Origin of the sequence: Oceanibacterium hippocampi (assembly GCF_900172325.1) — a bacterium.
Classification (GTDB): Bacteria; Pseudomonadota; Alphaproteobacteria; order Sneathiellales; family Sneathiellaceae; genus Oceanibacterium; species Oceanibacterium hippocampi.
In genome coordinates this window covers 114209-225600 of sequence record NZ_FWFR01000002.1, presented here as the reverse complement: position 1 = coordinate 225600, position 111392 = coordinate 114209, and the positions used below count along the sequence as shown (strand labels likewise).

The window sequence follows — 111392 nt, the reverse complement described above, 5'->3', positions numbered from 1 at the left end:
TGATCACGATCTATATCGCGGTGTCCAAGTTCGGCGATGCGCTGGGCGTGGCGCTGGAACCGATGTTCGACGGCGTGAAGCCGATCCTGCACGTCAAGCATTGAGAGGCGCCGGCGCGGACCGACCGTTCGCGCCGGCACCGTCCCGTCACAGGAGGAGCTGTCAATCGTGCCGAAAATCGAGATCTTCACTGGCCCGGGCTGCGGCTATTGCACCGCGGCCAAGGCATTGCTTCGCGAGCGCAAGTTGCGCTTCACCGAACGCGACATCAGTGATGAGGCGGTCAGGGCGGAGCTGCTGAAGCGTCTGCCGCGGGCCCGCACCATCCCGCAGATCTTCATGGATGGCGAGCCGATCGGCGGTTACGACGACCTTCGGCATCGCCTCCGCTAGTCCCGAAACCCGGCTCGGGCGATGGCCCCGCCGGCTGAGACTATTGAGCATCGCCGCATGCGGTGCTAATCACGGAGGGTCTGAAAAGGAGAGATCGGTGCGGTTGGCCCGATCCCCGCGAAAGCGGGTCCTGACCTTCGCGAGCGCGACGTGTCCCATGACCTTTGACGCCGACGCATGGTGCGCCGGCGAAGGATGAGGTTCTGGTATGCAGCAGCAGATTTCGGTCATCACCCTCGGCACCGACGATCTCGACCGGTCGCGTCGTTTCTACGTTGACGGCTTCGGATGGGCCCCGGTTTTCGCGAATGACACGATCATCTTCTACCAGATGAACGGCTTCGTTCTGGGAACCTTCCATCGGACAGCGCTGGAGGCCGACATGAACCGCGCCGGCGGGCAACAACCCGGCGCGTTCGCTCTCGCCCACAATGTCCCATCGCAGCCGGATGTCGGGCCCCTGATGGACCGCCTCGCGGCCGCCGGCGGCGCCATCCTGCGCCCGGCCGATGCACCTCCGCATGGCGGCTTCCGCGGTTATGTCGCGGACCCCGACGGCCATGCCTGGGAAATCGCCTGGAACCCTGCCTGGTCGATCGGCGAGGACGGTCGCGTGACCTTCGGGCTGTAGGCGAGATCGTTGCGTCAGCCTCCCGGCCTGTCCGGGACAAGCGCGCTCCGCAGGCTTGCCGCGGCATCGTCGATCGCGGCCCCGGCGTCGCGGAAGGCACCCGGCATCGACATGAAACCGTGCACCATGCCGTCGAAACGTCGCACGGCGATCTCGACGCCGGCGGCGGCGAGCGCCTCGGCATAGGCCTCGCCCTCGTCGATCAGCGGATCGAAACCGGCGGTGATGACGAGGGCCGGTGGCAGGCCGCCGAAATCGGTGGCGCGCAGGGGCGAGGCGCGCGGATCGTCCATCTCCTCCGGCCGCGCCAGATAATGGTCCCGGTACCAGCGCATCCGCTCGGCGGTGAGCACGAAGCCGTCGCCGAACGTCGTGTGCGAGCGTGCCTCGAAGCGCGCGTCGGTCACCGGATAGATCAGCAACTGGAAGACGGGCGCGGCGAGGCCGGCCGCACGGATATCCTGGCAGAGCACGGCGGCGAGATTGCCGCCGGAGCTGTCGCCACCGACCGCGAGGCGCGCGGGGTCGAGCCCGCGTTCCCCGGCATGGCCGACGAGCCACGTCCAGGCGGCCAGCGCGTCGTCCACGGCGGCGGGGAACCTGTGCTCGGGCGCCAGCCGGTAGGCGACCGAAATGACATCCGCCCCGCTCCGCGCCGCGAGCGAGCGGCACAGGTGGTCGTGGCTGTCCAGCGAGCCGCGGATGAAACCGCCGCCGTGGAAATAGAGCAGGGCCGGGCAGGGGCCGCCGTCGCCGGCGTCCCGCTTCGGCCGGTAATGCCGGATGGCAAGATTCCTGCCGCCGACATCGATGTCGTCGTCCGTGACGGAGGCGAGTTCCTCGGCCGGGCCGCCGAGAAGGGCGGCGACGGCCTCGATCTGGGCCCGGGCGCCGGCGACCGTTTCCTCGGCCAGCGGCGTCCCCGTCTTGGCGATCAGCGCGGCGATGAACTGCGCCCTGGCGTCAAGGCGGCGACCGTCCCGGCTTGTCCGTCGGCCGGCATAGAGCAGTTCGTAGAAGCCGTCCGGCAGACGGCAGAGCGCGGCGGCAATGGCTTCGCGTGCGGCCAAGATAAGGCTCCCCCCCAAAGGTGAGCGACGATGATAGCGCAGAATCGAAAACGGCGCCCCTTCGAGCGCCGTTTCCGGTGTGCCGGGGGAGAGGTTGCTCAGGCGTGGTGATCCGCCGTGGCCACCCCGGCATCCTGGAAGAGCTGCTGCAGTTCGCCGGTCTCGAACATCTCGCGCAGGATGTCACAGCCACCGACGAACTCGCCCTTGACGTAAAGCTGGGGAATGGTCGGCCAGCTCGAGAATTCCTTGATTCCCTGGCGCAGCGACGGGTCCTGCAGCACGTCGACGCCGACGAACTTGACGCCGAGATGGCTGAGAATCTGCACCACCGTCGCGGAGAACCCGCATTGCGGGAAGACTGGCGAGCCCTTCATGTAGAGCACGACCGGGTTGTCCTGGATTTCGCGCTGGATACGCTCCGCGGTAGCTGAATCATTCATCTGTCTGGTCCTTGATTGCTGCGTCTGTCGGCTCGACGATCTAGTCTTCGGGAACGGAGGTCTGCAGCGCCAGCGCATGCAGGGCGTCCCCCATGTTCCCCTTGAGCGCCCGGTAGACCATCTGGTGCTGCTGGACGCGGCTCTTGCCCGCGAACGAGCGCGACACGACATGCGCCGCGTAGTGGTCGCCATCGCCACGGAGATCGCTGATCTCGACCGTGGCGTCCGGGATTCCCTCGCGGATCAAGCGTTCGATGTCTCCCGGATCCATGGGCATTGCGTCACTCCTCCGTTAAGCGCTGTTCACGCCGTTCCCATATAAGTCGGAAGCCAGCTTTCCCTGGCTTCCCGCAATGTCGCAAGCGATATGGTGAAGCCGTTGCGAACTGTCAAATCGCTGCCCCCGGTGCGCCCGACCGAAATCGCCGGGACATTCGCCGCCGCCGCCGCCGCCAGGATTCCGGCGCTCTGCGGGGTCGCCACGGTCACAAGATAGCGCGCCTGGTCCTCGCCGAACAGCCAGGCATGAAGCGGGATCGCGAGGCCCTCGGGGACGGTGATGTCGACGCCGATATTGCCGGCGAGCGCCATTTCCGCGATGCCGACCGCGAGCCCGCCGTCGGACAGGTCGTGGCAGGCGGAGACAATGCCGTCGTGGATCGCGTCGCGCACGAAATCGCCGTTCCGCCGCTCCGCCGTCAGGTCGACCGCCGGAGGCGCGCCTTCCTCTTTCCCGTGCAACTCCCGCAGATAGAGCGATTGGCCAAGCTCGCCCCGGGTGTCGCCGATCAGCAGCACATCCAGGCCCTCGGCCGGGAAGGCGATACTCACCGCCTTGTCGCAGTCAGCGATCAGGCCGATCCCGCCGATCGCCGGGGTCGGCAGGATCGCCTTGCCGTTGGTCTCGTTGTAGAGCGAGACGTTGCCGGAGACGACCGGGTAGTCGAGCGCCCGGCAGGCCTCGCCCATGCCGGCGATGGCGCCGACGAACTGGGCCATGATCTCCGGGCGTTCCGGGTTGCCGAAATTCATGCAGTCGGTGATGGCGAGCGGGCGGGCGCCGGTCGCCGTGATGTTGCGCCATGTCTCGGCGACGGCCTGGGCGCCGCCGGTCCGGGCGTCGGCCTGGCAATAGCGCGGCGTGCAGTCGGTCGTGATGGCGAGCGCCTTGCGCGTGCCATGGAGCCGCACCAGAGCCGCGTCGCCGCCCGGTCGGCCGATCGTGTCGGCGCCGACCATGTGGTCGTACTGCTCCCAGATCCAGCGCTTGCTGGCCAGGTCCGGCGTGCCGAGCAGGCGGACCAGCGCCTCGCCGAGATCGTCGCTCGCCGGCGTCGCTGCCGGGTCGAGGCGGGCCGGGACCGGGGCTGCCTCGTGCGGGCGGTCATATTCCGGCGCGGCATCGGCCAGCGGCGCCACCGGCAGGTCGCCGACGACGGCGCCACCGAAACGAAGCACCATGCGGCCGCTGTCGGTCACCCGGCCGATGACCGCGAAATCGAGCTCCCATTTCTCGAAGATCGCGCGCGCCGTATCCTCCGCGCCCGGCCGGAGCACCATCAGCATCCGTTCCTGGCTTTCCGAGAGCATCATCTCGTAGGGCGTCATGCCGTCCTCGCGGACCGGCACCCGGTCGAGATCAAGTTCTATCCCGACCTCGCCCTTCGACGCCATCTCGAAGGATGACGAGGTCAGTCCCGCCGCGCCCATGTCCTGGATGGCGACGATCGCGTCGGTCGCCATCAGTTCGAGGCAGGCCTCGATCAGCAACTTCTCGGTGAACGGGTCGCCGACCTGCACGGTCGGGCGCTTCTCCTCCGAATCGTCGTCGAACTCGGCCGACGCCATGGTCGCGCCGTGGATCCCGTCGCGGCCGGTTTTCGAGCCGACATAGATCACCGGGTTGCCGACGCCGGCGGCGGCCGAATAGAAGATCCGGCTGCTGTCGGCGAGGCCGACGGTCATCGCGTTGACCAGGATGTTGCCGTCATAGGCCGGGTGGAAATTGCATTCGCCGCCGACCGTCGGCACGCCCACGCAATTGCCGTAGCCGCCGATCCCGGCGACCACGCCGGCGACGAGATGCCGGGTCTTTGGATGAGCAGGACTGCCGAAGCGGAGCGCATTCATGTTGGCGATCGGCCGCGCGCCCATCGTGAAGACGTCTCGGAGGATGCCGCCGACCCCGGTCGCCGCGCCCTGGTAGGGCTCGATGAAGGAGGGGTGGTTGTGGCTTTCCATCTTGAAGATCGCTGCCTGGCCGTCGCCGAGATCGACCACGCCGGCATTCTCGCCGGGGCCGCAGATCACCCAGGGCGCCTCGGTCGGCAGGGTCTTCAGCCATTTCTTCGACGACTTGTAGGAGCAATGCTCGCTCCACATCACCGAGAAGATTCCGAGCTCGAGCAGGTTGGGCTCGCGCCCCATGATCTCGAGCACGCGGTCATACTCGCTTTCCGACAAGCCGTGTTCGGCGACGATCTGCGGCGTGATGGCGATGTCGGCGGTCATGCGAAACTCTCGACAAGGGCGGTGAACATCGGCCGTCCGTCGGTCCCGCCGAGCGCCGGGTCGGCGAGCCGTTCGGGATGCGGCATGAGGCCCAGGACATTGCCGCGTTCGTTCAGGATGCCGGCGATGTCGTCGGCCGACCCGTTCGGGTTGGCGCGCTCACCGGCGTCGCCGTCGGCGGCGCAATAGCGGAAGGCGACCCGGCCCTCGCCGCGGAGCCGGGCGAGCGTCTCCGGATCGGCGAAATAGTTGCCGTCATGGTGCGCGACCGGCACGCGGATGACGTCGCCGCCACGGTAGCCCCGGGTGAATGGCGTCGCCGCGTTCTCGACCCGCAGCCAGACATCGCGGCAGACGAAATGGAGCCCCGCATTGCGGAGCAGGGCGCCGGGCAGCAGTCCGGCCTCGATCGCGATCTGGAAGCCGTTGCAGATGCCGAGCACATGACGGCCGGCCTCGGCATGGGCGACGACGGCCCGCATGATCGGCGACTGCGCGGCCATGGCGCCGGCCCGCAGGTAATCGCCGTAGGAAAACCCGCCGGGCAGCACGACGAGATCGAGATCGGGGAGCACCGTCTCGCGATGCCAGATCGCGGCCGGCGGCCGTCCGGTCGCCTGTTCGAGGGCGACCATCACGTCGCGGTCGCAATTGGAGCCCGGAAATACGATGACGCCGGCCTTCATGGGCGTGCCATCCTTGTCTGTCTGGAGGTCGGAGAGGGAGGGCGCGGCATGACGGATGCCATGGCGCTCAGTCGATCAGCTCGATCTTGTAATTCTCGATGACCGTGTTGGCGAGCAGCCGCCGGCACATCTGCTCGACCTGGCCTTCCGCCGCACCGCGGTCGGTGGCGGCCAGATCGAGTTCGATGACCTTGCCCTGGCGGACGCCGTTCACGCCGTCGAAGCCGAGATTCCCGAGCGCATGGCCGATCGCCTTGCCCTGGGGGTCGAGAACGCCGTCCTTGAGCGTGATATGTACGCGCGCCTTCATGCCTGAGCCGTTGCCTCTTGTCATTCCGGGAAATCAGTCGATCATTGCATCAGGGTCGGGGCCTGGATGTCGCGCGGGCCGCCTTCCGGCATGATCCCGAGGCGGCGGGCCACTTCCTGATAGGCTTCCGCGACGCCGCCGAGATCCCGGCGGAAGCGGTCCTTGTCCATCTTCTCGTTGGTCTTGGTGTCCCACAGCCGGCAGTTGTCCGGGCTGATCTCGTCGGCAAGCACGACCCGGACCATCTCGTTCTCGTAGAGACGGCCGAATTCCAGCTTGAAGTCGACCAGCTTGATGCCGATGCCGAGGAACAGACCGATCAGGAAATCGTTGATGCGCAGCGACATCGCCATGATGTCGTCGATCTCCTGCGGCGTCGCCCAGCCGAAGGCGGTGATATGCTCTTCGGTGATCAGCGGGTCGCCGAGTTCGTCGGACTTGTAGCAGAATTCGACGATCGAACGCGGCAGCGCGGTGCCTTCCGGAATGCCCAGCCGGGTCGCGAGCGAGCCGGCGGAGATGTTGCGGATGATCACCTCGACCGGGATGATCTCGACTTCCTTGATAAGCTGTTCGCGCATGTTGAGGCGGCGAACGAAATGGGTCGGAATGCCGATCTCGGCGATCCTGGCCATCAGGTATTCCGAGATCCGGTTGTTCAGAACACCCTTGCCGACAATCGTGGCGCTTTTCTTGTTGTTGAAGGCGGTGGCGTCGTCCTTGAAATACTGCACGAGCGTGCCAGGTTCCGGGCCTTCATAAAGTACCTTCGCCTTGCCTTCGTACACCCGTCGGCGGCGTGCCATATCGTAACTCCGAATAATAGAGAGTGGCCGGATTCTCGTCGCGATAGCGGGGCGTCGATTCCGGCCGGGCGCCAGCCTGTCAGGCGCGCGCGGAATGTAGCCCAATTGCGAATGCAGCACAACGTCCGCGGCGGCGCGGCCGCAAGCACCCCTGATCGACCTTCCGATCTTGTTTGCGGGCACCGGGAATGCCAGTTATAGGGGGTAGCTCGTCGCCGAACGACCAGTTCTATGGTTCGGCGTGCGAACGCAACTACGAGATTTACAGGCTGCCGGAGAGGGCCCCGCGATGACCAACTTCGACGATCGGGAAAAGGCACACGAGGCCAAATACGTCCACGATCAGGAAATCATCTTCAAGATCGACGCCCGTCGGAACAAGTTGCTCGGGCTGTGGGCGGCGGAGCTGATGGGAATGTCACAGGAAGCGGCGGAAACCTACGCCCGGGAAGTGATCGTCGCCGACTTCGAGGAAGCGGGCGACGAGGATATCTTCCGCAAGGTCAAGGCCGACCTTGCGGCCAAGGGCGTTACGATGCGGGACTGGGATCTTCGCGAGAAGATGAAGGAACTGCATGCGGTCGCACGCGATCAGGTGATGAAGCAGTAACCGATATCGTCGGGCCGGCCTCGGCAGGCGTCGCGGCGATGGCGTCCAACTGCGATTCCGATCGGACGCGCGGCCGGCTCTTGCCGGCCGTCGGCGTTTCCGGCGCGGGGCAGGCGGCGAGGCCGTGATCGCGGCGCTGGCCGCCGGGCTCGCCGACGTCCTGTCCGACCCCCGGTTGCCGGCGCTGTTCGGCGCCGTCTTTATGGCCGGGCTGATACGGGGGTTCTCCGGATTCGGCGCGGCGATGGTCTTCATGCCGATCGCCAGCGCGCTCTATTCGCCACCGGCCGCCGTCGCCATGCTGGCGGTCACCGATACGGTGATCACGCTCCCCATCACGCTCGCGGCCATGCGGCGCTGTCGCTGGCCCGAGATCATGCCGCTGACGATCGGCGCGGCGATCATGACCCCGATCGGCGTCAAGGCGCTGCTCTACGTCGATCCGGGCGTCATGCGGATCGTCATCTCGGCGATGATCCTGGCCGCGGTCGCCGCCATGGCAACCGGCTGGCGCTACGCCGGAACGCCGACGCGCACGGTCACCGTCGGGGTCGGTGCGCTGTCGGGTTTCGCCGGCGGCATGGCCGGGCTCATGGGACCGCCGGTGATCCTGTTCTGGCTCGGCGGACAGCACGACATGCTCAAGGTCCGGGACAATATCCTGGCCTTCTTCGGCATCGCGACGATTGTCACGATGACCACCTATTTCCTGAACGACATGCTGACGCCGGAACGGCTGACCATCTCGGCCGTCCTGATGCCGCTTTACGCGGTCGCGATCTTCCTCGGCGCGCGCGGCCTGCGCTACGCGACGGACGCCCTGTTCCGCCGCCTCGCGCTGGTCTTCTGCGGCGCCGTCGCGATCCTCGCCCTGGTGCTCTGACGCACCTGCCGTCTAGTCGCCGAAGACCCTGCGGAAGATCGTGTCGACATGCCGGGTGTGGTAGCCGAGGTCGAAGATCGCCTCGATCGCGGCGCCGTCCATGGCGGCGGACACTTCCGGGTCGGACTTGAGCAGCGAGAGGAAATCGGCGTTCTCCTGCCAGACCCGCATCGCGTTCCGCTGCACCAGGCGATAGGCATCCTCGCGGCTGACGCCGGCCTGGGTCAGGGCAAGCAGCACCCGCTGCGAATGCACGAGGCCGCCCAGGCGATCGAGATTGCGCTGCATGTTGGCCGGATAGACCACCAGCTTGTCGATCAGGCCGGTGGCACGGGCCAGCGCGAAATCGAGCGTGACGGTCGCGTCCGGGGCGATATTCCGCTCGACCGAGGAATGCGAGATGTCGCGCTCGTGCCAGAGCGCCACGTTCTCCATCGCCGGCACCACCGCCATGCGGACGAGGCGGGCAAGCCCGGTGAGATTCTCCGAGAGCACCGGGTTGCGCTTGTGCGGCATCGCCGAGGAACCCTTCTGGCCCGGCGAGAAATATTCCTCGACCTCGAGCACCTCGGTACGCTGCAGGTGGCGGATCTCGGTCGACAGCCGCTCGAGCGAGCTCGCGACGACGCCGAGCACGGCGAAGAACATGGCATGGCGGTCGCGCGGAATGACCTGGGTCGAGATCGGCTCGGGCGCGAGGCCGAGCGCCTTCGCCACATGCTCTTCGACGGCCGGGTCGATATTGGCGAAGGTGCCGACGGCGCCGGAAATCGCGCAGGTGGCGATCTCGGTCCGCGCGGCACGCAGGCGGTCCCGGTTGCGGTCGAACTCGGCATAGGCCTGGGCGAGCTTCAGACCGAAGGTCGTCGGCTCGGCATGGATGCCGTGACTGCGGCCGACGCAGATCGTGTCCTTGTGCTCGAGCGCGCGGCGCTTCAGGGCGTCGAGCAGTCCGTCCAGATCGGCGAGCAGCAGGTCGCTGGCCTGCACGAGCTGTACCGAAAGACAGGTGTCGAGCACGTCCGACGAGGTCATCCCCTGGTGCACGAAGCGCGCCTCGGGCCCGACATGCTCGGCCAGGTTGGTCAGGAAGGCGATGACGTCGTGCTTGGTCTCGCGCTCGATGGCGTCGATCCGGTCGATCTCGAAGGCGCCGCGTTCGCGGACCGCGCGGGCCGCCGTTTCGGGGATGACGCCGAGTGCCGCCTGCGCGTCGCAGGCATGGGCCTCGATGTCGAGCCAGATACGGAACTTGTTCTCGGGCGCCCAGATGGCGGCCATCTCGGGCCGCGTGTAGCGAGGAATCATGACGATCGGTCCAGTTGAAGACGGAGTGTGACTAGCGGCGCGCGACCGGCCCCACCGGGACGAGACGGGTCGCACGGGCGTTGAAGGCGATGGAGATCCGTTCGCCCTTGCCGAAGAACGGATGCACGAAATGCATCATCCAGCTCGGGAACAGCAGCATCAGGCCGGGCTTCGGCTGGATGGTGAGCTTGTTGCCGAACTCGAAACCCGGCGTGATGGTCATGCCGGCGGCGGGGCGCGGATCGTGGAACTCGAAGATGCCGTTCAGCGGCCGGTCCGGATCGGGCTTGCCGACCGAGACGTAATAGACCCCGGACCAGTGCTGGTTGGCGTGATTGTGAACGACGTTGTAGTTGCCGTCGCGGTTGATGTTGGCCCAGGCGACGACGTTGTATTCAGGCGTCGCCGGGGTGCCTGTCGGCGGCGCGGCGAGCTGCCAGACAGCCTGAAGAGAATCGCGTATCCAGTTGCCGAGCGGCCTGATTTCCGGCTCCGGCCAGGACAGCAGGTCGGGTTCGGAACGCCAGCCGCCGAGATTGGAGCGATTGAGCTTGCCGGTCTTGAATTGCGGCTGCGCCCGCTCGCGCCTCAGCAGGATGTCGCGCAGCCCCTTGTTCGCGGCCTCGCTGCCGGTCATCGTCTTCTGGAAGATCGGCGTTCCGAAGGTGAGGAACAGGCCGTTTCCAAGGTCCTTGTCGAGATGCATGGGCGGCGATCCGCGTCAGATGTCCAGCGATCGCGCCCTGAGTAGCAGAACCCGTCTGACGGCTCAACAAGCGAGCGGCACCGGGCGGCCGCACCGCCCGGCGACGACCGTGCGACGGATTACTTGACGCGGGACTCGAGGGATTCAGCGATCGCCCGGATCGTCTCGATCATGTCCTTGCGAAGCTCCGGATCCTCGATCCGGAAATAGGCGCGGACCAGTTCGAGGGTTTCCCGCTTGGTGACCGGATCGCCGTCGCGGCGGCGCTGGCCACGCTTCGGCTTGACCTCCGGCTCCTTGGCCGCGGAATTGTCGTTCGCGCCCTCGAAGAAATAGGCGACAGGAACCTTGAGCACGCGGCTCATCGCGAACAGCCGGCTGGCGCCGATGCGGTTCGCGCCGCGTTCATACTTCTGAACCTGCTGGAAGGTGAGGCCGAGCGCGTCGCCGAGCGCCCCCTGACTCATCCCGAGAAGCGTACGTCTGAGCCGGAGCTGTCGGCCGACATGGGCATCGATATGATTGGCTCTGCTTTGCGGTTGTTTTGCGTTGGCTTCGGCCATCTACTCACTCAGCTCCTGTACACGAACTCATCAAATCCGGACCCCCCGGATGGCGGCGGCAACTATACGCATAACCTTACGTCAAGGCGAGCATTCATTCCCGAAAAACGCGACCGTTGATTGCGTACGACATAGAATTACGCAAGGTTGTATAGAATGTTTCACTAGGTGGAACAGGACGCTGTGACAATGCATGACAATCCCGTCATTTTGCACATGCTAACGCGGTTTGTCGGGCAGTCCCACAGGATCTGGAGATACTTTTGACTCCAGTTCACAAGAATCGTTGGAGCCAAGGTTCCGGCAGACGGGAAAAACGGCCTTTGACGGCCGTTTCGACGCAGATCGGGGCGATTCGCGTCAGAGAAGGCCCAGCGCCTTGAAACTCGCGTAACCGTTGCTGCCGACGATCACATGGTCGTGGATCGTGATGCCGAGCGCGCCGGCGGCCTCCTTGACGAGCCTGGTCATCTCGATGTCGGCGCGCGACGGGGTGAGGTCGCCGGACGGGTGGTTGTGGACCAGGATGATCGCCGAGGCGCCGATCTCGAGCGCCCGCTTGACCACCTCGCGCGGATAGACCGGCGTGTGGTCGACGGTGCCGCGCTGCTGGTCCTCGTCTGCGATCAGCTGGTTGCGGCGGTCGAGGAACAGGATGCGGAACTGCTCGGTCGAGCGCAGTCCCATCGTCGCCCGGCAATAATCCGTCACGGCCTGCCAGGAACTCAGCACCGAACGGCCCTTCGCGCGACCGCGCAGCAGGCGGCCGGCGGCGGCGTCGACGGTCTTGATCGCGGCGACCGTGGCGTCGCCGACGCCGCGGACCTGTTTCAGGCGCTCCGGGTCGGCGGCGACGACCGCGGCGAAGCTGTCGTCGAAGGCGGCGAGCAGGCGCTTGGCGAGCGCCTTGGTGTCGCCGCGGGGCAGCGCGGCGTAGAGCACCATCTCGAGGAGTTCGTAGTCGAGGAGGGCGTCGGGCCCGCCGGTGAGAAAACGTTCGCGGAGCCGGGCGCGGTGCCCGGCGAGGCTCGCCTCGTCGGCGGGCGTCTTCGCGTCAGGCGGCATAGGGCGGTTTGTCGAGCCCCGCCGGCGAGCTCGTGAAGATCTCGTAGCCGTCCTCGGTGACCGCGATCGAATGCTCGAACTGGGCCGAGAGGCTGCGATCCTTGGTGACGGCGGTCCAGCCGTCGTTCAGCAGCTTCACCTGCCATTTGCCGAGATTGATCATCGGCTCGATGGTGAAGAACATGCCGGCCTTCAGTTCCGGCCCGGTGCCCGGGCGGCCGAAATGGACGATGTTCGGTGCGTCGTGGAAGACCCGGCCGAGCCCGTGGCCGCAGAAGTCGCGGACCACCGAGCAGCGCTCGCCCTCGGCGTATTCCTGGATCGCGTAGCCGATGTCGCCGACCGTGGCGCCGGGGCGGACGACCCCGATCCCGCGCATCATCGCCTCGTAGGTAATGTCGGAGAGGCGGCGCGCCTTCACCCCGACATTGCCGACGTAGAACATGCGGCTGGTATCGCCGTGCCAGCCGTCGAGGATCACCGTCACGTCGATGTTCAGCACGTCGCCGTCGCGCAGCGTCTTCGGTCCGGGGATGCCGTGACAGACGACATGGTTGACCGAGGTGCAGATCGATTTCGGGAAGCCGCGGTAGTTGAGCGGCGCCGGCACCGCGCCGCCGGCGACGATGAACTCGTGGCAGAGCCGGTCGAGTTCCTCCGTGGTGACACCGGGGACGACATGCGGGGTGATCATGTCCAGCGTCTCGGCGGCCAGCCGGCCGGCCCGCCGCATGCCCTCGAAGCCCTCGGCGTCATGCAGCTTGATCGCGCCGGTATTGCGGGTCGGCGCCGCGGCGCTGGAAATGTAGTTCGTTCTCACCGTGCGTATCCGTCTAGTTGCATGTGCGACGCGTATCCGGCCCGTCCAGTGAAAGCCGGCGGCGTACGGCGATCGCGTCCGTCGCGATCTCGCAATCATAACATATTGCTTCGACGCCGCGAGCCAAGGCGCGGCAAAACGCCTCCCCATAACCCGGATCGATGTCGCGGGCAATGGCAAGGCGGTCGCAGTCGCCGCGCTGCACCAGGTAGAGCATGACCGCGCGGTCGCCGGCGGCGACCCGGTCGCCCAGTTCCTCCAGGTGCTTGGCGCCGCGCGCCGTCACCGAATCCGGGAACTCGGCGAGGCCCGGGTTTCGCATCAGGTGGACATTCTTGACCTCGACGTAGCAGTCGGGGCGCCCCTCGGCGCTGAGCAGCATGTCGATCCGCGAGTTCCGGCCATAGCGGACCTCGCGGCGGAGCCGGTCATAACCGGCGAGCTCGGCGATCAGGCCCGCCCGGATCGCCTCCTCGACCAGCCCGTTCGGGTGCGCCGTGTTGATCCCGACGAGGCCGCCGTCCGCCTCGACGATCTCCCACGACCAGGCGAGCTTCCGCTTCGGGCTTCGCACGTCGCGCAGCCAGACCCGGGCGCCCGGCATGTCGAGGCCGGTCATCGCCCCCGGGTTGGCGCAATGGACGGTGACGACCTCGCCGTCCGGCAGCTCGACGTCGGCAAGGAAGCGCTTGTAGCGGCGGACCAGGCGGCCGGCGACGAGGGGGACGGGAAAACGCAACGGACTGGCCTCGCGGGGCAGGGGCGAACAGGAACGGGCTTTACCAGCGCAACCGGTTGGAAAGCTGGCGCATCACCTCGTCATGGATATCGCGATGCATGCCGAGCACGCGCTCGGGCTCGTCGGCCGTCGCCCTGGCGGGCTCGCGCCGCGGCGTCGCCGGCTTCGGTTTCGCGCGTACCTTCGCCGCGGTGGCGGCGGCGGGACCGGGCGCGGCAACGGCCGGCGCCGGCCGGGCGGGCGGCTTTGCAGGCACGGCGGCAGGTGCAGTCGCGGCGGCCGGATCGGGCTTCCTCAGCACCCGCTGGATCAGGGCGCGGGCCTCGCCGAGTTCCTTCGGGTCGATCGCCTGGCCCGGATGCCGCTCGAGCCGTTCGAGCAGGCTCAGCATCAGTTCGCACAGCCGGTGGTAGTTCCGCTGCAGACGCTGCAGCCGGGCGGCAAGCTCCCCATCCGTGGTCGGCGTGGTCGGCACGGCCCCGATATCTCGCCTCTCGCTCAGCATGTCGCTATCGGCGGCCGGTTTGCCGCCAGATGGTCCGTTATGCCGATCCTTTGCGCTTTCGTCCATGGGGCTTTTGATTGCGCGCCGCGGCCAGTGAAATGATAAAAAGATCCGGGTGCCGGCAGGGAAGCGGCGGCCGGGGCTGGCCCGCCTCCGGGTGGTCCGGGTTTCCCGCCGACACACGTGTCGATCGCGAAAGGGTAGAGATAATTCATGGCCAAAGACTTAAGCACCGGTTCCTCACCCTCGGTGGTGACCGCGGCAGTGATCGTGATCGGCGACGAGATCCTGTCCGGCCGGACCCGCGACAAGAACCTCGCCTACCTGGCGGTCGAACTGAACGAACTCGGCGTGCAGCTTCGCGAGGCACGCTTCGTGCCCGACATCGAGGCGGAGATCGTCGCCGCCGTGAACCAGTGCCGGGCGCGCTACGACTATGTCTTCACCTCGGGCGGGATCGGCCCGACCCATGACGACATCACCGCCGATTCCGTGGCCGCCGCCTTCGGCGTGCCGATCGACGTGCGGGCCGACGCGCTCGCCATCATGCAGGCCAACTACAAGCCCGGCGACCTGAACGAGGCGCGGCGGCGCATGGCGCGGATCCCCGAGGGCGCGGCGCTGATCGACAATCCGGTCAGCCGGGCGCCCGGTTTCCGCCTCGGCAATGTCTACGTCATGGCCGGCATCCCGACGATCATGCAGGCGATGTTCCAGAGCCTGAAGCACGAGCTGGTCGGCGGCGCCCCGGTGCGCAGCATCGCCTTCGCGGTCGAGACGGCGGAAGGCATCATCGCCGCCGGCCTGGGCGCCCTGCAGAAGGAATACCCGGACGTTTCCATGGGCTCCTACCCGGGCTTCCGCGACGGCCGGCCGTTCCTCAACCTGGTGCTGCGCTCGAACGACCCGGCCCGCCTGGCGCTCGCCGCCGACGCGCTCGACGGGCTGCTCGCCGGCATGGGCCTCGCGGCGGTGCGGAGCGGCTACGGCATGGCCCCGGCGACGGACGCGGCGGACTGAGCGGCGCGATGACGACGCTGCCCGCATTCGGCGACCGCGCGGCCCGGCTTCACCGCGACCGGCTCGCCATCGTCGACGGCGACCTGCGCTGGAGCCACCGCGACCTGGTGCTGGAAAGCCGCCGCCTCGCCGCCGGGCTTGCCGCCGCCGGCATCGGCCCGGGCGACCGGGTCGCCTTCTGGCTGCCCAACTCGGCCGCCTACCTGGCGCTGTTCTTCGCCGTCGCCCGGCTCGGCGCGGTCGCCGTCTCGGTCAACACCCGGTTCCGCGCGGCCGACGTCGGCGACATCCTCGGCCGCTCGCGGGCAAAGGCGCTGATCTTCTGGCCGGGTTTCCGCGGCATCGCCTTCGACGAGATCCTGGCCGCCGTTCCGGCCGCCGACCTGGCGGCGCTCGAGACCGTCATCCTCTACGGCCCCGAACTCGGCAACGCGGCTCTGCCGGGCGCGCTCGGCGCCGTCCGCGTCACGTCATACGGCTCCCTCCGCGAGTTCGACGCCGCCCTCTTCGACCATGCGACGGCCGACGCCGGCTGCGTCACCTTCACCACCTCGGGCACCACGGCGGCGCCCAAGTTCGTGCTCCATTCGCAAGCCTCGATCGCCCGCCATGCCGAGGACGTGGCGCGCCATTTCGGCTTCCACGAGGACCGCACGGTGCTGCTACAGTCGCTGCCCTTCTGCGGCACCTTCGGGCTCGCCCAGGCGATGAGCTGCCTCGCCGGCGGCGGCGTCCTGGTCAACATGCCGGTCTTCGACGTCGAGCGCGCGGTCGAGCTGATGGACCGTTTCGAGGTCACCGACCTCAACGCCACCGACGACATGACGGCGGCGCTGCTCGACGCCGCGCACGAATGGTCGCTCGCCCGGCTACGCCAGATCGGCTACGCCGCCTTCAACCCGGCCCTCCGCGAGATCGTGACGCTGGGCGACATGAAGGGGGTGCCGCTGGTCGGCCTCTGGGGGATGAGCGAGGTGCAGGCGCTCTACTCGGTGCAGCGGCGCGAGGCCCCGGCGGCGATGCGCGCCCGCGCCGGCGGCTATCCCGCCTCGCCCGGGGCCCGCGTCCGCGTCGTCGACCCGGAAACCCGCGCGATCCTGCCGCACGGCCGGGAAGGGGAGATCGAGGCGGCCGGGCCGTCCCGCATGCTGGGCTATGTCGATGATCCGGCGGCGACCGCCCGGGCGCTGACCGACGACGGCTACGTGCGGACCGGCGATCTCGGCTACACCGAGGCCGACGGTGGCTTCGTCTTCCTGACCCGGCTCGGCGACAGCCTCCGGCTCGGCGGCTTCCTCGTCTCGCCGGCCGAGATCGAGGCCCACCTGGAGCGCCACCCGGCGGTCGCCGGCGCCCAGGTGGTCGGCGTCGAGACCGGGCAGGGGGCGCGTGCCGTTGCCTTCGTCGTGCCGCGCGCGGGGGCCGGTTTCGACGACGGGATGCTGCGCGAGCATTGCATTGCCGGCCTCGCGCGCTACAAGGTTCCGATGGCGTTCGTCGCCCTCGACAGCTTTCCGATGACGGACAGCCCGAACGGCCGCAAGGTGCAGCGGGTGAAACTCCGGGAAATCGCTGCCGAGCGCTTCGGCTGAGCCGATGGCCGCGTGGTGGAATTGGTAGACACAGCAGACTTAAAATCTGCTTCGGTTACCCGAGTGCCGGTTCGAGTCCGGCCGCGGCCACCAGGCTCGGCAAAAGTTAATATTTGCCTTCGATTTTTGAGAACACAAATGATAATGATTAGAATTATGATCTAATTTTTTCTCATCCGACCCTCGGAAAGAAGCGAAGGAATAATCGCCCATTTCAAGAAAGAGAATAATTCTTAAAAGATGTAAATCAGCCTTTTTTCACGACATAGGGCATATAGATCGCAATAAATCAAGGGGATCTCCATGAAAATTGGCGAAGCAGCGATTTCTCACCTTGTGGAAATTGCCTATAATACCGGAATGAGTAGCGGTCCCATGATTGCCTTCTTCAACTCATTTGGTTTGAACAATCCTGTGGTTCATATGCTCGATAGCAAGCGGCGCTTTGCCAATCAGGCTTGGCGTGAGTTAAACGGCTCATCTGAATTACCGGAGGCAATCAACCAGATTTTGTCGCCTCACCATTGGCCTCAAGACGATGAGCGTCAGCGTCAGATCGACAATCTCAATAAGGCGTTACGTATCGATGGATGGGTAATTGAAGACAATTTGGGCAGGTTGGAAGTAACGCCTCGCTCTGGTCTTGGAGGAGACGCAGCACTCCGTCGATTGAAAGATCATGGGGATCTTATCAACCATGAGAACCTAATTAGCCGTATAAGAGCAATAGAGAAGTCGGTTGAAGCCAGCCCTGCTGATGCGATTGGCGCAGCCAAGGAACTCATTGAAGCGATTACCAAAGACATTATCGAGAAGGCTGGTCAGGAACCAGCGAAGAGGGCGTCCCCCTCTGAATTGGTGAAGCACTCTCTCAAGTGCCTCGATCTGGCATCGGATAAAATCTCCGATAGGGCCCGCGGGGTTGCCGCGATCAGATCGACCCTGACCGCGCTTTCCAACATTGCCCATCAATTAGATGAACTGCGGGGCCTGTATGGTAGCGGGCACGGTCGTTCCAGCACTTCTCGTGGCCTTGAGCCTCGGCACGCCCGATTGGCTGTTGGCGCGGCTTCCAGTCTATGTCTTTTTCTGGTCGAGACTTTTGAGAAACACGACCTGTCCAAATAGACCTCTGTGCCTTTTTTCGTCATGTCTTTTTTGTTTGGGAGGGCGTCTTCGAATGGCACAATTTATTTCACTGAGAGATATTTATGCGCGAATTGATTGATGGCCAATTGGTTGATGGTTTTGAGAGAGAACTATTTCAGGCGGCCTTAGCTAATCTCGACGCGGCTAATAACCCTCTTAGATTCAATAACTTTTCTTATGCCATGCGAGAACTCGTGCGGCATGTATTAGCCCGTCTTGCGCCGGATGAAGAAGTTCTAAATTGCTCATGGTACAAAAATGAAACTGAAAATCAAAACGGTATTTCCCGGAAGCAACGCGTTTTTTATGCTGTTCATGGCGGCTTGACACGTTCCTATGTTCAAGATGAATTAGGATTAGATCTGGAAGATATACATCGGACATTAAGGGACACCGTAAATGAACTTAGCAAATATACGCATATTCAACCCGCCATCTTCAATGTTGATGATGACAAAGTTCTTGAGCTAGTCGATGAGACGATGAGTGCAGTCGTTTATTTGTTTGACATCATGGACGAAAGCCGCCATCTCCTTTTGAACGCGCTTCGATATCATATAGAAAGATCGATTTTTGAAGCGGCTGTTGGTGAGACAATTTTGTCTATTGATGAACTTGCATCGCATCACTCCATCGAGATTGTGTTTACTGATGAAGTAGAGGTTGCGGAAATTTGCAGTCGGTTCGTGACGTTCTTGGCTTCCGGCGAACTTGTGTGTGAACTTCAATGGGGTTCTGGTGGTGACCAGAGGCGTGGTGATGGTGCGGTATCGTCCGAATCATTTCCATTTACATGCGTCCTTAAAGGCCCCGTGCAAAATCCCAGTGCTATTCAGGTCGACGAACACGCACTGGATGTAGATACTAGCTCGTGGTTTGAATAATCACTCCAGCCTGTATGGCTTTGTGGGGATTCAAACTACTTTCCGCGCGTCCGGCAGTGCCGGACCGGGCTTTGCTCGCGCCTGCGGCTCTCTGCGCAGGGTCTCGGCCATTCGGCAACGATCCCTCGCGCATTTGGGTGGCTCTGCCGCGCCTGTTGAGCGGCCTATGGCCGTTTATTCTTTGTTTTGCTTTTGGGGCCTGCGGCCCCTTGGCCGTCAAGGCCAGGCCCTTCGTTTTTCTCCGGGCGTCCGCTGGGTCTTCCCCAACTTTCCGTCCACCTCGTTGCCGTACGGGCCGGATGATCCCCTCCCACGGCGGACGGCCTGTGACGGCCTCACCCCGCTCATTGCCGCGTGGCTAGTTCGGTAGCAGCAGCAGCGCAACCGCGACTAACCAAAAGGAGAAAAGGCGATGAAAGCTGATGTCTATACCCGCATCATTGACAAGATCGTCACTGACCTTGAGCAAGGTGTTCGTACATGGCTCAAACCATGGAACTCCGAGCACGCAGCCGGGCGGATCACACGACTGCTACGCTATAATGGACAGCCCTATAACGGCATCACTATCCTGATTTTTTTGGCAACTGCCGATTAGCGTGGCTTTGCCGCGCCTATCTGGTTGACCTATCGGCAGCCCATTGAACTCGGTGCGTAAGGGCGAGAAAGGCCACCTCGGAGTTCCGGGTGCCGGTTCGAGTCCGGCCGCGGCCACCAGCTTCTCCCCGGCGCATTTGATTTTTCCAGGGTGGGGCTTGCATCGGGCATTCATGTCGATTATTCTCGACATATGGACACATTGAACGCAACCCGCGCCCTGGGGGCGCTGTCGCAGGAAAGCCGGCTAGAGGCCTTCCGGATGCTGGTTCAGGCCGGGCCGGAGGGCATGGCCGCGGGCGAGGTCGCCCGCGCGCTCGGCGTGCCGCACAACACGATGTCGTCGCATCTCGGGATCCTCGCCAATGCCGGGCTGGTCGGCTCGCGCCGCGAGGGCCGCTCGATCATCTACACACCCGACTTCGCCGGTATCCGGGCGCTGCTCTCCTTCCTGATGGAGGATTGCTGCCAGGGCCGGCCGGAGGATTGCGCGCCGGTCCTCGACCGCGTGCTGCAGGGCTGCTGCGCCGGGCCCGCCCGGGCAGGCGCAACGGCCGATCCCGCTCAAACCGCTCAACCCGCCGACTCCGTCGGCAACCGGAGAACCACGCCATGAAACGCCTGCATGTGAACCTCGCCGTCACCGATCTTTCCGCCTCGATCGCCTTCTACTCGACGCTGTTCGACAGCGAACCGACGGTCCTGAAGGACGATTACGCGAAATGGATGCTCGACGATCCGCGGGTCAATTTCGCGATCTCGACTCATGGCACGAACAAGGGCGTCGACCATCTCGGCATCCAGGTCGAGGCGGCCGACGAGCTCGGCGCCATCCACGACCGCATGAAGCGCGCCGACGCCCGCCTGGTCGCGCAGGGCGAGACGGTCTGCTGCTACGCCAAGTCGGCCAAGAACTGGATCTTCGATCCGGAAGGCGTCGCCTGGGAAACCTTCCACACGACCGGCGAGAGCGCCGTCTACGGCAGCGACCTGGATCTCGCGGAGAGCGAGAGCGCCTGCTGCGCGGATGCGCCGGAAGCCGGTGCCGCGAAGGCGGGAAGCTGCGGCGCGCAGGCTGCGGCCGGCGCGGCCGGAAGCCAGTCCGGCGCCTGTTGCTGAGGGGGCGACCATGACCGGGACCCGATCCTACAACGCGCTCTTTCTCTGCACCGGGAACTCGGCGCGCAGCATCCTCGCCGAATCGATCCTGAACCGGAAGGGGGCCGGCCGCTTCCGCGCCTACAGCGCCGGCAGCCAGCCGTCCGGCAAGGTCCACCCGATGGCCCTCGACCTGCTCGGCCAGACCGGCCACGACACGGCGGGCCTGCGTTCCAAGTCGTGGGAGGAATTCGCCGCGGCCGGGGCGCCGGCGCTCGATTTCGTCTTCACGGTCTGCGACAACGCCGCGAACGAGGTCTGCCCGGTCTGGCCCGGACAGCCTATGACGGCGCACTGGGGCATCCCCGACCCGGCGGCGGCGACGGGCACCGAGGCCGAGCGGCGGCTCGCCTTCGCCAAGGCCTACCGCCTGCTGAACAACCGGATCGACCTGTTCCTCAGCCTGCCGATCGCCGCGCTCGACCGCATGACCCTGCAACGGCAGCTCCGCGAGATCGGCCGGAGCCTGCCCGAGACGGCCTGACCCGCCACCGCCCGCAACCACCGGAGCCCGCATGTCCGCCTCCACCGACGCCGCCGGGACCGCCCGGCCGGCGAAGCCCGCGATGAACCTGTTCGAACGCTACCTGACGCTCTGGGTGGCGCTCTGCATCGTCGTCGGGATCGCCCTCGGCTATCTCGCGCCGGGGCTGTTCCACGCCTTCGGCGCGCTGGAGGTGGCGAGCGTCAACCTGCCGGTCGCGGTGCTGGTCTGGCTGATGATCATCCCGATGCTGGTGAAGATCGACTTCGGCGCGCTCGGCCAGGTCGCCCGGCACTGGCGCGGCATCGGCGTCACGCTGTTCATCAACTGGGCGGTCAAGCCGTTCTCGATGGCGGCGCTCGGCTGGCTGTTCATCGGCTGGCTGTTCCGGGACTGGCTGCCGGCCGAGCAGATCAATTCCTACATCGCCGGGCTGATCCTGCTCGCCGCCGCGCCCTGCACGGCGATGGTCTTCGTGTGGAGCAACCTGACCGACGGCGAGCCCCATTTCACGCTCAGCCAGGTGGCGCTGAACGACGTCATCATGGTCTTCGCCTTCGCGCCGATCGTCGCCCTGCTGCTCGGGCTGTCGGCGATCACCGTGCCGTGGGAGACGCTGCTGCTCTCGGTCGGGCTCTATATCGTCGTGCCGGTTATCCTGGCGCAGGTCGTCCGGCGGCGGATGCTGGCGAAGGGCGGGGAGGCGGCGCTCGCCCGCCTGCTCGGGCGGCTGCAACCGCTCTCGCTGGTCGCCTTGCTTGCGACGCTCGTGCTGCTGTTCGGCTTCCAGGGCGAACAGATCATCGCCCAGCCGCTGATCATCGCGCTCCTCGCCGTGCCGATCCTGATCCAGGTCTATTTCAATTCCGGGCTCGCCTACCTACTCAACCGCTGGGCCGGCGAGGCCCATTGCGTGGCCGGGCCGTCGGCGCTGATCGGCGCCAGCAACTTCTTCGAGCTCGCCGTCGCCGCCGCGATCAGCCTGTTCGGCTTTTCCTCGGGCGCGGCGCTGGCGACCGTCGTCGGCGTGCTGATCGAGGTCCCGGTGATGCTGAGCGTGGTGCGCATCGTGAACGGCAGCCGGGGCTGGTACGAACGCGGGGCGCGGGTCGCCCGGACGCCGCCGTCCGCGCGCCCGTGAGGGGCGTCCGGCCCGACCGGATCGCAAGCCGCTGTTGTTCTTTTCACGTTTGATCCTATAAGTTTGCCCGATATGCCGTCGCGGCGTCCCGGTTGAAGGGCCGCGCAGTTGACAAGCGAGTTCGGGGGACGGGAAATGGCAAGGATTCTGCTCGTGGAGGACGTCGCCGATGTGCGCGAAACCGTCCGCCTGTCGCTGGAGCGCGCCGGCCACGACGTCGCCGAGGCGGAGAACGGCCAGGCCGCGCTCACGCTCTCCGAGGCGACCGACTTCGATCTCGTGATCACCGATATCTGGATGCCGGGCATGGACGGGGTGACGCTGCTCAAGCGGCTTCGCGAACGCCGCCCGGGGGTCAAGATCCTGGTGATGTCCGGCGGCGGCCCGAAGGTGCCGCTGGAAGTCGCGGCCTCGATGGCCGAGACCTGGGGCGCGGACAAGATCGTCTACAAGCCGTTCCGCAGCGAGACCCTGGTAAACGAGGTCGGCCAGCTTCTCGCCCGCGCCTGACGCGCCGGGAAGCCCGCCGACGGGGCGTCAGCTCGCCCTGCGCTCCGGCTGCGGCCGCCGACGTTTCGCGGAATCGTCCTGCTCGTCGACGATCAGCCCTTCGCCGGTCTGGAACATCAGCAGGATGATTCGCTCGAGCACCTCCGCGAAGGTGCGCTTCTCGTCGGCCGGGATCTGTTCCAGGAGGCTCGCGAGATTGTTCAGCGGGTCATCCTCCAGGAGCGCCCGTCCGTCCGGCGTCACCTCGAGGAAGTCGGCCCGCTTGCTGCGCGGATTCGGTCGCCGCTCCAGGTAGCCCTTCTCGACCAGTGTCCGCACCGTGCGCGCCACCGGACCGATCCGCATGCCCTGGAAACGGGACAGTTCGGCGGTCGTCCGCGACGGCTGGTCGGCGCGGGCGAAATAGCGGAGCGCCGTCCATTGCGCCGGATAGAGTCCCGCCGTGTGGCCCTCGCTGTGGATCATCCTGCTCAGATGTTCGAGCAGGGAGGCGATGCCACTTTCTGAAACCGATTTCGACGACGCCACTGGCATCTATCCACTGCTTTGAGAGGCGCGTTCGGCCCTGGCCGATCACTATCCGACCGCGAGAACCCGATGCAGGACGGAACTCGTTAACGTGTTCGCGAACCTAAAAGCTTCTTGATGACAGGGCAAGTCAATCCTATGAGTGCGGAGCAAAAAACCGTGGAAATTCAAGGCTTGGGGTGTGCTCGACCGGGTATTCCGCAAGCCCTGCGAGGGAAAATGATCGTCGTTTACGGACTGAAGAATTGCGACAGCTGCCGCAAGGCGCTGAAATGGCTGGCGGCGGAAGGACTGACGGCGCGGCTGGTCGATGTCCGGGCCGAGCCGCCGACGCGCGAGACCGTCGCCGCCTGGTGCCGGGCGGTCGGCTGGGAGACGCTGCTGAACCGGCGCGGCACGACCTGGCGCGGCCTCGACGATGCGGCGAAGGCGGAGGTCGACGAATCGCGCGCCATCGACCTGATCGTCGCCCATCCGGCCCTGATGAAGCGGCCGCTGATCGAGAACGGCGGGCGCGTGACGGTCGGTTTCGACGCCAGGGTCCAGGCCTCGCTCGGCCACTGATCCGCCCGGGCGATGGCGCCCGGGGTCGGTTGACAGCATCCCGCACCCTCGGCACAAAGGGCGGGCCGGACCGCCATCGTCCGGCTTTCGGGAAGACGACGATGCCGAAGAACCTGCCCGGCCTGATTCTCAAGCTGCTGATCGCCTCGTTGATCGTCGGCCTTGCCATGTCGTGGTTCGACGTGACGCCGCAGGCCGTCTTCCAGGACCTGGGCGGCGCCATCTCGCGGCTGTTCAACGCCGCCGTCAACGGCGTCCGCTGGGCCGTTCCCTACATTCTGATCGGTGCCGTCGTGGTGCTGCCGATCTGGGGCGGCGCCTATCTCCTGTCCTGGTTCCGCCGCCGCGGCTGAGGCGTTCCGCGCGGGCCGATCCCGGCACCGGCGCCTGTCACGAGAGTTTCATCCTGCGCTAAGCATTTGGTAACCGCGCGCGCCCCAGAACGGGGGCGGGACGATGGGTTCGCGTGGAAGAGACATCATGAATTCGGGACTACGGGATCTGCTCGAGAAAGCCGCGCCGATCCCGGTCGACATGACCTGCGCGGCGGTCTACGAGCGCTTCGAACGGGAACCGGACGTGCTCAATCTCGCGGTCGTCAAGGGTGAACGGCCGGTCGGGATGGTCAACCGCCAGGACCTTTACGGACGGCTCGCCGACCGCTTCGGCCGGCCGCTCTACGAACGGAAGGCGATCGCGACGCTGATGGACCCGGCGCCGTTCGTCGTCGATGTCAAAATGACCCGGGACCGCCTGCGCGAGCTGATCCTGACCGATCGGCCGGGGCTCCTGCTGCACGGTTTCATCGGCACCGAAGAGGGCCGCTACCTCGGCATCGGCTCGGCCTTCTCGGTGCTCCGCGCGACCGTGGCCGAACTGCAGCATCGCGAATCCGCCCTCGATATCGCGCTTGTCCGCGAGGCGGAGGCGAACCGGTCGAAATCGATCTTCCTCGCCAACATGAGCCACGAACTCCGCACCCCGCTCAACGCGATCATCGGTTTCGCGGACATCATCCGGGGCGAGATCTTCGGGCCGATCGCCAACGCGCGCTATCGCGACTACATCGACGACGTCCACGAATCCGGCCAGCACCTGCTCGGGCTGATCAACAATATCCTCGACATCTCAAAGGCCGAGGCCGGCAAGCTCGAGCTTTCCATCGACCGCTTCGATCTCCACCGTCTGCTCCGCGATGCCGCCAGGCTGCTCGCGGAACGGGCCCGTATCGCCGGGGTCGAGCTGACCGTCGAGGGCGAGGACAAGGCCCCGCCGGTGGTCGGAGATGCCATGAAGATCAAGCAGATCGCGATCAACCTGATCACCAACGCGGTGAAGTTCACACCGACCGGCGGCCGGGTCACGGTCCGGTGCGAGATCTCCCGGGGCCAGTTCCGGATCGTCGTCGCCGATACCGGGATCGGCATCGCGGCGGAGAATATCGCCAGGGCGATGGAGCCGTTCAGCCAGATCGACGGCGGCGACGACCGACGCTACGAGGGAACCGGGCTCGGCCTGCCGCTGTCGCGCAAACTGGCGGAACTTCACGACGGCAGTCTGGAAATCGAAAGCGTCGTCGGCGAGGGCACGACCGTGCGCGTGACGGTGCCGCAGAAAGTCCCCACCGCACTGCGGATTCGGGCGTCGGAAAACGCCCCCGTCGGGGTTGCAAAGGCCCGGCAATCAGCCTATGTTCCGGCGGCTTCCGGGCCGGTCTAGACCGGCTGCCGGGGCGACGTTGTCCCCGGATGCGCCGCCCGACCACACGGCGACGGAGGGACAGGGGCCGGGACGGGGGCAACCCGCTCATGGCCGCTGATCGAGTGGAGAGCATTGGGCCGCATTAGCTCAGTTGGTAGAGCACCTCATTCGTAATGAGGGGGTCGTTGGTTCGAGTCCGACATGCGGCACCACCACTCGTCAGATCCCTGCGCCGGAGTATCTTTCTCCCCACATCGCGTATAGGCGCGTCGTTGAGTCACATTCGTCATGTGCGCGCCGCATTCGCATATCATATATCATTTGTATAGCATTCCATCTGTGGTGGGGGCTGATGAACGCGTTCGGAGAAGGATGACCATTATGACGAGATCGACCGGCCTCGTGCCCGGAACCACCGACAGCATTTCCCTCGTGTCGGCCCGCCGCCGCTTCCTTGCCGGCAGTACGGCAGGATTGGCCGTTCTGATGTTCCTCGCGGCGCGGCCTGCGACGGCGCAAGACCTGCTGCAGAAGGGCCAGGACCTGCTCAAGGGCATGGGCGGATCGGGCGGCTCCGGCGGGGCCGGCAGCATGCTGAGCAACAGCGACATCGCCTCCGGCCTGAAGGACGCGCTTCGCGTCGGGACCGAGAGCGTGGTTTCCCAGCTTGGCATCCAGGACGGTTTCAACCTCGACAGCGCCATCCATATCCCGCTGCCCGACAGCATGAAGCCGGTCCAGAAGGCACTGAAGCCGCTCGGCTATTCCGCCATGCTGGACGATCTCGAACTGCGCCTCAATCGCGCCGCCGAGACGGCGACGCCGGCCGCGACCTCGATTTTCGGCAATGCCATCACCGAGATGACCTGGGACGACGTGCAGGAGATCTACAAGGGGGCGGACGACGCCGCGACCCAGTATTTCCGCGGCAAGATGAGCGATCCGCTGCGCGATGCGATGCGGCCGGTGGTCGACGACAGCCTGGCCGACGTGGGCGCGATCCAGAGCTACGATTCGGTCATGGGGCAGTACAAGGGCCTGCCCTTCATGCCGGACGTGAAGGCCAACCTGACCGGGCACGTGCTCGATCTCGGCCTCGACGGGATCTTCCATTACGTCGCCATCGAGGAAGCCGCGATCCGCAACAATCCGGCGAAACGGACGACGGAAATCCTGCAGAAGGTGTTCGGGGCCTGACGCCCGCGGCCGGCGGGCGCGGCAGTTCCAACTTGCAAGGCGAACATGACCGGGCAAGGATGACCGGAAACAGAACGGGAAAACGACATGCGTCTGCTCATCGCCCTGCTGCTGCCGTGGCTGCTCTTCTTCACCATCGGCCGGCCGATCGCCGGAATCATCTGCCTGATCCTGCAGATCACCGTGATCGGCTGGGTTCCGGCGGCGATCTGGGCGGTCTATGCGCTCAGCCAGTACAACACGGACCAGAAGATCGCTGAACTTCGCTCCTGAGCTTCGGACTGGGCGGCGGGCAACGTCGCGCCCGGCCGCCCGCGCCCTTGGACCGAGAAGCCCGGCCGGCCGACGGCTCGGGATCGTGCTGGCCGTGCTGCTGTTCGGCGCGGCGATGCCGGCTTCGGCCCAAACCCCCTACGTCTTCTTCTACCGGATCGCCGACGCCTGGTCGGTGACCTGCTGGCAGAACATGGCGAGCGGGCGAAAATCCTGCTCGCTGGCGGCGCCGCGCACGGCGCTCTCGGCGAACTGGCCGCAGAACATCCTGCATGTCGGCGAGATCGCCGCCGAACGTTTCCAGGTCGCGATCGAGGTCCGGGCCACCGTGATGCCGGGCACCGCGCTCAGCATCCGGGTCGATGACGGCCCGGTCCGGGAGGCGGCGGTCGCCGCCGACAGCGTCGCCCGCTTCGACGGCGAGGCGGCGCGCGACCTGATCGTCGCCCTGCTGGGTGGCCGGGACGTCGTCTATCGCGTCCAGACGGCGCCCGACGGCATGCCGCTCGACATGCGCGTCCCGCTCGCCGGTTTTCGCGAGGCCCTCGAGGTCTATCGCGGTGTCATTCGTCATCACGGGCTGATCGGCGGCTAGGGCCGCGGCCGATCGATCGGAACGGCCTAGCCCTAGCGCCGGTTCGCGACACCGTCGGCGCGGTCATCGGAATGCTCCTCGATCATGACGTTGGCATGCAGGATCGAGATCCAGCGCCGCCCCTGGCCGGTATGGGACAGCAACCGCATGCCGTCGGCGACCAGCGGATGCAATGTCGTCCAGAACAGGGTCGGATACTTCTCCCGGAGATCGGCGACCGAGTGATAGCCGAGATCCCTGGCCAGCCCGCATTCGTCGAGTTCGAGGAAGAGCGGTGTCATGCGCTGGTGGAAATGCAGGTCGGCGATCGCGCCGATGTAATGCGCCGCGCGCAGCAGCCCTGGGAAACTCATGGTGTCGAGATTGCGGTCGGGCAGCGGCGGAAAGCGCGTGTAGTCGATGGTCGCGGCGATCCGTTCCGCGTCGATCACGGTATCGTCCCTGAAATAGCGGCGGACGAAGATCTGGCTGCGGTCGGTGTAGTAGGGCCAGAGAATGCCGCCCGTCGCCCCGCGCGGCAGGCTGAGCGTCGAACCGTCGGCCGCGATCACCGCCGCGTCCCGGCTGTCGCCGGGACAGCAGCCGGGCGTGAAGCCGATCGCGAAGCAGAGCGACGAGGCGATGAAATGCAGCCAGTCGTCCGGCGTCACGTCGTTGTCCGCGATCATCCGCCCGCGCAGGATGTCGGCGCCGACCATGCTGACATGCATGGCATGATCGATGGTGTGGTAGAGCGCGTCGGAGCGCACGATCCAGGTCAGCGCCATCCGCCCGATATGGGCCAGTCGGTCGGCATAGGCCGGCTTCTCGCTGCCGAAGACGTCGCGATACTCGTCCCGCAGCCGGTCGGAGAAGGCGTCGATGAGAATCTCGTTGGGTTTGAACATGTCGGCGGCTCAGAGCGCGTGACGATGTTCTTCGGTGAAGACATGCGAATAGAGGCCGGCTTCCCAGTGCCGTCCCTCGCGTGTCACCCGAAGATAGCGAAGCCCGGTCGCCACATGGTCGCTGACATGGGACCAGAAGAAGTCAGGATAGGTCTCGCGCAGATCCTCCGGCGAGGTCGCGCCGAGAACGCGGTTTGCCCCGGTCTCGGCGAACTCGTGATAAAGCGCCGCGACCTTGGTCAGATAATCCGGATCGGCGAGCTGGCCGACCAGGTCGGCCGCCCGGATCAGTCCGGGGTAGTCGCCGCTCTCCTCCGAATCCTCGTTCGCGGGCACCGGGAAGCGGGTTCGCTCGATATTGTCGGCAATGACGTTGCAATCGACCAGCGGATGATCGCGAAAACGGAACAGGACGAACAGCTTGCCACGCTCGACATGATGCGGGGTGAGGAAGGCGTCGGTCGCGCCGGCCGGTATCTCGATCGTGTTGCCGTCGCCGTCGATGACCGCGTGGCCCGGCCGGTCGCCCGGACAGATCCCGCGCACGTAGCCGATATCGTGACAGAGCAGAGAGATGACGAAATGCACCCAGTCGCGCTCGCTGACGCTGCCCTCGCTCAGGAACTTCCCGCGCAGCATTTCCTGGCCGACCAGGGTGACCAGCATGCTGTGCTCGACGTTATGGTAGAGCGCGTCCGAGTTGGAGATGATCTCCATCGCCATCGTCGCCGAGGTGCGGATCAGGTTGGCGTTCTCGGCATTGCTGTCGCCGAACAGCCGGCGATACCCGGCCTCCAGGCGCCCAACGAAATTCTCGACCAGTATGCCCTTCGCGTCGAAGGCTTCCATTTCGTTGCCGCACTCCTTCAGAGCCCGTAATCACTGCCACGCTGAACGAGACTAGCGGGGCGGGTCCATGGCCGTAAAGTGTCGGCGATCACGACCCGGGCCGAAATCGCCCGTACGTTGCGGCGGCCTCAGCCGAGCTGGCGGCCCAGTCGGCCGGCCAGGTCCTGCACGAACTGCCAGGCGACGCGCCCCGACCGCGCGCCCCGTGTCATGGCCCATTCGATGGCCTCGGCCCGCAATTCCTCTTCCGCCATGTCGAGCCCGTAGTTGGCCGCATAGCCCTGGATCATCGCCAGGTAGTCGGCCTGGGAACAGCTGTGGAAGCCGAGCCAGAGGCCGAACCGGTCGGAGAGCGAAACCTTCTCCTCGACCGCCTCGGCCGGATTGATCGCGGTTGACCGCTCGTTCTCCATCATGTCGCGCGGCAGCAGGTGGCGGCGATTCGAGGTCGCATAGAAGATGACGTTGTCGGGCCGGCCCTCGATTCCGCCTTCCAGCACCGCCTTCAGCGACTTGTAGGCGGCATCCTCGCCATCGAAGGAGAGATCGTCACAGAACAGGATGCAGCGCCGGCTCGTCGCCGCCAGCCGGGTGAGCAGGCGGGGCAGGGTGGGTATATCCTCCCGATGGATCTCGACCAGCACCAGCCGGGCGTCGCTGCCTTCGTTGACCGTCGCGTGCACGGCCTTGACGAGCGAGCTCTTGCCCATGCCGCGGGCGCCCCAGAGCAGCGCGTTGTTGGCGGGCAGGCCGGCGGCGAAGCGCCGGGTATTGTCGAGCAGGATGTCGCGCACCCGGTCGATGCCGCGCAACAGGTCGATCTCGACGCGGTTCACGGACGGTACCGGCTGCAGGCGATCGCTTTCCGCATGCCAGACGAAGGCATTGGCGGAATCGAGCGAGGTGAAGGGCGCCGGCGGCGGGGCGATCCGCTCGAGGCTGTCGGCAATACGGCCCAGCAGGGCGGCGATATCGGGTTCGTTGCTTGGCTTGGACACCGGTTCTCAGGTTCCATGACTGGGGGGCAAAAGATCCGCGAGACCCTAGCATAGGCGGTTGCGCCGTCAATCCGCCGACACCACATCCGGGGTCGTGGCCGGTGCCGTCCCGCGGCGCCACCATCGGAGTTTGCATTCACGAGGCGGATCGTTATAGTCCGCCCGTCTTTCTGCCAGTCTCAAGGTGGCCCTGATGTTGATTTCGCCGGCATATGCACAGGCGGCGGGTGGTGCGGGCGGTTTCGATATCGTCTCGATACTTCCGCTCATCCTGATTTTCGTTGTCTTCTACTTCCTTCTGATCCGGCCGCAGCAAAAGCGCGCCAAGGAACATAAGGCCATGATCGAGGCCGTGCGTCGCGGCGACACGATCGTCACCGGCGGCGGCATGATCGGCAAGGTGATCCGCGTCAAGGAAGACGGCGTGGTCCAGGTCGAACTGGCCGAGGGCGTGCGCGTGAACATCGTGCGCGGTACCATCGCCGAGGTTCGCAGCCGCGGCGAGGCGGGCCCCGACGAGCCGGCCAAGCCGGCCGCTTCGGGCGATGGCGAGAAAAAGGGCGGCATGCTCTCCCGTCTCAAGAAGTAGGGCGCGCACACGATGCTGTTTTTCCCCAAGTGGAAGACCGCCCTCGTTCTCGGCGTCTGCCTGCTGGGGCTGCTGTTCTCCGCCCCGAACCTGCTCACCCGCGAGCAGGCGTCGGTGCTGCCGGACTGGCTGCCTCACAAGCAGCTGAATCTCGGCCTCGACCTGCGCGGCGGCTCGCATCTCCTGCTGCAGGTCGGCACCGAGGCGGTTCTGAAGGAACAGCTCGAGGCGCTTGAGGACCGGGTCCGCGACGAACTGCGCGACGACCCGAAGATCGGCTACACGGGTCTCGGCAACGACGGTACGACCGTCCACCTTACAATCCGCGATTCCGCCCAGGTCGATATGGCCTACGAGCGGCTGCGCGGCCTCGCGGCGCCGATCAACGGCAACCTGTTCGGCGGCGGCGGCGGTCGCGACATCGACGTCAGCCAGGACGGCGACACGATCCGCCTCGACTTCACCGAGGCGGCCCTGTCGCTGCGCCTCAAGTCGGCGGTGGAACAGTCAATCGAGGTGGTGCGCAAGCGCGTCAACGAACTGGGCGTTTCCGAACCGTCGATCCAGCGCCAGGGCGCCGACCGCATCCTGGTGCAGGTGCCGGGTTACGATGATCCGGCTCAGCTCAAGAACGTGATCGGCAAGACCGCGAAGATGAACTTCCGGCTCGTCGATACCAATGCCGATCCGACCGCGGCGCGGGCGCCGGCCGGGTCCGAGATCCTGCCGAGCGAGGATCCCGACAATCCGCGCCCCTACGTGATCAAGAAGCGGATCATGGTGCCGGGCGACAACCTGATCGACGCACAGCCGACGTTCCGCGACGGCCAGGCGGTCGTCACCATCCGTTTCGACAGCGCCGGCGCAAAACGCTTCGCCAACACCACGGCGGAGAACGTCGGCCGGCCATTCGCCATCGTCCTCGACGGCAAGGTGATCAGCGCGCCCGTGATTCGGGAACCCATCCTGGGCGGCAGCGCCGAGATCAGCGGCAGCTTCACCGTCGCGAGCGCGAACGAACTGGCCTTGCTGCTCCGTTCGGGCGCACTACCGGCACCGCTCACGATTCTCGAGGAACGCAGCGTCGGCCCCGATCTTGGCGCCGATTCGATCGACGCGGGCATCATCGCGAGTATCCTGGCGATCGCGATCGTCATGGTCTTCATGTTCATGGCCTATGGCCTGTTCGGACTGGCCGCGAACGTCGCGTTGCTGGTCAACCTGCTCGTGCTCGCCGGGGCGCTGTCGCTTCTGCAGGCGACGCTGACACTGCCTGGCATCGCCGGCATCATCCTGACCATCGGCATGGCGGTCGACGCCAACGTCCTGATCTTCGAACGTATTCGCGAGGAATCGCGGGCCGGCAAGAGTCCGCTCAACGCCATCGAATCCGGATATCGGCAGGCTTTTACGACGATCATCGACGCCAACGTCACGACCATGATCGCGGCGCTGATCCTGTTCACCATGGGCTCGGGCCCGGTGCGCGGCTTCGCGGTGACGCTCGGCATCGGTGTCGCCAGCTCGATGTTCACGGCGATCCTGCTGACCCGGCTGATCCTCGCCACCTGGATCCGGCGCAAGCGGCCGAAGGTGCTTCCGGAATGGAAGCTCCGGCTCGTGCCCAAGAGCACCACGGTGCCCTTCATCAAGATGCGCCTCGTTGCGTTTGCCCTGTCGATAGCGCTCGGCATCGGATCGATGGCGATGTTCGCCGGCCCCGGCCTCAATCGCGGCATCGACTTCGAGGGCGGCATTCTCATGGAGGTCGGCTTCCCGGAAGCGGCCGACCTGAGCGTGATGCGCTCGACCCTCGGCGGTCTCGGCCTCGGCGATGTGGCATTGCAGAATTTCGGTGCCGACGACGACATCCTGATCCGCGTCGAGCGTCAGCCGGGTGGAGACGACGCGCAGAACATCGCGGTGACCCAGGTCAAGGATTCACTGGAGGCCAATTTCGGCACGGATCTGTCGTATCGACGAATCGAGTTCGTCGGACCAACGGTGTCAGAGGAACTGATCTGGACGGCGATCGAGGCGGTGGCCGTCGCCATAGCGGCGATGCTGATCTATATCTGGTTCCGTTTCGAATGGCAGTTCTCGGTCGGCGCCGTGATCGCGATCGTCCACGACGTCATACTGACGATCGGGATGTTCTCGATCACCGGGCTCGAATTCAACCTGGCGTCGGTGGCGGCGATCCTCACCATCGTCGGCTATTCGATCAACGATACCGTCGTGGTCTATGACCGGATTCGCGAGAATCTGCGAAAATACAAGACTATGGGAATCGCGGATCTTCTCGATCAGTCGATCAACGAGACCCTGTCGCGGACAACGCTCACCTCGTTCACCACGCTGCTGGCGCTTTTCGCGCTCTACTTCTTCGGCGGCGAGGTGATCCGGGGTTTCGCGGCGGCGATGATCTGGGGCATCTTCGTCGGTACCTATTCGTCGATCTTCGTCGCGTCGCCGCTGCTGATGGTCTTCGGCGTCGACCGAAAGCGCCTCGAAGACGACGAGGACGCGGCCGGCAAGGCATCGAGCAAGGCCTGACGTCGGCCTGAACATCACGGGGAACGGTGGCCGGCTCGCGGGCTGGTCCGCCGTTCCAATCGCCCGGCGAACGAAACAGGTTCCGGCCATGGATATCACCCCGCGGCTCGCCAGCGGCCGCCAACTGATCAACGGCTACGGCGACGGCGGCTTCCGGGTCGCCGGCACCGCCCATGCCGGATCCGTGCTGGTCTTTCCCGATCGCACCGTTGCCTGGCCGGTGACGGCCTTCGCCGATCTCGACATCGCCAGTCTCGAGCCGGTGCTCGCGGCCGCGCCGGCGGTCGAGATCCTGCTGATCGGCGCCGGTGCGGCACCGGCTTTTCTCGATCCGGAAATCAGGGCCCGCATTCGCAGCGCGGGCATCGTCACCGATGTCATGGACAGCGGTGCGGCGGCACGGACATTCAACGTGCTGCTGCTCGAAGACCGCCGCGTCGCCGCGGCGCTGATCGCCGTCGACTGACGTGGCGGTCTGTCGGCTTCCCGTCGCCTGAGGTCAGGCGGCGGCGAGGTTGGCGTTGGCGAAGTCCCAGTTCACCAGCGACGACAGGAACGTCGCGAGGTAGTCCGGACGACGGTTCTGGTAGTCGAGGTAATAGGCATGCTCCCAGACGTCGGCGGTCAGGATTGCCGTCTGGCCATGCGCGAGCGGCAGGTCGGCGTTCGGGGTCTTGGTCACCTTGAGCTTGCCGCCGTCGAGAACCAGCCAGGCCCAGCCGCTGCCGAACTGCGTCGCGCCGGCGTTCTTGAAGGCCTCGGCGAAGGCGTCATAGCCGCCGAGATCGGAATCGATCTTCGCGGCGATTGCCCCGGTCGGCTTGCCGCCGCCCTTAGGCGCCATGCTGTTCCAGTAGAAGGTGTGGTTCCAGACCTGGGCGGCATTGTTGAAGATGCCGGCCTTGTCGGCCTTGCCGGCCGAGGCCTTGATGATCGCCTCGAGCGAGGCGCCGGCGAGGTCCGTGCCCTCGATCATCTTGTTGAGGTTCGTGACATAGGTCTGGTGATGCTTGCCATGATGGAACTCAAGCGTCCGCGCGGAGATGTGGGGTTCGAGCGCGGCCTTGTCATAGGGCAGATTCGGTAACTCTATGGTCATGTCAGCCTTCTTTTCTCTAGGGGAATGGAATGAGCGTAACCGGACACCGTAGCGGCTTCGCGACAGCTTCGGCCGCATTCGGACGGAACGCTATCGTACCGGTTTTGCATGGCCGGTGGAGGGACTGTCAATAGCCGATCCCGGCCGACAGCGTTGCGGACGCGGCCGGGGGCGACCGGCGATTGGGTTTTCCCGCCAACTGCGTTAGGTGAGGGGCCCGAGGACGAACGGTCGGGCCGGGGCGCGGCAACGGACAAGGAAACGGCGAGGCGATGAACGAGAGCGGCAAAGCAGCCGGCAAGGGCGATGACGGCACCATGTGCGCCAGCCTGGTGCGGGACGGCGACCATGACCGCTACCTCTGCGGCCTGTTCGTCCCGGACGCCCTGCGGCCACGCTATTTCGCGGCGCTTGCCTTCAACCTGGAACTGGCGCGCATCCGCGAACAGGTAAGCGAACCGATGCTCGGTCTCATCCGCCTGCAATGGTGGCGCGAGGCGATCGAGGCGCTCGACGGCGGCAGGATTCGCGGCCATCCGGTGGTCGAGGCGCTCGCCGCCAGCGGCCTGCACGGGACCGTCGGTTCCGCGCCGCTGCTCGCCCAGATCGAGGCCCGGAAACGCGACCTCGAGCCGGAACCCAGCGCCGACGAAGGCGCACTCGTCGATTATGCGCGGGCCACCGGCGGCGGGCTTGCCCGGATGATGCTCGCAGCGGTCGAGGCCGCCGACGATGGCGCCGCCGAACGGGCGGCCGACGCCGTCGGCACCGCCTGGGCGTTGCTCGGCATCGCGCGCGCGGCGCCGTTCCAGGGGCGCCATGGCCTGGTCCTGCTCCCGGCTCCGCTGCTGGCGCAGGCGGGACTCGACCCGCATGAGTTGCACGGCGGCGGCGGCGGAGACCGTCTTCCGGCGGCGATCCGCCCGGTGGCCGAGCGGGCGCGGGACCTGCTGGCCGAGGCGCGCGCCGTACCCGGTCCGCTCCCGTCACGGGCCATCCCGGTGCTGCTCCCGGCGACCCTTGCCGATCTGCATCTCCGGGATCTGAAGCGGTCCGGCTATGATCCGAATGCCGCGAGCCAGATCCGCCGTGGCGTCGGCAAGCCGCTCCGTCTCGCCTGGTATGCTCTCGCCCGACGCTACTGACGGCGCGGCGGCGAATCCGTCGGAGTCCTTTACAGGCCGATTCGCCCTATGGTTAACGAATCCGCCAAACCATTGAAATCAAACGACAACGATTCTGGCACACCGCCTGCAAGGGTAGGCATGAAGCCAGAGACGTCTGTCCCAAGGCTCTGGCGGGTCAGTAGGTAAGCGTAGAGTTTTCCGGGTGTCCGATGCGCTCATTGCGAGTGACCCAGTCCCGGATCCCAACATCGGACACCTGTCTAGGCCGGGCTGCGAGTCCCCCGCAGCCCGGTTCTTTTTTTGTCCCGCGATCGCCTGAACGCTATTCCGCCGCCGCCCGGTTCTGGCCGAGCCAGCCAGCGAGATCGTCGAGCGCGCGCCGGGCCATTGCCGGACGCCGCTCGCGCTTCCGCATCTTGCGGCCCTCGAGCGGCGGGAAAAGCCCGAAATTGACGTTCATCGGCTGGAACGTCTCGGCGTGTGCGCCGCCGGTGATATGGTCGATGAGGGCGCCGAAGGCGGTCGTCCGCGGTGGCATCGACGGTTCCTGGCCGAGCCGTTCGGCGGCGGCGAAGCGTCCCGCCAGCAGGCCGATCGCGGCGCTTTCCACATAGCCCTCGACCCCGGTGATCTGCCCGGCAAAGCGCAGCCGGGGCGCCGCCTTCAGGCGCAGGGTGGGATCGAGCAGGGTCGGGCTGTTCAGGAAGGTATTGCGGTGCAGGCCGCCAAGCCGCGCGAAGCGGGCATTCTCGAGGCCCGGGATGGCGCGGAAGATCTCGACCTGGGCGCCGTGCTTCAGCTTCGTCTGGAAGCCGACCATGTTGTAGAGCGTGCCGAGCTTGTTGTCCTGGCGCAGCTGCACCACCGCGTAGGCATCCTCGCCGCTGTGCGGGTTGGTCAGGCCGACCGGCTTCATCGGTCCGAAGCGGAGGGTTTCCGGGCCGCGTTCGGCCATCACCTCGATCGGCAGGCAGCCGTCGAAATAGGGCGTACCTTCCCATTCCTTGGCGAGCGCCGTGTCGGCAGCCAGCAGGGCCTCGATGAAGGCCTCGTAGCCCGCCTTGTCCAGCGGACAGTTGATGTAGTCGGCGCCGTCGCCCTTGTCGTAGCGCGACTGGTACCAGGCCTTGGAAAAGTCGATGCTGTCCTTGTAGACGATCGGCGCGATGGCATCGAAGAAGGCGAGCGACTTCTCGCCGGTAAGATCGCGGATCGCCTCGGCCAGCGCCGGCGAGGTCAGCGGACCGGTGGCGATGATGGTCGAATCCCACGTCTCGGGCGGCAGCCCCTCGATCTCGCCGCGTTCGACGGTGACCAGGGGATGATCGGCCAGCGCCGCGCCGACCGCCTCGGAGAAGGCCTCCCGGTCGACCGCGAGCGCGCCGCCGGCCGGCACCTTGTGGCGATCGCCGCATTGCAGGATCAGCGAATCCGCCCGCCGCATCTCCTCGTGCAGCAGGCCGACCGCGTTGTTCTCGACATCGTCGGAACGGAACGAGTTCGAGCAGACCAGTTCGGCCAGGCCGTCGGTCTGGTGCGCGTCGGTGCCGCGGATCGGACGCATCTCGTGCAGCATGACGGGCACGCCGAGACGGGCGATCTGCCAGGCCGCCTCGCTGCCGGCGAGACCGCCGCCGACGACATGGATGGGCTGCATTTCCTGGTTGCTCATCGCTGATGCTCCTGCCGGGCGGCGTCAGGCCGCTTCCGTGCTGCGTTTGCCGTTGCCGCCGCCCTTGGCCGATTTTCCCGACGCGACGCGATTGCCGAGCAACGGCTTCAGATACTGGCCGGTATAGCTTTCGGGCACGGCGGCGACATCCTCCGGCGTGCCGGAAGCGACGATAAGGCCGCCCTTGTCGCCGCCCTCGGGCCCGAGATCGACAACCCAGTCGGCGGTCTTGATGACCTCCAGGTTATGTTCGATCACCAGCACCGTGTTGCCGGAATCGACCAGCGCCTGAAGGACCTCGAGCAACTTCCGGACATCCTCGAAATGCAGCCCCGTGGTCGGCTCGTCAAGAATGTAGAGGGTACGCCCGGTCGCCTTGCGGGACAGTTCCTTGGCGAGCTTCACGCGCTGCGCCTCGCCGCCGGAAAGCGTCGTCGCCTGCTGGCCGACATGGATGTAGCCGAGGCCGACCTGCTGCAGGGTGACGAACTTGTCGCGGACCGACGGCACCGCCTTGAAGAAGTCCGCCGCCTCGTCGACGGTCATGTCGAGGACGTCGGCGATCGACTTGTCGCGGAAACGGATCTCCAGCGTTTCCCGGTTGTAGCGGCGGCCGTGGCAGACGTCGCACTGGACATAGACGTCGGGCAGGAAATGCATCTCGATCTTGATGACGCCGTCGCCCTGGCAGGCCTCGCAGCGCCCGCCCTTGACGTTGAAGGAGAAGCGGCCCGGCTTGTAGCCGCGCGTCTTGGCTTCCGGCAGCCCGGCGAACCATTCGCGCATCGGCGTGAAGGCGCCGGTATAGGTTGCCGGATTCGAGCGCGGCGTACGACCGATCGGCGACTGGTCGATGTCGATCACCTTGTCGAGCCATTCTAGCCCATCGATCCTGTCGTGATCGGCCGGCAGGTCGCGGGCGCCGTTGAGCTGCCGGGCGAGCGCCTTGTAGAGCGTCTCGATGATCAGCGTCGACTTGCCGCCACCCGATACTCCGGTGATGCAGGTGAAGGTGCCGAGCGGCAGTTCCGCGTCGACATTCTTCAGGTTGTTGGCCCGCGCGCCGACGATCTTCAGGCGCCGCTTCGGCGACGCCTTGCGCCGCTCAGCCGGCAGCGGGATCTGGCGGAGCCCGGTGAGATACTGGCCGGTCAGGCTGGCCGGGTTGGCCATCACCTCGGCCGGCGTGCCGACGGCGATCACCTCGCCGCCATGCTTGCCGGCGGCCGGGCCCATGTCGACGACATAGTCGGCGGCGCGAATGGCCTCCTCGTCATGCTCGACCACGATGACCGTGTTGCCCAGGTCGCGCAGCCGTTCGAGCGTCTTCAGCAGGCGGTCGTTGTCGCGCTGGTGGAGGCCGATCGACGGCTCGTCGAGGACATAGAGCACGCCGGTCAGGCCCGAGCCGATCTGCGAGGCGAGCCGGATGCGCTGGCTCTCGCCGCCCGAAAGCGTGCCGGAATTGCGCGACAGCGTCAGGTACTCGAGGCCGACATTGACCAGGAAACCGAGCCGGTCGCCGATCTCCTTGGTGACCCGGTAGGCGATCTCGCGCTGCTTGTCGGTCAGCATCGCGTCAAGCCCCGAGAACCATTCGTAGGCGCCGGCGATCGACATCTCGCCGACCTCGCCGATATGCAGGCCACCGACGCGGACCGAGAGCGCCTCCGGCTTCAGGCGGAAGCCGCCGCACGCCTTGCAGGCGGTGATGCTCTGGAAGCGGGTCATCTCTTCCCGCACCCAGGCGGAATCGGTTTCCCGCCAGCGCCGTTCCAGGTTCGGGATCACCCCTTCGAACGGCTTCTTGGTGGTGTAGCTGCGCAGGCCGTCGTCATAGGTCATCGAGACGGGAACGCCGCCGGAGCCGAACAGGATGGCGTGCCGCGCCGTCTCGTCGAGTTCCTCCCAGGGGACGGTGACCGAGAACTTGTAATGTTTCGCCAGGCTGTCGAGGGTCTGCATGTAATAGGGCGAGGTCGAGCGCGACCATGGTGCGACGGCGCCGTGGCGCAGGGTCTTCTTCGGGTCGGGCACGATCAGCGCCGTGTCGAACATCATTTCGGTGCCGAGGCCGTCGCAGGTCGAACAGGCGCCCGAAGGGTTGTTGAAGGAGAACAAGCGCGGCTCGATCTCCTCGATCGTGAAGCCGGAAACGGGGCAGGCGAACTTGGCCGAGAAGATCGTCCGCTCGCCGGTCTCGGCGTTTTCCGCCACCGCGAGACCGTCGGCGAGCTCGAGCGCCGTCTCGATCGAATCGGCGAGCCGGGTTTCCAGTCCCTCGCGCACGACCACGCGATCGACGACGACGTCGATGTCGTGCTTCACCTTCTTGTTGAGGGTCGGCACCTCGTCGATCTCGTGGAAGGCGCCGTCGACCTTGACGCGCTGGAAGCCCTTCTTCTGGAGTTCCAGGAAGTCCCGGCGATACTCGCCCTTGCGGCCGCGGATGACCGGCGCCAGCAGGTAGAGCCGGGTGCCATCCTCCATCGCCATCACCCGGTCGACCATCTGGCTCACCGTCTGGCTCTCGATCGGCAGGCCGGTCGCCGGCGAATAGGGGACGCCGACGCGGGCGAACAGGAGCCGCAGGTAGTCGTAGATCTCGGTTACCGTGCCGACCGTCGAGCGCGGGTTCTTGGAGGTCGTCTTCTGCTCGATCGCGATCGCCGGACTGAGCCCCTCGATGTGATCGACATCGGGCTTCTGCATCATTTCCAGGAACTGGCGCGCATAGGCCGAGAGGCTCTCGACATAGCGACGCTGGCCCTCGGCATAGATGGTGTCGAAGGCAAGCGACGACTTGCCCGAACCGGAGAGCCCGGTGATCACCACCAGCCGGTCGCGGGGAAGCGTGACATTGATATTGCGAAGATTGTGTTCGCGCGCGCCGCGAACGCTGATTTCTCGATTCATGAATCCGCCGGATCGTGTCGGGAGGTTGCCCCAATCTAGACCATTTGCCGATGGGGCGGAAACTCGTGTTTTCGATTCGTTCTGCGCCCGCTGGCGCCACCGTCGTCGGACACGGGCGGCAAGCGCCGGCGGCGAACGGCAAGCGCCTGAATGTCGTATCCCGCCTGGAGAAATTCAAGCCCGCCGTCGGCGGCGTTCCCGGAGCGGCAGGGGATTACGACATCGTGAAAGGCAGTTGATCGCAGCAGCGGGCGGGAAAGCGCTAAAGATTACGGATGCTTCCGGGATACGCCGGCCAACTCGCTCAATCGCCGCTTGGAACGATGCAACATTTTCTGGAACTTTTCCTCGATGCCCTGCCGATCGACTTCTGCGAGGACATCATCGCCCGGTTCGAAGGGGATAGCCGCAAGTATCCGAGCCGGACAGCCAATTCCGCCAACCCGAAAGGGCGCGAGGGCACGATGCTGTCGATCGGCGAACTGGCGGACTGGCAGCAGCCCGTCGACCGGCTGCTGGAGTCGATTCGTCACCGGATCGCCCTGTATATCCAGAAGTATCCCGGCCTGAAAATTCTCGGGCAGCCGGACCAGAGCTACCTTACCCCGCCGCTCATGGAGCGCATCCTGCCGGGACAGAGCTATGACTGGCATATCGACGCCGGTCCGGCGATGACCCAGGACAGGTTGCTGTCGGTGCTGATCTACCTGCGCGATGTCAAGGACGGCGGCCTGACGGAGTTCCCCATGCAGGAGGCGGCGGTGCGCCCGAAAGCTGGCGCCATGCTGCTGTTCCCGCCATTCTGGACCCATGTACACCGGGGCGCGCCGCCGGTCGCCGGGACCAAATACAACATCACCTGCTATCTCTCCCTTCGCCAGGCCCAGGCGCAAGGGCAGGGGCGTGGGGCCAGGCGGCGGCAGGCAGCGTTCGCCCCGAGCTGAGGACGATACGCCGCGACCGCTACCGGATCGCGGCACGACGATGAGCCATTGTTGTTCCTGTTTTGTTCTTGTTCCCGGCCGTTCTTTGTTGCAGCTTGTGGCGGTGTCGGCGGATCGGCGCTGGAAACCCCCACTTGCCGACGCTACAGTCCGTCGGCCCGGCCGCAGCGGCGGTCCGAATTGCAAAATCTGAAAGACAGGGGCCATGGCAGGCAGCATCAACAAGGTTATTCTCATCGGCAATCTCGGGCGTGACCCCGAAGTCCGCCGCACCCAGGACGGCACGGCGATCGTGCATCTGTCGGTTGCGACGTCGGAAAGCTGGCGCGACCGCCAGTCGGGCGAGCGAAAGGAGCGCACCGAATGGCACCGGGTCGTGATCTTCAACGAGAACCTCGGCAAGGTGGCCGAGCAGTATCTCCGCAAGGGCTCCAAGGTCTATCTCGAGGGGACGCTGCAGACCCGCAAGTGGACCGATCGCGACGGTAACGAGAAATACACGACCGAGGTCGTGCTGCCGCGCTTCCGGGGCGAACTCACCATGCTCGACGGGCGTGACAGCGGCGGCGGTGGCGGCTACGAATCGTCCGGCGGAGGCGGAGGCGGCGGCGGTGGCGGCGGCTACGATTCGCCGAGCGGCGGCGGGTCCGGCGGCGCCGGCGGCGGTGGCCGCAAGGACGATTTCGACGACGAAATCCCGTTCTGATCGGGGGCCGGGGCGCGCCTGTCGCGCCCCGGTCGACGCACCCGGAGGCGGCCTTGCGCAGGCCCGGCGCGGGACGGTCCGGAGCGGTTTCGGCGGGGCTTATTCGCACCTGCCGCAAAACCTTGTTCCCCATGACCAAATCGTCTAAATTCCCGGCCAACAAGCCTGTATCCCGCCGCGCGTGCGCGGCGAGCCGCGCCGTTCAACGGCACGGTGCGAGCCTCAATCCCGGAATGCCTCATTGACCGACACACCCGCGCCGCCCAAGGGTCACGATATCGTCACGGTGACCATCGAGGAGGAGATGCGCGTCTCCTATCTCGACTATGCGATGAGCGTGATCGTTTCGCGCGCGCTGCCCGATGTCCGCGACGGCCTGAAGCCGGTGCATCGGCGCATTCTCTACGCGATGAACGAATCGGGCTATACGTCCGACAAGCCCTATCGCAAGTCCGCCCGCATCGTCGGTGACGTGATGGGTCGCTATCACCCGCACGGTGACCAGGCGATCTACGATGCGATGGTGCGGATGGCGCAGGATTTCTCCATGCGCCTGCCGCTGCTCGACGGCCAGGGCAACTTCGGCTCGATGGACGGCGATCCGCCGGCCGCCATGCGTTACACCGAGATCCGCATGGCCCAACCGGCCGAGTCGCTGATCGACGACATCGACAAGGACACCGTCGATTTCGTCAACAACTACGACGACACGACCTCGGAACCCTCGGTCCTGCCGGCCCGCATCCCGAACCTGCTGGCGAACGGCGCCGGCGGTATCGCGGTCGGCATGGCGACCAACATTCCGCCGCACAACCTGGGTGAACTGATCGACGGCGCCTTCGCGCTGCTCGGCGATCCGGACCTGCCGCTCACCGGCCTGATGGAATACATCAAGGGCCCGGATTTCCCGACCGGCGGCACGATCCTCGGGCGCAACGGCATCCACCAGGCCTTCACCACCGGGCGCGGCTCGGTGGCGATCCGCGGCAAGGCGGTGATCGAGGAGAATTTCCGCAAGGATCGCTCGGCGATCATCATCAGCGAGATTCCCTACCAGGTGAACAAGTCGCGGATGGTCGAGGTGATCGCCGAGGCTGTCCGTTCCAAGCGGATCGAGGGGATCAGCGACCTTCGCGACGAATCCGACCGGCACGGCGTCCGCGTCGTGGTCGAGGTGCGCCGCGACGCGGTGGCCGAGGTGGTGCTGAACCAGCTCTACAGCTACACCCCGCTGCAGACGAGCTTCGGCGTCAACATGCTGGCACTCAACCGCGGCCGTCCGGAACAGATGAACCTGAAGCAGATGCTTCTGGCGTTCCTCGACTTCCGCGAAGAGGTGATCACCCGGCGCACCCGGCATCTGCTCGGCAAGGCCCGCGACCGCGCCCATATCCTGGCCGGCCTCGCCATCGCCGTCGCCAATATCGACGAGGTGATCCGGATCATCCGCGGCTCGCCCGATCCGGCGACCGCCCGCGAGGCGCTGAAATCGCGCGACTGGCCGGCCCGCGACATGGCCCCGCTGGTCGCCCTCGTCGACGATCCGCGCCACCGTCTCGGCGCCGACGGGACGATGCGTCTGTCGGACCAGCAGGCCCGCGCCATCCTCGACCTGCGCCTGCAGCGCCTGACCGCGCTCGGCGGCACCGAGATCGGCGAGGAACTGAAGGGCCTCGGCGACAAGATCTCGGAATATCTCGCGATCCTGACCGATCGCGGCCGCCTGCTCGAGGTTCTGCGCGAGGAACTCCAGGACGTCCGCGACCGCTTCGCGACCCCGCGCCGCACGGATATCCAGGACAGCGAGTACGAGCACGACATCGAGGACCTGATCGAGCGCCGCGAGATGGTCGTGACGGTCTCGCACCGCGGCTATCTCAAGCGGGTTCCGCTCGACACCTACCGGCCGCAAGCGCGCGGCGGCAAGGGTCGGTCGGGAATGTCGACCCGGGACGAGGATTTCGTCACCCAGATCTTCGTCGTCAACACCCATACCCCGGTGCTGTTCTTCTCGTCGACCGGCAAGGTCTACAAGATGAAGGTCTACCGGCTGCCCGAGGGCAGCCCGACCAGCCTCGGCAAGCCGATGGTCAACCTGCTGCCGCTGGCCGACGGCGAGGTCATCGAGAAGCTGATGCCGCTGCCCGAGGACGAGGAGAGCTGGGACAGCTTCCAGGTGATGTTCGCGACCGCCAACGGCAACGTCCGGCGCAACCGGCTCGGCGACTTCGTGAACGTGAAGTCGAACGGCAAGATCGCGATCAGGCTCGACGACGACGACCGCCTTGTCGGCATTGCCATCTGCAAGGACGACGACGACGTGCTGCTCGCCGCCAAGGGCGGCAAGTGCATCCGCTTCCAGGCCAGCGACGTGCGCCTCTTCAAGGGCCGCGATTCAAGCGGTGTCCGCGGCATGCGGCTGGCCAAGGGCGACCACGTGATCTCGATGTCGATCCTCAGCCATGTCGAACTCGATACCGAGACCCGCGACCGGTACCTGCGCGGCGAACTGGACGAGGCGACCACGGCGGTGCTCGCGGAACGGGAGGAATTCATCCTCGCCATCACCGAGAACGGCTACGGCAAGCGCACCTCGGCCTTCGAATACCGGATCACCAACCGGGGCGGGCAGGGGATCATCAACATCGAGACCTCGCAGCGTAACGGCGAGGTCGTCTCGGCCTTCCCGATCGCCGACAGCGACCAGGTCATGCTCGTGACCAACGCCGGCAAGCTGATCCGCATGCCGGTGCACGACATCCGCATCGCCGGCCGGAACACGCAGGGGGTGACGCTGTTCCGCACGGCGGAGGACGAGAAGGTCGTCTCCGTCGCCTGGATGTCGGAAAACGGTGACGGCGATGGCGATGGCGATGGTGATGGCGACGACGAGACCGGTGCCGAGGGCACGGACGACGATTCCAGCGCCGGCGCGCCGGCAGATAACGGTACCTGAGGGGGAACGAGGTGGCGATGCGGGGAGACAGGCTTGTCGGGTTGTATCCGGGGACGTTCGACCCGATCACCCTCGGTCATTACGATGTCATCAAGCGGGCGGCGAAGCTCGTCGATCGCCTGGTGATCGGTGTCGCCCGGAACCCGGGCAAGAATCCGATGTTTACCGTCGACGAGCGGGTCGAAATGGTGCGCGAGAGCACGCGCGACATTTCCGAGTTCGACATCGACGTGATGCCGTTCGACAGCCTGCTGATGCATTTCGCGATGTCGATCGGCGCCAGCATCATCGTGCGCGGCCTGCGTGCCTTCTCGGATTTCGAGTATGAGTTCCAGATGGTCGGCATGAACTCGCGGCTCAACGAGGATATCGAGACCGTGTTCCTGATGGCCTCCGACAACCACCAGTTCATTTCCTCCACCCTGGTGAAGGAAATCGTCATGCTGGAAGGCGACATCAGCAAGTTCGTCTCGGCCAGCGTCGCCGACCGGCTGCTCAAGCGGGCCGTCGAGCGGCGCGCCGCCAAGGCTGGCTGACACCCCGGTCGCGCCCGTCGCGTGGCCCGATACCGCCATCGGCCGCGCCTGCCGCGCGACCGGAAACCAATGCACTCGTGATGGAAGACAAGCCCATGGACGCCGAAAACACCCTGCATATGGAACTCAAGGACGGTCGCGTCGTGATCGAGCTGCGTCCCGACCTTGCCCCGAACCACGTCGCCCGGATCAAGGAACTGGTCCGCGACGGGTTCTATGACGGACTGAAGTTCCATCGCGTCATTGACGGCTTCATGGCCCAGACCGGCGACCCGCAGGGCAACGGGACCGGCGGTTCCGGCAAGAAGCTGGCGGCCGAGTTCAATGATGGCCGGCATGTCCGCGGCACCTGTTCGATGGCCCGCGCGGCCAGCCCGGACAGCGCCGACAGCCAGTTCTTCATCTGCTTCGGCGACACGCCGCACCTGGACGGCCAGTACACCGTCTGGGGCCAGGTCGTGGACGGCATGGATGCGGTCGATTCGATCAAGAAGGGCGCCGATTTCCGCAACGGCGAGGTCGACGAGCCGGACAGCATCCTCTCGCTCAAGGTCGCGGCGGACGCCGCCTGAGGCGCGCGCCCCGCGAACCCGCAGGGGCGGATACGGATCGCCATGAAAGTCGATGCCTTCGATTTCGAGCTGCCGGCCGAGCTGATCGCCGAGCGGCCGGCGGAGCCGCGCGATTCCGCGCGGCTTCTTGTCGTGGGCAATGACGGCTTCGCCGACCGGCAGGTCGCCGATCTGGCTGACCTGCTGTCACCGGGCGATCTGCTGGTCTTCAACGACACCAAGGTGATCCCGGCCCGCCTGCGCGGCCTCCGCCGCGAGGCGAAGGTCGAGGCGACGTTGCACATGCGGCTCGGCCCTGGGCGCTGGGCCGCCTTCGCGCGCCCGGCGAAACGGCTGAAGCCCAGCGACCGCATCGATTTCGCCGAGGATTTCCACGCGACAGTCGCGGAAAAAGGCGAGGCGGGCGAGATCACGCTCGATTTCGATCGCGAGGGCGCGGCGCTCGACGAAGCAATCGCCGCCCATGGCGAACTGCCGCTGCCGCCCTATATCGCAAGCCGCCGGGCGGTCGACCGGCGCGACCTCGATGACTACCAGACGATGTTCGCCGAGAAGTCGGGCGCGGTCGCGGCGCCGACCGCCGGCCTGCATTTCACGCCGGGACTGATCGGGAAGCTGTCGGCGCGCGACATCGGCCATCTCTGCATCACGCTGCATGTCGGCGCCGGAACCTTCCTGCCCGTTAAGGCGGACGATACCGACGAGCATCGCATGCATTCGGAGATCGGCGTGATCGCGCCAGACCATGCGGACCGCATCAATGCCGTGCGGGCCGGCGGCGGACGCATCGTCGCGGTCGGCACGACCAGTCTCCGGCTGCTCGAAAGCGCCGCCGACGAGACCGGCCAGGTGCAGCCCTTCTCGGGCGCCACCGACATCTTCATCACGCCGGGTTACCGGTTCCGCGCCGTCGATCTCCTGATCACCAACTTCCACCTGCCGCGTTCGACGCTGTTCATGCTGGTTTCCGCCTTTTCCGGGCTGGAACGCATGCGTGCCGCCTATGGCCATGCGATCGATCGGCGCTATCGCTTCTATTCCTATGGCGACGCCGCCCTGCTATTCCCCGGATCATGACCGAGAAATCCTTCAGCTTCGCCATCTCTGGCCGTGACGGCCGGGCCCGCACCGGGCTCATCCGGACCGCCCACGGCGAGATCCGCACGCCGGCCTTCATGCCGGTCGGCACGGCCGCGACCGTCAAGGCGATGACGCCCGAGATGGTGCGCGCGACCGGCGCCGATATCCTGCTCGGCAACACCTATCACCTGATGCTCCGGCCCGGCGCCGAACGGGTCGCGGGGCAGGGCGGGCTGCACCGTTTCATGAACTGGGAACGGCCGATCCTGACCGATTCGGGCGGCTTCCAGGTGATGTCGCTGAACGAGCTTCGCAAGATCACCGAAGACGGCGTCACCTTCAAATCCCATCTCGACGGCAGCCGGCACGAACTGACGCCGGAACGCTCGGTCGAGATCCAGGACCTGCTCGATTCGACGATCACGATGGTGCTCGACGAATGCACGCCGTTCCCCGCCACCGAGGAAGTCGCGCGGCTCTCGATGGAGCGTTCGATGCGCTGGGCGGCACGCTGCCGGGCGGCGTTCCGCGAGCGTCCGGGCTATGGCCTGTTCGGGATCGTCCAGGGCGGCATCTATCCCGAGCTGCGCGAACGATCCGCCGCCGCGCTCGCCGAGATCGGCTTCGAGGGCTACGCGGTCGGCGGGCTCGCCGTCGGCGAGGGTCAGGAACTGATGTTCCGCATGCTCGACGTGACCGTCCCTGCTTTGCCCGATGCGGCGCCCCATTACCTGATGGGCGTCGGCAAGCCGGACGACATCGTCGGCGCCGTCGAACGCGGCATCGACATGTTCGACTGCGTGCTGCCGACACGCTCGGGCCGGACCGGCCAGGCCTTCACCCGGCGCGGCCCGGTCAACCTGCGGAACGCCCGCCATGCGGACGACCCGCGGCCGCTCGACGAGGCTTCCGACTGCCCGGCCTCGCGGGATTATTCACGCGCCTACCTGCATCACCTGGTCCGCTCGAACGAGATTCTCGGGGCGATCCTTATCACCTGGCACAACCTGCATTACTACCAGAGCCTGATGGCCGGCCTGCGCCAGGCGATCGCGGATGGCCGGCTCGGCGATTTCGCCGCCGCCTTCCGGGAAGAGCAGGCACAGGGCGATATCGATCCGCTCTGACCAAGCCTTCGCCGATTTCCCGTCAGCCGCCGGCCAGCAGCCGTTCCACCGCGTCGCGTCGAGGCATCGCCTCGGCGGTGCCGACCGTGGTCACCGCGACCGCGCCGGCGGCGGCGGCGAAACGCAGCGCGCGTTCGAGCGGCATGCCCTCGGCGATCGCCACCGCGAGCGCCCCGTTGTAGGCGTCGCCGGCCCCCGTCGTGTCGACGGCACGGCCGATGTCAAAGGGCGGCACATGACCGTTGAAGCCGGGACCGCGGACCACCGCGCCGCGCGCGCCAAGCGTGATGATGGCGGTACCGACGCCGCGCGAGAGGAAACTCGCGGCTGCGGCCTCGGCTTCGGCGAGGCTGCCGACCGGGTGTCCGGCAAGCGCCGCCGCCTCGCTCTCGTTCGGCGTGAAAAAATCGGCGAGCGCATAGAGATCGGCGGCGATCTCGGCCGCCGGCGCCGGGTTGAAGATCGTCCGGACCCCTTGCGTACGGGCGAGGCGAAGGCCGTAGGCGCTGATCTCCGGCGGCGTTTCCAGTTGCGTCATGAAGATGTCGGAGGCCGCGATCCGGGCCGCAGCCGCGTCGATATCGCCGGTCGAAAGCCGCCCGGAGGCGCCCGGGACGACGACGATCGCGTTCTCCCCGGTGGTCTCGTCGACGGTGATCGCCGCGGCCCCGGTCGGCGCCTCGTCATCGCTGCCGACATGGGCGTCTATGACCCCTTCGCGGACGAACAGGGCGCGTGCCATCTCGGCGAAGGAATCCCGGCCGAGGCGGGCAATCAGCGCGACCTCGGCGCCGGCGCGGGCGGCAGCAACGGCCTGGTTGCTGGCCTTTCCGCCGGGCCCGATCCCGTAGCTCCGGCCGATCACCGATTCGCCCGGAGCCGGCATCCGGTGGCTCCGGAATGCCAGGTCGGCGACAAAAATCCCTTGCACCGCGATCTTTACTCTGCTCATAGCCTGTCCCCGTTGGTCGTCGCGAAGCTTGCCCCAGTTCGTTGCCGAGCGGAAGCCGGCCGGCCGTGCCGACGATGCCGAAAGTTCAAGGAGTGAATGATGACCCTAACCGCACGTCTCCGGGCGCTGCTGGCCACCGCCCTGCTGGCAGGCGGGCTTGCCGTTCCGGCCGCCGCGGCCGAACCGCTCAAGATCGGCTTCGTCTATGTCACGCCGATCGCCGATGTCGGCTGGACGCATCAGCATGACGAGGGGCGCAAGGCGGTCGAGGCGGCGCTCGGCGATGCCGTGACGACGGTCGAGGTCGCCAGCGTGGGCGAGGGGCCGGACGCGGAGCGGGTCATTCGCCAGCTCGCCGAATCCGGCGCCGGGCTGATCTTCGCCACGTCATTCGGCTACATGAACCCGACGATCAAGGTCGCGGCCGCGTTTCCCGGTGTCCGCTTCGAGCATGCCGGCGGCTACAAGCGCAGCGACAATGTCGGAACATACCTGGCCCGCTTCTACGAGGCCCGCTATCTCACCGGTGTCGTCGCCGGACGAATGACCCGGAGCAACGTCTTCGGCTATATCGCCGCCTTCCCGATCCCGGAGGTCGTGCGCGGGATCAACGCCTTCACGCTCGGGGTCCGCAGCGTCAACCCCGCGGCTCAGGTCAAGGTGATCTGGCTGAACAGCTGGTTCGATCCGGGCAAGGAGAGGGACGCGGCCGAGGCACTGGTCGCCCAGGGGGCCGACGTGCTGGCCTACCACACCGACAGCCCGGCAACCGCACGGACGGCCGAGGAGAAGCAGGTCCGGCTGGTCGGCTATCACTCCGACATGTCGACCTATGCGCCCACCATGCAGCTCACCGCCGCGACCCATCACTGGGGCGCCTTCTACACCCGGGTCGCGCAGGCCGTCATCGATGGCACCTGGACGTCGTCCGACGTCTGGGGCGGCCTTGCCGACGGCATGGTCGACATCGCGCCGCTCGCCGCCGACGTACCGGCCGAGGTCGCCGACCTGGTCGCCCGGCGTCGCGCGGCGATCGTCGCCGGCAGCCTGCATCCCTTCGCCGGACCGATCCGCGACCAGTCCGGCACGGAGCGGGTCCCCGCGGGCGCCGTGATGGACGAGGGGGCAATGCTGGGCTTCGACTGGTTCGTCGAGGGCGTACAGGGTACGATACCGAGATAGCCCGGCATCGCGGGGCGGTGCCGGCGCCGACCGGAGCCGACCGCCATGCTTTCGCCGCTTGCCTTCTCAGTCTCGTACCTGACGACCGCGATCACCGTCCTCGTGGTCCAGCAGGGTGGCTGGTGGATGTTCTTTCCGGTCCTCCAGGTCTTCGCGATCATCCCGCTGATCGACGAGATCGTCGGTCCCTGGCAGGGGAATCCCGACCCGGCGACGGAGGCGCGCATCACCCGATCCCGGCCCTACCGGCTGCTGGTCTGGGCCTGGGTGCCGGTGCAGACGGCGCTCCTGGTCTGGTCGCTCGGCCTCGTCGCATCGGGTGCCCTCGCGCCGCACGAGATCATCGGCCTCACGCTTGCGATCGGGATCAGCACCGGGACCGTCGGCATCACCTTCGCCCATGAACTGATGCACCGGCCGGGGCGGTTCGACCGGATGCTGGCCGAACTGCTGATGGGTTCGGTCCTCTATGCCCATTTCTGCATCGAGCATGTCCACGGCCATCACCGCAACGTGGCGACCCGGGACGACCCGGCAACCGCCCGGCTCGGCGAGAGCTTCTACCGCTTCCTGCCGCGCACGATCGTCCGGGGCGCCCAGAGCGCCTGGCGGCTGGAACGGGAGAGACGCCGCAGGCGCGGCATTCCGTTCTGGAGCCTGCGCAACCGGATGCTCCGCTACGGCCTGTTGCAGACGACCTTTCTGGTGGTGGTCCTCGCCGTCTTCGGGCCGGCCGGGTTGCTCTTCTTCGTCGCCCAGGCGCTGGTCGCCGTCACCGAGCTCGAGATCATCAACTACCTGGAGCATTACGGGCTCGCCCGCCGGATCGGCGGCGACGGCCGGCCTGAGCGGGTCCGACCCTGGCATTCGTGGAATTCCTCGCACCTGGTCAGCAATCTCTTCCTGATCAACCTGGCGCGCCATTCCGACCATCATTTCGCCGCGGGGCGACCCTACCAGCTGCTCCGCCACTGGCCCGACGCGCCGCAGCTTCCGGGCGGCTACGGGGCGATGTTCCTGGCCGCGATGGTGCCGCCGCTCTGGTTCCGGATCATGAATCCGAGGGTTGCCGCCTGGCGCGCCCGGGATCTCGCGGGCGGCGAGGTGCCGGTCGCCGGCTGATCGTCGGGGCTTGGGCGATAGGCGAAAATTTACCCCTTTGCCGCTATGCTGGCGCAACGCCGAGAACAGTCCTTCCGCGAAATCCGAGCCTTCGATGAGCGACCCCGAACGCCGCCCCGATCATGCCGCCGACGCCACGCCCGTGACGGCCGGGGATGACCGGATCGCGGCCGTCCGTACCTATTGGGAAACCCATGTCACCGACTGGCCGGCGACGAGGGCCGAACCGGGAACGGAACGGTTTTTCCGGGAAGCCGAGGCCTATCGTTTCGAGAAGCTCGACTATCTCGAGAGAATCATCGACTACGACGGCGAGGCTGGCCGGACCGTGCTCGACGTCGGTTGCGGCCTGGCCAACGATACCGGCCGATTCGCCGCCGGCGGCGCCGGCGTCATCGGGATCGACATCGCCCCACGCGCGATCGCGCTGTCCCGCACCAACTTCGAGCAGCGCGGCCTGTCCGGCCGGTTCCTGCTGATGAACGGCGAGGCGATGACCCTCGAGGCGAACAGCGTCGATTTCGTCTATTGCCACACGGTTCTGCATTTCACCGCGCATCCGGAGCGCATGGTGGCGGAAATCCACCGGGTCCTCAAACCAGGCGGGCGGGCCGTGCTGATGATGGTCAACCGCCATTCCTGGCTGCGCTTCCTGCATCGCCTGATGAAGGTCGAGATCGACCATCTGCAATCGCCGGAATTTCACTGGTACTCTCCGGGCGAGTTCCGCGGCATGCTGGAGCCCTTCGCCGAGGTCGACCTGGTGCTGGAGCGTTTCCCGGTGCGGACCAAGGTGCATGGCGGGCTGAAGGCGCGGCTGTTCAACCTCGTCTTCGTCGATCTCTTCAATCTCCTGCCGCGCGCCCTCGTGCGGCGCTGCGGTCATCACATGATCGCCTTCGTCAGGAAGTGAGGCGCGGGCGGTGAAGCGGGATCTGGACGGCCTGGTCGACGACGTCTTCGACGTCCTGGTGATCGGCGGCGGGATATACGGCGCCTCGGTGGCGCGCGATGCGGCGTTGCGCGGGCTCAGCGTGGCGCTCGTCGAGCGCGACGATTTCGGGGCGCTGACCTCGCACAATTCGCTCAAGCTCATCCACGGCGGCATCCGCTACCTGCAACAGGCCGACATCGGCCGCCTGCTCGCCTCGTCGCGGGAGCGGAGCTTCTGGCTGCGCGCCGCGCCGACGCTGATCACGCCGCTCCGCTTCGTCATCCCGCTGTACGGTTACGCCGCGCGCGGGCCGGAGGCCTTCCGCATCGCCGCGCTCACCTACAACATGCTGACCCGCGGCAGCCGGCAGGGCCTGGTGCCGGCCGCCGGCGTGATCGACACGATCGAGGCCCGCGCCCTGCTGCCCGATGCGGGGCCGCGCTTGCGCGGCGGCGGAGTCTGGCATGACGGCCAGATGCGCGACGCCAACCGGGTCGAACTGGCCTGCCTGATGGGCGCGGTCGAACGCGGCGCACGGATCGCCAACCATCTCGAGGCCATGGATTTCCTGATGACCGGCGACCGGGTCGAGGGCGCGGTCGTCGAGGACCGGCTGAGCGGACGGAGTTTCTCCGTGCATGCGCGGCTGACCGTCAACTGCGCGGGGCCGCTGGTCACCGACCTGCTTGGCCGGTCGCTCCGGAAATTCTCGCTGCAGCCGTTTCCGAAACTGCAGCGGGCAATGAACCTGGTGATCGGCCGGCGCCTGACCGGCAACGCGGCAATCGGGGTGGTCAGCCGCCGCAAGGCCGATTCCGTGGTCGACCGCGGCGGGCGGATGTTCTTCCTCACCCCCTGGGGCGAGACCACCGTGGTCGGGACCGAGCACCTGCCGTTCACCGGCGATCCCTCGGATTTCGACTTCCGCGAGGACGAGATCGCCGCTTTCCTGGACGAGATCAACGGCGCCGCGCCCGGGCTCGGACTGAGCCGCGAGGATGTCCGTTACTGCTATGCCGGGCTGACCCCGGCCACGCTCGACGACGACAGCGGCAAGGTCCGCCAGGCCAAGCGCGGCAATATCATCGATCACCGCGCGAGCGACGGTGTCGACGGCCTGATGAGTGTCGTCGGCGTCAAGTACACGACCGCCCGGCTGATCGCCGAGCGCGCCGTCCACCAGGCGATGGCGAAGCTCGACAGGCCGGCGGTGGCGTCGACAACCGGGAACGTGCCGTTCCCCGCGCTCGACCCGCTGCCCGAGCGCTACGAGAACCGCGCCTCTCTGCGCGCCCGGGTCGACACGGCGGTGGACGAGGAGATGGCGATGCGGCTGGGCGACCTGGTCTTCCGGCGAAGCCGGCTCGGCGAGGGCGGGCGGATCGCGGACGGGCAGATCGAGGCCATCGCGGCGCTGATGGCCGACCGGCTGGGCTGGAACGAGGCGAAGCGCATCGAGGAGATCGACGCGGTGGCCGGGCGGCTCGCCCGCCACGAAGGCCGCGAGCCGGACTGAGCCGTTCGCACTTGGAACCCGCCGGGCGGGAGCCCTACCGTTTGACGATCGCCATGGCGGTCGCGATCAGGGCCGTACCGACGATGAACGCGTTCGCCGCATGGCCGTATTCCCAGTCGCGGCGAAGCGCCGCCCAGTTCTCGGGCGGGACGGTCCAGTTCGCCGTCGCCTGGTTCGCCGGGAAGATCCACGTGAAGAAGATGCCGAGGCTGACCGCGATCAGCGACGCCGCGATCAGCGCCCAGCGGGCCGGGCCGGGCGCGCGTCGTCGTTCGGCAAGGAAGAGCGCGACATTGGCGATGATGGCGGCGATGATCGGCAGGCCGAAAAGCGACCAGCCGGCATAAACAGCCTGCACGGTGAAATAGGCGTCGCGGCCGAGATCGATCTTGCCGGGCAGTTCGAACAGGTGCGCCGCGCTCGGAACCAGCGCGAGAGCCGTGAGCCCGATCGCGATCATCCGGAGACTGGTGATCATGCGTCTTCACTCCATGGTCCATGTAACCGGCAGGATCCGCCCTCCTGCAGGCCAATCCGCCTTTTACGTGGCGATGGATCGGACGATGTGAACCCCGGACGCTTTTCGGATCCGGAACCTAGATCAGGCCCTCTTTCCGGTACCACTCGATCTGCCGGCGGAAGCCTTCCCGGTGATCGACCGCGGGCGCGTAGCCGAGCAGCTTCCGCGCTTTGTCGATCGAATACTCCCGGTTCTTGGTGAAGAAGGCGACCCGGCGCGGATGCAGCGGCGGCTCGATCCCGAACGGCTGGCAGAGCGCCTCGCAGACCCGGCCGGCGAACATGATCGGCCCGACCGGGATGCGCAGGCGAGGTCTCGCGACGCCGAGCAGGTCGGCGATCGTCGCGGCAAGCTCGTTCAGCGTCGGATGGTCCGGCCCGCCGATCAAGAAGACCTCGCCGACCGCGGCGTCCTTCTCGCCGGCCAGCATGATCCCCGCCACGAGATCGTCGATGAAGACGAAATGGTAATGCGGCGTGCCGTCGCCGATCATGAAGAAGCGGCCCTTGCTGATCGGCCGGACCATCTTCAGGAAGCGGGTGTCGCCGGGGCCGTAGATCCCGCAGGGGCGCACGACGGCAAGCGGCATGCCGATCTCCGCCGAAAGCGCGCGCGCCAGCAGTTCGCCCTCGAGCTTGGTGTCCTGGTAGTCGTCGCCGGGGCCGTATTCGGTGTTCTCGTCGCCCGGCCCGTGCTTCACATGGCCGTGCACGCCCATCGTCGAGGTATGCACGAAGCGGCGGCAGCCGGCCGCCTTGGCGGCGCGGATCAGGTGGCCGGTGGCGTCGACATGGACCGCCTTCAGCACGGCGGGGCCGCCCTTCAGCTGGCGGAACACGGCGGCGACATGGAAGACCGTGTCGACGCCCTCGACGGCGCGGGCGCAATCGACCGGGTCGGTCAGGTCGCCCTCGAACATCTCGACTGCCTCGGGCAGGTCGCGGCGCGAACCGCCGGTGCGGACGAAGGCGCGTACCTGCGCACCCTCGGCGGCCAGGCGCCGGGCAAGGTTGCTGCCGGTAAAGCCGCCGGCGCCGGTTACCAGGACGGCCCGATCCTTCCAGAATCCGGTCATCGTCTGTCCCTTCCTGTCGTCGTCGCGACATGTCTCATTCGATCACCTCGAGCAGGGCCCGCATCTTCGCCTCGTAGGCCGGGCGGGAATAGTCCTTCTCGTAAAGCGCCTTCGCGCCCGCGATCACGGCCGCGCGCTTCTCCGCGTCGGTCAGAGCGGCAACAAGCGCCGCCGCCATGCCGTCCGCCGTCGGCTCGCAAAGGAAGCAGACGTCGTCGGTCAGCACCTGGGTATGCGAGCGGATCCGGGTCGCGACCAGCGGCACGCCGCTGGCAAGCTGCTCGTAGATCTTCAGCGGCGTGTTGGTACCGGTCGAGCGCGGCGAGGTGATGACGCTGGCCCGGCTGTTGTAGTATTTCGCGGTCACCTGCGGCACCCGGCCGGTCAGGATGACGTCGTCGGCGATCCCCTCGGCAGCCGCCAGGGCGCGGAATTTCGCGACCTGAGCCTCGCTGCCGCCGACGATCAGCAGCAGCGCCTCCGGGCAAGAGGCGTGCGCCCGGGCGAAGGCCGGGATCAGGATGTCGATTCCCTGGTAGGATTCGAGCGTCCCGGCATAGACGACGAGCGGTCGGTCGTCGGGCAGCGGCACCGGGTCCGGTGTCTCGCCTGCATTCGCCGGGTCCTTCAGCTTCACGGTGTCAAAGATCGAGTTCTCGATCAGGAAATGCCGCGACTTGTCGGGCACGCGGGCCTCGGCATAGTCGGCGAGTTCGGGGCAGATCGTGATGACCGCGTCGGCCGCCTTGAGCGCGCTGTTCTCGAGCCATTCGAACAGGCCGATCAGCGAGCGCGCGGTGGTGAACTTGTAGTTGGTGAGCTGCTCCGGCAGGCTCGAATGCATGTCGTAGACGAGCTTGTAGCGGAACAGCGGCTTGAAGAAGCGGCAGAAGAAGATCGCCTCCTCGTGGGCGTGGACGAAATCGTAGCGGTTGCGGATCAGCAGGCCGAGCGTCCAGAAGACGATGAAGACATCGAGCACCAGCTTCTGCCAGGACGGCCCGACCTTGATCGGCCCGAGGAAGGCAAGCCGCGGAATGCGGACGATCCGGACGCCCGGAATGTCGACATCCTGGCCCTCGCCATAGGTCAGCAGGTCGGCCTCGAGGCCGAGTTCGGCGGTCACCATGGTCCGGTAATAGACGCTGAACGGCGTGCCGCGCGGCGAAAAGAACGGCTGGGGCGCGATCACGAGAGCGCGGCGGGTCATCGGCGGGCTCCGTCGGGCGGGCAGGGAGTGCGGAAGGTCTGGTACATTGTCTCGCCCTAGTGCGGCAGCCGCATGCGGCTCTGGCTGATCAGGAACTCGAGCGTGCCGGCGCGCCGGCCGATCGTCGGGGGCGAGCCGTCGAGACCGCGCATCAGGCCGAGCAGGCCGGCGCCGGGCAGCGACCGGTCGATCGCGCCCTCGAGGCGGAAACCGTAGCTCGCGGTGCGGCGCTCCTCGCCCTCGAGCGGCAGCGGGTCGGAACCGGGCAGCACCGGGATCGTTGACCGGCCGGCGATCCGGAACCCCTCGGGCGTGCCCAGCAGGTCCGGACGGCCACCGTTGTCGCCGAGCAGGAAGGCGCCAAGCGCGCCACGTTCATCGAGAAGCTGGCGGAGCAGGCGGCCGCGTGCGAACCACCATTTGCCGAACCCCCAGGGGATGACCGGCAGCGCGCCCGACTCGCGGACCGCGATCAGCGTCTCGCGCGCCGGCTTCCGGTCGGGAAATTCCCGGTCGGTGCCGAGCGCATGCACCTCGAGCCCTTCCGACGTGACGATCTGGCGGCCGGCGACGAGGCCGAGCGTGGCGCCGTCCGCGGACACGGCGCGGAGCGAGATCGCCTCGCCGGTCGTCTCGAAGCGCCAGTCGCCGGCCTGCGCCGGGCCGTCGGCGCGATCGCGGCAGGCGCGGAAATGATGATCGCGGGCGGTCTCGGTATAGAGCAGCCAGCCCAGCACGCCGCCGTCCACGGCCCTGCCGCCGACGGCGGAGAAGTTGTCCCGCGCGGCGTCGAACAGCCGGACCTCGCCGAAACAGGGATAGCAGTGGACATGGGCATCGACGAGATGCGGACCGGCGAGGCGATCACCCTCACGATCGTCCGGTATCACCCTATCCGCCTTGTCCCGCACCTGTTCCACGTCGCTCCGTATCCTGGGTTGTTGCCTGGGAAGTTCAGTATTGTCAGAGAGATATTGCGATTTCCTTCGAACCGGCTTCAGCGGCGGCGGAAAATCACCTTGGCCGGGCTGCCCTCACAAACGGTGTTCCGCTTCAGATGCGAGGAGACCACCGAGTTCGGCGTCACGATCACCCCGTCCTCGATGACCGAGCCGTCGAGCACGACGACGTTCGAACCGAGCCAGACATTGTTGCCAATGGTGACGCCCTTGGAGGTGTAGCCCTGCTTCCGGATCGGCATGTCGAGCCGGTCATACTTGTAGTTGCCGCTCAGGATGACGACGCCGGGAGAGATCAGGCAATCGTCGCCGATGGTGATGCCGACCGCGCCGGCGGCGATGCAGCAGCCGACCGCGATCGAGGTGTCGTTGCCGATCGTGATGCGCCCGGTATCGGAGGCCTTGACCTGGGTGAAGCCGCTGACGCGGCTGCCCTTGCCGATCCGGATCGTGTCACCGAAATCGACCTCGGCGCGCGGACTGACGAAGCATTTCGAGCGCACGAGGTAGAGCGCCGTGATCAGCGCCCGCGGCATCAGGAACAGGGCGACAACGCGTCCGATCTTCATCTCCGGCAGGCCTCCTCAGCCGCGCAGCCGGGCGACGATCTCGCGGAGCTTGCCGATGCTGTCGATCGCCTGCACATCGGCCATCGAGAATTCGATGTCGTATTCGTCCTCGATCGCGGTGATGAGCTTGAGGTGATTGATCGAGTCCCACTGCTCGATATCCTCGTGCGTCATCTCGTCCCGGAGCTTGCCGACCCGGATATCGAAGATGTCGGCGATGATCTCGTCCAGTTCGTCGGCCACATTCTGGCTGTCGTGCATCTAACTACTCGTCCTTGGTCAATTGGATATGGTCGCAAGGCAACAGGGCTGCGTTCTCCGCCGCCAGCCGGTAGTTCTTGGCGCCGCTTTCAGGATCGCGCCCGGCCACGATGAAGCCCTGGCTCTCGTAGAGTTCGGCGACCGGCTGGTTTTTCCGGGTCGGAACATAGCGGCATTCTAGCGCCGGATAGCGGCCGCTCAGGAGATATTCTTCCTTCACGCTGTTGACGATCGCCGATTCGATCTCGCGTCCCATCGCCCGGCAGCTCATGACGAAACTGTCGATGGCCGGGACCTCGCCCTCGCGATCGATCAGGATCAGTCCGACGGTGCCCAGTTCGCCGAAGCGGTCCCTGACGTCGGCGACGCGTATGTCGAAACGGTCACCGGTCATGAAGCGCTCCACGTCGGCGGGGCTGTAGCGCATCGTCGTCGTGTTGAACTGGTTCGTCTTGGTGAACAGCTGGTGGATCCGGTCGGCGTCCTTCTCGACCGGATGACGGAAGATCACCTCGGTGCCGAGGCTCTTCAGATAGTCGTTCAGGTCGCCGGTCGTCTCGCGCGCCACGTCGCGCTTCTGGTTCTCCAGATACTGCCGGGCCTTGGCGCGGTCCTCGCCGGTGATCGAGAGGCGCTCGAACCAGGGCAGGGCGCGCAGGCAATCGAGATAGAGCGCCGGATCGTCCGGCATCTGCACGACCTTCACCTCGGGCAGCATCTCGCGGACCATGCCGCATTCGACCGGGTTGTCGTCGAGGAAGACGAGGCTGTCGATGCCGATATTGAGGCTGGCCGCGATCGCCTTGAGGCTCTCGTGCTTGTGGTTCCAGTTGACCTGGACGGCCGAGAAATCCTCGAGCCGGAGCGGCATGCCGGGCCGCCGGGCGAAGACTTCCTCGACGTCGGCGGGATTGTTCTTGCTGGCGATGCCGAGGATCACGCCGCGCTCCTTCAGCGCGACGATGCCGTGCTGGAAGGCGAGGAAGGCTTCGCCAACCGGATCGCCCGGTCCGACCTTGACGCCGTCCGGCCCCTCTTCGCCGACCACCCCGCCCCACAGCGTGTTGTCGAGATCGAGGACCAGGCATTTCCGGGTCAGCCCCTTGAGCGCCACGAGATAGCGGAACAGCTCGCCGGCGAAGGCGGGCAGCAGATGCTCGTCCCATTCGCGGCGGGCAAGGAAGGTGAGGCGCGGGCTGAAGGCGCGCTCGGTCCCGACCCGGGCGACGAGTCGGTCGAGATCGAACAGCGTCGCCCGCGCGGTTTCCCTGCAGAGTTCGAGGATGTCGAGATTGAGCCGGGCATAGAAGGCACGCTCGCCATCCGGGTCGTTGAGATCGGCGATCCCGGCATGCAGCGCCGCGGGGACCGGGAAATTCGCCACCAGGATGGTCGCCTGCGTCGCGTTCTTCGCCGCCGCCAGCCAGTCCGCGACATGGCCGACGATGCGGTTCCGTTCGGCGGCCCGCTGTTCGCCGTCGAGCGAGGAGAAGCGGAAGGCGATATCGGGTGCCAGTTCGCGCAGGCTGAGGGTGAGCAGGATCAGGTCGGGGGCAAAGGCATGCAGGCCGGAGGCCGGGTTCATGACCTCCTGGTAATGCTGGCCGAAGGCGCCGACGTGGCTCGCGGTCGCCAGGCCGCCGCAGGCGGCCCGGATGTCGACATAGTCGGGCAGGGGCTCGACGGTGAGATTGCCGAGATAGGCGATCTTCGCCCCCGGTGCCGGGGCAAGGCGCTTCAGCTTGCGATGGAGGAAGCTGATCTCGCCGGGCTTCAGGCTGTCGAAATCGACCGTGGCAAGCCGTGCCAGCGCCTCCGCCGGGTCATCGATTTCCCGAAAGGCCGTCTTCAGTTCCGCGATATCCATGGTCCGTCGTCCGGTTTTCTCTGTCGGCGCGAGGCTGGCCGGGCGGCCGCGTCCCCGCTCTCGTCGCACCGCCGCGATTCGGGCGTCACGTCCGGCCGATTATCACACGGGGATTGCGCCCCCGCGACGGTCGGCGTGCGTCCGGCCGGGCGGCTAGACGATTTTCTCGATGCGATATTCTCGCAGATCCTTTGAATGGGTGAAGATGATGATTTCGCCGATCAGGCCGACCGACATGGTCTGGATGCCGAGCAGGATCAGCAGGCTGCCGATGATCAGCGCCGGCCGGTCGGACAGGGCCTGGTCCTGGAACAGCCGCTCGATAATGACCCAGAGATCGACGAGGCCGCCGACGCCGATCATCCCCGAGCCAATCAGGCCGAAGAAGCGGAGCGGCTTGCGGGTGAATTTCAGCAGGAAGTAGATCGTCAGGATGTCGAGCATCCGCCGGGTATAGACCCCGAAGGAATAGACCCGGGGCCGGGCGTCGCTCTCGTGCTGCGGCAGCACGATCTCGGTCACCTTGAAGCCCTGGCGTTCGGCCAGCAGCGGCAGGAAACGGTGCTGGTCGCCGTAGAGATCGACTTCCTCGAACAGCTCCCGCTTCAGCGCCCGCACGCCGCAGCCGAGATCGTGGAAGCTCGAACCGAGCAGGAAGCGGAGCGCGCCATGGAAGAGCCGGTTCTGCAGCTTGTTGAAGCCGGCGTCCAGACGCGGGCCGCGGCAGGCGATCGCCATGTCCTTGTCGGCAAGGGCCTCGACCAGCGGCGCCAGGTGATCGGGCTTGATCTGCAAGTAGGCGGGCAGGGTGACCAGGATCTCGCCGCGGGCATTGCGGAAGCCGGCGGTCAGCGCCGCCGCCTCGCCGAACCACTGGCTGAAGGCGATGATGACGATATTCTCGCCTTCGCCCTTTAGGGCCTCGAGGGCGGCCATCATTTCCGGGTATTCGCCGTCGAGCACGTAGATGAATTCGAAACTCTTGCCGGTCGCCTCGATACCGGCCTTGTAGACGCGGTAAACTGCGGCCGGGTCGTCGTAACGCTCGGTTACGGGGACGATGACGGAGATATCGGGCTTTTCGCTCATGTCACGTTCTGCTTGCGGTTGTCCGGCCAGACGGCACGGGCGGAAAGATGGACGAAATTCTCGCGGCGGAGCGTGCCGGTCTTGAAGATGAGCACGACCAGGAGCATGGCGAAGCCCATCTGGGTGGCCATCGCGCCGAACAGCAGCGACATGCCCATGAAGACGACGCTCGCCTCGCCGGAGAAGAAGGCGTTGACGAAGAAAACCATCGACAGCACCGACGCGATGGCGAAGAGACCGGAGAACATCTTCATCGGATGCTTGGCGACGGTCAGGATCGATTTGATCGCCAGCAGGTCGAACATCACCTTGTAGACCCGCGAGAGGCCGTACTTCGAGTTCCCGAAGCGGCGCGCGTGGTGCTTCACCTTGACCTCGGCGATGCGCGATCCGGCCAGGGAACTCATGAAGGGAATGAAGCGGTGCATCTCGTTGTAGAGCGAGATCCGCTTGATCAGCGCCGCGCGGTAGACCTTCAGCGAACAGCCGTTGTCCTTGATCGGGACGCCGGTGATCTTGCCGATGATCCAGTTGGCGATCTTCGACGGCAGGATGCGGGTGAAGAACTTGTCCTGCCGCTTGTGCCGCCAGCCGACGACCAGGTCGTAACCCTCGCCGATCTTCGCGACCATCATCGGGATGTCGGTCGGATCGTTCTGCAGGTCGCCGTCCATGGTCACGAGGATCTCGCCGCGGGCATGTTCGATGCCGGCGGCCATGGCGGCTGTCTGGCCGTAGTTGCGGCGGAACTTGACGACCCGGACGCGGGGGTCGTGGTCCTTCAGCGCGGCGGCGCGCTCGAAGGTCTCGTCCCGGCTGCCGTCGTCGACGAAGACGATCTCGTAATCGAGGTCGCCGTCGGCGAGCGCCGCGACAATCGCGTCATGCATCGGGGCGACATTCTCTTCCTCGTTGTAAAGCGGAACGATGACCGACAGCTTCGGCGACGCGGTCACCTCTGGCGCGCTCTCGATCGGATCGCTCTCTGCACTGCTGCGCTGCAACGTCATTCCCCGGAAGCTGTCCGTTTCCCCTGCCGATGAGGTAGCATAGGGATATTTTGAAAGGCTTAACAGCGACGCCCGGCGAGCGGAAGTGTCGCGACCCGGATATGTGACCGCCATCGCCGGCTTTCCATCTTCGCCCCGCGGGGAGAGAGCAACCCGGCGCCTGCGCAACCGCAGGCGGAAGGCGGCCTCCGGGATGCGCGGCGGGCGGTCGCGTGCGCGTTGACCCTGCCTCCGGCGCGCCTCTATGGTGACCGATCAGGCACGTTGCCCAAGCAAAACAAACCATCCGGGAGGAATGCCCCATGCTGTCGTCATTCAAGGGCCGGCTCGTCGCGACGGCGTTCGGCGCCGCCTTGGCCGCTGCCGCGCTCGCACAACCGGCGCAGGCGGCCGAGAAAGTCGTCGTCTGCGCGCTCACCTTCGTGTCCTCCTCGCCGCTCTTCATCGCGGCCGACAAGGGCTACTACGCCGAAGAGGGGCTGGAAGCCGAGTTCAAGTTCTTCCGCGCCGCCCAGCCGGTCGCCGTCGGCATCGCCTCCGGCGATTGCGATTTCGGCGTCACCGCCTTTACTGGCGGCTTCTTCAATCTCGCCGGCAAGGGCGCGCTCAAGGTCATCGGCGCCCAGAGCCGGGAGGAGCCGGGCTTCGATTTCGTCGGCTTCCTGGCCTCGAACCAGGCCTACGAGGCCGGCCTGAAGTCGGTCGAGGATCTGCCGGGTCACAGCTTCGGCATGACCCAGGTCGGCTCGTCCTTCCACTACAATATCGGCCTGATGGCCGACAAGTTCGGCTGGCCGGACGACGCGGTCGCGCTGAAGCCGCTGCAATCGGTGCCGAACATGATCGGCGCCATCAAGTCGGGCCAGGTCGATTCGATCGCCCTGCCGGCCCATATCGTCGCCGGCCTGACCGGAAGCGGCAGCGCCAAGCTGATCGGCTGGGTGCATGACTACACGCCCTGGCAGCTCGGCGGGCTGTTCACCTCGGCCAAGAATGTCAGCGAACGGCGCCCGGTCGTCGAGGCCTTCGTGCGCGCCTACCAGCATGCCGCGCGCGACTATCACGAGGCGTTCAACAAGCTCGAGAACGGCAAGCGGGTGTTCGGCTCCGAGGCCGAGGCGCTGGTCCCGATCATCGAGAAATACACCAAGGCGAAGCCCGACGCGATCTACGCCGGCTCGCCCTTCATCGACCCGGACGGTCGGCTCAAGGTCGACCAGATCTACCAGCAGGTCGCCTGGATGAAGAAGAAGGGCCTGGTCGACGAGAGCGTCGATCCGAAGAGCTTCCTCGACCTGTCGTTCATTTCCGGCCACTACGGGGTTCCGGCGAACTGAGCCGGGCGGAACGCGCATGGATCTTATCGTCGAGGGCGTCAGCCATCGTTACGGCGAGGTGCAGGCCCTCGACGATATCAACCTGCGTGTCGCCGACGGCGAGACGCTGGCGCTGATCGGCCCGTCCGGATGTGGCAAGTCGACGCTGCTTTCGATCATGGGCGGCATCCTGGCCCCGAGCGAGGGCCGGGTCGCCGCCGAGGGGGCGGCGCCGGACGGCTGTCTCAACCCCTTCACCTACATCTTCCAGGATTTCGCCCTGCTGCCGTGGCGAACGGTCGCCGGCAATGTCGGGCTGCCGCTCGAGCATCACCGGTTCGACGGCGACGGCCGCGCCCGACGGATCGCCGAGGCGCTCTCGCTCACCGGTCTCGGCGAGTTTGCCGATGCCTATCCGAAACAGCTTTCCGGCGGCATGCGCCAGCGTGTCGGGATCGCCCGCGCGATCGCGGTGCGGCCGGCGCTGCTGCTGCTGGACGAGCCGCTCTCCGCGCTCGACGCCCAGACCCGCGAACTGCTGATGGAGGATCTGATCCGGATCTGGGCGCGGGAACGGACGACCTCGGTTTACGTGACCCACAACCTGAACGAGGCGGTCAGGCTGGCCGACCGGGTCGCGGTGCTGTCCCGCCGTCCGGGCCGGATCAAGGAGATCGTGTCGGTTCCCGTGCCGTTGGACGAACGGACCGAGCGACGTCATGCCGACCTGATCGAGACGATTCGCGAACAGCTCTGGCGGCTGATCGTCGACGAGGCCAAGGACGCGGATCGCGAGCTGGAGTCGGTCGCGTGAGCATCGGGGACAGCGGCAAGGAAACATCGGTCCGCTTCCGCGGCGGCGGTTTCGCGCCGCGGCCGAAGCGCTGGGCCTCCTGGCTCGCCTTCGCGGTTATCATTTCCGCCTGGCAGATCGCCTCGATGAGCGGGGCGCTGCCGGCGCTGTTCCTGCCCAGCCCCTACGAGATAGCGCTGGCGCTGCAGGCGATCGCCGCCGACGGCACCCTGGCGCGGCATCTGGGCGCCAGCCTCGGGCGCATCGCCTGGGGCTGGTCGCTCGGCACACTGGCCGGGCTCGCCGTCGGGATCTCCATGGGAATCTGGTCGCTGGCCCGCAGCGTCGGCATACCGATCGTCTCGGCGCTCTTCCCGATCCCGAAGATCGCGCTGCTGCCGCTGCTGATCCTGTGGTTCGGCATCGGCGAGCCAAGCAAGGTCGCGACGATCCTGCTCGGCGTCTTCTTCCCCACGGTGATCAGCGCCTACAGCGCCGTCGACAACGTGCCGCGCAACCTGATCCGGATGGGCCAGAGCTTCGACATGCCCTACGCCCAGATCGTCCGCAAGATCGTCCTGCCGGGCGCGATGCCGGGCATCCTCGCGGGCTTCCGGATCTCCTCCTCGATCGCGCTGATCCTGCTCGTCGCCGCCGAGATGATCGGCGCCGAGTTCGGCATCGGCGCCTTCATCCTTTCGGCCGGCAACCTGATGCAGACCGACCAGCTGCTTGCCGGCGTGGTCCTGCTCTCGATGCTCGGGCTGCTGATCAGCGCGCTGTTGGCGCGCCTCGAACGCCGGGTGCTGAAATGGCGCTGATCCCCGAAATCGCCGTCCGCACGGTACGGCGGGAAAGTCCGGCGCGGGCCCCGCTCGCCGTCGACATCTGCGTCGTCGGCAGCGGCGCCGCAGGCACCAGCGCGGCGCTCGAGGCAGCGGCGCTCGGCAAGCGGGTGGCGATCGTCGATGCGGCGCCGTCGCCGGGCGGGCAGGCGGTGTCGTCGCTGATCGGCACCTTCTGCGGGCTCTATGGCAACGGCCCCGACCCGATCCGCGTCACCTACGGGGTCGCGGGCGCGATGCTGGCGGCGCTCAAGGCGAAAGGCGTCGCCCATGCCCGTCCGGCCCGCAACACGCGGATCGTGCTCTACGACGAGCAGGCGCTCGCCCGCTGGGTCGAGGACAGCCTGCTCGACGCCGACGTGCTGCCGCTGTTCGGCGCGGTGCTGCGCGGCGCGGAAGTCGCGAACGGCCGGGTCGCGGCGCTCGACCTCGCCAGCCGCTGGGGCGATCTCAGGATCGAGGCCGAGGGCTTCGTCGACGCGACCGGCGACGGCGCGCTCTGCTGGCTCGCCGGGGCCGAACTGCAGCAGCCGGAGACGCCGATCTGGGGGTCGGTGATGTTCACCCTCGAAGGCGTCGACGGGGCGAAGGCCGGCGCGATCCCGCGCCCGGTCATCCACGACGCACTGCGCGCACGCGGCCGCGACCACGGGCTCTGTCGCGAGGACGGCTTCGTCTTCCCGGTGCCAGGCCGCGACATCGCGCTGGTCAACATGACCCATATCGAAACGCCGCTCGACCCGGTCGGCGGCAGCCGCGCGGTGCTTTCCGGCCGCGCCCAGGTCGACCGGCTGGTCGGCTTCCTGAAGGCGGAATTCCCCGACGCCTTCGCCGGCGCCTCGGTGCGCAGCTACGGCTTGCCGGGAATCCGCCAGACCCGATGGATCCGCGGCCGTCATCGCATCACGGTGGACGAGGTCCTGTCCGGCACGCGGCCCGCCGACGCCATTGCCCGCTGCAGCTGGCCGATCGAGCTGCATTACGCCGCCGACGCCGTCCATTGGCAGGAGTTCGGCGACGATCACATGCACTACGTGCCGTTCGGAGCGATGACCCCGGCGGCACTCGGCAATGTCGTGGCGGCCGGGCGCTGCATCGACGGCGATCCCGCGGCGCTGTCGAGCGTCCGCGTCATGGGGCCGTGCATCGCGATGGGGGCTGCGGCGGCGCATGCGCTCGATCTCGCAGGCGCGGGCTCGGTGCATCAACTCGACATCGCCGCCCTGCAGGACCGCGTCCGCGACAACCTGCAAGGCGTCGAGCGGGACACCTGGTAAGACCCTAGTCCTCCCGCACGCTGACCTTCTCGGCGAGCCAGATTTTCGCCTGGTCGATCCGGCTCGCGGCATCGCGAACGGTCGGCAGGCTGATGCTCGTCTCCTGCGCCTCCGCCTTCAGGACGCGGATCTGGCGCTCGAAGTCGGCATCGTCCTGAAGCAGGACATATCCCGCGAGCAGGGTCAGGGCGATCATGGCAATACGCATTACGAAACCTCACGATCTTCGGCGGCGATCAGGTTGCCGCCAGATTCGCTTCCCCCTTGGAGAAGCAAATGCCGTGCCGGAGAAAGCCCAATGATTTCAATGGTTCGTTAAGGTTAATTGATAGCCGGAGTGAAAAAGTGTCGGAAATTTTTCCGCAAATGTTCGCGATACGCGCGGAACGGAAGGCATGTTCCCGCAGTCCGTGTCCGGGGGGCCGCGACGGTTGACTTTGTCCCGGGCGCACGGCTGATTAACCGCTGGCACCGGGTACCGAAGCGGATCGTGCATGGCCTATCCGACCCCCGAGAACGAGCGAGCGCGCCTGGAGAAGCTGCGCAGTCTCGATATCCTCGACACGCCGCCCGAGGCGGCCTTCGACCATGTCGCGCAATCAGTGGCGAGCGCGCTCGACGTGCCGATCGCCCTGGTCACCCTGGTCGACGCGGAACGGCAATGGTTCAAGGCGCGCTACGGCATCGGCGACAGCGAGATGCCGCGCGACATCGCCTTCTGCGCCCATTCGATCATGGGCGACGAGCCGCTGGTCATCCCGGACGCCCGGTCGGACAGCCGTTTCGCCGACAATCCGCTGGTCGTCGGACCGCCGAACATCCGTTTCTACGCGGGCGCGCCCCTGCGCACCGCGAACGGCATCAATCTCGGGACCGTTGCCGGCATCGACATACGCCCGCGTGAACTCGACGACCGGATGCGCCGGATGCTGGTTCACTCGGCGGCGCTCGTGGTCGAGATTCTCGACTTCCGCCATCGCGCGCAACAGGTCCTCGAGGCGGAGCAGTCCGGCCGCCTGACCGCCGAGGCGGAGCGGCAGGAGCGGGAGAAGCGGCTGAACGATTCCGAGGAGATGCTGCGCCAGGCGGCCGAGATCGCCGGCCTCGGCTATTATGTCTGGGACGCGGTCGCCGATCGGTGCGTGTTCTGCTCGGAAGCCTACGCCCGGCTGCACGAACTGTCGGCGGAAGAGTTCATGGCCCGCGCCTCGACGCTCAGCGGCGATATGGGCCTGACCCATCCGGAGGACCGCGAACGGGTCCGCTCGGCCTATCGCGAACTCCGCGGCGGCAAGCCGATCGACATTCGCTACCGCAGCCTGACATCGGACGGACGCGACTGCCATGTGCGCGAGATCGCTCGCCCGGTGATCGACGGGACGGGCCGGGTCGTGCAGGAAATCGGCACCGGTCAGGACGTGACCGAGCTGGTTCGCACGGAAGAAAGCCTCCGCCAGACCCAGAAGATGGAGGCCCTCGGCCGTCTGACCGGCGGTGTCGCGCATGATTTCAACAACCTGCTCATGGTCATCCAGGGCAACGCGGAGATCCTCCAGTCGCTCGACAACGCGGCGGTCGACGCCTATGTCGGTCCGCTGCTCCGCGCCGCGCAGCGGGGCACCGAGCTGACCCAGCGGCTGCTTGCCTTCGCCCGCCGCCAGACGCTCAAGCCGCAATCCCTCGATCTTGCGGAACTGGTCGACGGCATGATCGCGTTGCTGGAGCGGAGCCTGGGCGAGGCGATCCGCATCGACGTCAACGTCGAGGCCGGACTCTGGAACTGCCGTGCCGATCCGGGCCAGATCGAGAACGCGCTGCTCAATCTCGCGATCAATGCCCGCGACGCGATGGACGGTAGCGGCACCGTGGCGATCCGGCTCGGCAATGCCAGGCTCGACGAGAACAGTCCCGAGCGGGAGGCCGACACCCGGCCCGGGGATTATGTCGTGCTCAGCGTCGCGGACAGCGGCGTCGGCATGGCGCCGGCTGTCCAGGCGCGGATCTTCGAACCCTTTTACACGACCAAGCCGGTCCGCAAGGGAAGCGGCCTCGGCCTGCCGATGGTCTTCGGCTTCGTCCGCCAGACCGGCGGCCAGATCTCGGTCGACAGCCGGCCGGGTGCCGGCACCACCGTGCGCCTCTACCTGCCGCGCGGATCGCTGCCGCGGAATACCGTCACCCGGCCCGTCGGTACGGGCGCCGCCCCGGCCGGGACCGGCGAGCGCGTGCTGGTGGTCGAGGACGATGCGGATATCCGCGCCCTCTCGGTTCAGATGTTGCGGGGCCTCGGCTACGAACCGCAGTCGGCGGCCGACGCGGCGGCGGCGGAACGCCTGCTGGAAGACCAGGACGAGACGCCGCCCGCGGCCATCCTGTGCGACGTGGTCCTGCCGGGCGGGATCAGCGGTCCCGAGTTCGTCGTGAGCGTCCGCCGCCGCCATCCCGATATCGCGGTGATCTTCATGTCCGGCTATTCCGGGGGCGCGATCGACGGGCTGACGCAGGGCGAGCGTCGCGACCCGCTGCTCCGCAAGCCGTTCCGCCGCGCCGAACTGGCGCGCCTGCTGCGCGAGGCGCTCGGGACGGAATAGCCGCTGTGCGTCAATGCCTCGGAACGCCGGACCGTCGATACAGGCCAATTTTTCGCTGAAACCTGGTGAGCGCGGCAGGACTCGAACCTGCGACCCGCTGATTAAAAGTCAGCTGCTCTACCACCTGAGCTACGCGCCCCAACCAAGGCGGGTCGGAACATAGGGGGCAGGGCGGAAGGGGTCAAGCGCGCTTGCGCCTCGCCGCCGTATCGCCGTCTGCGTCGCTCTCCGCCGTTGCAGAGGCGGGTTCCCGACACTAGGTTGCCAAGGCGACCCAACCAGTTTCGATACCGTCGGGAGGATTTCCGTGCAACACCGCTTTCTCGTGCCCCTCATCGCCCTTGTCTTCAGTATCGCCGCCGGTGCGATCGGGGCGGGCAGCGCCTCGGCGCAGGCCAAGCTCGATCCGGAGAACACGCTGGTCATGGAGATTCCGCAAGGCAAGGTGGTGATCGCCATGCGTCCCGACCTGGCGCCGAACCATGTCGCGCGGATCAAGGAGCTGACCCGGGCCGGTTTCTATGACGGGCTCACCTTCCACCGGGTGCTGCGCGGCTTCATGGCCCAGACCGGCGATCCGAACGGCGACGGGTCCGGCGGTTCCGACAAGCCTGACCTGAAGGCGGAATTCTCGCGCGAGCCCCATCGCCGGGGCACCGTCTCCATGGCGCGCAAGGGCAACAGCGTCAATTCCGCGAACAGCCAGTTCTTCATCTGCTTCGACGACGCGTCGTTCCTCGATGGCCAGTACACCGTCTGGGGCGAAGTCGTGGAAGGCATGGACGCCGTCGACCTGATCAAGAAGGGTTCGCGCTCGAACAACGGCACGGTGAAGGACCCGGACCATATCGTCAGCCTGCGCGTGCTGGCCGACATCCTGTAACGGCGGCCGCGTCGCGGCGGAGGAGGGGAGCCTTGTCGCAGTCATCGAATGAACCCGGAACGTTCGCGGCCCGGAAGAACGCGCTCGGCCAGGAGACCGGGTTTCCGGTCCCCGGCTGGACCGCCCGGCCAAGGCCGCCGCGCACGGCGATCGAGGGACGGTTCTGCCGGATCGAGCCGGTCGACCCGGAACGCCACGCGGCCGATCTGTTCGAGGCCAACAGCGACGATGCCGAGGGGCGGAACTGGACCTATCTGCCCTACGGCCCGTTCGCCGAACCGGCGGGCTACCGCCGCTGGCTCGAGGCGACCTGCCAGGGCGACGACCCCCTGTTCCACGCGATCGTCGAGCGGGCGGGCGGCCGGGCCGTCGGCCTCGCCAGCCTGATGCGGATCGAACCCGCGGTCGGCGTGATCGAGGTCGGCCATATCAACTATTCGCCGCGCCTGCAGGGGCGGGCGGCGGCGACCGAGGCGATGTATCTGCTGATGCGCCGGGTCTTCGACGAGCTGGGCTATCGTCGCTACGAATGGAAATGCGACGCCCTGAACGGGCCGTCGATGCGGGCCGCCGAACGGCTCGGCTTCCGCTACGAGGGCACCTTCCGTCAGGCGACGATGTACAAGGGCCGGAACCGAGACACCGCCTGGTACTCGATCCTCGACCGGGAATGGCCGGCACTGCGGCAGGCCTTCGAGCGCTGGCTCGACCCGGCGAACTTCGACGGCGACGGCGGGCAGTTGTCGTCGCTCTCGGCGCTCACCCGCGCGGCCGCCGCCGATCGGGCGACGGCCGGGAGCTAGTCATCGGCGCCGTTCAGATGCAGCGGCCGCCGTCGACCTCGAGCGCCACGCCGGTGATGAAGGCGGCCTCGTCGGAGGCGAGGTAGAGCGCGGCGTTCGCCAGATCCTCCGGCGTCGACATGCGGCCGAGCGGGATGGTGGCGAGGAACTTCGCCCGCATTTCCGGCGTATCCTTCTCCGATCCGCCCATGAATTCGGCGGTCATGCCGGTCAGCGCGACCACCGGGCAGAGGCAGGTGACGCGGATCTGGTCGGCGGCCAGTTCGACCGCCATCGACTTGGTCATCGTGACCACCGCGCCCTTGCTGGCATTGTACCAGGTGAGCCCGGGGCGCGGGCTGAGCGCCGCGGTCGAGGCGGTGTTGATGATTGCCCCGCCGCCGCGCTTGCGGAGCGCCGGGACGACCGCCTTCGAGGTCAGGTAGATCGACTTCACGTTGACCTCGAAGATGCGGTCGAAGACCTCTTCCGGGACATCCAGCATCGGGCCGTTGCGCTGCGGCACGCCGGCATTGTTGACCATGATGTCGAGGCCGCCCTGTTCGGCGACCGTGCGGTCAACCATCGCCTGGATGGCGGCGCCGTCGGTGACGTCGGTTGCCGAGGCGGTGGCGCTGCCGCCGGCGGAACGGAGCGTCGCCGCGACCCGTTCGGCCGCCTCGGCATTCATGTCGCAAACCACGACATGGGCGCCTTCGCGGGCGAAGCGCCTGGCGATGCCCTCGCCGAAGCCCGATCCCGCACCGGTCACAATCGCCACCTTGCCCTTCAACCGCATCCTGAAACTCCCGAGAATGGACCCGTTATCCGATAGGGATCCGTTTTAGGCGCGACCGGAGGGGGGCGCAAGGGGACCGGGATCAGGCCGGCACGAGCGGCGCCTCCATGCCGTCCGGCAGGCTGCCGACATAATGCGACGCGGGACGGATCAGGCGCCCCGTCGCGGCCTGTTCGAGGGCATGCGCGGTCCAGCCGAGAACCCGTCCCATGGCGAAGGCCGGGGTGAACAGCGCCCGGTCGAGACCGACGGCATCGAGCAGGATGGCGGTGTAGAACTCGACGTTGGTGTCGAGGCGGCGGTCCGGATAGCGCTCCCCCAGGATCGCCAGCGCCGTCGCCTCGACCTCGGCGGCGAAGGCGAGCCGCCGGTGTCCGGTGCCGAGCCCGCGGACCACTGTCTTCAGCACGTCGGCGCGCGGATCGCGCCGCCGGTAGATCCGGTGCCCGAACCCCATCAGCCGCTCGCCGCCGGCCATCCGGGCCTCCAGCCACGGGCGGATCGCGTCCGCGCCGCCGCTCGCGGCGATCTCGTCCAGCATGTCGAGGACCGGCCCCGGCGCGCCGCCATGCAGCGGACCCTTCAGGGCGCAGATTGCCGCGACCACGCTCGAGATCACGCCGGCCGCCGTCGAGGCGACGACCCTGGCGGCGAAGGTCGAGGCGTTCATGCCGTGATCGGAAACCGTGACCAGGTAGGTCTCCAGGGCGCGCACGATCTCGGGCTCCGCGTCACGGCCGTCGAGCATGCGCAGGAAGTCGGCGACATGGGTTGCGCCCGGCCGCGGCAGAACCGGCTTCCGGCCTCGGCTGGTGCGCCAGTGGGCGGCGATGATCACCGGGATCGCGGCGCTCGCCAGCAGGTGCGGCGGCATCGGCGCATCGTCCGGCAACAGCGCGATACCGGCCCTGAGCGCCTCGATCGGGGAAAGCGGCGCGAGCGCGCGCATTTGCGGCAACAGCTCGGCGGCGACATGGATGCGCGCCTCGCCGAGGGCCGCCTCGATGTCCGCGGGCTCCTGCGCCGCCGGCGTCAGGCCGCGCCAGAGCCGGCTGGCGATCTCGGCGAACCGGGCCCGCGCGGCCAGGGTCTCGACCGTCTCGCCGGCAATCACGAGACGGGCGGCTTCGCCGTCAACCATGCTGAGCCTTGTCTCGGCGGCGACGACACCTTCAAGTCCTGCGTTCATGTTCTTCTCCGTCCGTGAAATCGTTCGACTGGATATGACGGAGAAATTGCCCTATCATTCACATTGATCAATCTTGATTAAAACAATCAAGTCATGGCATCCGAAACGGCGATCGCGGGCAAGAGCTATCTGACGGCGCGGGAGGCGGCGACCGAACTCGGCGTCAGCCGGGCGACCCTCTATGCCTATGTCAGCCGCGGCATGATCCGGTCAGAACCGGCCGCGAACTCGCGGGAGAAACTCTACCTCGCCACCGATGTCCGCGCACTCCGGGCACGGAAGTCGCCGCGCTCGGCCGCCGACGTCGGGGCGGAGGCGCTGAAGTTCGGCCCACCGGTCATCCGTTCTTCGATCTCCCTGATCGAGGGCGGGAGGCTCTATTACCGGGGGCGCGATGTCGCCGCGCTGGCGGAAAGCGCATCGCTGGAAAGCGTCGCCGGGCTGCTCTGGCGAACGGAGGCACGGGATCCGTTCGCCCTGCCGGCGCCGGCGCTGCCGATACTCGGCGGGATGGCGTCGCCGGGCCCGGCGCGGGCCCAGCAACTGCTGGCCGCGGTTGCCGCGGAGGACGACCGGGCCTTCAACCTGACCGCCGGCGGCGTCGCCGAATGCGGGGCACGGATCGCGCGGACACTGGCCGCCGCCTTCGCCGGCACCGATCGCACCGACGTCATGGCGCTGCACCTCCAGCTGGCCCGGGCCTGGGGAATCGACGATTCAGGCGGGCGCGAGCTGATCCGCGCCGCCCTGGTGCTGGTCGCCGACCACGAACTGAACGCCTCGGCCTTCACCGCGCGCTGCGTCGCCTCGACCGGCGCGACACCCTATGCCGCGGTGACCGCCGGGCTCGCCGCCCTGCAGGGGCCGCGCCATGGCGGGCAGACGGCGCAGGTCGGCGCCTTGCTGGGGGAGGTCTCGGACGACGTCCGTGGCGCCCTGCTGGCGCGCATCCGGCGCGGCGAGACGCTGCCGGGCTTCGGCCACCCGCTCTACCCGGAAGGCGACCCGCGGGCCGCCAAGCTGATCGCCATGATGCGGATGCGGCGGCCGACCTTCCCGACGATCGCGGCCGGCGACGAAATCGCCACGACGGTTTCCGAACTGCTCGACCGGCGGCCGAACATCGATTTCGCACTGGCTCTCATGGCCCGGGAACTGGCGCTGCCGCCGGGCGCCGGCTTCGCCATCTTCGCCCTCGGCCGCAGCATCGGCTGGATCGCCCATGCCCAGGAACAGTATGACAGTGGCGAGATGATCCGCCCGCGGGCGCTTTACGTGGGGGAATCGCCGCGCCATTCCGGCCCGGCCGACGACTGAACGCCGCTCAGGCGGCGATCCGGCTGCGCACCCGCTCGGACGGGAACAGCATGGCCACCGTGGTGCCGATGCCGACCGTGCTCTCGATGGTCAGCGTACCGCGATGCAGCTCGACCAGGCGGCGCGAGAGCGGCAGGCCGAGGCCCGTGCCCTCGTATTTCCGGTTGAAGCTCGAATCGATCTGCGTGAAGGCGCTGAGCGCCCTCGGGATATCCTTCTCGGCGATCCCGATCCCGCTGTCGACGACGGCGATCGACATCGTGCCGTCGCCCAGGATCGTGCCGACCACGTCGACATTTCCGCCGGCCGGGGTGAACTTGATGGCATTGGTCAGCAGGTTGATCAGGACCTGGCGGATCAGCCGTTCGTCCGCGTAGAGGCGCGGGAAATCCGCCGCGAGCTTGTTGTTGAGCGTGACCCCGCCCTCGGCTGCCCGCTCCTTGACCAGGCGGAAGCAGCCGCCGACCGCGTTCCCGACATCGACGGTCGCCTCGCGCAGCTCCTGCTTGCCGGATTCGGCCTTCGAAAGGTCGAGGATATCGTTGATCAGGCTGAGCAGGTGACTGCCGCTCTCGTAGATGTCGTCGGCATATTCCAGATACTTGGCCGAGCCGACCGGGCCGAACATCTGCCCCTGGATGATCTGCGAGAAGCCGATGATGGCGTTGAGCGGCGTGCGCAGCTCGTGGCTCATGTTGGCAAGGAACTCGTTCTTGGTGCGGTTGGCGAGTTCGGCCTGTTCCTTGGCCGCACGGAGCGTGTCCTCGTAGCTCTTCCGTTCGGTGATGTCGCGGACGACGACCTGGGTCAGCGGCTGGTCGGTGAAATGCACCCGCGTTGCCTCGATCTCCGCGTTGAAGAAGGCGCCGTCGACCTTCACGAGCCGGAAGTCATGCAGCACCATCGGCTTGCTATCCAGCTTGATCTCGACCAGGCGCGAGCGTTCGGCGAGCTTGTCGCGCTCTTCCTCCTGGAAGAACTCGAAGATGTGATGGCCGACGACCTCGGCCGGATCGCTGGCGGCGACCATGCTGATCGTCGCGCGATTGGCATAGACGATCCTGCCGTCGTCATGCAGCAGGATGGCGTCCGGCGAATTCTCGACCATCTGGCGGTAGCGGACCTCGCTCTCGCGAAGCAGGTCGGCCTCGCGACGCTGTTCCGTGACGTCGAGATAGCTGAACACGAAGCCGCCGTCCGGGAGCGGCGTCTGCTGGGCGCGGATCGAGCGGCCACCGGGCATCTTGAAGTCGCTGCGATGGGCCTTGCCATGGCGCAGGCGCAGGCGGAAGCGCTGCAGCTCGGGCTCGATCCGCGACTGATCTTCGAGCCGGCGCGCGGCGAGCCAGCGGAAGATCTCGGTGAGCGGCGTGCCGATCCGCAGCAGGCTATCGGGGAGTTCCAGCAGTTCCTGGTACTTCGGGTTCCACCCGGCCAGCCGGAGTTCCTTGTCGGAAACCGCGAACGCCTGGTCGACGCTGTCGAAGACGGCCTGCAAGAGCGCGGTCTGTCCGGCCAGTTCGTCGGTCTGTCGCTTGCTGTCGGTGACATCGCTTTCCAGCACGGCGACGATGCCGTTGCCGGAACGGAATTCGTTCATGCTGAACCAGCGGCCGTCGACTGTCTGCTCCACGAACGGCGCCCGCGCGGGCACGGCGATCGGCTCGTCCTTCCGGTTCGCCGCCGCCAGTTGCCGCCACAGCCGGCGCTCGCTCTCGAACTTCGAATGCCGGAGAATCTCGCTCCGCTGCGTTCCCGGCGTCAGTAGCGGCGCAAGGCTCGCATGTTCACGCTTGAACTTGCGATTGCAGAGCACGAAACGGTCGTCGCGGTCGAACAGCGCGAAGCCGTCGGGGAAGCTCTCGATCGCCTCGACGAGCTGCTCGTGCAGCTGATCGCCGCGGGCCCGGCTTTCCTCGAGCGCCGCGGCATGGGCCCGGGCCTGGGTCACGTCGTGGAACAGCAGGATCCGCCCGCCGTTGCCGAGCCGGCGGGTCGACCACTGGATCGTCAGCCCGTCGGTGGTGGTCAGGTCCATCCGGCCCTCGGGCCGGTCGAGGAATTCGTGATGGGCGCGCCGGGCCGTCTCCAGCGTCTCGCGGTCGGCGCCCCGGCCGTGCCGCTCGGCGGCCTGGTCGATCAGCTCGTGCATCCCGATACCGGGGACCATGATGTCGGCCACCCCGGCATAGATCTCGCGCGCGCGGTTGTTGCAATAGCGCAGCCGGTCGTCCTGATCGAGGATCATCAGGCCATCCGGGTGCTTCTCGAAGCTGTCGCAGATATCGGTCGCAATCGCCGCGTCCGGCAGGATTCCGCCCGGCCGGAAGGCGAGATAATAGCCGAGCGCCGCCGCCAGGAGGGTTCCGGCGGCACAGAGGAGAGGATCGTGAAAATATGCCGATACGGCCGCGATCCCGGCGACGGCGAGAAGGAGCGCGAGCTTCCGCGGGCGTCCCTGTCGCCTATTCAGCCGAAAGATCCTGGGAAGCGGCATAGGCATGTTGCGACTTTGCGAAACCTCGACGCGAAGGGGAGCGGTTCTGCTCCAGAGGTTGTGCGAGTCTGCTTCTTTCGCCTTAATAATCCCTTAACCGACGGCCGTAAGCGCCCGTCAGCCGTCGTTCGCGAGCGGGCGGCGCGGCGCCAGGGCCCGGCTTTCGACACGGATCCGCCAGGCCAGGAGCAGCGCGTTCAGGAGACTGAAGACGGCGGCGATCTGCCAGGCGCCGAAGATCAGCGGCGCCAGGGCGATCTCCAGGACGACGACGAGATAGTTCGGATGCCGGAGCAGGCGGTAGGGCCCGCGCCGGACCAGCGGGGCGCCGTCGACGGTCAGGATGCGCGTCGTCCAGTAACGCCCGAGGCTGGCCAGGGTCCAGTAGCGCAACCCCTGGACGACGACGAAGAATGCCAGGAGCGGGATCGATGCCGGGGCGTTCCAGGGCACCCCGACGGCCAGCGCGACCAGCCAGCCGCCGTGCAGCAGGATGAACAGCGGGTAATGCCGGGCGCCGACCTCGCGGGCGCCGGCGGCCCTCAACCGGCCCTCGTTCCGACGCGCATAGGCGAGTTCGCCGAGCCGTTGCAGGACCAGATAGAGCAGAACCCAGCCGAGCGTCGTCACGCCAACTCTTCGAGCAGCAGGAAGGCGGCGCTGAAACCCGGGCCGAGCGAACTCAGGAGGCGCCGCCGGCGGCGGTCGCCAAGCGATCGTTCCAGCACGAAGAGAACCGTCGCCGCCGACATGTTGCCGTATTGCCGGAGCACCGCCCGGGCCTCGACCAGCCCACCCGGCGGCAAGCCGCAGATCTCTTCCAGCGCGTCGAGTACCTTGGCCCCGCCGGGATGCGGCACGAAGGTATCGATGTCGCCGGGCGCGAGTTCGTGACGGCGCAGGAAGTCCGCGAGGATGCCGGCCATGTCGCGGCGAACGAGCGTCGGGATATCGCGGGAGAACTGCACCTCCAGCCCGTCGTCGCGGACATTCCAGCCCATGATGTCCAGCGTGTCGGGCCAGGTATGCTCGGCCGTCGCGGTGATCGCCGGACCCTCGAAGCCGTCGCGGCAGGTCACCAGAGCCGCGGCGGCGCCGTCGCCGAACAGGGCGGTCGCGATGACGTTGCTCTTCGAGCGATCCCCGGCCCGGAAGGTCAACCCGCAGAGTTCGACCACGAGCAAGAGGTAGATCCTGTCCGGATTGGCGCGGGCGAGCGCGGCGGCGCGGGCCAGGCCGAGCACACCACCGGCGCAGCCCAGGCCGAAGATCGGCAACCGCTCGGTATCGGGGCCGAAGGGCAGCCGCTGCATGAGCAGCGCATCGAGGCTCGGCGTGGCGATGCCGGTGCTCGATACCGTCACGATGCCGCCGATATCGGCCACTTCCAGCCCGGCCCGGGCGATGCAGTCCTTCGCCGCCGCCGCCAGCAGCGGCACGGCATTCTCCAGGTAGAGCCGGTTGCGTTCCTCGAATCCCGGCTCGGTCAGATACCAGTCGATCGGCACGCAGGAATAGCGGGTCTCGATCTCGGCATTCTCGTAGACCGGCCTCAACCGCTCGAAGTCCCGGACCCGGTCGCCGAACAGCCGGGCCGCCCCCGAGGCAACGTCGGGCTGGTCCAGGCGATAGCGCGGCACCGCCGTCGCCATCGATATCAGTCTCGGCATATTCGTCATGGTCGCGATGTATCCCTCAACGCCCGATGCCGGCGCAGATATCGTTCCTATATAGGGGGGATCGAGGCAGCCGCGCCAACCACTTGTCCGCGATGCCCGGAGATCCGATGTGACCGGGGTCTCAAGAACCGTTGCAATGCGAAACGACATGGGGAAATAAAGTGCTCGCCAAGAAGGCAACCTGGATGCCGCGATCATGAATGCGAAACGACGGAAACGGCGGCCCGCCGACGATATCGACGAAAGCGGCCTCGGACGCCTCATGCAGCCGGCCCCGAAGGCGGGCTTCCTGGCGCGGCTGCGCGCCTACATGTTCACCGGCATCGTCGTCGTCGCGCCGATCGCGATCACCGTCTACCTCGCCTGGACGCTGATTCACTTCGTCGACAGCCAGATCACGCCGCTGATACCGGACCGCTACAATCCGGAAACCTATCTGCCCTTCACCCTGCCCGGGATCGGCCTGCTGGCGCTGCTGGTGATGCTGACCCTGGTCGGTTTCCTGACGGCGAACATCCTCGGCCGGGCGATCGTCGGCTTCGGCGAACGCATGGTCGGCCGCATGCCGGTGATCCGCACGGTTTACCGGACCTTCAAGCAGATCTTCGAATCGGTGCTCGCCCAGTCGAACTCGTTCCGCGAGGTCGTGCTGGTCGAGTATCCGCGGCCGGGCCTGTGGGCCGTCGCCTTCCTCACCAGCGAGGAAACCCATCATCTCGGGCTCGAGGGCGACAACGACATGGTCGCGATGTTCCTGCCGACGACGCCGAACCCGACATCGGGATTCCTGCTGTTCGCGCCGCGCGCCGACCTGATCTTTCTGGACATGACGGTCGAGGAGGGCGTGAAGCTCGTGATTTCCGCAGGCATGGTCTGGCCCGACGCTGATGGCGAATCCGCGGTCGTTGTCGGGGGCAAGGGCGATGCGACCCAACGCGTCGCGGCGAAGAAGGGCGAGTCCGTCCGGGCCGCCGACGAAGGCGACGGAGAAATCGCCGGCGACGCCGGCCGGGGCTAGCCCGAGGCGATAGTCTCCACGACGCTGTCGCGGGCGAACAGGTAGAGCAGCACCCGGAGCGCCGAGCCGCGCTCCCCAGCGAGGTCGGGGTCGCGCTCCAGGATGAGCTTCGCATCGTCCCGGGCGGCCAGCATCAGCGACTGATGGGCCCCGAGGTCGGCGAGGCGGAACTGCGGCAGCCCGCTCTGACGGGTCCCGAGCAATTCGCCGGCGCCGCGCAGCCGGAGATCCTCTTCCGCGATCAGGAAGCCGTCGTCGGTCTGACGCATGATCTCCAGCCGCGCCCGCATCGTCTCGCCGAGCGGCGGGGTGTAGAGCAGCAGGCAGTGCGAGGCGTCCTGACCGCGCCCGACCCGGCCGCGCAACTGATGCAACTGGGCAAGGCCGAACCGTTCCGCGCCCTCGATCACCATCACCGTCGCCTCGGGCACGTCGACGCCGACCTCGATCACCGTCGTTGCCACCAGCAACTGCACCTCGCCGGCGGCAAAGGCGGTCATCGCCGCGTCTTTCTCGGCGGCCGGCATCTGGCCATGGACGAGCCCGACCGAGACCCGCCCGGCCAGCCTGAGGCGGAGATCGGCGGCACGGGCCTCGGCGGCTGCCCGGTCGTCGGTTTCCGATTCGGCGACCAGCGGGCAAACCCAGTAGGCGCGGGCACCGCGGGCGAGCAGGGCGGCAAGCCGTTCGATCACGTCGTCGATGCGGTCGTTGCCCAGCACACGGGTATCGACCGGCTGCCGGCCGGGCGGCTTCTCGCGGAGCTGGGAGACATCCATGTCGCCGTAGGCGGTCAGGGTCAGGGTGCGCGGTATCGGCGTCGCCGTCATCACCAGGACATGGGCGGCGCCCTCCGGGCCGCGCGTCTTGGCCTGCAGCGCGAGGCGCTGGTGCACGCCGAAGCGATGCTGCTCGTCGATCACGACGAGACCGAGATCGCGGAATCGCACATCGTCCTGGAACAGCGCGTGGGTGCCGACCAGCAGGTCAATTTCGCCGGCGGCGAGCGCCTCCAGCAACGCCGCCCGCTTCCGCCCCTTGTCACGGCCGGTGAGCAGCGCCAGCCGCATGCCAGCCGCCTCGCAAAGCGGCGTCAGGCTGGCCAGGTGCTGGCGCGCGAGGATCTCGGTCGGCGCCATCAGGGCTGCCTGGGCGCCGGCCTCCACCGCCTGGGCGATGGCGAGCAGCGCGACCACGGTCTTGCCGCTGCCGACATCGCCCTGCAGGAGCCGCAGCATGCGGTTGCCGGAGCGGAGATCGGCGCCGATCTCGGCCAGCGCCATGTCCTGGGCCGAGGTCAGCCGGTAGGGCAGGGCCGCCTGGATGGCGGCGGTGATCCGGCCGTTGGCGGCGAGCGGCCGCCCCTTGCGGCGGCGCACGGCCCGGCGCACGAGGGCGAGCGCAAGCTGGTTGGCGAGCAGTTCGTCATAGGCGAGGCGGCTCCGCGCCGGCGCGGCGGCAGCCAGATCGTCCCGTTCGGTCGGCGCGTGCGCGGCCAGCAGGGCCGGCTTCCAGTCGGTCCAGCCCTGTTTCGCCTTGTAGGCCGGGTCGAGCCAGTCGGGGAGCGTCGGCAGATCGGCGAGCGCCGCCCGGACGGCCTTTGCCAGCACCCGGTTGCTCAACCCCGCGGTCAGCGGATAGACCGCCTCGACCGGCGGGATACCGGTCCGGTCGTCGGGCGCGACAACATAGTCGGGATGGGTCATCTGCGCCTCGCCGCCGAACGCCTCGACGCGGCCGCTTACCAGCCGCGCCTGGCCCTCGGGCAGCAACCGGCGGAGATAATCCTCGCGCCCGTTGAAATAGACGAGGGTGAGCGTACCGCTCGCATCCTCGCAGCGGACCCGGTAGGGGGCCCGGCGATGGCGGGAGGGCACATGGTCCAGCACCGTGACGGCGATCGTCGCGATCCGGCCCGGCTCGGCCTCGGCGATAGTCGGCCGGTAGCGGCGGTCGATCAGGTCGGCCGGCAGATGCCAGAGCAGGTCGACCACCGTCTCGCCGGCGAGACGGGCCAGCGGCTTCTGCAGGCGCGGACCGATTCCGGGCAGGGCGGTGATCTCGCGGAAGAGCGGAAAGAGGATTTCTGGGCGCATGGCCTCGTCGCCGGTTCGGTGCGGGCGGACGATAACCCGTGGGCGCGCCGGCTCCAAGCGGCTGCGTCCACGCCGGCGGCCGGAACGCCGCCTCCGGGGGTGACAGTGACGGCCGGGGCGCCTATATCCTGTCCCTTCGACGTGACGACGGCCGGAGCCTGCCAGATGCCCGAGGATATCGAGATCCGCCGCAAGCGAATCTACTACCGCGCGACCCATACCGGGATGAAGGAGACCGACCTGATGCTCGGTCGCTTCTCCCGGAGATATCTCTCCGAGATGGACCACCATCTGCTCGATCTGCTCGAGGCCCTGATGGATGCCGGCGATCCGAATATCTATGCCTGGATCAGCGGTCGCGTGCCGGTGCCGCCCGAATACGATACCGAGCTCATGGCGCGTCTGAAGGAATTCGAAGTGCACAGCGCAGGCTGAACTGCCGCCTGTTCCTCAGCCTTGCTGCAGGATATTCGTCGTATGGTGCTGAAAAAACTGGATCTTCTCCTCAGCGGACCGGGTCGTTGGCGGATCGACGGGGTCGCCGAAGGGTTCGATGCCCGCCTGCTGGCCGAGATTGCCGCTGCCGCCGGCCGCGACGTGCTCTACGTGGTGCGCGAGGATACCCGCATGGCGGCGGTCGTCCAGGCCCTGCGCTTCTTCGCGCCCGGCCTCGACGTTCTCGTCTTTCCCGCCTGGGACTGCCAGCCCTACGACCGGGTCTCGCCGAGGGCCGAGATCTCGGCCCGGCGGATGGAAGCGCTGAGCCGGCTGCTCGAACCGGCGAAGCGGGGACGGGTGCTGGTGACGACGGTCAACGCGGCGCTGCAACGCGTGCCGCCGCGTGACGTGGTGCAGGCCGGATCCTTCCCGATCGCCGCCGGCAGCGCGCTCGACCAGGAGGCGCTGAAGGGCTACCTCGGGCGCAACGGCTTCGAGCGCGTCGGCACGGTGACCGAGGCTGGGCAGTATGCCGTTCGCGGCGGCCTGATCGACGTCTTCCCGCCGGGCTCGGATGAGCCGCTCCGGCTCGACCTGTTCGGCGACCACCTGGAAAACCTGCGGCGCTTCGATCCGCTCAGCCAGCGAACCAGCGGCAGTCTCGAACGCTTCGACCTCGTGCCGGCCCGGGAATTCGCTCTCGACGACGACTCGATCGCCCGGTTCCGCCAAGGCTATCGCGAACTTTTCGGCTCGGCCAGCGACGACCCGCTCTACGAGGCGATCTCCGAGGGGCGCGCCTATGCCGGCATGGAACACTGGCTGCCGCTGTTCCACGAGCGCCTGGAAACGCTGTTCGACTATGTGCCCGAGGCGGTCGCCGTCACCGATCACCTGACCGCCGAGGCCCGCGAGGCACGGCACGCCACGATTGCCGACCATTTCGCCTCGCGCAGCGAGATGGCGGCGACAAGCGGTTCGCTTTACCGGCCGCTGCCGCCGGAAGCGCTCTATCTCGACGACGCGGAATGGAACCGTTCACTCGGTGGACGCGTCGTGCTCGACTTCTCCCCCTATGCCGGGGACAGCGATGCCGAGCAGTCGGTGGTCGATGCAGGGGGACGGCGAGGGCGTGACTTCGCGCCGGAAAGAAAACTTCAGAAAGTCAATATTTACGACGCGTTACGCGGCCATGTTGACAAGTTGCGCAAGGCCAGGAAGCGCGTCCTGTTCGCCAGCTACAGCGGCGGGGCGCGCACCCGGCTGGCCCAGGTGCTGCGCGATCACGAGATCCAGCCGCTCGCCGAGGTCGAGGATTTTGCCGCCGTCGACCGTCTCGACGCGGACATGGTTGCGCTCGCCGTGCTCGGCCTGGAACATGGTTTCGAGACCGACCGGCTCGCCGTCATCACCGAGCAGGACGTGCTAGGCGATCGCCTGGTGCGGCCACGCTCGTCACGGCGGGCGGAGAATTTCATCGCCGAGGCCTCGCAGCTCAATCCCGGCGATCTGGTCGTTCATATCGACCACGGCATCGGCCGCTACGAGGGCCTGCGGACGCTCGACATATCCGGCGCCGCGCACGACTGCCTGCTGATCGAGTATGACGGCGGCGACAAGCTCTATGTCCCGGTCGAGAATATCGAGATGCTGTCGCGATACGGCTCGCAGGACGCGGTTGTCGCGCTCGACAAGCTCGGCGGCGCCGGCTGGCAGGCGCGCAAGGCGCGGCTGAAGGAACGGGTCCGCGAGATCGCCGACAACCTGATCCGGACCGCCGCCGAACGCGAACTCAGGATCGCCCCGCGGATCGCCCCGCCGGACGGCATCTACCAGGAATTCTGCGCCCGCTTCCCGTTCGAGGAGACCGAGGACCAGCAGCGCGCGATCAACGACATCCAGGATGACCTGGCCCGCGGCAAACCCATGGACCGCCTGGTTTGCGGTGACGTCGGCTTCGGCAAGACCGAGGTGGCGCTGCGCGCCGCCTTCGTTGTCGCCATGAGCGGCCGACAGGTTGCGGTGATCGCGCCGACGACGCTGCTCGCCCGCCAGCATTTCAAGACCTTCCGGGAACGCTTTGCCGGACTGCCGGTCAACATCGCGCAATTGTCCCGGCTGGTCGGACCGAAGGAGGCCCGCGAGACTCGCAAGAAGCTCGAGAGCGGCGAACTCGACATCATCGTCGGCACCCATGCGCTGCTCGGCAAGAGCGTCGCCTTCCGCGATCTCGGGCTGATGATCGTCGACGAGGAGCAGCATTTCGGGGTGTCCCACAAGGAACGCCTGAAGCAGCTCCGCGCGGACGTCCACGTGCTGACGCTGACCGCGACGCCGATTCCGCGCACCCTGCAGCTCGCGATGAGCGGGCTGAAGGAACTGTCGCTGATCGCGACACCGCCGGTCGACCGCCTGGCGGTCCGCACCTTCGTCTTGCCGTTCGACCCGGTGGTCATCCGCGAGGCGCTGCTGCGCGAGCATTACCGCGGCGGCCAGAGCTTCTACGTCTGCCCGCGGATCGCCGATCTGGCCGAGGTCGGCGATTTCCTGCGCCAGCATGTGCCGGAAGTGAAATTCGTCACCGCGCACGGGCAGATGCCGCCGGCCGAGCTTGAAACGGTGATGAACGCCTTCTACGACGGCGCCTACGACGTGCTGGTCTCGACCAATATCGTCGAATCCGGGCTCGACATCCCGACCGCCAATACCCTGATCGTGCATCGCTCGGACATGTACGGACTGGCCCAGCTCTACCAGCTCCGCGGCCGGATCGGCCGCGCCAAGCTGCGCGCCTATGCCTATCTCAGCCTGCCGCCGCGCAAGACCCTGACCGAGGCGGCCGACCGGCGGCTTCGCGTCCTGCAGTCGCTCGACGGGCTCGGTGCCGGCTTCACCCTGGCCAGTCACGACCTGGACATTCGCGGCGGCGGAAACCTGCTCGGCGAGGAGCAGTCAGGCCATATCCGCGAGGTCGGTTTCGAACTCTATCAGCAGATGCTGGAGGAGGCGGTGGCGGCCGCCCGGGCAGGCGATCGCGGCATCGCGCCGGCGGACGAGAAATGGGCGCCGGCGATCAATCTCGGCACCGCGGTGCTGATACCGGAAACCTATGTCTCGGACCTGGCGCTTCGCCTGGGCCTCTACCGCCGGGTCGCGGCACTCGAGAACCGGGTCGAGATCGACGCCTTCGCCGCCGAGCTGATCGACCGTTTCGGGCCGCTGCCCGACGAGGTCGAGCATCTGCTCCAGGTGGTGACCATCAAGCGCTATTGCCGGGAAGCGAATATCGAGAAGCTGGAGGCCGGACCAAAGGGCGCGACGCTCGCCTTCCGGGGCAACAGCTTTGCCAATCCGGGCGGCCTCGTCGCCTTCATCTCGCAGCAGAACGCGACCGCGAAACTGCGGCCGGACCACACGCTGGTCTACATGCGGCAATGGCCGGACCAGGACGACCGGCTGAAGGGGGCGCTCTACCTGGTTCGGGAGCTGGCGAAGGTCGCGGCGGTCGCCGAAGCGGCCGCCTGACACCCGGCCGGGTTCAGTCGGCGGCGGCGGGCGGGTTCTTCCGATCCTGCTCGATCCGCTCGAAAACCTGCAGGAAGACCTCCGGATCCTGCGCGCCCGAGACCGCGTACTGGCGGTTGAAGATGAAGAACGGGACCCCGTTGATGCCCATCTGGCGGGCCGAGGCGTCCTCCTCCCGGATACGGTCGCGGTCCGAGTCGCCGGCCAGCAGGTCGCGCACCAGCGCCGCGTCCATGCCGGCTCCGGCGGCAACCTCGGTCAGCACCTCGGCCGATCCGATATCCCGGTTCTCGATGAAATAGGCGCGGAACAACGCCTCGCTGACCTCGTTCTGCAGCCCGGTCGAATGCGACCAGTGGATCAGGCGATGCGAATCGATGGTGTTCGGCGACCGCGGAATGCCCGCGAAATCGAGGTCCAGGCCGGCCCGGCGCGCCGCCGCCTCGATCTGCCCGTAGACCTTGCCGGCCGCCTCCGCGCCGCCGAACTTGGCGGCCAGATAGGTCGCCCGGTCCATTCCCTCCGCCGGCATGTCCGGATTGAGCTGAAAGGCCCGCCAGTGAATGTCGGGTTTCAGGTCCGGGCGTTGGGCGAGCGCCGCCTCGAGCTTGCGCTTGCCGATATAGCACCAGGGACAGACGGTGTCGGAGACGATGTCGATCTGCATGGCGGAATCCTATCGGAGCGGAGCGGGGGAGGAAAGGCCACATCGCTCACATCTGCGGGAGCCTCCGCGCCGACCGCCGCTTGACGGCCGCGGGCCGGTCAGGGGATACATTCGGCCAACCTGATCGACAATTCGCGAGTGGAGCGCAGAGCGTGACCAATCCCTTTCGACTAGACGGCAAGACGGCGCTGGTGACCGGCGCGTCCTCCGGCCTCGGCTGGCGCTTCGCGCAGGTACTGGCACGCGCCGGCGCGCATGTCGGGATCACCGCCCGACGCACCGACCGGCTCGAGGAACTGGCGACCGAGATTCGCGCCTTCGATGGCAGGGCGATGCCGTTCCGCATGGACGTGACCGACAATGCCTCGATCGAGGCGGCCGTCGAGGCGGTCGAGACCGAACTCGGCCCGATCGACATCCTGATCAACAATTCGGGGGTTTCGCGCGAAGGCCTCGCCGTCGACCTGAGCGAGGACGACTACGACTTCGTCATGAACACGAACGTCAAGGGCGCCTTCTTCGTCGCCCAGGCGGTGGCGAAGCGGATGATCCCGCGCGGTCGCGGCGGTCGGATCGTCAATATCGCCTCGATCGCCGGGCTTCGCACACTGCCGACGCTGTCGGTCTATTGCATGTCGAAGGCGGCGGTGATTCACATGACCCGGTCGCTGGCCCATGAATGGACCCGCTACGGCATCAACGTGAACGCGATCTGCCCCGGCTATGTCGAGACCGAAATGAATCGCGACTACTGGGAAACGGAAGGCGGGCGCAAGCTGATCTCGAAACTGCCGCGCCGCCGGCTCGGCAATGTCGACGACCTGGACGGCGCGCTGATGCTCATGGTCGCCGAGGAATCCCGCTTCATCAACGGGGCGATCCTGCCGGTCGACGACGGCCTCACGGTCATGCTCTGAGCGCCACCGACTGCTACCGGCTGGCAGCGGCGAGATTCCACTTAAAGATTCGTTAGGACCTTCCTCCACATCCTGACGGCGGGAAGATTCTGGATACGGCCTCTCGCGAGGAGGGGCAGGGTGAAACGCGAATCCGGCGGCCCCAGGCCGCATGACGAGGCCGTCTCCGCGCGGCGCACGGGCGCTCCCGCATTGCCTGCGGGAAGACCCGGCGACGCGGCGGAATTCCGCTTCGAACAGCGAATCGAGAAGGCGCTCGACGGGGTCATCGAACCGACCGCGAAGATCGCCCGCCTGCTCGACCTCAGCGCCGAGCTGTCCGAATCCTGGGCGCTGGAGCGTCTCGGCAGACGCATCCTCGCCGTGCTGCACGATCCCCCCCGGCCGACGCTCTTCTTCGACGAAAGCGGCGCGTTGGTCGATCGTCTCCGGCAACTCCGCGCCCTGCAGGAGGCGGTTACCGAATGCCCACTGCCGGAACCCGTGCGGAGGGAGATCGGCGACCGGCTCGACGCATTCGCCGTCCTCAACCTGGACCGGCAACGGCTCTTCAAGAAGCTTGCGGACCGCCGCGGCGCCCGCCCGGAGAAGGCACTCGCCATCGTCCGGCTGTGGCGCGCGGGCGCCTTCACCCGCGGTGCCGCCGAAGCCGCGGCGCGGCGCGAGATCGGCCGCTATGTCCGGCACGGGCGATTCGCCGACGACGCCCGGAGCTGCTGGGCTGCGGGAGATTCCACAAGTGCGTGGCGGGAACTCTCGGGCGGTCTCGAGGAGCTTGGGATCCGTCTCGATCGCCGACGCTGACACGGCGCCCCGTTCTTCCGAGACCGTCCGGACGCCGGCCCGGGAACAGCAGGTCCTGCCGCAGCAATCGGATTCTCTAAAAGTTTTTCGACTACAAGTTGTTGTCGTGAGAGTTTGGCTTTACCATTTCATCCCCATGACGGGAGCGGACGCGGATGCGTGCCGACCCGTCGGCAGCACCCGGTAATCGGCGAGAACGGCCGGGTGCGGAAGGATGGGTGTCGATGGCAATCCCGACGGAATATTCGGAGCGGCGCCGGATCTCACACCGCGGCACGATCGCGCTCATAGCGCTGGTGGCGGCCGCCGGCTGGCTGATGCTCATTCTTGCGGCCGAGGCAGCTCTCGACGCAGGCCATTCACTGATCGCACAACTGTCCGACGACACATCGACCGAGTCGGTCACCGGTTCCGATTCGGAGGATATCCTGTCGCCGGAAGCACTTCAGCGCCCGCAGGACATCGCGCCCGCCGCCGGCTCGGCGGACAATCCGGCGCATTAGCCCGGCATTCGCGGTCGATACCGCCTTCAGGTGCCGTAGATCGCCTCGCTTCGCGGGTAATATTTGGTGACTTTACGCGGATCGCCGCTCGTCCGTCTTGGGTGGCGCGGATCGGGATGCTATTCTGTCGGACGCAGTAGCGAAGCGGAGTTTTCAGGATTTCCGAGCAATTCAGCAGGGCCGACAGGGAGCGTTTCCACAACCTCCTGAAGATGGCGGCAGAGAGCCCCTTTGCGGGCGAGCGAGCCAATGCGCTTGCCGCCGCCGAGCGGCTTGCCGCGCGTTTCGGCATGACCCTCGACGAGGCCGCGCGTTCGGACGCCGCCGCGCCGGCGCAGGAGCGCAAGAAGACCGGCGGACGCGGGTTCGCCTTCTGGGAACGCGAACTCGCCGAGTTCATGCTGCTGCTCGACTACCGGATCCTGCTCGACAAGAAGCGCCGCGCGGCCTCGCTGAAGGCGGCGGAGGAACGCGGCCTCGACGCCGCCGAACGGCGACCGGCCCGGATCGCCAACCGCACCGTCCGGCGTAACGGCCGCCGGCTCGAGCCGCTCCGTCACGCCCGCGTGCTGCTGACCGAAACCTCGCTTCGCTTTTCCGAGATCGCCGAACTGACCGGGCTCGACATGTATACCGTCGTCGGCGAGAAACTGAAGCTTCGCCGCCAGCGCTGAGGCGCGCCGGCGGCGGCCGCCGCTTCGACCCGGCCCCGTGTTTCAGGCCCGGGCGGCTTTCGCTTCGCGACGGCGGGCATGGAGGATCGGTTCGGTATAGCCGCTCGGCTGCTCGCGCCCCTTGAAGACCAGGTCGCAGGCGGCCCTGAAGGCGACGCTGTTGTCGAGATCGTCCGCCATCGCACGGTACCCGTCGTCGCCGGCATTCTGGCGGTCGACGACCGCCGCCATCCGGCGCATCGTGGCGGTCACCTGATCGGCGTCGCAAATCCCGTGATACAGCCAGTTGGCGATGTGCTGGCTGGAGATCCGCAGGGTCGCGCGGTCCTCCATCAGTCCGACATCGTTGATGTCCGGCACCTTCGAACAGCCGACGCCCTGGTCGATCCAGCGCACGACATAGCCGAGGATGCCTTGCGCGTTGTTGTCGAGTTCGGCCTGTATCTCCTCGGCCCGCCAGTTGGCGCCGGCGGCCAGCGGCAGCGTGAGGATATCGTCGAGGCTGGCGCGGCCCCGGCCGGCCAGCTCGGCCTGCCGGGCACGCACGTCGACCCGGTGATAATGGATCGCGTGCAGCGTCGCGGCGGTCGGCGAGGGGACCCACGCGCAGTTCGCGCCGGCCATCGGATGGGCGCCCTTCTGGGCGAGCATCTCGGCCATCTCGTCCGGCTTCGGCCACATGCCCTTGCCGATCTGCGCGCGCCCCGGCAGCCCGCATTCGAGGCCGATATCGACGTTCCAGTTCTCGTAGGCGGCGATCCAGCGTTCGCCCTTCATCGCCTCCTTGCGGACCACCGGTCCGGCTTCCATCGAGGTGTGGATCTCGTCGCCGGTGCGGTCGAGGAAACCGGTGTTGATGAAGACCAGCCGGTCGGCGACGGCGCGGATGCATTCCTTGAGATTGACCGTCGTCCGCCGCTCCTCGTCCATCACGCCGATCTTCATCGTGTAGCGGGCGAGCCCGAGCGCCTGTTCGACCCGGTCGAACAGGGTGCCGGCAAAGGCCACCTCGTCGGGGCCGTGCATCTTCGGCTTGACGATATAGATGCTGCCGGTGCGGCTGTTGCGCGGACGGTCGCCGGCCTGGAGATCGTGCAGCGCGGCGAAGGCGGTGAGCGCGGCGTCGAGGAAGCCTTCCGGAACCTCGGCGCCGTTCGCGTCGAGCACCGCGTCGCTGGTCATCAGATGGCCGACATTGCGGACCAGCAGCAGGCTGCGGCCCGGCAGCGTCAGTTGGCTTCCGTCCGGCGCCCGGTAGACCCGGTCAGGGGCGAGACGGCGGATGAAGCTCCTGTCGCCCTTCGACATTTCCTCGGTCAGCGTGCCCTTCATCAGGCCGAGCCAGTTGCGGTAGACCGCGACCTTGTCCTCGGCATCGACGGCGGCGACCGAATCCTCGCAATCCTGGATCGTCGTCAGCGCCGCCTCGAGAATCACGTCGCTGACCCCGGCCGGATGGCCGCGACCGACCGGATGGTCGCGATCGATGACGATCTCCGCGTGCAATCCGTGGTTCTCGAGAAGCACCGCCTCCAGCGGATCGTCGCCGCGGTGGCCGACGAACTGACCGGGTCGGGCGAGGCCGGTTTCGCCGCCACCGGACAGCCGGACAACCAGACGGCCCTTGTCGACGCGGTACTCGACCGCGTCACCGTGACTGCCGCCTTCAAGCGGCGCCGCCTCGTCAAGGAAGGCCGAGGCCCGTTCGATCACCCGCGCCCCCCGCTTCGGATTGTAGGCGCGGCCCTTTTCCAGACCGTCGTCCTCGGCAATCGCGTCGGTACCGTAAAGCGCATCGAACAGGCTGCCCCAGCGGGCGTTGGCGGCGTTGAGGGCGTAGCGGGCGTTGGAAACCGGAACCACCAGCTGCGGTCCGGCAACCGAGGCGATTTCCGGATCGACATTGGCGGTGCGGATCGTGAAGGCGTCGCCCTCGGGCACCAGGTATCCGATCTCGGTGAGAAAGGCGCGATAGGCGGCCGGATCGTGCGGCACGTCGCGCCGGTCCCGGTGCCACGCGTCGATCCGGGTCTGCAGGGTTTCGCGGACGGCCAGCAATTCCGCATTGCGGGGCCCGAGATCACGGACGATCGCCGCGAAGTCGGCCCAGAACGCGTCCGCGTCGATCCCGGTCCCCGGCGCGATTTCGTCCGAGACCAGTTCGTACAGGGGTCGGGCGATCGCCAGGCCGTGGCGTTCGACGCGTTTGCTCATCACTCTCTTCCTTCGTTTCGCGGCCCGGCCGTCCGGGGCAGTCAAGTTCGGCGGCAAATTGCCATGGCCGCACGACAGCTGCCACAAAAATGGGATGGTTTCCCGTATTGTGGAATGTAGGATTGGGAAACAATTCAAAGGAGGGCGGGGACATGCCGGGTGCGGGTCTTGGAGTGGTGTCGGGCGGCACGGTGACGGTGAAGCCGAAGAACAAGGGAACCAACAGCAACGTCCAGTCGCTGTCGCGGGCGCTCGGCATCCTGAACGTTCTCGCCGAGGCCGAGGAGGGCCATGCGCTCAGCGATCTGACGCGGCAGGTCGGCCTGGCACCGTCGACCGTTCACAGGTTGCTGACGACCCTGCAGTACGAACGCTACGTACGCTTCGACGGCCGCACCGGCCGCTGGAAGGTCGGTATCCAGGCCTTCCGCGTCGGCACCGCCTTCCAGCGCGCCCGGGATCTCGGCGATATCGCCAGGCCCTACATGCAGACGCTGATGGAGGAGAGCGGCGAGACCGCCAATCTGGCGATCCACGACCAGGGCGACATGGTTTACCTGGCCCAGGTCGAGAGCCGCGAGATGATGCGGGCGCTGGCGCGTCCCGGGGCGCGGGTGCACATGCATTGCTCGGCGATCGGCAAGGCGGTGCTGGCGATGATGGACGATGACGAGATGACCGAGATCGTGACGCGGCGCGGACTGGTGCGGATGACCGACCGGACGATCGACAGCCTGGCCGGACTCCGTGCCGAGCTCGCGCGCGTCCGCGAGACCGGCTACGCCATCGACGACGAGGAGCACGCGGCCGGACTGCGCTGCGTCGCGGCGCCGATCTTCGACGAGTTCTCCCGACCGATCGCGGCGATCTCGCTGTCGGGGCCGATTGTCCGCGTGCAACGCGGCGCGCTCGCCCATTTCGGCCACCTGGTCGGCCGCGCCGGGCGCCATGTCACCGAGGCCATTGGCGGTCGCTATCGCGCCGCGTCATGAGCCCGCGAAATGATCCCGCGGCGCGGCCGTTCCACATGGTGGGATTGTTATCCGTCGCCGCTTGACCCTGTTCGTTTCATGCGTTCAAGCTGATCGATAGAGATAAGCAAAAACCGTGGGAGGAATTTGCCATGTCGGAAAGGACATCCAGCAGTAAAGGGCGGTATCGCGAAGCGGTCGAAGGGGTATCCAGCGGCCGCCGCAAGTTCCTGAAGGCCACCACCATTGCCGGCGGCGCGGCACTGGCCCTCGGCGCCGGCGAGAAACTCGGCGCGCCGTTCATCCGCACCGCCAAGGCCGCGACCACGACCTGGCGCATCCAGACCTCGTGGCCGGGCGGCGAGGGGCTCAACGTCTTCAAGGCCTGGTGCGCCTCGATCGTCGAGAAGACCGGCGGCGAGCTTGCCATGCAGCCGTTCGGCGCGAAGGACGTGGTCGGCGACTTCCAGCTCTTCGACGCGGTGAAGAACGGCGTGCTGGACGCGATGAACCCGTTCACCCTCTACTGGGCCGGGCGGATGCCGGCAGCGGTGTTCCTGAGCTCCTACCCGCTCGGGATGCGCAACCCGCACGAATGGGACGTCTTCTATTACGGCCTCGGCGGCCTCGAGAAGGCGCGCGCCCTGTTCGCCAAGGAAGGCCTCTACTATGTCGGGCCGATCCATCACGGGCCGAACATCATCCACTCGAAGGTGCCGATCCGCTCGATCGAGGATTTCCGGGACCGCAAGATGCGGCTTCCGGGCGGCATGGTGGCCGAGGTCTTCCAGGCGGCCGGCGCCAAGACGACGCTGCTGCCCGGCTCGGAGATCTTCCCGGCGCTCGACAAGGGCACGATCGACGTCGCCGATTATGTCGGCCCGGCGGTCAACTACGATCTCGGCTTCCACCAGGTGACCAAGTACATCTCCATGGGGCCGCCAGGGTTCATGTCGCTGTACCAGCCGGTCGACTTGATGGACCTGACGGTCGGGATGGACGCCTGGAACGCGCTCTCGCCGCAGATGAAACAGTTCGTCGAGATGGAGGTGCACGTCTATTCCGACATGCATCATGCCGCGATCCAGAAAGCCGACCAGGAGGCCTGGAAGAAGTTCGACGAGGCCGGGACGATCGTTACCCGGCTCAGCGAGAGCGACGTGCAGAAATTCACCGAACTCGCCGTGCCGCGCTGGTTCGCCTGGGCCAACAAGGACAAGGCCGCGGCCGAGCTCTTCAAGATCCAGCTCGACTACATGATGTCCGGCAGTCTCGGCTACGTGACACCCGACCAGATCAAGGGCCAGAAGCTCGACCTCTGACCGTCGGGTCATGCATGTGCTTTGTGGTTTCGGGCGTGCGTGGGGGGAATCCCGGGATTCCTCCCGCGCCGTCGCGAACGTCCTGATCGGGGCCGGTTACAGATGCCTTCGCTGAATTTCGTCCTGCCGCACTGGCTGTACTGGGGCGGGCTGATCGTCTTCCCGCTGATCGCCATGTTCATCGCGCGGCGCCAGGACGCGCGCCGCTCCGGCGGCATCTCGCTCAGTTTCGCCTACCTGATGCTGGTCTGCGGCGGTTTCGTCGGCCTGCATCGCTTCTATCTGAAGAGCTGGCTCGGCGTCCTCTACGTCCCGCTCTTCATCATCATCCTGTTCGGCAATGTCGAGGAACGGACCGCCCGCGAGGGGCTGTCGGCGGCCCGCAACGACCAGCTGTCGGCGGAATTCCTGGTCGAGCGCGCGGAAGGCTTCGTGAAGGCCGGGCGCGACGGGGCGCCGGCGATGCTGGAGAAGGCGAGGGCCGATCTCGCCGATGCCGTCACCCGTCACGAGGCGGCGGACGCCGAGCTCGGCTTCTGGCGGAATGTCTCGCTCGGTGCCGCGCTGGTGATGCTCGCTGGGTTGATCCTCGACGCCGTCCTGCTGCCGCGGCTCTACCGCCGCTGCCGGGAGCGCGAGCCGCTGCCGGAGGGGCCGTCGGCGACCGAGCAGGCGATCCAGGCGGCCGAGGAGGCGCTGGCCGCCGGCGACCCGACCCAGAACGTCCGCTCGGGCTTCACCAACATCATCGACCGCCTGAACGGCTTCGTCGGGGAGTTCGTGAGCTACTGGTCGCTGATCGCGGTCTTCGTCTACTACTACGAGGTGGTCGCCCGCTATGTCTTCAACTCGCCGACCAACTGGGCCCACGAGGGCATGTTCCTGATGTTCGGCATGCAGTATCTGCTGTCCGGCGGCTACGCGCTGCGCGAGGACAGCCATGTCCGGGTCGACGTGATCTACGGCATGATGTCGGCCCGCGCGAAGGTGATCACCGATATCGTCACCTCGACGTCCTTCTTCATCTTCACCGGCACGCTGCTGGTCACGGGCTGGATCTTCGCGCATGACTCGATCCGGGTCGCCGAGGTGTCCTTCTCCGAATGGGGCATCCAGTACTGGCCGGTGAAGTCGATGATCGCGCTCGGCGCGGCGCTGATCCTGCTGCAGGGGATCGCCCGCCTGATCAAGGATCTGCTGTTGCTCCGCGGTCGGAGGGCATAGGCGATGGGCCTCGAAATCGAGATCGGCTGGCTGACACTGCTGATGTTCGGCTCGCTCGGCATCCTGCTGATGGCCGGCCTGCCGCTCGCCTTCGTCACCGGCGGACTGGCCTGCGTGTTCCTGTTCCTGTTCGGCAACGCGCAGATCCTGAACATCCTGCCGTCGCGGATCTTCCCCTACATGACCGACTACCAGCTGTCGGCCATCCCGCTGTTCATCTTCATGGCGGCGATGCTCGAACGCGCCGGGCTGATCGAACAGATGTTCGACGTCATCTACAAGCTGCTCGGCGGGCTGAAGGGCGGGCTGGCCGCGGCGACCATCATCGCGGCGACGATCCTGGCCGCCATGGTCGGCGTGATCGGCGCGGCCGAAGTGGCGATGGGCCTGATCGCGCTGCCGGCGATGCTGAAGCGCCATTACAACAAGGAACTGGCCTGCGGCGCGATCCTCGCCGGCGGCACCCTCGGGATCCTGATCCCGCCGTCGATCCTGGCGATCCTGTTCGCCGTCGTCGCCCAGCAGTCGGTCGGCGAGCTGTTCGTCGGCGCGGTCATTCCGGGCCTGCTGCTGTCGGGCATGTACATCCTCTATGTCGTCGGGCGCAGCTACATGAACCCGGCGATGGGGCCGGCGCTGCCGGTCGAGGAACGCATCTCGACGCGCGAGAAGATCCGGCTGGTCGGCGGCATGGCGGCGCCGATCATGCTGGTGATCCTGGTCCTGGGCGTCATCTTCTCCGGCGTCGCGACCCCGGTGGAGGCGGCCGGCATCGGCACCTTCGGGGCGCTGTTCGTCGCCGGCATGCACCGCCGGCTGTCGTGGCAGACGATCAAAGAGGCGGCGAACACGACGCTCAAGGCCTCCTCGATGGTGCTCTGGATCATCTTCGGCGCCTCGATCTTCGTCGGCTTCTACATCGTCAACGGCGGCCAGAAGTTCGTCACCGACGCGCTCGTCGGCACCGGCTTCGGACCGTACGGCATCCTGCTGATCATGATGATCATCCTGGTCCTGCTCGGGATGTTCCTGGACTGGGTCGGCATCCTGCTGCTGGCGGTGCCGATCTTCGCGCCGATCATGATGACGCTGACCTGGGACGGCCTGTTCGGCCTGCCGGGGGTGGCGCCGGCCGACGTGCCGCTCTGGTTCGGCATCGTCTACATGGTGAACATGCAGATGTCGTTCCTGTCGCCACCCTTCGGCTATGCGCTGTTCTACCTGAAGAGCGTCTCGCCGCCCGAGGTGTCGATGGCGGTGATCTTCCGCGCGGCCCTGCCGTTCCTGGTGATCCAGGCGATCGGGCTGTTCCTCTGCATCGTCTTCCCCGAACTGGTGCTCTGGCTGCCGCGTCAGATCTACGGCTGATCCGGGCGGATCAGTCGTCGGCCGGCTCGACCGGTGCGGCGGCCGCCCGGTTGCTGGCCCCGGTGACGAAGCGCCGTTTGGTCTCGAAGGCACGTTTCCAGGCCCTGGGCGAGCAGTTGCGCGGATCGCGTGGCGGCGACAGGGGCGTTGCCGCCGGTTCCGGCAGGATGGTCATGCCGTTTCCGGAAGTGGTGCCTTTGGTCGGTGCAGTCGGACGATTTCCCGCGAGTTCCATCGATGTCCCCATATCCTTCTGACGAGCCGCGCTTCGGTCCGGTTCGCGGGCGCCCGTTCCGGGCGCGGCCCACTGTGGCCGAGGAAACATTAACAAATGCTAACGTTTCGCTCCCTGTCGACACCGTGCCGCGCGAAAACGCGCGCTGCTCACCGTTCCGATGCCTGCCGGCGTGGCTGTGAAGACCGGCTTTGTTCGGACGGGAAACGTCCGCCACCGGCTTGTGGTTCCAGATGGGCATCAGGGAAAAAGCGTTCAAGACGCGCCGGCCGTGACGGATTGCCACAAGGCCGCCGGACGTCACGCGGAACGGTCGATCTTCCGCGCCCGTCGCGCCCCGATCCAGTGCGCGACCAGCCAGAGCGCGAGGCCGCCCACGATCAGCAGCAGCCACTGCCAGAGCGGCAGTTCGTGCATGCCGGCGCCGAGCAGGACCATCAGCACGGTCATCGGCAGGATGCCGATCGCGGTCGTCCAGAGAAAGGTCCACCAGGACAGCCTGGTCAGGCCGGCGGCGTAGTTGATCAGGTTGAAGGCGATCACCGGGATGAAGCGGCTGACGAAGAAGCTGCCGGCGCCATGCCGGGTCAGCCACTCGTCGACCAGGCTCCAGCTCCGCCGGGTCAGCATGCGGTCGACGAAGGGGCGTCCGAAGCGGCGGCTGAGCGCGAAGGCCAGCATGGCGCCGAGCATCGCGCCGACCCAGGTGATCACGGTGCCCCAGAGCGGTCCGAAGCACATGCCGTTGGCGAGCGCCACGAGTTCGGCCGGGAACGGCAGGAAGGAATGCAGCACCATCAGCAGGATGGCGGCGAGCACGCCCCATTCGCCCCAGGAGATCACGAGGTTCTTGAAGGCCTCGGGCGAGGGATCCTCGAACAGGCCGATGAACAGCACGACGGCGACGCCCCAGACGACGGCAACGAGCAGCGCGGCCCGGATGCTGGCATGCTGTGCGGCTGACAGTCGGCCCATCGGCCGGAACCTCCCGTCGTTCGGGGCGGGGCGCATGGCTGGAACAGCGCAACCCGACACTTCGTCCGTATCATGCCCGCCGCGGCCGGTCACCGCCCGGCGCGCCTCGCCGCGATCACGTGTGGGTGAGCGGGCAGGGACGTGGGCGGGGACGGGGGCGAGGAGGGGGCAAGAGGGCGGATGCGATCCGGCCCGCTGGCGGGAAGCTGCTGCCCGCCGGCGATCGCTCCTTGCGCCGCCGCGCCGGGCCTATATGACTATTCCGCGGTAGGGATCGGCGGCGACCCCCGGCAGGGCCGGCCGTCGCCGCGAACGCGTGAAGGAAGGCCGACATGGTTGCATTGTCCGTTCTCGAACTGGGGCGGGTCCGCGAGGGATCGGACCGCCGCACGGCGCTCGACGAGGCGCGCGATCTCGGCCGCCATGCCGAGGCCCATGGCTACCGGCGGATCTGGGTCGCCGAGCATCACAACATGCCGACCGTCACCACGGCGGCGACCGCGCTGGTGATCCAGCATATCGCGGCCGCGACCACGTCGATCCGGGTCGGCGCCGGCGGCATCATGCTGCCCAATCACGCGCCCTACGTGATCGCCGAACAGTTCGGCACGCTGGCGACGCTCTTTCCCGGGCGTATCGACCTCGGGCTCGGGCGGGCGCCCGGCACCGACCAGTTCACCCTGCGGGCGCTGCGCCGCGATCCGGCCAACGCCGACCGTTTCCCGAACGACGTGATGGAACTGCAGGCGTTCCTCGGCCCGGTGCAGCCCGGCCAGCGGATCGAGGCGGTGCCGGGCTCCGGCACCGAGGTGCCGCTCTGGATCCTGGGCTCGAGCCTGTTCGGTGCCCACCTCGCGGCCGAGCTCGGCCTGCCCTTCGGGTTCGCCTCGCATTTCGCGCCGGCGGCGCTCGACCGGGCGATCGCCATCTATCGGGAGCGCTTCAAGCCCTCCGAGCAGCTGGCGGAACCCTATGTGCTGGTCGGCGCCAACGTCATCGCCGCGGACACCGACGAGGAGGCGCGCTACCTTGCGACCTCGAAGCAGATGTCGTTCACCAACCTGATCCGCGGCGCCCGCAAGCTGACCCAGCCGCCGATCGACGACATCGACAACTACTGGTCGCCGCAGGAAAAGGCGCATGTCTCGGAAATGCTCGCCTGCAGCGTCATCGGCGGGCCGGCGGCGGTGCGCGACGGCCTCCACGCGCTGGTCGCGCGGACCGGGGCGGACGAGGTGATGGTCGTCTCGGACCTGTTCGACCCGGCGAAACGGCTCCACTCCTTCGCGCTCATCGCCGAGGCCGCGCAAGGGTAGGGGGCGAGAGCAGGGTGGGCGGAAACTGTTAATGTATGATTCACCTACTCAAAAACTAGGCCGAAAAGTCACGCCCGCCTTCGCCTAGGATCACATAGTCGATCGTCAGGTTGTTTGTCGTATCACCGCGAGTGTCGTCGGTGATCGCCAACCCCCGCGTTGCGGCATAAAGCCCGTTGACGTTGCGCCAAACAACTATTTCCCCAATTTGGGGAGTACGTACCCTCGACGAAAAATCGTAGACTTCAGCATCTCTTATGTCCGGGATTGAGAATACTCCCTTTGCGAGAGCCAAAGCCTGGATGCTCCCACTGTCTGAATAGACATGGATCGAGTTATTGCTGGCCTTCGTCCACTTGGTCTCGAAAAGGTGTTCTCCTTCGCCGATTGCGAAGACGTGGTTATTGTTCGTGTAGTCAAACGTTACCGAGCCATGCAGAGCAGGCGAGTGATAATTCGGTGGAATGTCGTCGGAGGGAAAGGTACGAGGTTTTGATCGGAAGACAATCTCATCGATATAAGCGACACAATCTGAGGGGCGCATCACGATGATTCCTAGCCCCTCCAATTGATCACGCTTCCGTAGGATACCCTTGTCGTCGGTAACGAAGATATCCCGCTTATCGAGCACATGTCCTGCCAAGTGTTCAATATCGTTGATCTTGTTGCTGTAACGGGAAGAATCCGGCGTCAGGCCCGGTGAGAGGATTTGCCGAATTTCTTCGTTAAGACGGCCCGACGTCTGGTGAGCGAAAAAATCCTCATCCCACCGGGAAACGTCCCAACGTCCGATGGACGGAATAACCGGAAACATCTTGAGCATCGCGATAAAAGCGCTGCGGCGCTCCTCGTTCTTGTCCTGCTCGAGGTCCGTTTCCAGCCGGGTCGTGACCGAGATTTCTGCTTTTCCGTCAAACGCATAGCAGACGAGCTTCTCAATTTCAGAAACTGATGTCGCGGAGCGACTTTCACGGTCGAAAAGGTTGATGAAACAATTAGTGTCGAAAGTTATACGCGGTCGATTCATACGTCGATCATCCCCTCTCTTGTCGCGATAGTAACTGCATACAGTTCGAGCGCGATATCGAATCGACAGTTTAGGCAATCGTCGGCGCTTATGCTGTTCAATGATGGGGCAGTCGTCGGCGGTAATCGGTCGCAATTTCGACCAATAGAGAACTGTCGGCGGCAAATGACGGTAAATGGCGGATGGGGTGGGATTCGAACCCACGAGACGCGCTAACGCCTGCCGGTTTTCAAGACCGGTGCCTTCAACCGCTCGGCCACCCATCCCGCCTGTCCGGTGCCGCGACATTCGGACGAACGGCCCCCATATAACGGGATGAGGGAAGGCCGTCCAGCGCTCCCCCGCGTCCCGGCCCGGGCCCGTTCACGTTTGCCCCCGGGCCACCGCGCCGGCGCCGGTCGCCCGCCCCCCGGGCGCTGTCGGTTGCAGTTTCGGCGTCGTCATCGCCCTTGATCACGATCAAGGCGGGTCGCCGCACGCATTGCCATAGTGTTTCCGAGAACGCCCCAGGCGACGTCGCGAACAGCGGCGCAACGAAACAGGCAAAGAACAGGAAACGACATGACCATCAAGAGCATCCTCGTCCATTGCGACAACGACAAGTTTTTCGCCAAGCGTCTCAACATGGCGGCCAACCTGGCGCAGGCCCACGACGCCCATGTCGTCGGCCTGTTCGTGATCACGCCGGTGCAGATGCCGACCTACGCGGCGGTGCCGATCTCGCAGGAGATCTGGGACATGGTCCGCCAGCGCAGCGAGGAGGCGGCGGCGAAAGCCAAGAAGAATTTCGAGGAGCTGACCCGGCGCGCCGGCGTCTCGGCCGAATGGCGGCTCCGCGAGGGCCCGCTCGCCGACCTGATTGCCGACCATGCGCTCTATGCCGACCTGGTCTTTCTCGGCCAGGCGGGCGAGCCGCAGGAAACCGGCTATGTCGATTTCGACCTGACCGGCGACGTCGCCTTCTCGAGCCGCCGGCCGGTCATCACCGTGCCCTACGCGGGGAAGAGCGAGACGATCGGCAGGAATGTCCTCGTCGCCTGGCGGCCGACCGCGGAATCGAGCCGCGCCGTCCATGACGCGCTGCCGATCCTGCAGAAGGCCGAACGGGTCGTCGTGCTGACCGTCAATTCGAAGGACGAGGGCGACCTGCCCGGGGCCGACATCAGCCAGCACCTCGCCCAGCACGGCGTTCGCGCCGAGGTCCGCAAGGCGGTCGCCCAGGACATGGAGGTCGGCAACGTCATCCTGAACGAGGCGGCCGACCAGAACATCGACCTGCTGGTGATGGGCGCCTACGGCCACTCGCGGACCCGCGAACTGGTCTTCGGCGGCGCCACGCGGCACCTGCTGCACCACATGACCGTGCCGGTCTTCATGTCTCGCTGAACGGAGGCGCACGGCAGGACGGATCCCGGGCGCGGCGGCAACGCAGGCGTCACCGGGGTCCGTCGCCGATCGAACCATGGACAAGAAAACCCAGGCCCACATCTGGTACGCCGTGCTCGCCGGGATCGCGATCCTGCTGGTGCAGGCCGTGTTCCAGCAAAGCCGCGAGCCGGTCGTCGACATCCCCTACAGCAGCTTCGTCGCGCATCTGGAGAACGACGAGATCGCCACGGTCGATATCCGCGGCGACCGCATCCGCGGCCGGCTGAAGGACGGCGCGGCGGCCGAGCACCCGCTGTTCGCGGTCAACAGGGTCGACCCGGCGCTCGCCGACCTGCTGTCGAAGCACGGCGTCGAATATTCCTCGATCCCCGAGGACACCATGCTCGGCAACCTGCTGTCGTGGCTGATGCCGATCGTGGTCTTCTTCGCCATCTGGTTCTTCCTGTTCCGCCGGGTCCTCGGCAACCAGGGGCTCGGCGGGGCGCTCAGCGTCGGCAAGAGCAAGGCCAAGATCTATGTCGAGCGCGACATCAGGGTCAGCTTCGACGATGTCGCCGGGGTCGACGAGGCCAAGGACGAGCTCAAGGAAATCATCGACTTCCTGCGCGATCCGGCGGGCTACGGCCGGCTCGGCGCGCACATGCCGAAGGGCATCCTGCTGATCGGCCCGCCGGGCACCGGCAAGACCCTGCTGGCCCGGGCGGTCGCCGGCGAGGCGGGCGTCGCCTTCTTCTCGATCAACGGCTCGGAATTCGTCGAGATGTTCGTCGGCGTCGGCGCCGCCCGCGTCCGCGACCTGTTCGAGCAGGCCCGCAAGCAGGCCCCCTGCATCATCTTCATCGACGAGCTCGACGCGCTCGGCCGGGCGCGCGGCGCCTTTCCGGGACTGGGCGGCCATGACGAGAAGGAACAGACGCTGAACCAGCTGCTCGCCGAACTCGACGGCTTCGACGCGAGCGGCGGCGTCGTCCTGCTGGCCGCGACCAACCGGCCCGAGGTGCTCGACGCGGCCCTGCTCAGGGCCGGCCGCTTCGACCGGCAGATCCTCGTCGACCGGCCCGACAAGCTCGGGCGCGAGGCGATCCTCGAGGTCCATCTGCGCAAGGTGACGCTGGCCGACGACGTCTCGCCCCCGGCGCTCGCCGCGCTTACCCCCGGCTTCACCGGGGCGGATCTCGCCAACCTGGTGAACGAGGCGGCGCTGATCGCGACCCGGCGCGGCGGCACCGCCGTCACCATGGAGGATTTCACCGCCGCCATCGAGCGCCTGATCGCCGGCCTCGAGAAGCGCAACCGCCTGCTGAACGAGGACGAGCGCCGGGTCGTCGCCTACCACGAGATGGGCCATGCCCTGGTCGCGCTCACCCTGCCGGGGGTCGACCGGGTGCACAAGGTCTCGATCATCCCGCGCGGCATCGGCGCGCTCGGCTACACGATCCAGCGGCCGACCGAGGATCGCTACCTGATGGGCGAGCAGGAACTGCGGGCCCGGATGGCCGTGCTGCTCGGCGGCCGGGCGGCCGAGGGAATCGTCTTCGACCATGTCTCGACCGGCGCCGCGGACGATCTCGTCAAGGCGACCGACATCGCCCGGGCCATGGTCGTGCGCTACGGCATGAACGGCACGCTCGGCAATGCCGCCTACGAATCCGAGGCAGCGCCGTTCCTCACCCCGGTCCCGGGCATGGTCGGCCCGAGCCGCCATTACAGCGAGGCGACGGCGCGGGAAATCGACGTCGCCGTCCGCGAACTGGTCGAGGGCGCGCTGGCCACCGCGCGCGCCGTGCTGCGCCGGAACCGGGCCGTCCTGGACGAAACCGCCGCCCGGCTGCTCGCCCGGGAAACGCTGTCCGCCGACGACCTGGAACCGTTCCGGGCGCGGCTGGAACAGCCGGCGCCGGCGACCGCGGCCTGACCGGCCGGCAGGATCCGCCGGCGCCCTTCAGGAAGGAGACCGACGATGACACGACTGCTCAGGACACGACTGCTCAGGACACGACTGCTCAGGACACTGGCGCTCGGCCTGCCGCTCGGCCTCGGGGCCGGGATCATCGCGGCGCAGGCCCAGGCGACCTGGGAGATCGACCTGGCCGAGGAGGTCATGGCCGCCGAGAATTGCGACGTCGAGTATCTGAGCCACGTCGTCGAACGCGAGATCGACGGCAAGCAGCTCGTCATGGTCAAGGTTCACTGCCGCGACGCGCGCGCCTTCGATGCCATGCGGCCGGACGAGTTCGAACTCTTCCAGTTCAACGAATGCCGGAACGTGAACGAGGAAGCCGAGTGCTGATGGCGCCGCCGGGCGACCGCCTCAGACCTCGGTCGGGCCGCCCGCCTGGCGCCAGGCGGCGAACCCGCCGGCGATGTGGCAGACGTTATCGATTCCCATATCCGTCAAGGTCTTGACGGCCAGTGTTGAACGCCCGCCCGAGGCGCAGAAGAGGACCAGCCGCTTGCCGCTCGACAGTTCCGGGCGGTGCATCGGCCCTTCCGGGTCGGCGATGAACTCGAGGAATCCGCGCGGCGCGGAGACGGCGCCGGCGATCGTGCCGCCCGACTGGCGCTCAATCTGTTCGCGGACATCGACGAAGGCGACGTCGGGCCGACCGTGCAGGGCGAGGGCGTCCTGCACGGAAATCGTTTCGATGGACGCGTTCGCTTCCGCGATCAGCGCCTTGAAGCCCCGCTTGATCATTCCCAGCTCCTGTCAGGTTCGTTCCGCCGACGTTGCGTTGGCCCCGCCTGTTATGGCACAAGGCGCAAGGACGACGCTAGGATGGTACGATGATCGCAACCCGCCGCCGCTCGCTTGCCCTTGCCGTGCTCTTCGCCGTTGCCGCCTTTCCGGCAGCCGCCGCGGAGCCCTTTCCCGACTGGCTCCAGGCCCTGCGCGCCGAAGCCCGCGAGAAGGGGATATCCGAGGCGACGCTCGACGCCGCGCTCGCCGGGATCGAGCCGATCCCGAGGGTCGTCGAACTCGACCGCAAGCAGCCCGAATTCACGCTCACCTTCCAGCAGTACATGGAACGGGTCGTGCCCGAGGCGCGGATCCGCAAGGGCCGCGAGAAGCTGGCCGAGAACCGCGCGGCGCTGGAAGCGGTCGCCCGCGCGCACCAGGTGCAGCCCCGCTTCATCGTCGCGCTCTGGGGCATCGAGACCGATTTCGGCCGTGTCACCGGCGGCTTCAAGGTCGTGCAGGCGCTCGCCACGCTCGCCTACGACGGGCGGCGCAGCAAGTATTTCCGGGGTGAGCTCCTGAATGCGCTCACCATTCTCGAACAGGGCCATATCGCGCCCGAGGCGATGGTCGGCTCCTGGGCCGGGGCGATGGGCCAGAGCCAGTTCATGCCGTCGAGCTTCCTCAACTTCGCCGTTGATGAGGATAGCGACGGGCGCAAGGACATCTGGACGACGCCGCTCGATGTCTTCGGCTCGGCCGCCAACTATCTCCGGCGCTCGGGGTGGAAGGACGACCAGACCTGGGGCAGGGCGGTCCGCCTGCCGGCCGGCTTCGATCCCGCGCTCGCCGACCTGAAGGTCGTCAAGCCGCTGGGCGAGTGGCAGGCGCTTGGCCTGCGACGGGCCGACGGTGGCGACCTGCCGACCCGCCAGCTGCCGGCCTCCGTGGTCCTGCCGGCGGGCGAGGGCGGCCCTGCCTTCCTCGTCTACGACAATTACCGGACGATCCTGAAATGGAACCGCTCGACATATTTCGCGATGGCCGTCGGCCACCTTGCCGACGCGATAGGCGACCGCTAGACTACCATATCCTCGTATCCATTCCGGGCAATGATACAAGATAATGTATTTTGATCGTTTCGGCTCCGTCGCCGTCGCCGCTTCTTTCGTGCTGCTCCTCGGCGGCTGCGCCGAGTTCCAGCTGGCAACCCACGCCGCGAAGAACGTCTTCGACGACGGCGAAGCCACCGCCAGCGCGCCGTCCGGCGGGCAGTACAAGGTCGGCAAGCCCTATCAGATTAACGGTGTCTGGTACTATCCGAAGGTCGATGCCAGCTATGACGAGACCGGCATCGCCTCCTGGTACGGCGACGATTTCCACGGCCTGCGCACGGCGAACGGCGACAGTTTCGACATGAACGCGCTGACCGCCGCGCACAAGACGCTGCCGATGCCGACCAAGGTGCGGGTGACCAATCTCGAGAATGGCCGTTCGCTGGTCGTCACGGTGAACGATCGCGGGCCGTTCGTCGCCGGTCGCATCATCGACGTCTCGCGGCGGACCGCGCAACTGCTCGATTTCGAGCGCCAGGGCACGGCCCGGGTCCGGGTGCAGCTGGTCCGCGATGGCGGTGACGGCGGGACGGTGATCGCGAAACCGGTGACGCCCGAGGTCGAGCGCAAGGCGGTCGCCGCGGCGCCACGCATCGATGTCGCCTCGGAAACGCTGGCACCGCCGAGCGGGGTCACGACCGCCCCGTCGACCCCGGTTCGCAGGCTGCCCGAACCGGCCGCCGAACAGCAGGTCGCCTCGATCGAGGCGACGCCGCCGCAGGGCAGGGCGACGGTCGCCGAGCAGGTCACGGTGATGCCGATCCATCCGACCGCGCTCTATGTCCAGGCCGGCGCCTTCAGCGACTACCAGAACGCCGAACGGCTGCGGATCAGGCTCGGCGGTTTCGGCCGGACCGAGGTCACGCACGTGCTGATCGACGATGTTGATTTCTACCGGGTCCGCATCGGCCCGGTCGCCAGTGTCGACGCGGCGGACGGCCTGCTCGTCCGCGTCATCGGCGCCGGCTATCCGTCGGCGCGCATCGTCGTCGACTGAGAATCGCGGCCGCTCCCAATTTTGGACCCATTCTCAGGCGAGCATGGCGGCGGTGAAGCGAAGACTAGGCTTTGGGGAGAGGTTATGGGATCGACATTAATCCGCCATGCCGGCGCATTGCTGATCGCGGGCGCGCTCTGCGCGCTGGCGGCGCTGCCTGCATCCGCCTTCGAGACCGCGGCGCGGCATGCCATCGTCACCGACGAGACCACCGGCCAGGTATTGCTCGAACGCGACGCCGACAGCCTGATGGCGCCCGCCTCGATGAGCAAGCTGATGACCGTCTACATGGTCTTCGAGCGGCTGGCCGACGGCACGCTGTCGCTGGACGACACCCTGCCGGTCAGCGAGAAGGCCTGGCGCATGGGCGGCTCGAAGATGTTCGTCGAGGTCAACAGCCGGGTATCGGTCCGCGACCTGCTGCACGGGATCATCGTGCAGTCGGGCAACGATGCCTGCATCGTCGTCGCCGAGGGCCTGAGCGGCAGCGAGGAGGCCTTCGCGCGGGCGATGACCGACCGCGCCCGGGAACTCGGGCTGGAGAAGAGCACCTTCCGGAACGCCACCGGCTGGCCCGATCCGGATCACCGGATGACCGCCCGCGAACTGGTCGAACTCGCGCACCTGCTGATCAACAAGTTCCCGCAATATTACAAGATCTTCGGCGAGACCTCGTTCACCTACAGCGGGATCAAGCAGGGCAACCGCAATCCGCTGCTCTACAAGAGTATCGGCGCTGATGGCTTGAAGACCGGCCACACCGAGGAATCGGGCTACGGCCTCGTCGCCTCGGCGACGCAGAACGGCCGGCGCGTCACGCTGGTCCTGAACGGCCTCGACAGCGTCAAGCAGCGCTCGGCTGAATCGGAGCGCCTGATCGACTGGGCATTCCGTAACTTCGACAATTACGAACTCTTCGAGGCAGGCGAAACGGTCGAGGACGCGGCCGTCTGGCTCGGCACCGCCGAGACCGTGCCGCTCGTCCTCGAGGAACCGCTGGTGGTCACCCTGTCGCGCGACGATCGCCGCGACATGACCGTGAAGGTGGTTTACGACGCACCGGTACCGGCACCGATCGCCAGGGGGGCGCAAGTCGCGACCCTGGTCGTCTCGGCGCCGGGCATCGGCCAGATCGAGCGGCCGCTGCTGGCCGCCGCCGATGTCGAGCAGCTCGGCCTCGTCGGCCGTCTGACGAGTGCCGTGAAGAGCATCATCTGGGGTAGCGCCGGGCTCTAGGCCGCGCTAGAAGCGGGCCATGAAACGCGGCAGGTTCATTACCCTCGAGGGCGGCGAAGGCGCCGGCAAGTCGACCCAGTCCCGGCGCCTGGCGAGCTGGCTCCGGGGCCGCGACATCGACGTCGTGGAAACCCGCGAACCGGGCGGCGCGCCGGGCGCCGACGCGATCCGCGCGCTGCTCGTCACCGGCGAGACCGGGCGCTGGACGCCGCCGGCGGAAGCCCTGCTCCATTACGCGGCGCGGGCCGAGCATCTGGCCCGCAAGATCCTGCCGGCGCTCGACGCCGGGCAATGGGTGCTGTGCGACCGTTTCGCCGATTCCACCATGGCCTACCAGGGCTACGGCCACGAGCTCGGCCGGGCGCCGATCGAGGCCCTGGAGGAGTGGGTCGTCGGCGCCAGCGGGCGGCCCGACCTGACCCTGATCTTCGACATCGCGCCCGAGGCGGGCCTTGCCCGGGCCGGCCGGCGGGGCGGGGCGGAAGACCGCTACGAGCGCATGGACATTGCCTTCCATGCCCGGCTCAGGGACGGCTTCCTCGATATCGCGCGGCGCGAGCCGGAGCGCTGCGTGGTCCTCGATGCCGGGCAGCCGGAAGCTGAGGTCGCCGCCCGTGCCGTCGAGGCCGTGGCCGGGAGGCTGTTCCGGTGAGCCGCGTTCTCGAAGAAGCCGAAGTCCCGGAATCGAACCGCCTGGAAGGCTTTCTCCATCCACGCGCCAACCCGGCATTGCTCGGCCACGAGGCGGCGGAAGCGGCATTCCTCGCCGCCTGGGCGAGCGGCCGCCTGCCGCATGCCTGGCTGATCGCCGGTTCGCGCGGGATCGGCAAGGCGACGCTCGCCTATCGCGCCGCGCGCTTCGTGCTGGCCGAGGATGCCGGGCAGGGGGGCGCGCTGTTCGGCGAGGCGGCCGCCCCGACGACCCTCGCGGTCGCGGCCGACAATCCGGTCTTCCGGCGGGCCGCCGCCGGCGGTCATGGTGGGCTGGTCACGCTCCGCCGGGAATGGGATTTCGACAAGAAGCGCCACTTCACGGCCATCCGGGTGGGCGATGTCCGCAAGCTCGCGCCCTATTTCGGCCAGACCCCGGCCGAGGGGCGCTGGCGGGTCGTCGTCGTCGACAGTATCGACGACATGAACGAGAACGCCGCCAACGCGCTCCTGAAGATCCTCGAGGAGCCGCCGGCACATTCGCTCTTCCTGCTCGTCTCGCACCAGCCGGGCCGGCTCCTGCCGACGATCGTCTCGCGCTGTCGCAGGCTCGCCCTGCAGGAACTGCCCGACGCCACCGTCGAGGCGCTGCTGGCCGAACTGCAGCCCGATCTCGGGGCCGACGAACGCCGTGCCCTTGCCGGCCTCGGCGAGGGCAGCCCGGGCCGCGCGCTCAGCCTTGCCGGTGCCGGCGGCCTCGGTCTCTATCGCGAACTCGTGGCGACCTTCGACGCGCTCTCGCGCGGGCGGGAGGAGGCGGCCTTCAAGCTCGCCGCCCGGGCCACCGGCAAGGATGCCGAGACCCAGTTCAACCTGCTCGTCGACCTGATGGACGGCTGGTTCGGCCGGATGATCCGGGCCGCCGCGTCGAACGGGACCGTGCCCGACATCGTCCCCGGGGAAGCCGCCGTCGCCGGGCGCTTCCTCGCGGTCGCCGATCATGGCCGCTGGCTCGACCGCTGGACCGAGGACGCCGCCTTCCTGGCGCGCGGCGACCGGCTGAGTCTTGATCGACGGAACGCGATCCTCAATATCCTCCTTGGCATTTCCGCCACCCTTCGCCCAGCCTGAACCGGAAAGATCCATGTACGTCGACAGCCATTGCCATCTCGATTATCCGGGCCTGATCGACGATCTGCCGGGCGTCGTCGCGCGGGCGCGCAACGCCGGGGTCAGCCACATGGTGACGATCTCGACCAAGCTCAGCCAGTTCGCAGGCGTGCGGGCGATCGCCGAACGGTTCGACAACATCTACTGCTCGGTCGGCGTCCATCCGCACGAGGCGGGCGAGGAGGCGCCGTCGAGCGTCGAGCATCTGCTCGAACTCGCACGCCATCCGAAGGTCGTCGGGATCGGCGAGACCGGGCTCGACTATTTCTACGAGCACAGCCCGCGCGCCGCCCAGCAGGAATCGTTCCGCCTGCACATCCGCGCCGCCCGGGAAAGCGGCCTGCCACTGATCGTCCATAGCCGCGATGCCGACAAGGATACCATCCGCATCCTCCAGGAAGAGCAGCGGGACGGCCCCTGTCCGGGACTGATACACTGCTTCAGTTCTGGACCCGAACTCGCTGAAAAATCTATTGAAATGGGATTCTATATCTCGTTGTCCGGGATCGTCACCTTCAAGGGCGCGAAGGATTTGCAGGCGACCGTCCGGACGCTCCCGCTCGACCGACTGCTGATCGAGACCGACAGCCCGTATCTCGCGCCCGTGCCCCATCGCGGCAAGACCAACGAGCCGGCCTTCGTGGCCCATACCGCGGCCGCCGTCGCGGCGCTGCAGGGCGTCACGGTCGAGCAGGTCGCGGATGCGACGACGACGAATTTCTTCCGCCTCTTCAGGCGTTGCCAGGGAGGCGAATGACGATGCGTGTGACCGTGCTTGGCTGCGGCACCTCGGGCGGCGTACCGCGGATCGGCAACGACTGGGGCGCCTGCGATCCGAACGAGCCGAAGAACCGGCGTCGGCGCTGCTCGATACTGGTCGACGGCGATGACGGCACGCGGGTGCTGATCGATACCTCGCCCGATCTCCGCGAACAGCTTCTCGACGCCGGGGTCGACCGGCTCGACGGGGTCGTCTGGACGCATGAGCATGCCGACCAGGCGCATGGCATCGACGAACTGCGCGTGCTCGCACTGCGCCAGCAGTCGCGGCTCCGCGCCTGGAGCGACGCGCGCACCATCGACGTGCTGTCGCGGCGCTTCGACTATTGCTTCGTGCAGCCGGAAGGGAGCTGGTACCCGCCGATCATCGACGCCCATGTCATCGACGGGCCGTTCACGGTTGGCGACATCCGCTTCATCCCGATCGAACAGGATCACGGGACCATCCCGAGCCACGGCTTCCGGATCGGCGACTTCGCCTATTCGAACGATGTCGTCGGGCTTTCGGACGAGGCGTTCGAAGCGCTCGAGGGGGTCTCGACCTGGATGGTCGACGGCATGCGTTACCGACCCCATTCGACGCATGCGAATATCGAGACCGCGCTCCGCTGGATCGAACGCGTCGGGCCGGCCCGCGCCATCATCACCAACATGCATGTCGATCTCGACTACGCGACCCTGAAGGCGGAACTCCCGGCCGGCGTCGAACCGGCCTACGATGGCATGGTGATCGAATTCTAGGAGCCGGCCCGGTCGGCGGATTGCCGGTCGCCGTAACCGTGATCGTCCGGACCGCTTTCCGAATTCCGGGGCGGCAGCGGGAACACGACGTCGTAGGCCCAGTTGAAGACAAAGGCGTAGAGCAGGTAGAAGGCCGCGAAAGAGACGTCGACCAGCAGTGCGTCCAGCCACGAGACGCCGAGATACCAGGCGATGAACGGCATCAGGACGATGAGCAGTCCGCCCTCGAACAGTACGGCGTGCAGCACCCGGATCGGGATCGTCTTGCGGAGGCTTCCGACGAGCCGCAGCATGGCGTGGTCGAACAGCAGGTTGTAGAGATAGTTCCAGGCCGTCGCGATACTCGCGCTGACGATCGCGACGACGCCGATGACGTCCAGCGGCGTGTCGAAGGCTGAGGCGCCGAGCGGCGTGACAATGACGAGACCGATGATCTCGAAGCTGATGGCGTGGCGGATGCGGTCTGGCGTGGTGCGCATGGTGCTCCCCTCGGTCATCGGGTCGTCCCGACAGAATCAGACCCGTAACGGGGGAGGTCGTCCTCGCTTGCCCGGCTATATGGTTGCGCGGCCTTTCGGGACAAGGGTGCTCTCGTCGGGCACAGGTCTTTCGCGGCGTGGCCGAAACCGGCGGATCGCAAGTCTAAAAAACTTCAATATTACCTTAATATCAATATTTTATGCTATTTCTCTGATAGTTTGATTTAGAAACGAAAAGGCCTCATCGGCCGCCTGAAACGTCGAGCAGGGCACCGGTCACGTAGGAGGATCGATCGTCGAGCAACCAGATAACGGCCTCGGCCGCTTCCTCGGCCGTACCGGCGCGTCCCATCGGCGTCATCTTGCCGAGACGCTCGGCACGGTCGGGCGCGCCGCCGCTGGCATGGATCTCGGTTTCTATCAGTCCGGGCCGGATCGCGTTAACGCGGATCCCGGCCGGCCCGAGTTCCTTGGCAAGCCCGATGGTCATGGTGTCGATGGCGGCCTTGGCACCGGCATAATCGACATACTCGTTGGGCGAACCGAGCCGTGCCGCGGCGGAGGAAAGGTTAA

Annotated in this window: 113 protein-coding genes and 4 tRNA genes (2 of these 117 running past the window's edge); 69 read left to right on the top strand and 48 right to left on the bottom strand. The window is 66.9% G+C overall.

The window, feature by feature from the left end; genetic code table 11:
* From OCH7691_RS12105 to OCH7691_RS12095, 3 genes are all read left to right on the top strand, one after another.
* Positions 1 to 104: the end of a carboxymuconolactone decarboxylase family protein gene (locus OCH7691_RS12105; protein WP_085883800.1), read on the top strand. Its footprint begins 466 nt before the window's first position; only the last 104 of its 570 coding nucleotides appear in the window; its start codon lies off the left edge, out of view; the stop codon is at positions 102 to 104.
* Positions 105 to 168: 64 nt separating this feature from the next.
* A complete protein-coding gene (locus OCH7691_RS12100; RefSeq protein WP_085883799.1) occupies positions 169 to 393 on the top strand; it encodes a glutaredoxin family protein in 225 nt (74 codons plus the stop codon).
* Positions 394 to 601: 208 nt separating this feature from the next.
* Complete coding sequence (locus OCH7691_RS12095; protein ID WP_085883798.1) at positions 602 to 1024, top strand: VOC family protein; 423 nt, start codon at positions 602 to 604, stop codon at positions 1022 to 1024.
* Positions 1025 to 1038: 14 nt separating this feature from the next.
* Here the strand turns inward: OCH7691_RS12095 and OCH7691_RS12090 are convergent, their stop codons facing one another.
* The 7 genes from OCH7691_RS12090 to purC form a co-directional block, all read right to left on the bottom strand.
* On the bottom strand, positions 1039 to 2094 hold the full coding sequence (locus OCH7691_RS12090; protein ID WP_217807951.1) for an alpha/beta hydrolase: 1056 nt from the start codon (positions 2092 to 2094) through the stop codon (positions 1039 to 1041).
* A gap of 98 nt (positions 2095 to 2192) precedes the next feature.
* Entirely contained in the window at positions 2193 to 2537 is a 345-nt protein-coding gene (grxD, locus tag OCH7691_RS12085; protein WP_085883797.1) for a Grx4 family monothiol glutaredoxin, read from the bottom strand.
* Positions 2538 to 2577: 40 nt separating this feature from the next.
* Entirely contained in the window at positions 2578 to 2814 is a 237-nt protein-coding gene (locus tag OCH7691_RS12080) for a BolA family protein (protein ID WP_085883796.1), read from the bottom strand.
* Between the two features lie 26 nt (positions 2815 to 2840).
* On the bottom strand, positions 2841 to 5048 hold the full coding sequence (gene purL, locus OCH7691_RS12075) for a phosphoribosylformylglycinamidine synthase subunit PurL (RefSeq protein WP_085883795.1): 2208 nt from the start codon (positions 5046 to 5048) through the stop codon (positions 2841 to 2843).
* Positions 5045 to 5734, bottom strand: a complete 690-nt coding sequence (gene purQ, locus OCH7691_RS12070) for a phosphoribosylformylglycinamidine synthase subunit PurQ (protein ID WP_085883794.1) — start codon at positions 5732 to 5734, stop codon at positions 5045 to 5047. The genes purL and purQ overlap by 4 nt, the downstream gene beginning before the upstream one ends.
* A 67-nt stretch (positions 5735 to 5801) precedes the next feature.
* Entirely contained in the window at positions 5802 to 6044 is a 243-nt protein-coding gene (purS, locus tag OCH7691_RS12065; RefSeq protein WP_085883793.1) for a phosphoribosylformylglycinamidine synthase subunit PurS, read from the bottom strand.
* A gap of 41 nt (positions 6045 to 6085) precedes the next feature.
* Positions 6086 to 6850: a phosphoribosylaminoimidazolesuccinocarboxamide synthase gene (purC, locus tag OCH7691_RS12060; RefSeq protein WP_085883792.1), complete on the bottom strand. Its 765-nt coding sequence runs from the start codon at positions 6848 to 6850 to the stop codon at positions 6086 to 6088.
* 289 nt (positions 6851 to 7139) lie between these two features.
* Between purC and OCH7691_RS12055 the strand changes: the two genes are divergently transcribed.
* Together OCH7691_RS12055 and OCH7691_RS12050 are read left to right on the top strand one after the other, a co-directional pair.
* Entirely contained in the window at positions 7140 to 7460 is a 321-nt protein-coding gene (locus OCH7691_RS12055; protein WP_085883791.1) for a DUF1476 domain-containing protein, read from the top strand.
* Between the two features lie 124 nt (positions 7461 to 7584).
* Complete coding sequence (locus tag OCH7691_RS12050; protein ID WP_085883790.1) at positions 7585 to 8343, top strand: sulfite exporter TauE/SafE family protein; 759 nt, start codon at positions 7585 to 7587, stop codon at positions 8341 to 8343.
* Positions 8344 to 8355: 12 nt separating this feature from the next.
* On the opposite strand, the gene purB is transcribed toward OCH7691_RS12050, so the two are convergent.
* From purB to OCH7691_RS12015, 7 genes are all read right to left on the bottom strand, one after another.
* Entirely contained in the window at positions 8356 to 9651 is a 1296-nt protein-coding gene (gene purB / locus OCH7691_RS12045; protein WP_085883789.1) for an adenylosuccinate lyase, read from the bottom strand.
* A gap of 31 nt (positions 9652 to 9682) precedes the next feature.
* Entirely contained in the window at positions 9683 to 10357 is a 675-nt protein-coding gene (locus OCH7691_RS12040; RefSeq protein ID WP_085883788.1) for a 2OG-Fe(II) oxygenase family protein, read from the bottom strand.
* Positions 10358 to 10476: 119 nt separating this feature from the next.
* A complete protein-coding gene (locus OCH7691_RS12035; RefSeq protein ID WP_085883787.1) occupies positions 10477 to 10920 on the bottom strand; it encodes a helix-turn-helix domain-containing protein in 444 nt (147 codons plus the stop codon).
* Between the two features lie 360 nt (positions 10921 to 11280).
* Positions 11281 to 11985, bottom strand: coding sequence for a RadC family protein (gene radC, locus OCH7691_RS12030; protein ID WP_085883786.1), 705 nt, complete (start codon positions 11983 to 11985; stop codon positions 11281 to 11283).
* Positions 11975 to 12718 carry a type I methionyl aminopeptidase gene (gene map / locus OCH7691_RS12025; RefSeq protein ID WP_370853119.1) on the bottom strand — a complete coding sequence of 248 codons (744 nt, stop codon included), beginning with the start codon at positions 12716 to 12718 and terminating at the stop codon, positions 11975 to 11977. Before map ends, radC begins: the two co-directional genes overlap by 11 nt.
* Positions 12719 to 12818: 100 nt before the next feature.
* Positions 12819 to 13544, bottom strand: a complete 726-nt coding sequence (gene sfsA, locus OCH7691_RS12020) for a DNA/RNA nuclease SfsA (protein WP_085883784.1) — start codon at positions 13542 to 13544, stop codon at positions 12819 to 12821.
* Positions 13545 to 13584: 40 nt separating this feature from the next.
* Complete coding sequence (locus OCH7691_RS12015) at positions 13585 to 14049, bottom strand: hypothetical protein (protein ID WP_139839670.1); 465 nt, start codon at positions 14047 to 14049, stop codon at positions 13585 to 13587.
* Between the two features lie 213 nt (positions 14050 to 14262).
* Between OCH7691_RS12015 and OCH7691_RS12010 the strand changes: the two genes are divergently transcribed.
* The 11 genes from OCH7691_RS12010 (at position 14263) to OCH7691_RS11965 (ending at position 22584) form a co-directional block, all read left to right on the top strand.
* Positions 14263 to 15069, top strand: coding sequence for a competence/damage-inducible protein A (locus tag OCH7691_RS12010; protein ID WP_085883782.1), 807 nt, complete (start codon positions 14263 to 14265; stop codon positions 15067 to 15069).
* Between the two features lie 8 nt (positions 15070 to 15077).
* A complete protein-coding gene (locus OCH7691_RS12005; RefSeq protein ID WP_085883781.1) occupies positions 15078 to 16661 on the top strand; it encodes an AMP-binding protein in 1584 nt (527 codons plus the stop codon).
* A 6-nt stretch (positions 16662 to 16667) separates the two neighbouring features.
* Positions 16668 to 16754, top strand: a tRNA-Leu gene (locus OCH7691_RS12000).
* Positions 16755 to 16964: 210 nt separating this feature from the next.
* Positions 16965 to 17789, top strand: a complete 825-nt coding sequence (locus OCH7691_RS11995; protein WP_085883780.1) for an abortive infection family protein — start codon at positions 16965 to 16967, stop codon at positions 17787 to 17789.
* An 83-nt stretch (positions 17790 to 17872) separates the two neighbouring features.
* A complete protein-coding gene (locus OCH7691_RS22925) occupies positions 17873 to 18694 on the top strand; it encodes a pPIWI-associating nuclease domain-containing protein (RefSeq protein ID WP_139839669.1) in 822 nt (273 codons plus the stop codon).
* 412 nt (positions 18695 to 19106) lie between these two features.
* Positions 19107 to 19292: an ArdC-like ssDNA-binding domain-containing protein gene (locus tag OCH7691_RS23520; RefSeq protein WP_217807949.1), complete on the top strand. Its 186-nt coding sequence runs from the start codon at positions 19107 to 19109 to the stop codon at positions 19290 to 19292.
* Between the two features lie 192 nt (positions 19293 to 19484).
* Positions 19485 to 19907, top strand: a complete 423-nt coding sequence (locus OCH7691_RS11985) for an ArsR/SmtB family transcription factor (protein ID WP_085883779.1) — start codon at positions 19485 to 19487, stop codon at positions 19905 to 19907.
* Positions 19904 to 20410: an ArsI/CadI family heavy metal resistance metalloenzyme gene (locus tag OCH7691_RS11980; RefSeq protein WP_085883778.1), complete on the top strand. Its 507-nt coding sequence runs from the start codon at positions 19904 to 19906 to the stop codon at positions 20408 to 20410. The genes OCH7691_RS11985 and OCH7691_RS11980 overlap by 4 nt, the downstream gene beginning before the upstream one ends.
* A gap of 10 nt (positions 20411 to 20420) precedes the next feature.
* On the top strand, positions 20421 to 20933 hold the full coding sequence (locus tag OCH7691_RS11975; RefSeq protein WP_085883777.1) for an arsenate reductase ArsC: 513 nt from the start codon (positions 20421 to 20423) through the stop codon (positions 20931 to 20933).
* 82 nt (positions 20934 to 21015) lie between these two features.
* Complete coding sequence (gene arsB / locus OCH7691_RS11970; RefSeq protein WP_085884443.1) at positions 21016 to 22074, top strand: ACR3 family arsenite efflux transporter; 1059 nt, start codon at positions 21016 to 21018, stop codon at positions 22072 to 22074.
* A gap of 135 nt (positions 22075 to 22209) precedes the next feature.
* Positions 22210 to 22584 (top strand): response regulator, encoded by a 375-nt coding sequence (locus OCH7691_RS11965; RefSeq protein WP_085883776.1) that lies wholly within the window; start codon positions 22210 to 22212, stop codon positions 22582 to 22584.
* Between the two features lie 27 nt (positions 22585 to 22611).
* On the opposite strand, the gene OCH7691_RS11960 is transcribed toward OCH7691_RS11965, so the two are convergent.
* A complete protein-coding gene (locus OCH7691_RS11960; RefSeq protein ID WP_085883775.1) occupies positions 22612 to 23118 on the bottom strand; it encodes a MarR family winged helix-turn-helix transcriptional regulator in 507 nt (168 codons plus the stop codon).
* 213 nt (positions 23119 to 23331) lie between these two features.
* On the opposite strand from OCH7691_RS11960, the gene OCH7691_RS11955 reads away from it, so the two are divergent.
* The 7 genes from OCH7691_RS11955 to OCH7691_RS11925 all read left to right on the top strand — a co-directional run bounded on the left by OCH7691_RS11955 (position 23332) and on the right by OCH7691_RS11925 (position 27442).
* Positions 23332 to 23676 (top strand): arsenate reductase, encoded by a 345-nt coding sequence (locus OCH7691_RS11955; protein ID WP_085883774.1) that lies wholly within the window; start codon positions 23332 to 23334, stop codon positions 23674 to 23676.
* Positions 23677 to 23777: 101 nt separating this feature from the next.
* Positions 23778 to 24029 (top strand): hypothetical protein, encoded by a 252-nt coding sequence (locus OCH7691_RS11950; RefSeq protein ID WP_085883773.1) that lies wholly within the window; start codon positions 23778 to 23780, stop codon positions 24027 to 24029.
* Between the two features lie 127 nt (positions 24030 to 24156).
* Complete coding sequence (locus tag OCH7691_RS11945) at positions 24157 to 25395, top strand: sensor histidine kinase (protein ID WP_176245027.1); 1239 nt, start codon at positions 24157 to 24159, stop codon at positions 25393 to 25395.
* Positions 25396 to 25513: 118 nt separating this feature from the next.
* A tRNA-Thr gene (locus OCH7691_RS11940) sits at positions 25514 to 25589 on the top strand.
* A gap of 169 nt (positions 25590 to 25758) precedes the next feature.
* Positions 25759 to 26574 (top strand): DUF4197 domain-containing protein, encoded by an 816-nt coding sequence (locus tag OCH7691_RS11935; RefSeq protein ID WP_217807947.1) that lies wholly within the window; start codon positions 25759 to 25761, stop codon positions 26572 to 26574.
* An 87-nt stretch (positions 26575 to 26661) separates the two neighbouring features.
* Positions 26662 to 26847, top strand: coding sequence for a YqaE/Pmp3 family membrane protein (locus OCH7691_RS11930; protein ID WP_085883771.1), 186 nt, complete (start codon positions 26662 to 26664; stop codon positions 26845 to 26847).
* 85 nt (positions 26848 to 26932) lie between these two features.
* Positions 26933 to 27442 carry an invasion associated locus B family protein gene (locus OCH7691_RS11925; RefSeq protein ID WP_085883770.1) on the top strand — a complete coding sequence of 170 codons (510 nt, stop codon included), beginning with the start codon at positions 26933 to 26935 and terminating at the stop codon, positions 27440 to 27442.
* A 32-nt stretch (positions 27443 to 27474) separates the two neighbouring features.
* Here the strand turns inward: OCH7691_RS11925 and OCH7691_RS11920 are convergent, their stop codons facing one another.
* From OCH7691_RS11920 to OCH7691_RS11910, 3 genes are all read right to left on the bottom strand, one after another.
* Complete coding sequence (locus OCH7691_RS11920) at positions 27475 to 28329, bottom strand: hypothetical protein (RefSeq protein WP_085883769.1); 855 nt, start codon at positions 28327 to 28329, stop codon at positions 27475 to 27477.
* A gap of 9 nt (positions 28330 to 28338) precedes the next feature.
* Positions 28339 to 29178 carry a metal-dependent phosphohydrolase gene (locus OCH7691_RS11915; protein WP_085883768.1) on the bottom strand — a complete coding sequence of 280 codons (840 nt, stop codon included), beginning with the start codon at positions 29176 to 29178 and terminating at the stop codon, positions 28339 to 28341.
* Positions 29179 to 29306: 128 nt separating this feature from the next.
* Entirely contained in the window at positions 29307 to 30176 is an 870-nt protein-coding gene (locus OCH7691_RS11910) for an ATP-binding protein (RefSeq protein WP_085883767.1), read from the bottom strand.
* Between the two features lie 193 nt (positions 30177 to 30369).
* Between OCH7691_RS11910 and yajC the strand changes: the two genes are divergently transcribed.
* From yajC to OCH7691_RS11895, 3 genes are all read left to right on the top strand, one after another.
* Positions 30370 to 30765 (top strand): preprotein translocase subunit YajC, encoded by a 396-nt coding sequence (gene yajC / locus OCH7691_RS11905; RefSeq protein WP_085884441.1) that lies wholly within the window; start codon positions 30370 to 30372, stop codon positions 30763 to 30765.
* A gap of 12 nt (positions 30766 to 30777) precedes the next feature.
* Positions 30778 to 33321 (top strand): protein translocase subunit SecD, encoded by a 2544-nt coding sequence (gene secD / locus OCH7691_RS11900; protein WP_085883766.1) that lies wholly within the window; start codon positions 30778 to 30780, stop codon positions 33319 to 33321.
* Between the two features lie 88 nt (positions 33322 to 33409).
* Positions 33410 to 33787, top strand: coding sequence for an Mth938-like domain-containing protein (locus OCH7691_RS11895; RefSeq protein ID WP_085883765.1), 378 nt, complete (start codon positions 33410 to 33412; stop codon positions 33785 to 33787).
* A 33-nt stretch (positions 33788 to 33820) separates the two neighbouring features.
* Here OCH7691_RS11895 and sodB read toward each other — a convergent pair whose 3' ends face one another.
* Positions 33821 to 34420 (bottom strand): superoxide dismutase SodB, encoded by a 600-nt coding sequence (gene sodB / locus OCH7691_RS11890; protein WP_085883764.1) that lies wholly within the window; start codon positions 34418 to 34420, stop codon positions 33821 to 33823.
* Between the two features lie 272 nt (positions 34421 to 34692).
* Between sodB and OCH7691_RS11885 the strand changes: the two genes are divergently transcribed.
* Positions 34693 to 35565 (top strand): phytoene/squalene synthase family protein, encoded by an 873-nt coding sequence (locus tag OCH7691_RS11885; RefSeq protein WP_085883763.1) that lies wholly within the window; start codon positions 34693 to 34695, stop codon positions 35563 to 35565.
* A 304-nt stretch (positions 35566 to 35869) separates the two neighbouring features.
* Here the strand turns inward: OCH7691_RS11885 and trmFO are convergent, their stop codons facing one another.
* Both trmFO and uvrA read right to left on the bottom strand, forming a co-directional pair.
* Positions 35870 to 37219, bottom strand: a complete 1350-nt coding sequence (trmFO, locus tag OCH7691_RS11880; protein WP_085883762.1) for a methylenetetrahydrofolate--tRNA-(uracil(54)-C(5))-methyltransferase (FADH(2)-oxidizing) TrmFO — start codon at positions 37217 to 37219, stop codon at positions 35870 to 35872.
* A 24-nt stretch (positions 37220 to 37243) separates the two neighbouring features.
* Positions 37244 to 40135 (bottom strand): excinuclease ABC subunit UvrA, encoded by a 2892-nt coding sequence (uvrA, locus tag OCH7691_RS11875; RefSeq protein ID WP_085883761.1) that lies wholly within the window; start codon positions 40133 to 40135, stop codon positions 37244 to 37246.
* A gap of 65 nt (positions 40136 to 40200) precedes the next feature.
* Between uvrA and OCH7691_RS11870 the strand changes: the two genes are divergently transcribed.
* The 8 genes from OCH7691_RS11870 (at position 40201) to tgt (ending at position 48056) form a co-directional block, all read left to right on the top strand.
* Positions 40201 to 40374, top strand: a complete 174-nt coding sequence (locus OCH7691_RS11870) for a hypothetical protein (protein WP_217807946.1) — start codon at positions 40201 to 40203, stop codon at positions 40372 to 40374.
* A gap of 84 nt (positions 40375 to 40458) precedes the next feature.
* Positions 40459 to 41079 (top strand): 2OG-Fe(II) oxygenase, encoded by a 621-nt coding sequence (locus OCH7691_RS11865; RefSeq protein WP_176245026.1) that lies wholly within the window; start codon positions 40459 to 40461, stop codon positions 41077 to 41079.
* A gap of 205 nt (positions 41080 to 41284) precedes the next feature.
* Complete coding sequence (ssb, locus tag OCH7691_RS11860; protein ID WP_085883758.1) at positions 41285 to 41785, top strand: single-stranded DNA-binding protein; 501 nt, start codon at positions 41285 to 41287, stop codon at positions 41783 to 41785.
* Positions 41786 to 42026: 241 nt separating this feature from the next.
* Positions 42027 to 44741 carry a DNA gyrase subunit A gene (gyrA, locus tag OCH7691_RS11855; protein WP_085883757.1) on the top strand — a complete coding sequence of 905 codons (2715 nt, stop codon included), beginning with the start codon at positions 42027 to 42029 and terminating at the stop codon, positions 44739 to 44741.
* A gap of 17 nt (positions 44742 to 44758) precedes the next feature.
* Positions 44759 to 45277: a pantetheine-phosphate adenylyltransferase gene (gene coaD / locus OCH7691_RS11850; RefSeq protein WP_085883756.1), complete on the top strand. Its 519-nt coding sequence runs from the start codon at positions 44759 to 44761 to the stop codon at positions 45275 to 45277.
* Positions 45278 to 45372: 95 nt separating this feature from the next.
* Positions 45373 to 45849, top strand: coding sequence for a peptidylprolyl isomerase (locus OCH7691_RS11845; protein WP_085884440.1), 477 nt, complete (start codon positions 45373 to 45375; stop codon positions 45847 to 45849).
* A gap of 42 nt (positions 45850 to 45891) precedes the next feature.
* Positions 45892 to 46926: a tRNA preQ1(34) S-adenosylmethionine ribosyltransferase-isomerase QueA gene (queA, locus tag OCH7691_RS11840; RefSeq protein ID WP_085883755.1), complete on the top strand. Its 1035-nt coding sequence runs from the start codon at positions 45892 to 45894 to the stop codon at positions 46924 to 46926.
* Entirely contained in the window at positions 46923 to 48056 is a 1134-nt protein-coding gene (gene tgt / locus OCH7691_RS11835) for a tRNA guanosine(34) transglycosylase Tgt (RefSeq protein WP_085883754.1), read from the top strand. Before queA ends, tgt begins: the two co-directional genes overlap by 4 nt.
* Positions 48057 to 48078: 22 nt before the next feature.
* On the opposite strand, the gene OCH7691_RS11830 is transcribed toward tgt, so the two are convergent.
* Complete coding sequence (locus OCH7691_RS11830) at positions 48079 to 49008, bottom strand: ribokinase (RefSeq protein WP_085883753.1); 930 nt, start codon at positions 49006 to 49008, stop codon at positions 48079 to 48081.
* Positions 49009 to 49107: 99 nt separating this feature from the next.
* On the opposite strand from OCH7691_RS11830, the gene OCH7691_RS11825 reads away from it, so the two are divergent.
* From OCH7691_RS11825 to OCH7691_RS11810, 4 genes are all read left to right on the top strand, one after another.
* On the top strand, positions 49108 to 50190 hold the full coding sequence (locus tag OCH7691_RS11825) for a BMP family ABC transporter substrate-binding protein (RefSeq protein ID WP_217807945.1): 1083 nt from the start codon (positions 49108 to 49110) through the stop codon (positions 50188 to 50190).
* Positions 50191 to 50235: 45 nt separating this feature from the next.
* Positions 50236 to 51312, top strand: coding sequence for an alkane 1-monooxygenase (locus tag OCH7691_RS11820; protein ID WP_085883751.1), 1077 nt, complete (start codon positions 50236 to 50238; stop codon positions 51310 to 51312).
* Between the two features lie 94 nt (positions 51313 to 51406).
* Positions 51407 to 52225 (top strand): class I SAM-dependent methyltransferase, encoded by an 819-nt coding sequence (locus tag OCH7691_RS11815; protein ID WP_085883750.1) that lies wholly within the window; start codon positions 51407 to 51409, stop codon positions 52223 to 52225.
* Between the two features lie 10 nt (positions 52226 to 52235).
* Positions 52236 to 53762: a glycerol-3-phosphate dehydrogenase/oxidase gene (locus OCH7691_RS11810; RefSeq protein ID WP_085883749.1), complete on the top strand. Its 1527-nt coding sequence runs from the start codon at positions 52236 to 52238 to the stop codon at positions 53760 to 53762.
* A gap of 34 nt (positions 53763 to 53796) precedes the next feature.
* On the opposite strand, the gene OCH7691_RS11805 is transcribed toward OCH7691_RS11810, so the two are convergent.
* From OCH7691_RS11805 to OCH7691_RS11765, 9 genes are all read right to left on the bottom strand, one after another.
* A complete protein-coding gene (locus tag OCH7691_RS11805; protein ID WP_085883748.1) occupies positions 53797 to 54240 on the bottom strand; it encodes a DUF1772 domain-containing protein in 444 nt (147 codons plus the stop codon).
* 118 nt (positions 54241 to 54358) lie between these two features.
* On the bottom strand, positions 54359 to 55357 hold the full coding sequence (locus OCH7691_RS11800; RefSeq protein ID WP_085883747.1) for an NAD-dependent epimerase/dehydratase family protein: 999 nt from the start codon (positions 55355 to 55357) through the stop codon (positions 54359 to 54361).
* Between the two features lie 34 nt (positions 55358 to 55391).
* Positions 55392 to 56567: a glycosyltransferase gene (locus tag OCH7691_RS11795; protein ID WP_085883746.1), complete on the bottom strand. Its 1176-nt coding sequence runs from the start codon at positions 56565 to 56567 to the stop codon at positions 55392 to 55394.
* Between the two features lie 56 nt (positions 56568 to 56623).
* Positions 56624 to 57487 (bottom strand): hypothetical protein, encoded by an 864-nt coding sequence (locus OCH7691_RS11790; RefSeq protein ID WP_085883745.1) that lies wholly within the window; start codon positions 57485 to 57487, stop codon positions 56624 to 56626.
* 77 nt (positions 57488 to 57564) lie between these two features.
* On the bottom strand, positions 57565 to 58095 hold the full coding sequence (locus OCH7691_RS11785) for an acyltransferase (RefSeq protein WP_085883744.1): 531 nt from the start codon (positions 58093 to 58095) through the stop codon (positions 57565 to 57567).
* Between the two features lie 15 nt (positions 58096 to 58110).
* Entirely contained in the window at positions 58111 to 58356 is a 246-nt protein-coding gene (locus OCH7691_RS11780; RefSeq protein ID WP_085883743.1) for an acyl carrier protein, read from the bottom strand.
* Between the two features lie 4 nt (positions 58357 to 58360).
* Positions 58361 to 60223, bottom strand: a complete 1863-nt coding sequence (locus OCH7691_RS11775) for an HAD-IIIC family phosphatase (protein ID WP_085883742.1) — start codon at positions 60221 to 60223, stop codon at positions 58361 to 58363.
* A gap of 153 nt (positions 60224 to 60376) precedes the next feature.
* Positions 60377 to 61312, bottom strand: coding sequence for a glycosyltransferase (locus tag OCH7691_RS11770; protein ID WP_085883741.1), 936 nt, complete (start codon positions 61310 to 61312; stop codon positions 60377 to 60379).
* Positions 61309 to 62316, bottom strand: coding sequence for a glycosyltransferase family 2 protein (locus OCH7691_RS11765; RefSeq protein WP_217807944.1), 1008 nt, complete (start codon positions 62314 to 62316; stop codon positions 61309 to 61311). The genes OCH7691_RS11770 and OCH7691_RS11765 overlap by 4 nt, the downstream gene beginning before the upstream one ends.
* Before the next feature lie 308 nt (positions 62317 to 62624).
* Here OCH7691_RS11765 and OCH7691_RS11760 point away from each other — a divergent pair, with 308 nt between their 5' ends.
* Genes OCH7691_RS11760 through OCH7691_RS11745 form a run of 4 tightly spaced genes read left to right on the top strand, consistent with a single transcriptional unit; the run spans position 62625 to position 66553 of the window.
* The gene (locus tag OCH7691_RS11760) at positions 62625 to 63659 is read left to right on the top strand and encodes an ABC transporter substrate-binding protein (RefSeq protein WP_085883739.1); all 1035 of its coding nucleotides are present in this window, start codon (positions 62625 to 62627) and stop codon (positions 63657 to 63659) included.
* A gap of 16 nt (positions 63660 to 63675) precedes the next feature.
* On the top strand, positions 63676 to 64452 hold the full coding sequence (locus OCH7691_RS11755) for an ABC transporter ATP-binding protein (RefSeq protein ID WP_085883738.1): 777 nt from the start codon (positions 63676 to 63678) through the stop codon (positions 64450 to 64452).
* Positions 64449 to 65252, top strand: coding sequence for an ABC transporter permease (locus tag OCH7691_RS11750; protein ID WP_085883737.1), 804 nt, complete (start codon positions 64449 to 64451; stop codon positions 65250 to 65252). Before OCH7691_RS11755 ends, OCH7691_RS11750 begins: the two co-directional genes overlap by 4 nt.
* The gene (locus tag OCH7691_RS11745; RefSeq protein WP_085883736.1) at positions 65243 to 66553 is read left to right on the top strand and encodes an FAD-dependent oxidoreductase; all 1311 of its coding nucleotides are present in this window, start codon (positions 65243 to 65245) and stop codon (positions 66551 to 66553) included. The genes OCH7691_RS11750 and OCH7691_RS11745 overlap by 10 nt, the downstream gene beginning before the upstream one ends.
* 4 nt (positions 66554 to 66557) lie before the next feature.
* Here the strand turns inward: OCH7691_RS11745 and OCH7691_RS11740 are convergent, their stop codons facing one another.
* Positions 66558 to 66761: a hypothetical protein gene (locus OCH7691_RS11740; protein ID WP_085883735.1), complete on the bottom strand. Its 204-nt coding sequence runs from the start codon at positions 66759 to 66761 to the stop codon at positions 66558 to 66560.
* Positions 66762 to 67047: 286 nt separating this feature from the next.
* Between OCH7691_RS11740 and OCH7691_RS11735 the strand changes: the two genes are divergently transcribed.
* Positions 67048 to 69144: an ATP-binding protein gene (locus OCH7691_RS11735; RefSeq protein ID WP_085883734.1), complete on the top strand. Its 2097-nt coding sequence runs from the start codon at positions 67048 to 67050 to the stop codon at positions 69142 to 69144.
* Between the two features lie 63 nt (positions 69145 to 69207).
* Here the strand turns inward: OCH7691_RS11735 and OCH7691_RS11730 are convergent.
* Positions 69208 to 69283 (bottom strand) — tRNA-Lys (locus tag OCH7691_RS11730).
* Positions 69284 to 69568: 285 nt separating this feature from the next.
* On the opposite strand from OCH7691_RS11730, the gene OCH7691_RS11725 reads away from it, so the two are divergent.
* Both OCH7691_RS11725 and OCH7691_RS11720 read left to right on the top strand, forming a co-directional pair.
* Positions 69569 to 70027 carry a peptidylprolyl isomerase gene (locus OCH7691_RS11725; protein WP_085884439.1) on the top strand — a complete coding sequence of 153 codons (459 nt, stop codon included), beginning with the start codon at positions 69569 to 69571 and terminating at the stop codon, positions 70025 to 70027.
* A gap of 32 nt (positions 70028 to 70059) precedes the next feature.
* Entirely contained in the window at positions 70060 to 70830 is a 771-nt protein-coding gene (locus OCH7691_RS11720; RefSeq protein ID WP_085883733.1) for a GNAT family N-acetyltransferase, read from the top strand.
* Positions 70831 to 70843: 13 nt separating this feature from the next.
* Here OCH7691_RS11720 and OCH7691_RS11715 read toward each other — a convergent pair whose 3' ends face one another.
* Entirely contained in the window at positions 70844 to 71608 is a 765-nt protein-coding gene (locus OCH7691_RS11715; protein WP_085883732.1) for a glucose 1-dehydrogenase, read from the bottom strand.
* A gap of 82 nt (positions 71609 to 71690) precedes the next feature.
* Positions 71691 to 72797, bottom strand: coding sequence for a citrate synthase (locus tag OCH7691_RS11710; protein WP_085883731.1), 1107 nt, complete (start codon positions 72795 to 72797; stop codon positions 71691 to 71693).
* 93 nt (positions 72798 to 72890) lie between these two features.
* On the opposite strand from OCH7691_RS11710, the gene OCH7691_RS11705 reads away from it, so the two are divergent.
* Positions 72891 to 74114: a citrate synthase family protein gene (locus OCH7691_RS11705; protein WP_085883730.1), complete on the top strand. Its 1224-nt coding sequence runs from the start codon at positions 72891 to 72893 to the stop codon at positions 74112 to 74114.
* A 7-nt stretch (positions 74115 to 74121) separates the two neighbouring features.
* Here OCH7691_RS11705 and OCH7691_RS11700 read toward each other — a convergent pair whose 3' ends face one another.
* The 3 genes from OCH7691_RS11700 to OCH7691_RS11690 form a co-directional block, all read right to left on the bottom strand.
* On the bottom strand, positions 74122 to 76617 hold the full coding sequence (locus OCH7691_RS11700) for a PAS-domain containing protein (RefSeq protein WP_085883729.1): 2496 nt from the start codon (positions 76615 to 76617) through the stop codon (positions 74122 to 74124).
* A gap of 111 nt (positions 76618 to 76728) precedes the next feature.
* Positions 76729 to 77241, bottom strand: coding sequence for an isoprenylcysteine carboxyl methyltransferase family protein (locus OCH7691_RS11695; protein WP_085883728.1), 513 nt, complete (start codon positions 77239 to 77241; stop codon positions 76729 to 76731).
* Positions 77238 to 78290 (bottom strand): type III polyketide synthase, encoded by a 1053-nt coding sequence (locus OCH7691_RS11690; RefSeq protein WP_085883727.1) that lies wholly within the window; start codon positions 78288 to 78290, stop codon positions 77238 to 77240. The genes OCH7691_RS11695 and OCH7691_RS11690 overlap by 4 nt, the downstream gene beginning before the upstream one ends.
* A 196-nt stretch (positions 78291 to 78486) precedes the next feature.
* Here OCH7691_RS11690 and OCH7691_RS11685 point away from each other — a divergent pair, with 196 nt between their 5' ends.
* Positions 78487 to 79308: a DUF502 domain-containing protein gene (locus OCH7691_RS11685; protein WP_217807943.1), complete on the top strand. Its 822-nt coding sequence runs from the start codon at positions 78487 to 78489 to the stop codon at positions 79306 to 79308.
* Here the strand turns inward: OCH7691_RS11685 and recG are convergent.
* On the bottom strand, positions 79305 to 81404 hold the full coding sequence (gene recG, locus OCH7691_RS11680; RefSeq protein ID WP_085883726.1) for an ATP-dependent DNA helicase RecG: 2100 nt from the start codon (positions 81402 to 81404) through the stop codon (positions 79305 to 79307). The genes OCH7691_RS11685 and recG overlap by 4 nt on opposite strands.
* Positions 81405 to 81569: 165 nt before the next feature.
* Here recG and OCH7691_RS11675 point away from each other — a divergent pair, with 165 nt between their 5' ends.
* Together OCH7691_RS11675 and mfd are read left to right on the top strand one after the other, a co-directional pair.
* Positions 81570 to 81839, top strand: coding sequence for a succinate dehydrogenase assembly factor 2 (locus tag OCH7691_RS11675; RefSeq protein ID WP_139839668.1), 270 nt, complete (start codon positions 81570 to 81572; stop codon positions 81837 to 81839).
* 42 nt (positions 81840 to 81881) lie between these two features.
* Positions 81882 to 85367, top strand: a complete 3486-nt coding sequence (gene mfd / locus OCH7691_RS11670; RefSeq protein ID WP_085883724.1) for a transcription-repair coupling factor — start codon at positions 81882 to 81884, stop codon at positions 85365 to 85367.
* A gap of 13 nt (positions 85368 to 85380) precedes the next feature.
* Here mfd and OCH7691_RS11665 read toward each other — a convergent pair whose 3' ends face one another.
* Positions 85381 to 86034, bottom strand: a complete 654-nt coding sequence (locus OCH7691_RS11665; RefSeq protein ID WP_085883723.1) for a DsbA family oxidoreductase — start codon at positions 86032 to 86034, stop codon at positions 85381 to 85383.
* A 152-nt stretch (positions 86035 to 86186) separates the two neighbouring features.
* Here OCH7691_RS11665 and OCH7691_RS11660 point away from each other — a divergent pair, with 152 nt between their 5' ends.
* The 4 genes from OCH7691_RS11660 (at position 86187) to OCH7691_RS11645 (ending at position 88932) form a co-directional block, all read left to right on the top strand.
* Positions 86187 to 86951: an SDR family oxidoreductase gene (locus tag OCH7691_RS11660; protein WP_085883722.1), complete on the top strand. Its 765-nt coding sequence runs from the start codon at positions 86187 to 86189 to the stop codon at positions 86949 to 86951.
* A 120-nt stretch (positions 86952 to 87071) separates the two neighbouring features.
* On the top strand, positions 87072 to 87755 hold the full coding sequence (locus OCH7691_RS11655) for a hypothetical protein (RefSeq protein ID WP_085883721.1): 684 nt from the start codon (positions 87072 to 87074) through the stop codon (positions 87753 to 87755).
* 155 nt (positions 87756 to 87910) lie between these two features.
* Positions 87911 to 88258, top strand: coding sequence for a hypothetical protein (locus tag OCH7691_RS11650; RefSeq protein WP_139839667.1), 348 nt, complete (start codon positions 87911 to 87913; stop codon positions 88256 to 88258).
* Between the two features lie 212 nt (positions 88259 to 88470).
* Complete coding sequence (locus OCH7691_RS11645; protein ID WP_085883719.1) at positions 88471 to 88932, top strand: hypothetical protein; 462 nt, start codon at positions 88471 to 88473, stop codon at positions 88930 to 88932.
* Positions 88933 to 88974: 42 nt separating this feature from the next.
* On the opposite strand, the gene OCH7691_RS11640 is transcribed toward OCH7691_RS11645, so the two are convergent.
* Positions 88975 to 91146 carry a malate synthase G gene (locus tag OCH7691_RS11640; RefSeq protein ID WP_085883718.1) on the bottom strand — a complete coding sequence of 724 codons (2172 nt, stop codon included), beginning with the start codon at positions 91144 to 91146 and terminating at the stop codon, positions 88975 to 88977.
* A gap of 152 nt (positions 91147 to 91298) precedes the next feature.
* On the opposite strand from OCH7691_RS11640, the gene OCH7691_RS11635 reads away from it, so the two are divergent.
* The 4 genes from OCH7691_RS11635 to OCH7691_RS23510 all read left to right on the top strand — a co-directional run bounded on the left by OCH7691_RS11635 (position 91299) and on the right by OCH7691_RS23510 (position 96031).
* On the top strand, positions 91299 to 92138 hold the full coding sequence (locus tag OCH7691_RS11635; RefSeq protein WP_176245024.1) for an IclR family transcriptional regulator: 840 nt from the start codon (positions 91299 to 91301) through the stop codon (positions 92136 to 92138).
* Between the two features lie 131 nt (positions 92139 to 92269).
* Positions 92270 to 93439, top strand: coding sequence for a TRAP transporter substrate-binding protein DctP (gene dctP, locus OCH7691_RS11630; RefSeq protein ID WP_085883716.1), 1170 nt, complete (start codon positions 92270 to 92272; stop codon positions 93437 to 93439).
* A gap of 102 nt (positions 93440 to 93541) precedes the next feature.
* Positions 93542 to 94663 (top strand): TRAP transporter small permease subunit, encoded by a 1122-nt coding sequence (locus OCH7691_RS23515; RefSeq protein WP_217807942.1) that lies wholly within the window; start codon positions 93542 to 93544, stop codon positions 94661 to 94663.
* A 3-nt stretch (positions 94664 to 94666) separates the two neighbouring features.
* Positions 94667 to 96031 (top strand): TRAP transporter large permease, encoded by a 1365-nt coding sequence (locus OCH7691_RS23510; RefSeq protein WP_217807941.1) that lies wholly within the window; start codon positions 94667 to 94669, stop codon positions 96029 to 96031.
* 10 nt (positions 96032 to 96041) lie between these two features.
* On the opposite strand, the gene OCH7691_RS23275 is transcribed toward OCH7691_RS23510, so the two are convergent.
* Together OCH7691_RS23275 and OCH7691_RS11620 are read right to left on the bottom strand one after the other, a co-directional pair.
* A complete protein-coding gene (locus tag OCH7691_RS23275; protein WP_176245023.1) occupies positions 96042 to 96206 on the bottom strand; it encodes a hypothetical protein in 165 nt (54 codons plus the stop codon).
* A 360-nt stretch (positions 96207 to 96566) separates the two neighbouring features.
* A complete protein-coding gene (locus OCH7691_RS11620; protein WP_176245022.1) occupies positions 96567 to 97241 on the bottom strand; it encodes a TVP38/TMEM64 family protein in 675 nt (224 codons plus the stop codon).
* 332 nt (positions 97242 to 97573) lie between these two features.
* Here OCH7691_RS11620 and OCH7691_RS11615 point away from each other — a divergent pair, with 332 nt between their 5' ends.
* A complete protein-coding gene (locus OCH7691_RS11615; RefSeq protein WP_085883714.1) occupies positions 97574 to 98557 on the top strand; it encodes an LLM class flavin-dependent oxidoreductase in 984 nt (327 codons plus the stop codon).
* A gap of 55 nt (positions 98558 to 98612) precedes the next feature.
* Here OCH7691_RS11615 and OCH7691_RS11610 read toward each other — a convergent pair whose 3' ends face one another.
* Together OCH7691_RS11610 and OCH7691_RS11605 are read right to left on the bottom strand one after the other, a co-directional pair.
* Positions 98613 to 99584 carry a PIN domain-containing protein gene (locus OCH7691_RS11610; RefSeq protein WP_085883713.1) on the bottom strand — a complete coding sequence of 324 codons (972 nt, stop codon included), beginning with the start codon at positions 99582 to 99584 and terminating at the stop codon, positions 98613 to 98615.
* Between the two features lie 176 nt (positions 99585 to 99760).
* Positions 99761 to 99850 (bottom strand) — tRNA-Ser (locus OCH7691_RS11605).
* Between the two features lie 295 nt (positions 99851 to 100145).
* On the opposite strand from OCH7691_RS11605, the gene OCH7691_RS11600 reads away from it, so the two are divergent.
* The 3 genes from OCH7691_RS11600 (at position 100146) to OCH7691_RS11590 (ending at position 103263) form a co-directional block, all read left to right on the top strand.
* Positions 100146 to 100970: a universal stress protein gene (locus OCH7691_RS11600; RefSeq protein WP_085883712.1), complete on the top strand. Its 825-nt coding sequence runs from the start codon at positions 100146 to 100148 to the stop codon at positions 100968 to 100970.
* 76 nt (positions 100971 to 101046) lie between these two features.
* Complete coding sequence (ftsH, locus tag OCH7691_RS11595) at positions 101047 to 102888, top strand: ATP-dependent zinc metalloprotease FtsH (RefSeq protein ID WP_085883711.1); 1842 nt, start codon at positions 101047 to 101049, stop codon at positions 102886 to 102888.
* Between the two features lie 45 nt (positions 102889 to 102933).
* The gene (locus OCH7691_RS11590; RefSeq protein WP_085883710.1) at positions 102934 to 103263 is read left to right on the top strand and encodes a hypothetical protein; all 330 of its coding nucleotides are present in this window, start codon (positions 102934 to 102936) and stop codon (positions 103261 to 103263) included.
* Between the two features lie 21 nt (positions 103264 to 103284).
* Here OCH7691_RS11590 and OCH7691_RS11585 read toward each other — a convergent pair whose 3' ends face one another.
* Positions 103285 to 103668, bottom strand: a complete 384-nt coding sequence (locus OCH7691_RS11585) for a rhodanese-like domain-containing protein (RefSeq protein ID WP_085883709.1) — start codon at positions 103666 to 103668, stop codon at positions 103285 to 103287.
* A gap of 89 nt (positions 103669 to 103757) precedes the next feature.
* Between OCH7691_RS11585 and OCH7691_RS11580 the strand changes: the two genes are divergently transcribed.
* The 7 genes from OCH7691_RS11580 to OCH7691_RS11550 all read left to right on the top strand — a co-directional run bounded on the left by OCH7691_RS11580 (position 103758) and on the right by OCH7691_RS11550 (position 110340).
* On the top strand, positions 103758 to 104732 hold the full coding sequence (locus OCH7691_RS11580; RefSeq protein ID WP_085883708.1) for a lytic murein transglycosylase: 975 nt from the start codon (positions 103758 to 103760) through the stop codon (positions 104730 to 104732).
* A gap of 43 nt (positions 104733 to 104775) precedes the next feature.
* Positions 104776 to 105762, top strand: coding sequence for a septal ring lytic transglycosylase RlpA family protein (locus OCH7691_RS11575; protein WP_085883707.1), 987 nt, complete (start codon positions 104776 to 104778; stop codon positions 105760 to 105762).
* Between the two features lie 84 nt (positions 105763 to 105846).
* Positions 105847 to 106998 (top strand): D-alanyl-D-alanine carboxypeptidase family protein, encoded by a 1152-nt coding sequence (locus tag OCH7691_RS11570; RefSeq protein ID WP_085883706.1) that lies wholly within the window; start codon positions 105847 to 105849, stop codon positions 106996 to 106998.
* 19 nt (positions 106999 to 107017) lie between these two features.
* Positions 107018 to 107650, top strand: coding sequence for a dTMP kinase (gene tmk / locus OCH7691_RS11565; protein WP_085883705.1), 633 nt, complete (start codon positions 107018 to 107020; stop codon positions 107648 to 107650).
* The gene (locus tag OCH7691_RS11560) at positions 107647 to 108780 is read left to right on the top strand and encodes a DNA polymerase III subunit delta' (protein ID WP_085883704.1); all 1134 of its coding nucleotides are present in this window, start codon (positions 107647 to 107649) and stop codon (positions 108778 to 108780) included. The genes tmk and OCH7691_RS11560 overlap by 4 nt, the downstream gene beginning before the upstream one ends.
* Positions 108781 to 108793: 13 nt before the next feature.
* Complete coding sequence (locus tag OCH7691_RS11555; protein ID WP_085883703.1) at positions 108794 to 109576, top strand: TatD family hydrolase; 783 nt, start codon at positions 108794 to 108796, stop codon at positions 109574 to 109576.
* Entirely contained in the window at positions 109573 to 110340 is a 768-nt protein-coding gene (locus tag OCH7691_RS11550) for an MBL fold metallo-hydrolase (RefSeq protein ID WP_085883702.1), read from the top strand. The genes OCH7691_RS11555 and OCH7691_RS11550 overlap by 4 nt, the downstream gene beginning before the upstream one ends.
* On the opposite strand, the gene OCH7691_RS11545 is transcribed toward OCH7691_RS11550, so the two are convergent.
* Both OCH7691_RS11545 and OCH7691_RS11540 read right to left on the bottom strand, forming a co-directional pair.
* Positions 110337 to 110819 carry a PACE efflux transporter gene (locus tag OCH7691_RS11545; protein ID WP_085884437.1) on the bottom strand — a complete coding sequence of 161 codons (483 nt, stop codon included), beginning with the start codon at positions 110817 to 110819 and terminating at the stop codon, positions 110337 to 110339. The genes OCH7691_RS11550 and OCH7691_RS11545 overlap by 4 nt on opposite strands.
* 241 nt (positions 110820 to 111060) lie before the next feature.
* A protein-coding gene (locus OCH7691_RS11540) for an SDR family oxidoreductase (RefSeq protein WP_085883701.1) crosses the window boundary here: on the bottom strand, positions 111061 to 111392 show its 3' portion. The gene runs 415 nt beyond the window's last position; the window shows 332 of its 747 coding nt (coding positions 416-747); its start codon lies off the right edge, out of view; it ends in the stop codon at positions 111061 to 111063.

Coding starts and splice junctions, on each gene's coding strand:
- OCH7691_RS23275 (WP_176245023.1), bottom strand. CDS start 96,206: ATGACCATCCTGCCGGAACCGGCGGCAACGCCCCTGTCGCCGCCACGC.
- mfd (WP_085883724.1), top strand. CDS start 81,882: ATGGTGCTGAAAAAACTGGATCTTCTCCTCAGCGGACCGGGTCGTTGG.
- OCH7691_RS23510 (WP_217807941.1), top strand. CDS start 94,667: ATGGGCCTCGAAATCGAGATCGGCTGGCTGACACTGCTGATGTTCGGC.
- OCH7691_RS11945 (WP_176245027.1), top strand. CDS start 24,157: ATGAATTCGGGACTACGGGATCTGCTCGAGAAAGCCGCGCCGATCCCG.
- OCH7691_RS11820 (WP_085883751.1), top strand. CDS start 50,236: ATGCTTTCGCCGCTTGCCTTCTCAGTCTCGTACCTGACGACCGCGATC.
- coaD (WP_085883756.1), top strand. CDS start 44,759: ATGCGGGGAGACAGGCTTGTCGGGTTGTATCCGGGGACGTTCGACCCG.
- tmk (WP_085883705.1), top strand. CDS start 107,018: ATGAAACGCGGCAGGTTCATTACCCTCGAGGGCGGCGAAGGCGCCGGC.
- OCH7691_RS11755 (WP_085883738.1), top strand. CDS start 63,676: ATGGATCTTATCGTCGAGGGCGTCAGCCATCGTTACGGCGAGGTGCAG.
- OCH7691_RS11570 (WP_085883706.1), top strand. CDS start 105,847: ATGGGATCGACATTAATCCGCCATGCCGGCGCATTGCTGATCGCGGGC.
- grxD (WP_085883797.1), bottom strand. CDS start 2,537: ATGAATGATTCAGCTACCGCGGAGCGTATCCAGCGCGAAATCCAGGAC.
- OCH7691_RS12040 (WP_085883788.1), bottom strand. CDS start 10,357: ATGCATCTCGACAAGGACCTTGGAAACGGCCTGTTCCTCACCTTCGGA.
- OCH7691_RS11960 (WP_085883775.1), bottom strand. CDS start 23,118: ATGCCAGTGGCGTCGTCGAAATCGGTTTCAGAAAGTGGCATCGCCTCC.
- ftsH (WP_085883711.1), top strand. CDS start 101,047: ATGGACAAGAAAACCCAGGCCCACATCTGGTACGCCGTGCTCGCCGGG.
- OCH7691_RS11640 (WP_085883718.1), bottom strand. CDS start 91,146: ATGAGCAAACGCGTCGAACGCCACGGCCTGGCGATCGCCCGACCCCTG.
- OCH7691_RS11550 (WP_085883702.1), top strand. CDS start 109,573: ATGACGATGCGTGTGACCGTGCTTGGCTGCGGCACCTCGGGCGGCGTA.
- purB (WP_085883789.1), bottom strand. CDS start 9,651: ATGATTCCTCGCTACACGCGGCCCGAGATGGCCGCCATCTGGGCGCCC.
- OCH7691_RS11610 (WP_085883713.1), bottom strand. CDS start 99,584: ATGAATCGACCGCGTATAACTTTCGACACTAATTGTTTCATCAACCTT.
- OCH7691_RS11920 (WP_085883769.1), bottom strand. CDS start 28,329: ATGTTCAAACCCAACGAGATTCTCATCGACGCCTTCTCCGACCGGCTG.
- tgt (WP_085883754.1), top strand. CDS start 46,923: ATGACCGAGAAATCCTTCAGCTTCGCCATCTCTGGCCGTGACGGCCGG.
- OCH7691_RS11980 (WP_085883778.1), top strand. CDS start 19,904: ATGAAACGCCTGCATGTGAACCTCGCCGTCACCGATCTTTCCGCCTCG.
- OCH7691_RS12095 (WP_085883798.1), top strand. CDS start 602: ATGCAGCAGCAGATTTCGGTCATCACCCTCGGCACCGACGATCTCGAC.
- OCH7691_RS23520 (WP_217807949.1), top strand. CDS start 19,107: ATGAAAGCTGATGTCTATACCCGCATCATTGACAAGATCGTCACTGAC.
- map (WP_370853119.1), bottom strand. CDS start 12,718: ATGCGGCGGGCCGGCCGGCTGGCCGCCGAGACGCTGGACATGATCACC.
- arsB (WP_085884443.1), top strand. CDS start 21,016: ATGAACCTGTTCGAACGCTACCTGACGCTCTGGGTGGCGCTCTGCATC.
- OCH7691_RS11780 (WP_085883743.1), bottom strand. CDS start 58,356: ATGCACGACAGCCAGAATGTGGCCGACGAACTGGACGAGATCATCGCC.
- OCH7691_RS11985 (WP_085883779.1), top strand. CDS start 19,485: ATGGACACATTGAACGCAACCCGCGCCCTGGGGGCGCTGTCGCAGGAA.
- radC (WP_085883786.1), bottom strand. CDS start 11,985: ATGCCGCCTGACGCGAAGACGCCCGCCGACGAGGCGAGCCTCGCCGGG.
- OCH7691_RS11710 (WP_085883731.1), bottom strand. CDS start 72,797: ATGAACGCAGGACTTGAAGGTGTCGTCGCCGCCGAGACAAGGCTCAGC.
- OCH7691_RS11745 (WP_085883736.1), top strand. CDS start 65,243: ATGGCGCTGATCCCCGAAATCGCCGTCCGCACGGTACGGCGGGAAAGT.
- OCH7691_RS11785 (WP_085883744.1), bottom strand. CDS start 58,095: ATGAAGATCGGACGCGTTGTCGCCCTGTTCCTGATGCCGCGGGCGCTG.
- queA (WP_085883755.1), top strand. CDS start 45,892: ATGAAAGTCGATGCCTTCGATTTCGAGCTGCCGGCCGAGCTGATCGCC.
- OCH7691_RS11645 (WP_085883719.1), top strand. CDS start 88,471: ATGGCGGCAGAGAGCCCCTTTGCGGGCGAGCGAGCCAATGCGCTTGCC.
- OCH7691_RS11895 (WP_085883765.1), top strand. CDS start 33,410: ATGGATATCACCCCGCGGCTCGCCAGCGGCCGCCAACTGATCAACGGC.
- dctP (WP_085883716.1), top strand. CDS start 92,270: ATGTCGGAAAGGACATCCAGCAGTAAAGGGCGGTATCGCGAAGCGGTC.
- OCH7691_RS11760 (WP_085883739.1), top strand. CDS start 62,625: ATGCTGTCGTCATTCAAGGGCCGGCTCGTCGCGACGGCGTTCGGCGCC.
- OCH7691_RS11575 (WP_085883707.1), top strand. CDS start 104,776: ATGTATTTTGATCGTTTCGGCTCCGTCGCCGTCGCCGCTTCTTTCGTG.
- secD (WP_085883766.1), top strand. CDS start 30,778: ATGCTGTTTTTCCCCAAGTGGAAGACCGCCCTCGTTCTCGGCGTCTGC.
- OCH7691_RS11825 (WP_217807945.1), top strand. CDS start 49,108: ATGACCCTAACCGCACGTCTCCGGGCGCTGCTGGCCACCGCCCTGCTG.
- OCH7691_RS11795 (WP_085883746.1), bottom strand. CDS start 56,567: ATGACCCGCCGCGCTCTCGTGATCGCGCCCCAGCCGTTCTTTTCGCCG.
- OCH7691_RS22925 (WP_139839669.1), top strand. CDS start 17,873: ATGCGCGAATTGATTGATGGCCAATTGGTTGATGGTTTTGAGAGAGAA.
- OCH7691_RS11885 (WP_085883763.1), top strand. CDS start 34,693: ATGAACGAGAGCGGCAAAGCAGCCGGCAAGGGCGATGACGGCACCATG.
- OCH7691_RS23515 (WP_217807942.1), top strand. CDS start 93,542: ATGCCTTCGCTGAATTTCGTCCTGCCGCACTGGCTGTACTGGGGCGGG.
- OCH7691_RS11690 (WP_085883727.1), bottom strand. CDS start 78,290: ATGACGAATATGCCGAGACTGATATCGATGGCGACGGCGGTGCCGCGC.
- OCH7691_RS11800 (WP_085883747.1), bottom strand. CDS start 55,357: ATGACCGGATTCTGGAAGGATCGGGCCGTCCTGGTAACCGGCGCCGGC.
- OCH7691_RS11675 (WP_139839668.1), top strand. CDS start 81,570: ATGCCCGAGGATATCGAGATCCGCCGCAAGCGAATCTACTACCGCGCG.
- OCH7691_RS11740 (WP_085883735.1), bottom strand. CDS start 66,761: ATGCGTATTGCCATGATCGCCCTGACCCTGCTCGCGGGATATGTCCTG.
- OCH7691_RS12005 (WP_085883781.1), top strand. CDS start 15,078: ATGACGACGCTGCCCGCATTCGGCGACCGCGCGGCCCGGCTTCACCGC.
- recG (WP_085883726.1), bottom strand. CDS start 81,404: ATGCGCCCAGAAATCCTCTTTCCGCTCTTCCGCGAGATCACCGCCCTG.
- purL (WP_085883795.1), bottom strand. CDS start 5,048: ATGACCGCCGACATCGCCATCACGCCGCAGATCGTCGCCGAACACGGC.
- OCH7691_RS11775 (WP_085883742.1), bottom strand. CDS start 60,223: ATGGATATCGCGGAACTGAAGACGGCCTTTCGGGAAATCGATGACCCG.
- OCH7691_RS11700 (WP_085883729.1), bottom strand. CDS start 76,617: ATGCCTATGCCGCTTCCCAGGATCTTTCGGCTGAATAGGCGACAGGGA.
- OCH7691_RS11715 (WP_085883732.1), bottom strand. CDS start 71,608: ATGCGGTTGAAGGGCAAGGTGGCGATTGTGACCGGTGCGGGATCGGGC.
- purS (WP_085883793.1), bottom strand. CDS start 6,044: ATGAAGGCGCGCGTACATATCACGCTCAAGGACGGCGTTCTCGACCCC.
- OCH7691_RS11805 (WP_085883748.1), bottom strand. CDS start 54,240: ATGATCACCAGTCTCCGGATGATCGCGATCGGGCTCACGGCTCTCGCG.
- OCH7691_RS11555 (WP_085883703.1), top strand. CDS start 108,794: ATGTACGTCGACAGCCATTGCCATCTCGATTATCCGGGCCTGATCGAC.
- OCH7691_RS11590 (WP_085883710.1), top strand. CDS start 102,934: ATGACACGACTGCTCAGGACACGACTGCTCAGGACACGACTGCTCAGG.
- OCH7691_RS11685 (WP_217807943.1), top strand. CDS start 78,487: ATGAATGCGAAACGACGGAAACGGCGGCCCGCCGACGATATCGACGAA.
- OCH7691_RS11725 (WP_085884439.1), top strand. CDS start 69,569: ATGGAGATTCCGCAAGGCAAGGTGGTGATCGCCATGCGTCCCGACCTG.
- OCH7691_RS11635 (WP_176245024.1), top strand. CDS start 91,299: ATGCCGGGTGCGGGTCTTGGAGTGGTGTCGGGCGGCACGGTGACGGTG.
- OCH7691_RS11845 (WP_085884440.1), top strand. CDS start 45,373: ATGGACGCCGAAAACACCCTGCATATGGAACTCAAGGACGGTCGCGTC.
- OCH7691_RS11665 (WP_085883723.1), bottom strand. CDS start 86,034: ATGCAGATCGACATCGTCTCCGACACCGTCTGTCCCTGGTGCTATATC.
- OCH7691_RS11975 (WP_085883777.1), top strand. CDS start 20,421: ATGACCGGGACCCGATCCTACAACGCGCTCTTTCTCTGCACCGGGAAC.
- OCH7691_RS11770 (WP_085883741.1), bottom strand. CDS start 61,312: ATGAGCGAAAAGCCCGATATCTCCGTCATCGTCCCCGTAACCGAGCGT.
- OCH7691_RS12080 (WP_085883796.1), bottom strand. CDS start 2,814: ATGCCCATGGATCCGGGAGACATCGAACGCTTGATCCGCGAGGGAATC.
- OCH7691_RS11705 (WP_085883730.1), top strand. CDS start 72,891: ATGGCATCCGAAACGGCGATCGCGGGCAAGAGCTATCTGACGGCGCGG.
- OCH7691_RS11615 (WP_085883714.1), top strand. CDS start 97,574: ATGGTTGCATTGTCCGTTCTCGAACTGGGGCGGGTCCGCGAGGGATCG.
- OCH7691_RS11950 (WP_085883773.1), top strand. CDS start 23,778: ATGCCGAAGAACCTGCCCGGCCTGATTCTCAAGCTGCTGATCGCCTCG.
- OCH7691_RS12055 (WP_085883791.1), top strand. CDS start 7,140: ATGACCAACTTCGACGATCGGGAAAAGGCACACGAGGCCAAATACGTC.
- OCH7691_RS11650 (WP_139839667.1), top strand. CDS start 87,911: ATGCGTGCCGACCCGTCGGCAGCACCCGGTAATCGGCGAGAACGGCCG.
- uvrA (WP_085883761.1), bottom strand. CDS start 40,135: ATGAATCGAGAAATCAGCGTTCGCGGCGCGCGCGAACACAATCTTCGC.
- OCH7691_RS11580 (WP_085883708.1), top strand. CDS start 103,758: ATGATCGCAACCCGCCGCCGCTCGCTTGCCCTTGCCGTGCTCTTCGCC.
- OCH7691_RS11955 (WP_085883774.1), top strand. CDS start 23,332: ATGATCGTCGTTTACGGACTGAAGAATTGCGACAGCTGCCGCAAGGCG.
- OCH7691_RS11545 (WP_085884437.1), bottom strand. CDS start 110,819: ATGCGCACCACGCCAGACCGCATCCGCCACGCCATCAGCTTCGAGATC.
- OCH7691_RS11965 (WP_085883776.1), top strand. CDS start 22,210: ATGGCAAGGATTCTGCTCGTGGAGGACGTCGCCGATGTGCGCGAAACC.
- OCH7691_RS11620 (WP_176245022.1), bottom strand. CDS start 97,241: ATGGGCCGACTGTCAGCCGCACAGCATGCCAGCATCCGGGCCGCGCTG.
- trmFO (WP_085883762.1), bottom strand. CDS start 37,219: ATGAGCAACCAGGAAATGCAGCCCATCCATGTCGTCGGCGGCGGTCTC.
- OCH7691_RS11865 (WP_176245026.1), top strand. CDS start 40,459: ATGCAACATTTTCTGGAACTTTTCCTCGATGCCCTGCCGATCGACTTC.
- OCH7691_RS11585 (WP_085883709.1), bottom strand. CDS start 103,668: ATGATCAAGCGGGGCTTCAAGGCGCTGATCGCGGAAGCGAACGCGTCC.
- OCH7691_RS12015 (WP_139839670.1), bottom strand. CDS start 14,049: ATGCTGAGCGAGAGGCGAGATATCGGGGCCGTGCCGACCACGCCGACC.
- OCH7691_RS11735 (WP_085883734.1), top strand. CDS start 67,048: ATGGCCTATCCGACCCCCGAGAACGAGCGAGCGCGCCTGGAGAAGCTG.
- OCH7691_RS11915 (WP_085883768.1), bottom strand. CDS start 29,178: ATGGAAGCCTTCGACGCGAAGGGCATACTGGTCGAGAATTTCGTTGGG.
- ssb (WP_085883758.1), top strand. CDS start 41,285: ATGGCAGGCAGCATCAACAAGGTTATTCTCATCGGCAATCTCGGGCGT.
- OCH7691_RS12010 (WP_085883782.1), top strand. CDS start 14,263: ATGGCCAAAGACTTAAGCACCGGTTCCTCACCCTCGGTGGTGACCGCG.
- purC (WP_085883792.1), bottom strand. CDS start 6,850: ATGGCACGCCGCCGACGGGTGTACGAAGGCAAGGCGAAGGTACTTTAT.
- OCH7691_RS11995 (WP_085883780.1), top strand. CDS start 16,965: ATGAAAATTGGCGAAGCAGCGATTTCTCACCTTGTGGAAATTGCCTAT.
- purQ (WP_085883794.1), bottom strand. CDS start 5,734: ATGAAGGCCGGCGTCATCGTATTTCCGGGCTCCAATTGCGACCGCGAC.
- OCH7691_RS11935 (WP_217807947.1), top strand. CDS start 25,759: ATGACGAGATCGACCGGCCTCGTGCCCGGAACCACCGACAGCATTTCC.
- yajC (WP_085884441.1), top strand. CDS start 30,370: ATGTTGATTTCGCCGGCATATGCACAGGCGGCGGGTGGTGCGGGCGGT.
- OCH7691_RS11830 (WP_085883753.1), bottom strand. CDS start 49,008: ATGAGCAGAGTAAAGATCGCGGTGCAAGGGATTTTTGTCGCCGACCTG.
- sodB (WP_085883764.1), bottom strand. CDS start 34,420: ATGACCATAGAGTTACCGAATCTGCCCTATGACAAGGCCGCGCTCGAA.
- OCH7691_RS11600 (WP_085883712.1), top strand. CDS start 100,146: ATGACCATCAAGAGCATCCTCGTCCATTGCGACAACGACAAGTTTTTC.
- OCH7691_RS12035 (WP_085883787.1), bottom strand. CDS start 10,920: ATGGCCGAAGCCAACGCAAAACAACCGCAAAGCAGAGCCAATCATATC.
- OCH7691_RS11815 (WP_085883750.1), top strand. CDS start 51,407: ATGAGCGACCCCGAACGCCGCCCCGATCATGCCGCCGACGCCACGCCC.
- OCH7691_RS11930 (WP_085883771.1), top strand. CDS start 26,662: ATGCGTCTGCTCATCGCCCTGCTGCTGCCGTGGCTGCTCTTCTTCACC.